At 73.3% G+C, this 111,472-nt stretch carries 112 protein-coding genes and 3 tRNA genes (1 of these 115 cut by a window edge); 49 read left to right on the forward strand and 66 right to left on the reverse strand.

Annotation, left to right across the window (positions count from 1 at the left end):
• Positions 1–82 precede the first annotated feature (82 nt).
• The 5 genes from ACQ1X7_RS08545 to ACQ1X7_RS08565 form a co-directional block, all read right to left on the reverse strand.
• Positions 83–155 (reverse strand) — tRNA-Arg (locus ACQ1X7_RS08545).
• Entirely contained in the window at positions 146–922 is a 777-nt protein-coding gene (locus ACQ1X7_RS08550; RefSeq protein WP_432477758.1) for a glycosyltransferase, read from the reverse strand. Before ACQ1X7_RS08550 ends, ACQ1X7_RS08545 begins: the two co-directional genes overlap by 10 nt.
• Complete coding sequence (locus ACQ1X7_RS08555; RefSeq protein ID WP_432477759.1) at positions 919–2,274, reverse strand: PIG-L family deacetylase; 1,356 nt, start codon at positions 2,272–2,274, stop codon at positions 919–921. Before ACQ1X7_RS08555 ends, ACQ1X7_RS08550 begins: the two co-directional genes overlap by 4 nt.
• Positions 2,271–3,323, reverse strand: coding sequence for an acyl-CoA dehydrogenase (locus ACQ1X7_RS08560; RefSeq protein ID WP_432477760.1), 1,053 nt, complete (start codon positions 3,321–3,323; stop codon positions 2,271–2,273). Before ACQ1X7_RS08560 ends, ACQ1X7_RS08555 begins: the two co-directional genes overlap by 4 nt.
• A 156-nt stretch (positions 3,324–3,479) precedes the next feature.
• Positions 3,480–4,127, reverse strand: coding sequence for a response regulator transcription factor (locus ACQ1X7_RS08565; RefSeq protein WP_432477761.1), 648 nt, complete (start codon positions 4,125–4,127; stop codon positions 3,480–3,482).
• Between the two features lie 204 nt (positions 4,128–4,331).
• Here ACQ1X7_RS08565 and ACQ1X7_RS08570 point away from each other — a divergent pair, with 204 nt between their 5' ends.
• Both ACQ1X7_RS08570 and ACQ1X7_RS08575 read left to right on the forward strand, forming a co-directional pair.
• Complete coding sequence (locus ACQ1X7_RS08570; protein WP_432477762.1) at positions 4,332–6,158, forward strand: phosphoenolpyruvate carboxykinase (GTP); 1,827 nt, start codon at positions 4,332–4,334, stop codon at positions 6,156–6,158.
• A gap of 55 nt (positions 6,159–6,213) precedes the next feature.
• Positions 6,214–7,248 carry a LuxR family transcriptional regulator gene (locus tag ACQ1X7_RS08575; RefSeq protein WP_432477763.1) on the forward strand — a complete coding sequence of 345 codons (1,035 nt, stop codon included), beginning with the start codon at positions 6,214–6,216 and terminating at the stop codon, positions 7,246–7,248.
• Between the two features lie 155 nt (positions 7,249–7,403).
• On the opposite strand, the gene ACQ1X7_RS08580 is transcribed toward ACQ1X7_RS08575, so the two are convergent.
• The 3 genes from ACQ1X7_RS08580 to ACQ1X7_RS08590 form a co-directional block, all read right to left on the reverse strand.
• Positions 7,404–7,529, reverse strand: coding sequence for a hypothetical protein (locus tag ACQ1X7_RS08580; protein ID WP_432477764.1), 126 nt, complete (start codon positions 7,527–7,529; stop codon positions 7,404–7,406).
• Between the two features lie 187 nt (positions 7,530–7,716).
• Positions 7,717–7,806 (reverse strand) — tRNA-Ser (locus ACQ1X7_RS08585).
• 87 nt (positions 7,807–7,893) lie between these two features.
• Complete coding sequence (locus ACQ1X7_RS08590) at positions 7,894–8,340, reverse strand: hypothetical protein (protein ID WP_432477765.1); 447 nt, start codon at positions 8,338–8,340, stop codon at positions 7,894–7,896.
• Positions 8,341–8,453: 113 nt separating this feature from the next.
• Between ACQ1X7_RS08590 and ACQ1X7_RS08595 the strand changes: the two genes are divergently transcribed.
• Entirely contained in the window at positions 8,454–8,807 is a 354-nt protein-coding gene (locus ACQ1X7_RS08595) for a hypothetical protein (RefSeq protein ID WP_432477766.1), read from the forward strand.
• 516 nt (positions 8,808–9,323) lie between these two features.
• Here the strand turns inward: ACQ1X7_RS08595 and ACQ1X7_RS08600 are convergent.
• The 4 genes from ACQ1X7_RS08600 to ACQ1X7_RS08615 all read right to left on the reverse strand — a co-directional run bounded on the left by ACQ1X7_RS08600 (position 9,324) and on the right by ACQ1X7_RS08615 (position 11,767).
• Positions 9,324–9,412 (reverse strand) — tRNA-Ser (locus ACQ1X7_RS08600).
• 54 nt (positions 9,413–9,466) lie between these two features.
• Complete coding sequence (locus ACQ1X7_RS08605; protein WP_432477767.1) at positions 9,467–9,697, reverse strand: biotin/lipoyl-binding carrier protein; 231 nt, start codon at positions 9,695–9,697, stop codon at positions 9,467–9,469.
• 49 nt (positions 9,698–9,746) lie between these two features.
• Positions 9,747–10,991 (reverse strand): hypothetical protein, encoded by a 1,245-nt coding sequence (locus ACQ1X7_RS08610; protein WP_432477768.1) that lies wholly within the window; start codon positions 10,989–10,991, stop codon positions 9,747–9,749.
• Positions 10,992–11,002: 11 nt separating this feature from the next.
• Complete coding sequence (locus tag ACQ1X7_RS08615) at positions 11,003–11,767, reverse strand: carbon-nitrogen hydrolase family protein (RefSeq protein ID WP_432477769.1); 765 nt, start codon at positions 11,765–11,767, stop codon at positions 11,003–11,005.
• Positions 11,768–11,817: 50 nt separating this feature from the next.
• Here ACQ1X7_RS08615 and mobA point away from each other — a divergent pair, with 50 nt between their 5' ends.
• The 4 genes from mobA (at position 11,818) to ACQ1X7_RS08635 (ending at position 14,373) form a co-directional block, all read left to right on the forward strand.
• The gene (mobA, locus tag ACQ1X7_RS08620; RefSeq protein WP_432477770.1) at positions 11,818–12,363 is read left to right on the forward strand and encodes a molybdenum cofactor guanylyltransferase; all 546 of its coding nucleotides are present in this window, start codon (positions 11,818–11,820) and stop codon (positions 12,361–12,363) included.
• Between the two features lie 61 nt (positions 12,364–12,424).
• On the forward strand, positions 12,425–12,751 hold the full coding sequence (locus tag ACQ1X7_RS08625) for a DUF6457 domain-containing protein (RefSeq protein ID WP_432477771.1): 327 nt from the start codon (positions 12,425–12,427) through the stop codon (positions 12,749–12,751).
• A 19-nt stretch (positions 12,752–12,770) separates the two neighbouring features.
• Entirely contained in the window at positions 12,771–13,748 is a 978-nt protein-coding gene (locus tag ACQ1X7_RS08630) for an NAD(P)H-quinone oxidoreductase (protein ID WP_432477772.1), read from the forward strand.
• 16 nt (positions 13,749–13,764) lie between these two features.
• Positions 13,765–14,373: a bacterial proteasome activator family protein gene (locus ACQ1X7_RS08635; protein WP_432477773.1), complete on the forward strand. Its 609-nt coding sequence runs from the start codon at positions 13,765–13,767 to the stop codon at positions 14,371–14,373.
• Between the two features lie 76 nt (positions 14,374–14,449).
• Here ACQ1X7_RS08635 and ACQ1X7_RS08640 read toward each other — a convergent pair whose 3' ends face one another.
• From ACQ1X7_RS08640 to serS, 6 genes are all read right to left on the reverse strand, one after another.
• Entirely contained in the window at positions 14,450–15,016 is a 567-nt protein-coding gene (locus tag ACQ1X7_RS08640) for a hypothetical protein (RefSeq protein WP_432477774.1), read from the reverse strand.
• Between the two features lie 190 nt (positions 15,017–15,206).
• Positions 15,207–15,998: an HAD family hydrolase gene (locus ACQ1X7_RS08645; protein ID WP_432477775.1), complete on the reverse strand. Its 792-nt coding sequence runs from the start codon at positions 15,996–15,998 to the stop codon at positions 15,207–15,209.
• 1 nt (position 15,999) lies between these two features.
• A complete protein-coding gene (locus ACQ1X7_RS08650) occupies positions 16,000–16,479 on the reverse strand; it encodes a GNAT family N-acetyltransferase (protein ID WP_432477776.1) in 480 nt (159 codons plus the stop codon).
• Positions 16,476–16,790, reverse strand: coding sequence for a DUF1905 domain-containing protein (locus ACQ1X7_RS08655; RefSeq protein WP_432477777.1), 315 nt, complete (start codon positions 16,788–16,790; stop codon positions 16,476–16,478). The genes ACQ1X7_RS08650 and ACQ1X7_RS08655 overlap by 4 nt, the downstream gene beginning before the upstream one ends.
• A complete protein-coding gene (locus ACQ1X7_RS08660; protein WP_432477778.1) occupies positions 16,787–17,614 on the reverse strand; it encodes an HAD family hydrolase in 828 nt (275 codons plus the stop codon). Before ACQ1X7_RS08660 ends, ACQ1X7_RS08655 begins: the two co-directional genes overlap by 4 nt.
• Before the next feature lie 2 nt (positions 17,615–17,616).
• Complete coding sequence (gene serS, locus ACQ1X7_RS08665; protein ID WP_432477779.1) at positions 17,617–18,921, reverse strand: serine--tRNA ligase; 1,305 nt, start codon at positions 18,919–18,921, stop codon at positions 17,617–17,619.
• 87 nt (positions 18,922–19,008) lie between these two features.
• Here serS and ACQ1X7_RS08670 point away from each other — a divergent pair, with 87 nt between their 5' ends.
• Positions 19,009–20,586: a diacylglycerol kinase family protein gene (locus tag ACQ1X7_RS08670; protein WP_432477780.1), complete on the forward strand. Its 1,578-nt coding sequence runs from the start codon at positions 19,009–19,011 to the stop codon at positions 20,584–20,586.
• An 80-nt stretch (positions 20,587–20,666) separates the two neighbouring features.
• On the opposite strand, the gene ACQ1X7_RS08675 is transcribed toward ACQ1X7_RS08670, so the two are convergent.
• A complete protein-coding gene (locus ACQ1X7_RS08675; RefSeq protein ID WP_432477781.1) occupies positions 20,667–21,080 on the reverse strand; it encodes a DUF4446 family protein in 414 nt (137 codons plus the stop codon).
• Positions 21,081–21,148: 68 nt separating this feature from the next.
• On the opposite strand from ACQ1X7_RS08675, the gene ACQ1X7_RS08680 reads away from it, so the two are divergent.
• From ACQ1X7_RS08680 to ACQ1X7_RS08705, 6 genes are all read left to right on the forward strand, one after another.
• A complete protein-coding gene (locus tag ACQ1X7_RS08680) occupies positions 21,149–22,000 on the forward strand; it encodes a prephenate dehydratase (protein ID WP_432477782.1) in 852 nt (283 codons plus the stop codon).
• Positions 22,000–22,593 carry a TMEM165/GDT1 family protein gene (locus ACQ1X7_RS08685; protein WP_432477783.1) on the forward strand — a complete coding sequence of 198 codons (594 nt, stop codon included), beginning with the start codon at positions 22,000–22,002 and terminating at the stop codon, positions 22,591–22,593. The genes ACQ1X7_RS08680 and ACQ1X7_RS08685 overlap by 1 nt, the downstream gene beginning before the upstream one ends.
• A gap of 82 nt (positions 22,594–22,675) precedes the next feature.
• Positions 22,676–23,041, forward strand: a complete 366-nt coding sequence (locus ACQ1X7_RS08690; protein ID WP_432477784.1) for a Crp/Fnr family transcriptional regulator — start codon at positions 22,676–22,678, stop codon at positions 23,039–23,041.
• Positions 23,042–23,060: 19 nt separating this feature from the next.
• Complete coding sequence (locus tag ACQ1X7_RS08695) at positions 23,061–24,164, forward strand: adenylate/guanylate cyclase domain-containing protein (RefSeq protein WP_432477785.1); 1,104 nt, start codon at positions 23,061–23,063, stop codon at positions 24,162–24,164.
• Positions 24,165–24,173: 9 nt separating this feature from the next.
• Positions 24,174–25,280 (forward strand): GNAT family N-acetyltransferase, encoded by a 1,107-nt coding sequence (locus ACQ1X7_RS08700; RefSeq protein WP_432477786.1) that lies wholly within the window; start codon positions 24,174–24,176, stop codon positions 25,278–25,280.
• 34 nt (positions 25,281–25,314) lie between these two features.
• Positions 25,315–26,556, forward strand: a complete 1,242-nt coding sequence (locus tag ACQ1X7_RS08705) for an arginine deiminase (protein ID WP_432477787.1) — start codon at positions 25,315–25,317, stop codon at positions 26,554–26,556.
• Positions 26,557–27,323: 767 nt separating this feature from the next.
• Here the strand turns inward: ACQ1X7_RS08705 and ACQ1X7_RS08710 are convergent.
• The 4 genes from ACQ1X7_RS08710 to ACQ1X7_RS08725 are packed head-to-tail and all read right to left on the reverse strand — an operon-like array spanning position 27,324 to position 29,495.
• Positions 27,324–28,268 carry a DUF5926 family protein gene (locus ACQ1X7_RS08710; protein WP_432477788.1) on the reverse strand — a complete coding sequence of 315 codons (945 nt, stop codon included), beginning with the start codon at positions 28,266–28,268 and terminating at the stop codon, positions 27,324–27,326.
• A gap of 10 nt (positions 28,269–28,278) precedes the next feature.
• Positions 28,279–29,073 carry a glycerophosphodiester phosphodiesterase gene (locus ACQ1X7_RS08715; RefSeq protein ID WP_432477789.1) on the reverse strand — a complete coding sequence of 265 codons (795 nt, stop codon included), beginning with the start codon at positions 29,071–29,073 and terminating at the stop codon, positions 28,279–28,281.
• 51 nt (positions 29,074–29,124) lie between these two features.
• Positions 29,125–29,268 (reverse strand): VOC family protein, encoded by a 144-nt coding sequence (locus ACQ1X7_RS08720; protein ID WP_432477790.1) that lies wholly within the window; start codon positions 29,266–29,268, stop codon positions 29,125–29,127.
• The gene (locus tag ACQ1X7_RS08725) at positions 29,241–29,495 is read right to left on the reverse strand and encodes a VOC family protein (protein WP_432477791.1); all 255 of its coding nucleotides are present in this window, start codon (positions 29,493–29,495) and stop codon (positions 29,241–29,243) included. The genes ACQ1X7_RS08720 and ACQ1X7_RS08725 overlap by 28 nt, the downstream gene beginning before the upstream one ends.
• 145 nt (positions 29,496–29,640) lie before the next feature.
• Between ACQ1X7_RS08725 and ACQ1X7_RS08730 the strand changes: the two genes are divergently transcribed.
• From ACQ1X7_RS08730 to ACQ1X7_RS08745, 4 genes are all read left to right on the forward strand, one after another.
• A complete protein-coding gene (locus tag ACQ1X7_RS08730) occupies positions 29,641–30,405 on the forward strand; it encodes an ABC transporter ATP-binding protein (protein WP_432477792.1) in 765 nt (254 codons plus the stop codon).
• 1 nt (position 30,406) lies between these two features.
• Positions 30,407–32,962: an ABC transporter permease gene (locus tag ACQ1X7_RS08735; protein ID WP_432477793.1), complete on the forward strand. Its 2,556-nt coding sequence runs from the start codon at positions 30,407–30,409 to the stop codon at positions 32,960–32,962.
• Between the two features lie 141 nt (positions 32,963–33,103).
• Positions 33,104–33,682: a dienelactone hydrolase family protein gene (locus ACQ1X7_RS08740; RefSeq protein ID WP_432477794.1), complete on the forward strand. Its 579-nt coding sequence runs from the start codon at positions 33,104–33,106 to the stop codon at positions 33,680–33,682.
• Complete coding sequence (locus ACQ1X7_RS08745; RefSeq protein WP_432477795.1) at positions 33,679–34,269, forward strand: GNAT family N-acetyltransferase; 591 nt, start codon at positions 33,679–33,681, stop codon at positions 34,267–34,269. The genes ACQ1X7_RS08740 and ACQ1X7_RS08745 overlap by 4 nt, the downstream gene beginning before the upstream one ends.
• A 6-nt stretch (positions 34,270–34,275) precedes the next feature.
• Here the strand turns inward: ACQ1X7_RS08745 and ACQ1X7_RS08750 are convergent, their stop codons facing one another.
• The 3 genes from ACQ1X7_RS08750 to ACQ1X7_RS08760 are packed head-to-tail and all read right to left on the reverse strand — an operon-like array spanning position 34,276 to position 36,435.
• Positions 34,276–34,887, reverse strand: a complete 612-nt coding sequence (locus ACQ1X7_RS08750; RefSeq protein ID WP_432477796.1) for a DedA family protein — start codon at positions 34,885–34,887, stop codon at positions 34,276–34,278.
• A 10-nt stretch (positions 34,888–34,897) separates the two neighbouring features.
• Positions 34,898–36,112, reverse strand: a complete 1,215-nt coding sequence (locus ACQ1X7_RS08755) for an ATP-binding protein (RefSeq protein WP_432477797.1) — start codon at positions 36,110–36,112, stop codon at positions 34,898–34,900.
• Positions 36,113–36,168: 56 nt separating this feature from the next.
• The gene (locus tag ACQ1X7_RS08760) at positions 36,169–36,435 is read right to left on the reverse strand and encodes a hypothetical protein (RefSeq protein WP_432477798.1); all 267 of its coding nucleotides are present in this window, start codon (positions 36,433–36,435) and stop codon (positions 36,169–36,171) included.
• A gap of 154 nt (positions 36,436–36,589) precedes the next feature.
• On the opposite strand from ACQ1X7_RS08760, the gene ACQ1X7_RS08765 reads away from it, so the two are divergent.
• Together ACQ1X7_RS08765 and ACQ1X7_RS08770 are read left to right on the forward strand one after the other, a co-directional pair.
• Positions 36,590–37,456: an Fpg/Nei family DNA glycosylase gene (locus ACQ1X7_RS08765; RefSeq protein ID WP_432477799.1), complete on the forward strand. Its 867-nt coding sequence runs from the start codon at positions 36,590–36,592 to the stop codon at positions 37,454–37,456.
• A gap of 7 nt (positions 37,457–37,463) precedes the next feature.
• On the forward strand, positions 37,464–37,796 hold the full coding sequence (locus ACQ1X7_RS08770; protein WP_432477800.1) for a rhodanese-like domain-containing protein: 333 nt from the start codon (positions 37,464–37,466) through the stop codon (positions 37,794–37,796).
• Here ACQ1X7_RS08770 and aat read toward each other — a convergent pair.
• The gene (aat, locus tag ACQ1X7_RS08775; RefSeq protein ID WP_432477801.1) at positions 37,784–38,476 is read right to left on the reverse strand and encodes a leucyl/phenylalanyl-tRNA--protein transferase; all 693 of its coding nucleotides are present in this window, start codon (positions 38,474–38,476) and stop codon (positions 37,784–37,786) included. The two genes, ACQ1X7_RS08770 and aat, sit on opposite strands and share 13 nt — an antisense overlap.
• A 153-nt stretch (positions 38,477–38,629) precedes the next feature.
• On the opposite strand from aat, the gene ACQ1X7_RS08780 reads away from it, so the two are divergent.
• Entirely contained in the window at positions 38,630–39,310 is a 681-nt protein-coding gene (locus ACQ1X7_RS08780; RefSeq protein ID WP_432477802.1) for an EcsC family protein, read from the forward strand.
• On the opposite strand, the gene ACQ1X7_RS08785 is transcribed toward ACQ1X7_RS08780, so the two are convergent.
• From ACQ1X7_RS08785 to ACQ1X7_RS08825, 9 genes are all read right to left on the reverse strand, one after another.
• Positions 39,271–40,488, reverse strand: a complete 1,218-nt coding sequence (locus tag ACQ1X7_RS08785; RefSeq protein WP_432477803.1) for a hypothetical protein — start codon at positions 40,486–40,488, stop codon at positions 39,271–39,273. The genes ACQ1X7_RS08780 and ACQ1X7_RS08785 overlap by 40 nt on opposite strands.
• Positions 40,485–41,600: a hypothetical protein gene (locus tag ACQ1X7_RS08790; RefSeq protein WP_432477804.1), complete on the reverse strand. Its 1,116-nt coding sequence runs from the start codon at positions 41,598–41,600 to the stop codon at positions 40,485–40,487. The genes ACQ1X7_RS08785 and ACQ1X7_RS08790 overlap by 4 nt, the downstream gene beginning before the upstream one ends.
• A complete protein-coding gene (locus ACQ1X7_RS08795; protein ID WP_432477805.1) occupies positions 41,597–42,682 on the reverse strand; it encodes a hypothetical protein in 1,086 nt (361 codons plus the stop codon). Before ACQ1X7_RS08795 ends, ACQ1X7_RS08790 begins: the two co-directional genes overlap by 4 nt.
• Positions 42,679–43,581: a hydroxymethylglutaryl-CoA lyase gene (locus ACQ1X7_RS08800; RefSeq protein ID WP_432477806.1), complete on the reverse strand. Its 903-nt coding sequence runs from the start codon at positions 43,579–43,581 to the stop codon at positions 42,679–42,681. The genes ACQ1X7_RS08795 and ACQ1X7_RS08800 overlap by 4 nt, the downstream gene beginning before the upstream one ends.
• Positions 43,578–45,539, reverse strand: coding sequence for an acetyl/propionyl/methylcrotonyl-CoA carboxylase subunit alpha (locus ACQ1X7_RS08805; protein ID WP_432477807.1), 1,962 nt, complete (start codon positions 45,537–45,539; stop codon positions 43,578–43,580). Before ACQ1X7_RS08805 ends, ACQ1X7_RS08800 begins: the two co-directional genes overlap by 4 nt.
• 5 nt (positions 45,540–45,544) lie before the next feature.
• A complete protein-coding gene (locus tag ACQ1X7_RS08810) occupies positions 45,545–47,179 on the reverse strand; it encodes a carboxyl transferase domain-containing protein (protein WP_432478334.1) in 1,635 nt (544 codons plus the stop codon).
• Positions 47,180–47,524: 345 nt separating this feature from the next.
• On the reverse strand, positions 47,525–49,192 hold the full coding sequence (locus ACQ1X7_RS08815) for an amidohydrolase (protein ID WP_432477808.1): 1,668 nt from the start codon (positions 49,190–49,192) through the stop codon (positions 47,525–47,527).
• Positions 49,193–49,283: 91 nt separating this feature from the next.
• Complete coding sequence (locus ACQ1X7_RS08820) at positions 49,284–49,778, reverse strand: inorganic diphosphatase (protein WP_432477809.1); 495 nt, start codon at positions 49,776–49,778, stop codon at positions 49,284–49,286.
• A 100-nt stretch (positions 49,779–49,878) separates the two neighbouring features.
• Positions 49,879–50,826 carry a LysR family transcriptional regulator gene (locus ACQ1X7_RS08825; protein WP_432477810.1) on the reverse strand — a complete coding sequence of 316 codons (948 nt, stop codon included), beginning with the start codon at positions 50,824–50,826 and terminating at the stop codon, positions 49,879–49,881.
• 73 nt (positions 50,827–50,899) lie between these two features.
• Here ACQ1X7_RS08825 and ACQ1X7_RS08830 point away from each other — a divergent pair, with 73 nt between their 5' ends.
• The 8 genes from ACQ1X7_RS08830 (at position 50,900) to ACQ1X7_RS08865 (ending at position 59,282) form a co-directional block, all read left to right on the forward strand.
• Positions 50,900–52,936 (forward strand): FAD-dependent oxidoreductase, encoded by a 2,037-nt coding sequence (locus ACQ1X7_RS08830; RefSeq protein ID WP_432477811.1) that lies wholly within the window; start codon positions 50,900–50,902, stop codon positions 52,934–52,936.
• Positions 52,937–52,946: 10 nt separating this feature from the next.
• On the forward strand, positions 52,947–54,209 hold the full coding sequence (locus tag ACQ1X7_RS08835; RefSeq protein ID WP_432477812.1) for an aromatic ring-hydroxylating oxygenase subunit alpha: 1,263 nt from the start codon (positions 52,947–52,949) through the stop codon (positions 54,207–54,209).
• Positions 54,206–55,261 (forward strand): 2Fe-2S iron-sulfur cluster-binding protein, encoded by a 1,056-nt coding sequence (locus tag ACQ1X7_RS08840; protein ID WP_432477813.1) that lies wholly within the window; start codon positions 54,206–54,208, stop codon positions 55,259–55,261. The genes ACQ1X7_RS08835 and ACQ1X7_RS08840 overlap by 4 nt, the downstream gene beginning before the upstream one ends.
• A gap of 739 nt (positions 55,262–56,000) precedes the next feature.
• Positions 56,001–56,255 (forward strand): M24 family metallopeptidase, encoded by a 255-nt coding sequence (locus ACQ1X7_RS08845; protein WP_432478335.1) that lies wholly within the window; start codon positions 56,001–56,003, stop codon positions 56,253–56,255.
• A gap of 35 nt (positions 56,256–56,290) precedes the next feature.
• Complete coding sequence (locus ACQ1X7_RS08850) at positions 56,291–56,767, forward strand: pyridoxamine 5'-phosphate oxidase family protein (protein WP_432477814.1); 477 nt, start codon at positions 56,291–56,293, stop codon at positions 56,765–56,767.
• Positions 56,768–56,860: 93 nt separating this feature from the next.
• A complete protein-coding gene (locus ACQ1X7_RS08855) occupies positions 56,861–58,447 on the forward strand; it encodes a DHA2 family efflux MFS transporter permease subunit (protein WP_432477815.1) in 1,587 nt (528 codons plus the stop codon).
• 2 nt (positions 58,448–58,449) lie between these two features.
• Positions 58,450–58,671 (forward strand): hypothetical protein, encoded by a 222-nt coding sequence (locus tag ACQ1X7_RS08860; RefSeq protein ID WP_432477816.1) that lies wholly within the window; start codon positions 58,450–58,452, stop codon positions 58,669–58,671.
• A gap of 41 nt (positions 58,672–58,712) precedes the next feature.
• A complete protein-coding gene (locus ACQ1X7_RS08865; protein WP_432477817.1) occupies positions 58,713–59,282 on the forward strand; it encodes an SACE_7040 family transcriptional regulator in 570 nt (189 codons plus the stop codon).
• A 53-nt stretch (positions 59,283–59,335) separates the two neighbouring features.
• Here ACQ1X7_RS08865 and ACQ1X7_RS08870 read toward each other — a convergent pair whose 3' ends face one another.
• Genes ACQ1X7_RS08870 through ACQ1X7_RS08880 form a run of 3 tightly spaced genes read right to left on the reverse strand, consistent with a single transcriptional unit; the run spans position 59,336 to position 63,023 of the window.
• Positions 59,336–59,683: a TraR/DksA family transcriptional regulator gene (locus ACQ1X7_RS08870; RefSeq protein WP_432477818.1), complete on the reverse strand. Its 348-nt coding sequence runs from the start codon at positions 59,681–59,683 to the stop codon at positions 59,336–59,338.
• Positions 59,680–60,345, reverse strand: a complete 666-nt coding sequence (locus ACQ1X7_RS08875; protein WP_432477819.1) for a hypothetical protein — start codon at positions 60,343–60,345, stop codon at positions 59,680–59,682. Before ACQ1X7_RS08875 ends, ACQ1X7_RS08870 begins: the two co-directional genes overlap by 4 nt.
• Positions 60,345–63,023: a DEAD/DEAH box helicase gene (locus tag ACQ1X7_RS08880; RefSeq protein WP_432477820.1), complete on the reverse strand. Its 2,679-nt coding sequence runs from the start codon at positions 63,021–63,023 to the stop codon at positions 60,345–60,347. The genes ACQ1X7_RS08875 and ACQ1X7_RS08880 overlap by 1 nt, the downstream gene beginning before the upstream one ends.
• Before the next feature lie 164 nt (positions 63,024–63,187).
• On the opposite strand from ACQ1X7_RS08880, the gene ACQ1X7_RS08885 reads away from it, so the two are divergent.
• Positions 63,188–63,823 (forward strand): ClpP family protease, encoded by a 636-nt coding sequence (locus tag ACQ1X7_RS08885; protein WP_432477821.1) that lies wholly within the window; start codon positions 63,188–63,190, stop codon positions 63,821–63,823.
• Positions 63,820–64,407 carry a ClpP family protease gene (locus ACQ1X7_RS08890; RefSeq protein WP_432477822.1) on the forward strand — a complete coding sequence of 196 codons (588 nt, stop codon included), beginning with the start codon at positions 63,820–63,822 and terminating at the stop codon, positions 64,405–64,407. Before ACQ1X7_RS08885 ends, ACQ1X7_RS08890 begins: the two co-directional genes overlap by 4 nt.
• Here ACQ1X7_RS08890 and ACQ1X7_RS08895 read toward each other — a convergent pair whose 3' ends face one another.
• Entirely contained in the window at positions 64,408–64,761 is a 354-nt protein-coding gene (locus ACQ1X7_RS08895) for a helix-turn-helix domain-containing protein (RefSeq protein WP_432477823.1), read from the reverse strand.
• Between the two features lie 71 nt (positions 64,762–64,832).
• Here ACQ1X7_RS08895 and ACQ1X7_RS08900 point away from each other — a divergent pair, with 71 nt between their 5' ends.
• The 4 genes from ACQ1X7_RS08900 (at position 64,833) to ACQ1X7_RS08915 (ending at position 69,167) form a co-directional block, all read left to right on the forward strand.
• Positions 64,833–66,008 carry a dipeptidase gene (locus ACQ1X7_RS08900; RefSeq protein WP_432477824.1) on the forward strand — a complete coding sequence of 392 codons (1,176 nt, stop codon included), beginning with the start codon at positions 64,833–64,835 and terminating at the stop codon, positions 66,006–66,008.
• A gap of 68 nt (positions 66,009–66,076) precedes the next feature.
• Positions 66,077–67,081, forward strand: a complete 1,005-nt coding sequence (locus ACQ1X7_RS08905; RefSeq protein ID WP_432477825.1) for a Bug family tripartite tricarboxylate transporter substrate binding protein — start codon at positions 66,077–66,079, stop codon at positions 67,079–67,081.
• A gap of 12 nt (positions 67,082–67,093) precedes the next feature.
• Positions 67,094–67,642, forward strand: coding sequence for a tripartite tricarboxylate transporter TctB family protein (locus tag ACQ1X7_RS08910; protein ID WP_432477826.1), 549 nt, complete (start codon positions 67,094–67,096; stop codon positions 67,640–67,642).
• Between the two features lies 1 nt (position 67,643).
• Positions 67,644–69,167: a tripartite tricarboxylate transporter permease gene (locus ACQ1X7_RS08915; protein ID WP_432477827.1), complete on the forward strand. Its 1,524-nt coding sequence runs from the start codon at positions 67,644–67,646 to the stop codon at positions 69,165–69,167.
• Between the two features lie 100 nt (positions 69,168–69,267).
• Here the strand turns inward: ACQ1X7_RS08915 and ACQ1X7_RS08920 are convergent, their stop codons facing one another.
• The 12 genes from ACQ1X7_RS08920 to ACQ1X7_RS08975 all read right to left on the reverse strand — a co-directional run bounded on the left by ACQ1X7_RS08920 (position 69,268) and on the right by ACQ1X7_RS08975 (position 83,698).
• The gene (locus ACQ1X7_RS08920) at positions 69,268–71,346 is read right to left on the reverse strand and encodes a RecQ family ATP-dependent DNA helicase (RefSeq protein ID WP_432477828.1); all 2,079 of its coding nucleotides are present in this window, start codon (positions 71,344–71,346) and stop codon (positions 69,268–69,270) included.
• A 156-nt stretch (positions 71,347–71,502) separates the two neighbouring features.
• Entirely contained in the window at positions 71,503–72,018 is a 516-nt protein-coding gene (locus tag ACQ1X7_RS08925) for a hypothetical protein (RefSeq protein ID WP_432477829.1), read from the reverse strand.
• Between the two features lie 169 nt (positions 72,019–72,187).
• Positions 72,188–72,634: a pyridoxamine 5'-phosphate oxidase family protein gene (locus tag ACQ1X7_RS08930; protein ID WP_432477830.1), complete on the reverse strand. Its 447-nt coding sequence runs from the start codon at positions 72,632–72,634 to the stop codon at positions 72,188–72,190.
• A gap of 28 nt (positions 72,635–72,662) precedes the next feature.
• Entirely contained in the window at positions 72,663–73,427 is a 765-nt protein-coding gene (locus ACQ1X7_RS08935) for a 2-phosphosulfolactate phosphatase (RefSeq protein WP_432477831.1), read from the reverse strand.
• Entirely contained in the window at positions 73,424–73,885 is a 462-nt protein-coding gene (locus ACQ1X7_RS08940; RefSeq protein WP_432477832.1) for a universal stress protein, read from the reverse strand. The genes ACQ1X7_RS08935 and ACQ1X7_RS08940 overlap by 4 nt, the downstream gene beginning before the upstream one ends.
• A 54-nt stretch (positions 73,886–73,939) precedes the next feature.
• Entirely contained in the window at positions 73,940–75,883 is a 1,944-nt protein-coding gene (locus tag ACQ1X7_RS08945) for a M13 family metallopeptidase (protein WP_432477833.1), read from the reverse strand.
• Between the two features lie 46 nt (positions 75,884–75,929).
• Positions 75,930–77,372, reverse strand: coding sequence for a glycosyltransferase (locus ACQ1X7_RS08950; protein ID WP_432477834.1), 1,443 nt, complete (start codon positions 77,370–77,372; stop codon positions 75,930–75,932).
• 28 nt (positions 77,373–77,400) lie between these two features.
• The gene (locus tag ACQ1X7_RS08955) at positions 77,401–77,808 is read right to left on the reverse strand and encodes a nuclear transport factor 2 family protein (RefSeq protein WP_432477835.1); all 408 of its coding nucleotides are present in this window, start codon (positions 77,806–77,808) and stop codon (positions 77,401–77,403) included.
• Between the two features lie 78 nt (positions 77,809–77,886).
• The gene (locus ACQ1X7_RS08960) at positions 77,887–79,962 is read right to left on the reverse strand and encodes a hypothetical protein (protein WP_432477836.1); all 2,076 of its coding nucleotides are present in this window, start codon (positions 79,960–79,962) and stop codon (positions 77,887–77,889) included.
• Positions 79,963–79,971: 9 nt separating this feature from the next.
• The gene (locus ACQ1X7_RS08965) at positions 79,972–80,961 is read right to left on the reverse strand and encodes an NADPH:quinone oxidoreductase family protein (RefSeq protein WP_432477837.1); all 990 of its coding nucleotides are present in this window, start codon (positions 80,959–80,961) and stop codon (positions 79,972–79,974) included.
• 113 nt (positions 80,962–81,074) lie between these two features.
• Positions 81,075–82,301 carry a M15 family metallopeptidase gene (locus ACQ1X7_RS08970; RefSeq protein WP_432477838.1) on the reverse strand — a complete coding sequence of 409 codons (1,227 nt, stop codon included), beginning with the start codon at positions 82,299–82,301 and terminating at the stop codon, positions 81,075–81,077.
• A gap of 5 nt (positions 82,302–82,306) precedes the next feature.
• Positions 82,307–83,698: an MFS transporter gene (locus ACQ1X7_RS08975; protein WP_432477839.1), complete on the reverse strand. Its 1,392-nt coding sequence runs from the start codon at positions 83,696–83,698 to the stop codon at positions 82,307–82,309.
• Between the two features lie 22 nt (positions 83,699–83,720).
• On the opposite strand from ACQ1X7_RS08975, the gene ACQ1X7_RS08980 reads away from it, so the two are divergent.
• Positions 83,721–84,581 carry a GTP-binding protein LepA gene (locus tag ACQ1X7_RS08980; protein WP_432477840.1) on the forward strand — a complete coding sequence of 287 codons (861 nt, stop codon included), beginning with the start codon at positions 83,721–83,723 and terminating at the stop codon, positions 84,579–84,581.
• A 10-nt stretch (positions 84,582–84,591) separates the two neighbouring features.
• Here ACQ1X7_RS08980 and ACQ1X7_RS08985 read toward each other — a convergent pair whose 3' ends face one another.
• Positions 84,592–85,167 (reverse strand): TetR/AcrR family transcriptional regulator, encoded by a 576-nt coding sequence (locus ACQ1X7_RS08985; protein ID WP_432477841.1) that lies wholly within the window; start codon positions 85,165–85,167, stop codon positions 84,592–84,594.
• Positions 85,168–85,237: 70 nt separating this feature from the next.
• Here ACQ1X7_RS08985 and ACQ1X7_RS08990 point away from each other — a divergent pair, with 70 nt between their 5' ends.
• The gene (locus ACQ1X7_RS08990; protein ID WP_432477842.1) at positions 85,238–86,785 is read left to right on the forward strand and encodes a sodium-dependent transporter; all 1,548 of its coding nucleotides are present in this window, start codon (positions 85,238–85,240) and stop codon (positions 86,783–86,785) included.
• 1 nt (position 86,786) lies between these two features.
• Complete coding sequence (locus ACQ1X7_RS08995) at positions 86,787–86,918, forward strand: methionine/alanine import family NSS transporter small subunit (RefSeq protein WP_432477843.1); 132 nt, start codon at positions 86,787–86,789, stop codon at positions 86,916–86,918.
• A gap of 6 nt (positions 86,919–86,924) precedes the next feature.
• On the opposite strand, the gene ACQ1X7_RS09000 is transcribed toward ACQ1X7_RS08995, so the two are convergent.
• Positions 86,925–88,358 carry a fatty acid desaturase gene (locus ACQ1X7_RS09000; RefSeq protein WP_432477844.1) on the reverse strand — a complete coding sequence of 478 codons (1,434 nt, stop codon included), beginning with the start codon at positions 88,356–88,358 and terminating at the stop codon, positions 86,925–86,927.
• A 143-nt stretch (positions 88,359–88,501) separates the two neighbouring features.
• Between ACQ1X7_RS09000 and ACQ1X7_RS09005 the strand changes: the two genes are divergently transcribed.
• On the forward strand, positions 88,502–89,317 hold the full coding sequence (locus ACQ1X7_RS09005) for a DUF427 domain-containing protein (RefSeq protein WP_432477845.1): 816 nt from the start codon (positions 88,502–88,504) through the stop codon (positions 89,315–89,317).
• 6 nt (positions 89,318–89,323) lie between these two features.
• Here ACQ1X7_RS09005 and ACQ1X7_RS09010 read toward each other — a convergent pair whose 3' ends face one another.
• Complete coding sequence (locus ACQ1X7_RS09010; RefSeq protein WP_432477846.1) at positions 89,324–90,706, reverse strand: NAD-dependent malic enzyme; 1,383 nt, start codon at positions 90,704–90,706, stop codon at positions 89,324–89,326.
• A gap of 53 nt (positions 90,707–90,759) precedes the next feature.
• Between ACQ1X7_RS09010 and ACQ1X7_RS09015 the strand changes: the two genes are divergently transcribed.
• The gene (locus ACQ1X7_RS09015) at positions 90,760–91,071 is read left to right on the forward strand and encodes a GNAT family N-acetyltransferase (protein WP_432477847.1); all 312 of its coding nucleotides are present in this window, start codon (positions 90,760–90,762) and stop codon (positions 91,069–91,071) included.
• A gap of 66 nt (positions 91,072–91,137) precedes the next feature.
• Here the strand turns inward: ACQ1X7_RS09015 and ACQ1X7_RS09020 are convergent, their stop codons facing one another.
• The 3 genes from ACQ1X7_RS09020 to galK all read right to left on the reverse strand — a co-directional run bounded on the left by ACQ1X7_RS09020 (position 91,138) and on the right by galK (position 93,986).
• On the reverse strand, positions 91,138–92,220 hold the full coding sequence (locus ACQ1X7_RS09020; RefSeq protein ID WP_432477848.1) for a hypothetical protein: 1,083 nt from the start codon (positions 92,218–92,220) through the stop codon (positions 91,138–91,140).
• 89 nt (positions 92,221–92,309) lie between these two features.
• Positions 92,310–92,792 (reverse strand): glutathione peroxidase, encoded by a 483-nt coding sequence (locus ACQ1X7_RS09025; protein WP_432477849.1) that lies wholly within the window; start codon positions 92,790–92,792, stop codon positions 92,310–92,312.
• Between the two features lie 39 nt (positions 92,793–92,831).
• Entirely contained in the window at positions 92,832–93,986 is a 1,155-nt protein-coding gene (gene galK, locus ACQ1X7_RS09030) for a galactokinase (RefSeq protein ID WP_432477850.1), read from the reverse strand.
• Positions 93,987–94,026: 40 nt separating this feature from the next.
• On the opposite strand from galK, the gene ACQ1X7_RS09035 reads away from it, so the two are divergent.
• Positions 94,027–94,827, forward strand: coding sequence for an S-methyl-5'-thioadenosine phosphorylase (locus tag ACQ1X7_RS09035; RefSeq protein ID WP_432477851.1), 801 nt, complete (start codon positions 94,027–94,029; stop codon positions 94,825–94,827).
• Entirely contained in the window at positions 94,824–95,867 is a 1,044-nt protein-coding gene (locus ACQ1X7_RS09040) for an NAD-dependent epimerase/dehydratase family protein (RefSeq protein ID WP_432477852.1), read from the forward strand. The genes ACQ1X7_RS09035 and ACQ1X7_RS09040 overlap by 4 nt, the downstream gene beginning before the upstream one ends.
• Positions 95,868–95,941: 74 nt before the next feature.
• Here ACQ1X7_RS09040 and ACQ1X7_RS09045 read toward each other — a convergent pair whose 3' ends face one another.
• A complete protein-coding gene (locus ACQ1X7_RS09045; protein ID WP_432477853.1) occupies positions 95,942–97,267 on the reverse strand; it encodes a hypothetical protein in 1,326 nt (441 codons plus the stop codon).
• Positions 97,268–97,353: 86 nt separating this feature from the next.
• On the opposite strand from ACQ1X7_RS09045, the gene ACQ1X7_RS09050 reads away from it, so the two are divergent.
• The 5 genes from ACQ1X7_RS09050 to ACQ1X7_RS09070 are packed head-to-tail and all read left to right on the forward strand — an operon-like array spanning position 97,354 to position 100,937.
• Positions 97,354–98,082: a glycosyltransferase family 2 protein gene (locus tag ACQ1X7_RS09050; RefSeq protein ID WP_432477854.1), complete on the forward strand. Its 729-nt coding sequence runs from the start codon at positions 97,354–97,356 to the stop codon at positions 98,080–98,082.
• Positions 98,079–98,765 (forward strand): TIGR04282 family arsenosugar biosynthesis glycosyltransferase, encoded by a 687-nt coding sequence (locus ACQ1X7_RS09055; RefSeq protein ID WP_432477855.1) that lies wholly within the window; start codon positions 98,079–98,081, stop codon positions 98,763–98,765. Before ACQ1X7_RS09050 ends, ACQ1X7_RS09055 begins: the two co-directional genes overlap by 4 nt.
• Complete coding sequence (locus ACQ1X7_RS09060) at positions 98,762–99,412, forward strand: class I SAM-dependent methyltransferase (protein ID WP_432477856.1); 651 nt, start codon at positions 98,762–98,764, stop codon at positions 99,410–99,412. Before ACQ1X7_RS09055 ends, ACQ1X7_RS09060 begins: the two co-directional genes overlap by 4 nt.
• Positions 99,409–100,521 (forward strand): molybdopterin-dependent oxidoreductase, encoded by a 1,113-nt coding sequence (locus ACQ1X7_RS09065; RefSeq protein WP_432477857.1) that lies wholly within the window; start codon positions 99,409–99,411, stop codon positions 100,519–100,521. Before ACQ1X7_RS09060 ends, ACQ1X7_RS09065 begins: the two co-directional genes overlap by 4 nt.
• On the forward strand, positions 100,518–100,937 hold the full coding sequence (locus ACQ1X7_RS09070) for a hypothetical protein (RefSeq protein ID WP_432477858.1): 420 nt from the start codon (positions 100,518–100,520) through the stop codon (positions 100,935–100,937). Before ACQ1X7_RS09065 ends, ACQ1X7_RS09070 begins: the two co-directional genes overlap by 4 nt.
• Here the strand turns inward: ACQ1X7_RS09070 and ACQ1X7_RS09075 are convergent.
• Genes ACQ1X7_RS09075 through ACQ1X7_RS09090 form a run of 4 tightly spaced genes read right to left on the reverse strand, consistent with a single transcriptional unit; the run spans position 100,894 to position 104,557 of the window.
• Positions 100,894–103,086, reverse strand: coding sequence for a heavy metal translocating P-type ATPase (locus tag ACQ1X7_RS09075; RefSeq protein ID WP_432477859.1), 2,193 nt, complete (start codon positions 103,084–103,086; stop codon positions 100,894–100,896). The two genes, ACQ1X7_RS09070 and ACQ1X7_RS09075, sit on opposite strands and share 44 nt — an antisense overlap.
• Positions 103,076–104,017, reverse strand: a complete 942-nt coding sequence (locus ACQ1X7_RS09080) for a hypothetical protein (protein WP_432477860.1) — start codon at positions 104,015–104,017, stop codon at positions 103,076–103,078. Before ACQ1X7_RS09080 ends, ACQ1X7_RS09075 begins: the two co-directional genes overlap by 11 nt.
• Positions 104,014–104,220, reverse strand: a complete 207-nt coding sequence (locus ACQ1X7_RS09085) for a heavy-metal-associated domain-containing protein (protein ID WP_432477861.1) — start codon at positions 104,218–104,220, stop codon at positions 104,014–104,016. Before ACQ1X7_RS09085 ends, ACQ1X7_RS09080 begins: the two co-directional genes overlap by 4 nt.
• A 31-nt stretch (positions 104,221–104,251) precedes the next feature.
• Positions 104,252–104,557, reverse strand: a complete 306-nt coding sequence (locus tag ACQ1X7_RS09090; protein ID WP_432477862.1) for a metal-sensitive transcriptional regulator — start codon at positions 104,555–104,557, stop codon at positions 104,252–104,254.
• A 125-nt stretch (positions 104,558–104,682) separates the two neighbouring features.
• Between ACQ1X7_RS09090 and ACQ1X7_RS09095 the strand changes: the two genes are divergently transcribed.
• Positions 104,683–106,278 carry an SLC13 family permease gene (locus tag ACQ1X7_RS09095; protein ID WP_432477863.1) on the forward strand — a complete coding sequence of 532 codons (1,596 nt, stop codon included), beginning with the start codon at positions 104,683–104,685 and terminating at the stop codon, positions 106,276–106,278.
• A gap of 714 nt (positions 106,279–106,992) precedes the next feature.
• On the opposite strand, the gene ACQ1X7_RS09100 is transcribed toward ACQ1X7_RS09095, so the two are convergent.
• From ACQ1X7_RS09100 to ACQ1X7_RS09110, 3 genes are all read right to left on the reverse strand, one after another.
• On the reverse strand, positions 106,993–108,912 hold the full coding sequence (locus tag ACQ1X7_RS09100) for a PKD domain-containing protein (protein WP_432477864.1): 1,920 nt from the start codon (positions 108,910–108,912) through the stop codon (positions 106,993–106,995).
• A 66-nt stretch (positions 108,913–108,978) separates the two neighbouring features.
• Positions 108,979–109,809, reverse strand: coding sequence for an arylamine N-acetyltransferase family protein (locus tag ACQ1X7_RS09105; RefSeq protein WP_432477865.1), 831 nt, complete (start codon positions 109,807–109,809; stop codon positions 108,979–108,981).
• Between the two features lie 115 nt (positions 109,810–109,924).
• Positions 109,925–110,713 (reverse strand): class I SAM-dependent methyltransferase, encoded by a 789-nt coding sequence (locus ACQ1X7_RS09110; protein WP_432477866.1) that lies wholly within the window; start codon positions 110,711–110,713, stop codon positions 109,925–109,927.
• Between the two features lie 140 nt (positions 110,714–110,853).
• Here ACQ1X7_RS09110 and gndA point away from each other — a divergent pair, with 140 nt between their 5' ends.
• On the forward strand, positions 110,854–111,472 hold the 5' end (the start) of the coding sequence (gene gndA / locus ACQ1X7_RS09115) for an NADP-dependent phosphogluconate dehydrogenase (RefSeq protein WP_432477867.1). Its footprint extends 821 nt past the window's final position; 619 of the gene's 1,440 nt are visible here — the first part of the coding sequence; the start codon lies at positions 110,854–110,856; its stop codon lies beyond the right edge, outside the window.

Genomic DNA, 111,472 nt, shown 5'->3' on the forward strand with positions numbered 1-111,472 from the left:
AAAGGCCGACGCCTCAAGAAGCCCTGAAATGCAACGATGTCCCGCAACACCTGCCAACGGTGTCGCGGGACATCGCACCCCGCGCGCCCGTAGGGATTCGAACCCCAAACCTTCTGATCCGTAGTCAGATGCTCTATCCGTTGAGCTACGGGCGCCCGTCGTCGACCGTGACCGGGCGAGCGACTGGACGAGGATAGCCGACGGGTCGGAGGGCGACCGAATCGGCATCCGGGCTCTCGGCGGGAGCCACCTCGTGGGCGAGCGCCCTCAGATAGGCGGCGAAACCGTCCGGCGCACGGGCCCTGGAGCGGCCGGAGCTGACGACGGGGGTGCCGCCCGAAGCCACCGGTGCACCGGCGTCGCGGAGGGCGCGGACGAGCGCGACGTCCTCACCGCTGGCCAGGGCCCGGAAGCCGCCGACGGCCCGGTACGCCGCCAGCCGGACGCCGAGGTTGGCGCCGTGGACGTGGTGGCCGATCCGCGGGTGCCGACGGTGCCACTCGCGCAGGACGGCGGGCAGCAGGTCAGCGGGGTCGGGGTGCACGCGCCCCAGCAGGGCGTCGTACCCGGCGGCGGCCGCGGCCAGGTGGTCGAGCAGCCAGCTCGGGCCGACCCGGCTGTCGGCGTCGGTGGTGGCGACCCAGGTCGCGGCGTCGTCGAGCACGTCGCGGGCCGCGGCCGCCACCCCGAGGGCGCGCGCCCTCCCGACGTTGCGGGCATGACACTCGACCACCTCCACGTCGTGTCGGGCGGCGACGGACGCGCTGCGGTCGGAGCAGTGGTCGAGCACGACCACGGTCCGCACCGTCGCGGCAGGCCGTACGGCGCCGGCAGCTGTCGCCACCTGCTGCAGGCACTGGCCGAGGACGGCCTCCTCGTCGTGGGCAGGCACCACGACGAGCACCCGGGAGACGGCGCTCACCAGAGCGGGTCGGGCATCTGGTCGCCGGGGCCGAGCAGCAGGATGGACACGTCGCGGTCGTCGTACGACGCCAACCGCTCGCCGGGCACAGCGGCCCCGAACGCGCCGTGGACCGTCTCCCCGTCGAGCACCCACCCGACGACGGGGTGCCGCCAGTGGCACAGGAGCACGACCCCGGACGGCGCGAGGCTGCCGACGACCCGCTCGACGAGCCGGTCGAGCGCGGCGGGCGACAGGAAGTAGCCGACCTCGCTGACGACGACCAGGTCGAAGGAGCCGTCGGGCCACTCCTCGGGCAGCTGCCGCTGCTCGACGGAGACGTGCTCGAGGTCGGCCAGCCGCTGCCGGCTGGTGCGGACCGCGGCAGCGCTGCGGTCCACGGCGACCAGGCGGCGGCACCGCTCCGCGAGCGCCCGGGTGGTCACGCCGGTCGAGCAGCCGACGTCGAGCACCCGGTCGAAGCGTCGCCGCGGGAGGACGGCGAGCGTCAGGGCCCGCTTGCGCTCCTCGTACCACCGCACGTCGGCTCCCCACGGCTCGGCGCCGCCGACGTGCAACCGGTCGAGGGCGGGGTCGTCCGCAGGCTCGGCGAGGAAGACCTCGACGGGCCGGGCGAAGTGCGCGAGCACGTCGGGTCCGAGCAGCGTCTCGTCCCCGGGGAGCTCCGAGAGTGGCGCGACCTGGCTCCGGTGACAGGCAGTCGCGTGCTGCTTGCGCTGCAGCTCTCGTCGGTCCAGGGGCAGCGCCACCGCCGTGGTCCAGTCGCCCGGGTCGGGCGTGAGCCAGTGCCACGCCCAGACGGGGTACTCCAGCAGTCGCGCCCCGGTCCGCACCGCTGCAGCGGCCGCCGCCCGGCCCGCCGCCTCGTGGTCGGGATGCCCGTCGTGCCGCCACGGCGCCACCAGGAGGGTGCGGCGGCCGTCGCCCACGTGGTCTGTCAGCCTCTCCACGCACGCCTGCTCGACCGCGGCGACCCCACCGTCGGCGAGGCGCCAGTACTCGAGCGTGATCCCGCGCCCGAGCTGCTCGAGCGCCTCACGTCCCTCCCGGCGTCGGCGAGCGGCCAGCATGTCGCGCGAGTTCGTCGGCGAGCCGGGGTGGCTGCCCTCCCCCGACGTCAGGGCGATCACGGAGATCCCGGCCTCGGAGCCGTGCGAGGCGCGCGCGAGCAGCCCACCCGCGCCGAGCGTCTCGTCGTCGGGGTGGGCCGAGACCACGACCACCCGCTCGACCGGTACGCCGGCTCCGTCGACGAGCACGTCGCGGCGGGGCAGTCCCTCGACGATCGGGTCCCACGCGGCCGCCGGAGTGCCGGCGACGTCGTGCCGGAAGTCGACGGGCTGGGGCCTCACCACGGGTGGCCCTGCTCCGCGACCAGCCGGCCGAGCTCGGCCAGGTCCCGCTCCGCGTGGTGCTGGCGCAGGTAGAGCCGCAGGTCGGCCACCCGGGCGGCGTGGTCGGGTTCGCCCACCAGAGGCCCGGGACCGAGGTCGTGGTCGACGGCCGTGAGCACCGCCTCGCAGGAGGACGCGACCACCGCTCGGGCTCGGTGGGCGAGCAGCGCACCTGCGACACCCGCGGCACACCCGGCGTCGACGTCGGCGGCGGCGCGGTGCAGCACCGCACGGGCAGCGGCGAGCCGCTGGTCGACCTCCCCGAGCAGGAGGTGCGCGACCTGGTCGCGGGGGCGGGACCGCGGCTGGGCCAGTCGCCGCGCCAGCCCGACCGCACCGCCGTACCAGACCGCGGCGACCCCGAGGCCGCCCCAGGCGAAGCCGTCGCGGGCGAGGTACCAGCCCGGCGGCCCGATCGGCCGTGCAGGTACGTCGGTCAGCGTCACCGGGAGGCTGACGACGTCGCGCAGCCCCCGCGCGCTCCACTCGTCCGGTGCCGAGGTCCCGACCCCCCGCGCCGTCAGCTCGACCGCGAACAGGCCACGCTGCTCGTCGTCCACCCAGGCCGTGACCAGGGCGTGGGACAGCCTGTCCGCCAGGGAGCACCAGGGCTTGGTGCCCGACAGCCGCCAGCCGGCGCCGACCGGGGTGGCGTCCACCCGGACGCCCGGGCCCTCGGCGGCGTACACGCCCCACGTGGCGCCGGGGACCGGGACGCCGTCGTGCCCGGCGGCGTCCGCCTCCTCGAGGATCGCGAGCGCGTCGACGTGCGGCTCCACCGCGCGGGCCAGCTGGAGGTCGTGGGCCCCCAGCGTGGCGAGCACGGACCAGCGCTCACCGGTGCGACCGCGACCCGGTGGGGGCAGCACCGCGCCGAGGTCGCGGGCGGCGTCGGGCCAGCAGCCCGGACGGCGGTACCGGCCGTCCCCGGCCAGTCGCCGTACGGCGTCGGTCACGCGCGCGTCGCGCGGGCCCTCCCGCCCGATCCGCACCTCGTGGGGTTGCATGCGCCTCCTTCGCCGAGAAGGCGCAGGGCGTCCCTCCCCGATCGGACTGCGTGAGCCCTGGGGGACGCCCCGCGCCGGCGGGCGCCAAGACCGCCGACGCCTACACAACCAGCGGCGGCCGGACGGCAGCACCCCCGAAGGTGTGCATTCGTCCGTTCAGGAACCGGGAGGCATCAGGTGCCGCACCCGGTCGGGCCGGAAGCCGTGGTCGATGCCCCACAGCACCGCCCGGGTACGGCTGTCGACGCCGATCTTCTGGTAGAGGGTGCGCACGTAGCTCTTGACCGTGTTGATGCTGAGGAAGGCGCGCTCGGTGATCTCCTGGTTGCTCAGGCCTTGGCAGATCAGCGCCAGCACCTCGGCCTCACGCGGGGTGAGGCCGTGGTCGTCGCCGGGCCAGCTCCCGAAGGTCCCCTCGACGTCCTCCACCGCGGGCACCACGGTCTCCCCCGCGTGCACCGCCTCGAGCAGCTTGACCAGCTCCTCGCCGGACACGCTCTTGGAGATGTAGCCGGCCGCGCCGGCGGCGAGCGACTGCTCGACCAGCTCGGTCTGCGTGTTCCAGCTGAAGATCACGACCTTGGCCCTGGTCGGCCCCACCAGGGAGGCGACGTCGATGGCCGCTCCCTGCGCCTGACCGAAGGAGTCGTAGAGGACCAGGTCGACCTCGGACTCCAGCGGCAGCCCGCTGTCGAGCTCGACCACCCGCACCCGGTCCGGGAAGCGCTCGAGGACGGCCCCGATCCCGAGCACCACGATCTCGTAGTCGTTGACCACGGCGACCCGCAGCGGCGCACCCTCCATGGCCGCAGCATAGGCAGGACACCCCCGCGGGGTGTGCCCGGGACCGGAGGCGGCGTTCGTAGATCGATCCAATAGGTGCGCAGGACGGACGCCGGTAGCCTCCCGCGCAATCCGTCGCCGCCAACGATGCCGTGCGATCTCCTCTGCGTCGCGAGGTCTCGAGGCTCGCTTCGCTCGCACCTCAACCTCCGGAGAGAGAGCTGCATGACCGCCACCATCACCAGCCAGTCAGGCACAGGCGCCCCGACCACGCACCAGGGGATCCTCGACTTCGTCGCCGAGGTCGCCGAGCTGACCCAGCCCGACCGCATCCACTGGTGCACCGGCTCCGAGGAGGAGTGGGACGAGCTCACCCGCGCCCTCGAGGCGACCGGCACCTTCACCCGGCTCGACCCCGCGAAGAAGCCGAACAGCTTCCACGCGGCCTCCGACCCGACCGACGTCGCGCGCGTCGAGGACCGGACCTACATCTGCTCGGTCGACGAGAAGGACTGCGGCCCCACCAACAACTGGATGGACCCCGCGCAGATGAAGGAGATCATGCGCGGGCTGTACGCCGGCTGCATGCGCGGCCGCACCATGTACGTCATCCCGTTCGTGATGGGACACCTCGAGGCCGAGAAGCCGATGTTCGGCATCGAGCTCACCGACTCGGCGTACGTCACGGTCAGCATGCGCGTCATGGCCCGCATGGGCAGCCACGTGCTGCAGCGCATGACCGAGCTCGAGGCGCCGTTCGTGCCGTGCCTCCACTCCGTCGGCATGCCGCTGGAGGAGGGCCAGGCCGACGTCGCCTGGCCGTGCAACGACACCAAGTACATCGTGCAGTTCCCCGAGGAGCGCGCCATCTGGTCCTTCGGCTCCGGCTACGGCGGCAACGCCCTGCTCGGCAAGAAGTGCTACGCACTCCGCATCGCCAGCGTGATGGCCCGCGACGAGGGCTGGCTCGCCGAGCACATGCTGATCCTCAAGCTCACCAGCCCCGAGGGCGTCGTGAAGTACGTCGCGGCCGCGTTCCCGTCGGCGTGCGGCAAGACCAACCTCGCCATGCTCGAGCCCACGATCCCGGGCTGGAAGGTCGAGACCCTCGGCGACGACATCGCCTGGATGCGGATCGGCGACGACGGCCGGCTGTGGGCCGTCAACCCCGAGTACGGCTTCTTCGGCGTCGCGCCCGGCACCAACGAGCACACCAACCCCAACGCGATGAGGACCATCAACCAGGGCAACTCGGTCTTCACCAACGTCGCGCTCACCGACGACGGCGACATCTGGTGGGAGGGCCTCGAGAACCCGCCGGCGAGCGCCACCTCGTGGAAGGGCCAGCCCTGGACCCCGGCGAGCGACGAGCTCTCCAGCCACCCCAACAGCCGCTACTGCACGCCGATCACCCAGTGCGACATCCTCGCCCCGGAGTACGACGACCCTCGCGGCGTCCCGATCGACGCGATCCTGTTCGGTGGCCGCCGCAAGACCACCGTCCCGCTCGTCTTCGAGGCCCGCGACTGGACCCACGGCACGTTCCTGGGCGCCACCCTGTCCAGCGAGACCACGGCCGCGGCCGTCGGCCAGGTCGGCGTGGTCCGCCGCGACCCGATGGCGATGCTGCCGTTCATCGGCTACCACGCAGGCGACTACTTCACCCACTGGATCAACGTCGGCAAGGACAACGACGCGTCCAGGCTGCCACGGATCTTCTACGTCAACTGGTTCCGCCGGGACGACCAGGGGGGCTTCCTGTGGCCCGGCTTCGGCGAGAACAGCCGGGTCCTGAAGTGGATCGTCGAGCGGATCGACGGCCGGGCCGCCGCGACCGAGACCCCGATCGGCCACGTGCCGGCGCCGGGCGACCTCGACACCGAGGGCCTCGACATCGGTGACGACCGGCTCGCCGCGGCGCTGCGCGTCGACCCCGAGGAGTGGGCAGCCGAGCTGCCGCAGATCCAGGAGTGGTTCGAGGGCTTCGGCGACCAGCTCCCCGCCGTGCTGTGGACCGAGCTGGACGGCCTCAGGGCGCGCCTGGGTCACTGACCACCGGTACCCTCTCCAGACGGACGCGCGGGGGAGGCGGAAAGAGGGGTGGCAGGTGCGTGAGCTCGGTCCCGACGACCGCGCCCTGTTCGAGTCCGTCGCGACCGCCCTCTACGAGGACGTCGTCGACGCGGGCGGCATCGACGCCGACGACCCCCGCGTCGTCGAAGGGGCGGCCGAGCGCCCGGCGTTCGACCTGCTGGTCGAGCTGGGGCTGCTGACGACCGACCGCGGCTCCACCCGCTTCCTGCCGGTCGACCCGGTGACCGTGCAGTCGCGGATCGTCTCCCCGCTCGGCAACGAGGGCTCGCGGCTGCTCCTCGAGTCATCCCGGTGGGTGCAGGCGTTCACGCCGGTGGCGCAGGCCTTCAAGCGCGCGCCCGCCAGCTCCGAGAGCTCGATCATGATCCTCCACGACGACGCCGACGGGACCGGCCGCTCCCGGATCGACTCCTACATCGCCGGGCTGGTCGAGGAGTGCGAGGACGAGGTGCTGACCGCCCAGCCTCAGGCCGGGCGCGACGCCGAGACGCTCGCGGCCGCCGCCGTACGCGACACGGCGATGCTCGAGCGCGGCACCCGGATGCGCACCCTCTACCAGCACAGCGCCCGACGCAGCGCGATCACGACCGACTACGTCGCCGAGGTCACCGAGCGCGGCGCCGAGGTGCGGACCCTCGACGAGTTCTTCAACCGGATGATCGTCTTCGACCACCGGATCGCGGTGATCCCCGGCAAGGAGCAGGACCTCGACACCGCCGTGGTGATCCGCGAGCCCTCGGTGGTCGACTACCTCGTCGACGTCTTCGAGCGCGCCTGGGAGCGGGGGCGGCCCTTCACCAGCCGCGACTCCGGGATGTTGCGCGACATCGCCGTGGAGCAGCGGGCGATGACGATCCGGATGCTGATCGAGGGACACGCCGACCCGGTCAGCGCCAAGCGGCTGGGCGTGAGCCCGCGGACCTACGCCGGGTACGTCGCCGACCTGAAGCAGGAGTACGAGGCGGAGACCCGGTTCCAGCTCGGGTACGTCATGGGCACCCAGGGCGTGTCGGGCCGGGAGCGCCCCGACTCCGACCCCGACGACTGACCCGCTCCGGGCAGAGCACGAGGGCAGTGACCGGGTCACTGCCCTCGTGTGGCGGAGACGGAGGGGCCGGGGGACGGCCCTCTGACCAGCTGTCTTGGGGGGACTCGTGGTCCCGTCTCACGCCGGAATGGTGGCTCGTGTCAGCGGGTGGTACGTCAGGGGATGGCGACGCCCTTGCCCCAGCTGGTGTCGGCGGTCGCGGTGCCCGCCGTGCTCCCGAGAAGACCGAGGGACAGTACAGCCGCGACCAGCGCAGTGGCTACCTTCTTGGCGATCTTCATTCGATTCTCACTCCACATGTGGGTTGCTTCACTCGCCTCGGGGGTGTGAGGCGTTTCCAGTCTCGGTGGCCGTGCCGCTCGACGGCAGCCGATGCGTGGGCCATTTCTGTGCATTGCACTTTCATGCAAGCGCCAGAGGCGGCCGCGGGGCTCACCCCTCTGGATGAGCCCGCGCCGACCCTACGCGCGGAGGCGGCGGGATTTGAACCCGCGAGAGGGGTTTGCCCTCAACCCGCTTAGCAGGCGGGCGCCATAGACCGGACTAGGCGACGCCTCCTCCACCGCCGGATCCTCGCGGCCCGGACGGCGCAGGTCAGGCTACCGGTCACGCCGGGCGACGCCGAATCGAGCGGCCCCCGCGGCCTCAGAGCGGGCGGAGTCCCTCCCCGCGCCGCAGGTGGGCCCTCAGGTCGGCCACGAACTCCTCGCGCGGGGCGCCGACGGCCGCCACCGGGATGCTGGTCGTGCGACCGTCCTTCAGCCGCAGCACCACGCAGTCGACCCCGTGCGGGCTGGCCGCCACGGCGTCCTCGACCTGGTCCCAGCGGGCCGACCGCACGCCGGCACCGCGGACCATCCGTACCCGGTAGCCCGCGTCGTCCAGCTGGACGACGCGCACCTGCCGGAGCGGGACCACCAGGGCCACGACGACCACGAGGGCACCCGCGCCGATCGCCAGCAGCAGCGTCGGCGGGCCGCCGAGAACGGCGATCAGCACCGTGCCGGCGAGGACGAGGAGTGCCAGCAGCACCAGTGCGAGTCCCACCAGGCGGGCGGCCAGCGCCGGTGCGAGCCGATAACCGGACGACATGGGCACCGATCCTCCCGCATGGCCGGAAGAGGCCGCCGAACGGGGTTGTGGTGGATCGGGTCGCGGGTTCACACTCGAAGTTCCTGTCGGGCCGAACTCCCTCGGAGCCCACCATGAGCCTAGCCGCGTCGAACCTCCAGCCCGACCCGCTCGGTGCCCCTGCGTCCGCCGGTCAGGCGTGGCGCGCCGAGCTCCGCCGGACGCTCTCCGGCCTCCGCGACCTGCTCGTGGCCGAGTCGCCTGCGGCGTACGACGGGTGGCTGGCCGCCCGTGAGGCGCGCGCGACCCGGGAGCGCACCCTGCTGCTGCGGCGGGTCGCCGCGCTGCGCGACGTGGTGCAGACGGCGAGCGAGGCGGTCGCCCGGGCCGAGGTGACCCGGCTGCGGGGCGACGTCGACCGGCACCGCCGCCGCGCCCGCGACCTGCAGTGGGACTCGGTGCAGCTGGAGCTCGGCGGCTCCGAGTAGAAGCCTCACCGGTGGTTGAGGAGGGCCGTCAAGGCCCGTCTCGAAACCACCCCTGACAGAAACGGTCCGCCCGCGACCGCCGGAAGTCGCGTGGCCGCTGCTCCGGTCATGGTGGTTTCGAGACGGTTGCAGAGCAACCTCCTCAACCACCGGAGTGTGACCGCGTCCTCCGACGGGCAGGGAGGACGCTTCACCGGTGGTTGAGGAGGGCCGCCAAGGCCCGTCGAAACCAGCCCTGACCCGACCGGTCCGCCCGCGACCGCCCAGCAGTCGCGTGGCGGCTCCTCCGGTCACGGTGGTTTCGAGACGGTTGCAGAGCAACCTCCTCAACCACCGAGAACGTGACCGGGGCTTCGCCGGTGGTTGAGGAGGGCCGCCAAGGCCCGTCTCGAAACCACCCCTGACCCAACCGGTCCGCCCGCGACCGCCCAGCAGTCGCGCGACCGCTGCTCCGGTCACGGTGGTTTCGAGACGGTTGCAGAGCAACCTCCTCAACCACCGGACAGGGGGCTCGGGCAGAGGGGGCGGGATTCGAACCCGCGGCTGACATCTCTGCCAGCGACCGCTTTCAAGGCGGTTCCGATCGGCCACTCCGGCACCCCTCCGAGCCGTCGGAGCACGCCCCGGCGGCACCCGCGGAGTCTACGGGTGGTGGTGGCTCAGGCTCCCAGCGACAGCAGTACGTCGCCGTCCTGGACGACGTCGCCGGGGCCGACCCAGAGGCCGGTGACGGTGCCGCCGTGCTCGGAGACCACGGGGATCTCCATCTTCATCGACTCCAGCAGCACGACCGTGTCGCCGGGGGCGACCGTGTCGCCCGGGGCGACGTAGACGGTCATCACGTTGGCGACCATCTCGGCGACGATCTCGATCTCCTGGGCCCTCGGCATGGGGCCGACGCTATCCGTTACCGGTGCGTACCGCGCCACCGGCCGGTCCTCACAGCAGGGAGTCGATCCGGGACGGCTCCGGCCGCAGCGCGGCGGCCTCCTCGGCCCGGCGGCCACGCCGTCCGCGGCTGCTGCGACCACCGGTGAGGGCGACGTCGACCCGGATCAGCACGAGGCCGAGCACCAGCCCGACGAGGACGCCGTACCCGAGGGCGAGGCTCCACTCCTCCAAGGACACCGACGGCTGCAGGAACGCCTGCGCCACGGGCGCGGTCGCGACGACGCCGAACACGCACACCCACCAGCCCTGGCGGCGCCGCGCCCGCATGTGGACCCCCCACATCAGCGCGGGGATGCCGAGCACGGCGACGATCGGTCGCGGCGACGCGCCGGCGTGGTCACGGAGCCAGAAGATGCCGTCGTTGACGTTCTCCACCAGCGCCGGGGTGCCGTAGCGGCGGAGCAGCTCGCCGTACGCGAGGGTCAGGGCCAGCACGACGCCACCGACGAGGACGAGGAGCAGGCCGCGCCGGCCGAGGCCGTGCAGGCCCGCCCCCAGCCGGTAGACGACCACCAAGCCGCCGAAGAGCGCCATGCCGAGGGTGAGGTACTCGAAGCGGGCGAAGTCGATGCTCGGCTGGAGCCCGGCGGCCGCCAGCCCGCCGAGCGCCGCGACGACCATCGCCACGAGCACCTCGCGGACGGCGGTGCGCGTCTTCACCGCCGGCACCGTCGCCACCACCGCGAGGATGGCCGAGATCGCGCACACCATGACCGCCCCGCCGTTGCGCAGCAGCTCGCGGTCGGTGAGCAGGATCGCGCCCCCCACCGCCAGCGTGAGCAGCCCGAAGACCACCGGTCGGCCGCCGGTGCGGGCGGCCAGGGCCCAGACGTACGTCGCCGCGACCACGACCGCCCCGGCCTCGGGCAGGATCTCGGGCCCCCAGCCGACGACGCCGGCGCCCAGGGCCGCGGCGCCCGCGAGGGTGAGCAGGAGCCACAGCGTGGCCCAGGCCCGGACCCGGACCCGGCTCGGCGACGTCGGCTCGGGCGGCGGCTGGATGACCGGTTCCGTCGGCGGCGCGGGGTCCCTCGCCGGTGGTGGTGCCGGAGTCGACGGAACCGGGGTCGGCGCCGGCTCCGTCGAGGGGTCCGGTGCGGGAGCTGGGACGGGGGGCGGCGGAGCAGCGACGATGCGGGAGGGCCCGGATCGGGCCGCGGCCGGGGCAGGAGACTTCCGCCGCGACCACCGCCGCGGCTTCTCCGCGCGTCGTCGAGGGGTGCTCCGGGCCACGACGGCGAAGGCTACCTGCGGCGGTTGGCGAGCGAGGGGTTGGTCCTGCGGGCCTCCTCGACCAGCGCCGGGTCCAGGGTCGCGTGCAGCACGGTCGCCTCGTCCTCGCCCGCCTCGACGACGACCTCGCCGAACGGGTCGACGACCATCGAGTGCCCCGAGTAGCGGGGCCCGGGCTGGGCAGCCGCGACGACGTACGCGACGTTCTCGATCGCCCGGGCCCGCAACAGGGTGCGCCAGTGGTCGACCTTGCGCTCGCCCGCGACCCAGGCCGACGGCGCCACCAGCACCTCGGCGCCGGCGTCGACCAGGGCGCGCGCCTGCTCGGGGAAGCGCAGGTCGTAGCAGGTCATCAGCCCCAGGGTCAGGTCGCCGAGGGGGGCGGTCACGGCCGACACCGGGCCGGCGCTGAGCCGGTCGGACTCGCGGTAGCCGAAGGAGTCGTAGAGGTGGACCTTGCGGTAGTCGGCGTACGCGCGGCCGCGCAGGAGCAGCGTGTTGAAGGGCCGGTCGCGGTCGTCGGACACCTCGAACATCCCGGCCAGCACCGTCGTCGCGCGGGCCTCCGCGACCCGTTCCACCTCGCGGCCGAACGGGCCGTCGACCGGCTCGGCGTGACCGCTCACGTCGGAGCCGGGACTGCCGAAGTCGCGGGCGAACGCCTCCGGGAACACCACCAGGTCGGCGTCGTCCGGCGTCAGCTCCCGGAGCAGCCGTCGGTTGTCCTCGGGCTCCAGGCCGGAGGCCTGCTGGACCAGGGCCACGCGCAACGTCACGGTCCCAGAGTGCCACCCCGCCCCGTGGGTGCGGCTGGGAGACTGCCCGTGTGGACCTCGCGGCCGTGATCCTCGCGGGCGGCACCGCCGCCCGGCTCGACGGCGCCGACAAGGCGTCGCTCGAGCACGCCGGCGCGACGTTCCTCGAGCACGCGCTCGCCGCCACCGGGGCCGCCGCCGAGGTCGTGGTGGTGGGGGACCCGGTCCCGACCAGCCGGCCGGTGACCTTCGTCCGTGAGGACCCGCCGCTCGGCGGCCCGGTCGCGGGCCTCGTGACCGGTCGCGGCGCCCTGGCCCGCACCCCCGACGCGGTGGTCGTGCTCGCGGTCGACATGCCGTTCGTCACCGCCTTGACGGTCCGCCGACTGATCGAGGCCGACGGCCCGGACGGCGCCGCGCTCGTCGGCCCCGACGGCCGGCGGCGCCTGGTGCTGCTGCTGCGGACCGCCGCGCTGGACGCCGCCTCGCCCGACGACCCGCACGGCGCGTCCGTCGGCGCCCTGCTCGCCGGGCTCGACCTCGCCGACGTCACCGCCGAGGCGGACGAGGCACGCGGCGTCGACACCTGGCGGGACCTGCGCGACCTGCCGCGGTGAGCCGCGGACCGCTGGGCGGCCCGGGGTTGCGGGTCGCGGTGTCAGTGGACACGCTGGACCCGTGAACCTCCACGACTGGATCGACGAGCTGTGCGACGCGCTCGACGTCGAGACCGAGGTCGACGAGGCCCTGGTGCTCGACCTCGCGCGGACCGCGGCTCATGACGTGACCAAGGTCGCCGCGCCGATCACGACGTACCTCCTCGGATTCGCTGCCGGGCAGCAGGGTGCGGGACCCGCCGAGATCGAGAAGCTGGCCGCACGGGCCCAGGCGCTGGCCGACGGCTGGGACCGTCCGGCGGACGCTCCCGACCCCGACGACGTCGACGACGAGGTGCCCGACGACAGCGGGGTCGACCACAGCGACGACGCCTACGAGGGCGCATGACGGCGGGCAGGAGCCACGGATGAGGGCGGTCGTCGCCGACGGTGCCGGCGGACCCGAGGTCCTCTCGCTGGGCGAGGTCCCCGACCCCGAGCCCGGTCCCGGTGAGGTGCTGCTGCGGGTGGCGGCGACGGCGGTCAACCGCGCCGACCTGCTGCAGCGCCAGGGCCACTACCCGCCCCCGCCGGGCGCGTCGGACGTGCTGGGGCTGGAGTGCAGCGGAACCGTCGCCGCGGTCGGCGAGGGCGTCGACCGGTGGTCGGTCGGTGACGAGGTGTGCGCGCTGCTCGCGGGCGGCGGGTACGCCGAGCAGGTGGTCGTGCCGGAGGGACAGGTCATGCCGCTCCCCGACGGGGTCGACCTGGTCACCGCGGCGGCGCTCCCCGAGGTGGCCTGCACCGTGTGGTCCAACGTGTTCATGGTCGCCGGGCTGCAACCCGGGGAGCACCTGCTGGTGCACGGCGGCGCCGGCGGCATCGGCACCTTCGCGATCCAGCTGGCCACCGCGCTGGGTGCCCACGTCCACACCACCGCCGGCTCCGCGGCCAAGCTCGAGGTGTGCGCAGAGCTCGGTGCGGAGACCACGATCAACTACCGGGAGCAGGACTTCGTCGAGGTGGTGCGGGAGGCCACCGGCGGCCACGGCGCCGACGTGGTGCTCGACAACATGGGAGCGGCGTACCTGCCCCGCAACGTCGACGTCCTCGCCACCGAGGGCCGGCTGGTCGTGATCGGGATGCAGGGCGGCAGCACGGGTGAGCTCGACCTCGGCGCGCTGCTGCGCAAGCGCGGCGCCGTGGTGGCCACCGCCCTGCGAGCCCGGCCCGTGGCGGGCAAGGCCGCGATCTGCGCGGCCGTCGTCGAGCACGTGTGGCCCCTGGTGGCCGACGGCAGGGTCCGGCCGGTCGTGCACGAGACGTTCCCGCTCGACCGGGCCGCCGACGCCCACCGCGCGATGGAGGCCAGCGACCACGTCGGCAAGCTCCTTCTCACGACGTGACCCGTAGGGTTGGCCCATGAGCGAGCAGTCGTCGGAGTCCTCCGGGCAGGAGCAGCACGTCGTGGTCGTCGGCCCCGACGGGCAGCCGGTGGGCTCGGTCCCCGCCAGCGTCATCGCCGCCGCGACGGCGGGCGACGGTGAGGAGTCCGGGGGCGAGGAGGCTCGCGGCATCAGCGACCTGGTCGAGCAGCCGGCGAAGGTGATGCGGATCGGCAGCATGATCCGCCAGCTGCTCGAGGAAGTGAAGGCCGCGCCGCTCGACGAGGCCAGCCGCAGCCGGCTCAAGGAGATCCACCACGCCTCGATCGCCGAGCTCGAGAGCGGGCTGGCGCCGGAGCTGGTCGAGGAGCTCGAGCGCCTCTCCCTGCCGTTCACCGACGACTCGGTGCCCTCCGAGGGTGAGCTGCGCATCGCCCAGGCCCAGCTGGTCGGCTGGCTCGAGGGGCTCTTCCACGGCATCCAGACCGCGATCTACGCCCAGCAGGTGGCTGCCCGCGCCCAGCTGGAGCAGATGCGCCGCCAGCTGCCCGCCGGCATGACCCCGCCGCAGCCCGGCGCGCCAGGTGTCCCCGGCCAGCAGCAGCGCCCGCCGGGGCAGGGTGACTCCGGCGGCATGTACCTCTGACGACGGGCCGGCGGTGGGTGCCGCACCCTTCCTGACGGCACCACGGTGCAGGAGTCACCGCTGACGCGGTGGCCGCTCAGGCGCGCCGGCGTACGACGATCCAGCCCAGCAGACCGACCAGGACCATGGCGGCACCGGGCGCGGCGATCCGCACGAACTCGGGCGGCGTGTCGTCGGACTGCACCCGGGTGTAGGTGGGCTCGACCGGTTCGGGCTCGGGGGGTTGGTAGGCCTCCCCCGGGCCGAGCGCCTTCTCGACCTGGGTCAAGGTGCCGGACCGCGCCCGGGTCGTGCCGTAGCACTCCTCGGACACCAGCCGGGAGCGGTCGTCACGGGCGAAGACCAGGTAGTCCTGGTCCTGGTTCAGCTTCAGGCCGCAGCTGTCGGTCGGCGAGACGACGTCGACCGCGTCCGAGGAGACCTCGCCCTTGTAGATGAGGTCGACGTCGAAGGCGAGGTCGAGCTCGCGACCGTTGCGCTGCTGGCCGAGCATCTGACCGGTGAACACGACGTCGGCCTTCCTGGAGGCCTGGGGGACCGACGGGACCTGGCACGAGCACGCCTGCGCGGCGGCCGGGAGCAGCACCAGCCCGGCGCACGCGAGCAGCAGCGCCATCAGGGCTCGTCGGATCCGGCGGGACACGCGAGCCATGGTCACAGATCCGGCGGACGGCAGGCCAGTCGGGGCGTCGGGCTACGAGTGGCTGGAGCAGCAGGCGGAGCTCGTCGGGCGGCGCTGAGGGGTCCGGCGGGCGGACGCGGGGCAGCGGTGGGTGGTCCACCGTTTCCGCACGCCGAACGGTGGACCAGCCACCGCCGGCTCCGAGGCTCGGTCAGAGCCCGAACAGGTCGGCGAGCACGGCGGCGACGCCGTCCTCGTCGTTCGCGGGCGCCTGCCGGTCGGCCGCGTCGAGCACGTCCGGGTGGGCGTTGGCGACGGCGTACGACGTGCCGGCCCAGCGGAGCATCGGTACGTCGTTCGGCATGTCGCCGAAGGCGACCGTGTCGGAGTCGTCCACGCCCAGCCGCTCGGCGAGCGCGGCCAGCGCGGAGGCCTTGGTGACCCCGGTCGCGCTGATCTCGACCAGCCCCTCCATCGACCAGGTCGGGGTGGCGAGGTCGCCCACCGCGTGCTCCACCCGCTCGCGCAACCGCTCGTGGTCCGCGTCGGGGTGGCGGACCAGCAGCTTGAGGGCCGGCGCGCTCCACAGCTCGCCGACGGAGGCCACGCTGCTGCCCTCGGGGATCCGCTCGGTCTCGAGGAACCCGGGCGCGATCGAGATCCCCGCCACGGTCTCGACCGCGAAGGTGGCTCCCGGGAGGTGCTCCTCGATCCGGCGTGCCAGCTCGGCCCCCACCGCCACCTCGATGCCGCGGACGTCGTGGGCCTCGTCGGCGGCCACGTCGTAGACGGCGGCGCCGTTGGACACGATCGCCAGGCCGTGCCGGCCGACGACCGGCCGCAGGGCGGAGAGCCAGCGCATCGGGCGGCCGGTCACGATCACCACCGGGACGCCGCGACCGTCCAGCTCGGCGAGCACGTCGCGGCTGCGGTCCGAGAGCGAGCCGTCGGTCCGCAGGAGGGTGCCGTCGAGGTCGGTCGCGACGAGCCGGGGCGCGCGCACGTCAGCCCCGCGGCAGCGGGCGGGCCATCACCAGCTCGCCCGCGTCGGTGCTGCCCCGCAGCTCGCTGAAGCCGCACCGCGCCAGCACCCGCAGGCTGGCGGCGTTGTCAGGGACGACACTCGCCCGCAGCCGTACGCCGACCGCGTCGGTCGCCGCCAGCAGGCCGCGCAGCGCCTCGGTCGCCACACCCTGTCCGCGGGCCTCGGGGACCAGGCCGAACCCCACCTCGGTCTCACCGTCCTCCGGGAGGCCGTAGCAGCCGATGGACCCGACCGCCTGGTGGCCCAGCACGACGTGCCGTGGGCCCCAGTGGTCGGTGTCGCCGGCGTGGACCAGGGACGCGGCGTCGACGTCGTCGGGCCGCGGGTAGTCGCGGTGCCAGCGGTCCTGGCGCCGCCCGGCCCGCATGTCGGCGGCGTCGTCGACCGTGACCGGGACCAGCCGGAGCCGCGCGGTCTCGATCCGCTCGGGGAGCCTCATCCGCGCACCTCCAGGGTGACCGTGAGCTCGTCGCCCTCCTCGACGCCGTGGGCCTGCCGCACCGCCTTCTTGACCGGCAGCACGAAGCAGCCGGACTCGGCGTCGGGGAACACGCTGGTCTCCCAGCGGGAGGTCCCGACCTCGACGCGCACCGGGACCGAGCCGAAGCCACGCGGTTCGCCGGCCACCAGCCGCAGCTCGTCGCTCACGTCTCGGGGCAGCGTGACGAAGCACCAGGCGGACGGGTCGGCCGTCTCCTGCCGCGCTGCCCACCGCCACAGCGGCGCGGTGAAGCCGAAGGTCTCGCTCACGCGGGGAACCAGCGGGTGAGCTCGGAGACGGCGCCGTCGTCCCAGACGGTGTCCGTGACGTGGTCGGCGGCGGCCCGGACCTCCTCGACGGACTGGCCCATCGCCACTCCCCGCCCCGCCCAGCGCAGCATCTCGATGTCGTTGCGACCGTCGCCGATGGCCAGGACGTCGGCCTGCGCGACGCCGACCTTCTCGGCGACCAGGGCCAGGCCGGAGGCCTTCGAGACCCCGACCGGGGACAGGTCGAGCCACGCGGTCCAGCCGACGACGTAGTCGGTGCCGTGCAGCCCCAGCCGTCGCCCCAGCTCGACGAAGTCGTCCGCCGTCGCCTCCGGGTCGCGGATGATGACGCGGCTGACGTGGTCGGCCACCAGGTCGGCGACGTCGGTCTGGATCAGCTCGCCCGACAGCTCGCCGGTCGGGAACGGCCGGTTGACGCGGTACCCGACGCCCCGCTCCTCGACCGCGACCAGGGCACCGGGGCGCTCGCGGAGCACCGCCTCGACCGCCGGACGGGCGTCGAACACCTCCTCGTGCACGACCTCGACGGGCGGGTACCGGAAGGCCACCGCGCCGTTGGAGGCCACGGCCCACAGCCGGTCGGCGCCCTCGTCGGGCAGCCCCAGCAGCTCGGCGATCCGGGTCATGCCGTGGGGCGAGCGGCCGCTGGCGAGCACGATGTGGGCGCCGGCGTCGTAGGCGCGGCGTACGACGTCACGGGTCAGGTCGGGGATCTGCTCGTAGGTCGTCCCGACCCCCTCGACCCACTTGAGCAGGGTGCCGTCGATGTCGAGGGCGACCAGCCCCGGCTGCCAGCCGCTCACTCTCACTCCGGAGGTCCCTGAGGAGGTCGCTCCGCGACCGTCTCGAAGGGCTTCAGGACCTCGAGCCCGCCGAGGTAGGGCCGCAGCGCCTCGGGGACCCGGACCGAGCCGTCGGCCTGCTGGTGGCTCTCGAGGAGCGCGATGATCGGCCGGTTGGTGGAGCAGAGGGTGCCGTTGAGGGTCGCGACCGGGCCCGTGCCGCCCTCGGCGTCGCGGCCGCGGGTGTCGAGCCGGCGGGTCTGGAAGTCGGTGCAGTTCGAGGTCGAGGTGAGCTCGCGGTAGCGGCCCTGCGAGGCGATCCAGGCCTCGATGTCGAACTTGCGCTGCGCGGACAGGCCGAGGTCGCCCGCGGCCACGTCGATCACGCGGTAGGCCAGCTCCAGCTTGTCCATGAACTCCTTCTCCCACGCCAGCAGCCGCTGGTGCTCGGCGAAGGACTCCTCGATCGTCGTGTAGACGAACATCTCGACCTTGTCGAACCAGTGGACCCGGAAGATGCCGCGGGTGTCCTTGCCGTGGGAGCCTGCCTCCTTCCGGAAGCACGGGCTGAACGCCGCGTAGCGCCGCGGCAACGACGAGACGTCGAGGATCTCGTCGGAGTGGTAGGCCGCGAGCGGCACCTCCGAGGTCCCGACCAGGTAGAGGTCCTGCCCCTCGATCCGGTAGACGTCGTCGGCGGCCTGCCCGAGGAACCCGGTGCCCTCCATCGCGCGCGGCTTGACCAGCGACGGCGGCACGACCTGCATGAAGCCGCTCGCCCGGGCCTGGTCCATCGCCATGTTGAGCAGCGCGAACTCCAGCTGGGCACCGATCCCCGTCAGGAAGTAGAACCGCGAGCCGGAGACCTTCGCCCCCCGCTCGATGTCGATGGCGCCGAGCATCCGGCCCAGCTCGACGTGGTCGCGCGGCTCGAAGTCGAACTCGGGCGGGGTGCCGACGGTCTCGAGCACGACGAAGTCGTCCTCACCCCCGGCGGGCGCCTCGTCGGCGGCGAGGTTGGGGATCTCCAGCAGCACCTCGCGCCACTCCGCCTCCGCGGAGGCCTGGGCGGCCTCGAGCCGCTTCACCTCGGCGGCGAGCTCCTTCACCTCGGCGAGCAGCGCCTGCTTCTCCTCACCCTCCGCGCGGGCGACGTCCTTGCCGCGCTGCTTCTGCTCGGCCCGGCGGGCCTCGAAGTCGGCGATCGCCTGGCGCCGCGCGGTGTCCGCGGAGATCGCCCGGTCGACCACGTCGTCGGACAGCCCGCGCTTGGCCTGGGCAGCACGGACGCGGTCCGGGTCGTCGCGGAGGATGCGCGGGTCGATCATGTCGTCAGGCTAGTCGGTGGGGCGCCCGGTCACCCGTCGGGATGGTCGACCCGTGGAGACGCCCGACGCGTCGTCATACTGGGCCGCGTGCTCGACCGCCCCCGTCGCCTGACCCTCGCCTGGTCCGCCGCCTGCTTCGTGCTGTTCGGCGTGCTGGCGCTGCTGGTCGCGCGCGACCGGGCCCCACTGTCGGGCCTGGACGACCTGGGGCGGGCGGCCGAGGACTGGGCCGACGAGCACGACGTCCTGGTCATGGTGCTGGGTTGGTTCGAGGTCGCGACGGCAACCATCGGCATGACCGTCCTGACCGTGGTCGTCGTGGCCCTGCTGCTGTGGCGTCGCCACACCCGCGCCGCCCTGTACGTCGCCGCGGTGATGTCGGCGACAGCCCTGGTGACGACGCTGGTCAAGCTGGCGCTCACCCGCAGCCGGCCGGAGTGGCAGTCGTCGGTCGACCTGCTCACCACCCACTCCTTCCCGTCGGGCCATGCCTCGTCGGTGGCCGCGTTCGCCGGGGTGCTGGTCGTGCTGACCCGGATCTTCGTGCGGCGCTCGTCGATGCGGCGTACCGTCACCGCGCTGCTGGTCGTGGCGTGGCTGGTGGTCTGCCTCGACCGGGTCCTGCTGGGACGGCACTTCCCGACCGACGTCCTCGCCGGCTCGCTGCTGGGGGTCGGCATGGTGCTGCTCGGGCTGGTCCTCGTCGACCCGGTGCCGCGCGGGCACGCCGAGAAGGCAGAGCCGCTGCCCGAGGTGTTCGCGACCGAGAAGAAGCTCGCCGTCGTCCTCAACCCGGTGAAGGTCGAGGACGTCGGGCAGTTTCGCGCGATCGTGACCACGATGGCGGCCGAGTCCGGCTGGTCGCCCCCCACCTGGCACTACACGACCGTCGAGGACCCCGGGACCGGCATGGCCGAGGCCGCGTCGGTCGGCGGCGCCGATCTGGTGCTGGTGTGCGGTGGCGACGGGACGGTCCGCGAGGTGTGCGCCGAGCTGGCCGGCACGGGCATCCCGGTGGGGATCGTCCCGGCCGGCACCGGCAACCTCCTCGCGCGCAACCTCGCCATCCCTCTGTACATCCGCTCGGCCATCGACGTGGCGCTCAACGGTCAGGACCGGGCGATCGACCTGGTGCGGGTCGAGGGCGACGGCGTACCGGACGACACGCACTTCATGGTGATGGCCGGCATGGGGTTCGACGCCGCGATCATGGAGGGCGTCAACGAGGACATCAAGAAGAGGATCGGCTGGGTCGCCTACGTGCTCTCCGGCGTCAAGTCGCTGATGTTCCCCGCCCAGCGGATCGAGATCTCGGTCGACGGCGGCGAGTACACCCGGCACCGCGCCCGGACCGTCGTGGTCGGCAACGTGGGCTTCCTGCAAGCGGGGATGCCGCTGCTGCCCGACGCGGCCATCGACGACGGGCAGCTCGATGTCGTGATCCTGCACCCGCGCAACTTCTTCGCCTGGATCCCGCTGGCCTGGCGGGTGCTGCTCAAGCGCAAGCACACCGACGAGCTGGTCGACCGCAAGGTCGGGGCCACGGTCGACCTCCGTTGCTCCGCCGACACCCCCCGCCAGCTCGACGGCGACGCGATCGGCCCGGGCAAGGAGCTCCACATGGAGTGCCTGCACGGCCGACTGCTGGTCCGCGTCCCCCGCTGACGTCGAGTTGGGCCTCGCTCGCCCTCGAGTTGGGCCTCGCTCGGGAGGCACGCCCAACTCGACCCCGAGGGAAGCCCATCTCAACGGGGGGTGGGGCGGGCGTGGGTGATCGCCTCCTCCTCCTCGGGGGAGAGCTGCTGCTCGCAGGACCAGGTGGCGATGTTCTTGGCGTAGGTCCGGGCCTCGGAGCGGCCGTGGATCGAGGTCATGACGACGCCGTTGCCGCCGTCGTCGAGCAGGGCGAGCGACCAGGAGAGGTGGCCGCCCATGTCGCCGAAGGCGTCGTAGCGCACGACGGCGAGGTGCCGCAGGGCGTCCCCGGTCTCGCGCTTCAGCGCCGCGACCTCCTGCCGCAGGCCGCGGACGTCCTCGGGGAGCGCCTCGGCGCCCGTCCCGCGCGTACGCCGCGTACGGCGCAGCCCGACCACCGCGAGCACCAGCGCCAGCACGGCGACGACGAGGGCGAGGGCGGCGAGCACGGACACGATCGACACGTGCCGACCCTATGACCGCGAGCCGGGCGTACGTCGGCGGCGCGTGGGTGGCATGGGAAAATGGCGCGGTGAGTGCCGTCGACGTCCGCCGCATCGCCTACCAGGGCGAGCCGGGCAGCAACTCCCACCTGGTGTGCCAGCGCCACCACCCCGACCACGAGGCGGTCGCGTGCGCCTCCTTCGAGGACGTGTTCGCGGCCGTCGAGGGCGGCGACGCCCACCTGGCGCTGATCCCGATCGACAACTCGCTGGCGGGCCGGGTCGCCGACATCCACCACTTCCTGCCGGAGTCCTCGCTGCACATCGTGGGCGAGCACTTCCTGCGCATCCAGTTCTCCCTGATGGCGCTCCCCGGCGCGACCGTCGACACGATCCGCACCGTGCACAGCCACGTGCACGCGCTCGGCCAGTGCCGCAAGGTGGTCCGCGAGCTGGGGCTGACCCCCGTCGTCTCCGGCGACACGGCGGGGGCCGCCCGCGAGATCGCCGAGCTCGGCGACCCCACCCAGGCCGCGATCGCCCCGCCTCTCGCTGCCGAGATCTACGGCCTCGACATCCTGCGCGAGGACGTCGAGGACGAGGACCACAACACCACCCGCTTCGTCGTCCTCTCCCGTGACTACGTCGAGGCACCGGCCGGCCGCGGACCGGTCGTGACGTCGTTCGTGTTCAACGTCCGGAACCTCCCGGCCGCCCTCTACAAGGCACTGGGGGGCTTCGCCACCAACGGCGTGAACATGACCAAGCTCGAGAGCTACATGGTCGACGGGCAGTTCACGGCCACCCAGTTCCTCGCCGAGGTCGACGGTCATCCCGCCGACCCGGGGGTCGCCCGGGCCCTCGAGGAGCTTGCGTTCTTCACCCATGACGTGAAGGTGCTGGGCGTCTACCCGGCGGCACCCGACCGGCTCGACCACTGATGGATCCCCTCGTCGTCGCGCTGACCTTCGGCGCGATCTTCGTCGTGGAGCTGCCCGACAAGACGTTCATCGCCACGCTCGTGCTCGCGACCAAGTTCCGGCCGGTGCTGGTCTGGCTCGGCGTCGGTCTCGCGTTCACGGTGCAGACCCTGGTCGCGGTCGGCCTGGGGCACGCGGCGTCCTTCCTGCCGACCGACGCGGTCCGGGTCCTGGCGCTGCTGATGTTCCTGGCCGGTGCGGTGGTCCTGTTCCGGCAGGGCCGCAGCCACCACCTCGACAGTGGGGACGAGTACGCCGCCCGGGCGGGCGACGCGTCCGGCCTCAGGGCCGTCGGCGCCAGCTTCCTGGTGCTGTTCGCGGCCGAGTGGGGCGACCTGTCGCAGCTGCTGACGCTCACCCTGGTGGCCCGCTACGAGGACCCGGTGAGCGTGTTCGTCGGCGCCCTGGGCGCGCTGCTGGCGGTCAGCGGCCTCGCCGTACTGATCGGTCGCGCGCTGCTGCGCGTCGTACCGCTGCACACCCTGCACTACGTCGGCGCGGGGGTCTGCCTCCTGCTCGCGGCGTTCACCGGCTACGAGCTCGTCGCGGCGTGACGTCCGCAACACCCTGCTGGACACCGTGACCAACCGACCGGAAGGATCGTTAGCGGGAGGGACGAGCACGGAGAGGCCACTCATGACGATCTTCGACCAGCTGACCGACCGTGAGGTCGACACGATCAAGAACACCGGCACCCACGTGACGGTCCCCGCCGACTGGTCCCCCATCTGGGAGAAGACCCCCGCCGACAAGGCCTACATCATCGTCAGCGGCGAGGCCGCCGTCCGGCGCAAGGGCGAGGAGATCGCCCGGCTCGGACCGGGCGACATCGTCGGCGAGGGGGCGATCGTCACCAACAAGCTGCGCAACGCCTCGATCGTCACCCTCGGCAAGGTGGAGATGATCCACTTCAGCGCCGACCAGGTGCACCGGCTGCGCGAGGAGATCCCCGCCTTCGCCGAGGCACTCGACCGGGTCGCCCGCGAACGGCTCGGGTCCTGAACGCCCAGCGGTCGACTGCGTGAGCGACGGTCCCGACGAGGTCCGCCTCGACGACATCGAGCGCACCCTCCTCGGCGCCCGGTGCACCCTCACGCGGCTCGAGGTGGCGGAGCGGGCCGGCGTCCCGATCGAGCTCGCCGAGGAGCTCTGGGCGCAGCTCGGCTTCCCCCGTACGGCGGACGACGACGTCGCCTTCACCGAACGGGACGTCGCGGCCCTCGAGATGACCGCCGAGCTGGTCTCGGAGGGCATCCTGGAGAGCGACTCCCAGGCGGCGCTGGTCCGCACCTGGGGCCGCAGCTTCGCCCGGCTCGCGGAGTGGCAGGCCGAGCTGCTGGCCGGGCTGGCGCTGCAGGACGACCACCCGGAGCGCAGGGTCGGCGAGCTGGTCGGGTCGGTGACGCCCAGGGTGGGGAAGCTCCAGGACTACGTGTGGCGTCGCCACCTGGTGAGCGCGGCGCAGCGCCTGCTGCCGGCGGTCGAGGCGGACGAGGAGGGGCAGCAGCTCGCCGTCGCGTTCACCGACATCGTCGGCTACACCAGCCGCAGCAAGCACCTCAGCCAGGCCGAGCTCGTCGACCTGGTCGAGACCTTCGAGGACGAGACGACCCGTGCGGTCACGGCCATCGACGGCCGGGTGATCAAGACCATCGGCGACGAGGTGCTCTACGTCGCCGAGTCGCCCCGGGCGCTGGTGGAGGTCGCGCTGGCGCTGACCGCCCGCGGCGAGGACGACGACGACCCGTTCCCGCAGGTCCGCGCCGGGATCGCGTACGGCGAGGTCACGACCCGGCTCGGGGACGTGTTCGGGCCCACCGTCAACATCGCGTCCCGGCTGACCTCCCTCGCCCGCCCGGGGACCGTGCTGGTCGACCGGGGCACCTTCGACGCCCTGACCGGACGAGGCGAGCACGCCGACGACGACCCGGACACCGCCCCCGACGGCACGCCGCTGTCCAGGATCCTCGACCGGGCCGCCGACGAGCTCGCCGACATCTCGCCGTACGCCGAGCACGAGGACCTGAAGTTCCGCCGGTTGCGCCGTACGTCGGTCAAGGGCTACCGGTCGCTGGAGCCGTGGCTGGTCAGGAAATCCCGCGACCGGCGCTCCCACCCGGACTAGAGTCCGCGCGTGACCAGCGCCGACGCCGTCCGGGAACGGTACCGCGAGATCCACGGCGACGTCCCCACCAGCCCCGCCGACGACCGGGTGCTGGCCCGGGGCCACGAGCCGGTGACCGACGAGCAGGTGCTCGCAGACATGGCCGCCGGACGGCTGCCGATGCCGCCGTACCTGCTCTCCGACGGGACGCCGGTGGCGCCGTCGCACCACCTCGACCCGGTGGCCTGGGCCGGTGGTGCCGAGGGCCTCCACGACTGGTTCGTCCGCTACTGGCCCGAGGACCGGCGCGCCGAGGCGGACCAGGCCTTCGACGACTGGATGGCCGGCCGCTTCGCCCACCTGGACCCGGCGACGCCGCGGACGATGCGTCGCGTCGAGCGGCTGCAGAAGCAGGCGCTCGAGGCGGTGGCCCGGCTCGAAGCCGACCCGCGCGACCCGGTCGGCCGCGGGTCATTGGCGGAGGCGACCGACACCCTCGACGGCCTGCTGCTGCCCTCGACCGACGTCGACCGAGCACGCCACGGCGGCACCACACCGCGGGAGGAGTGGGTCGACCGGCTCCGGCGCGACCACCTGACGGTCCCGCCCCCGGAGCTCCCGATCCGGACCGAGCGGCTGGTGCTGCGCTCCCACACCGCCGACGACACCGACGACCTCTATGCGTTCTACGGTCGCGAGGACGTCGCGACGTACCTGCTCCAGGACCCCTACCCGCGCGCGGAGCTCGACGACCGGGTCCGGGAGTGGGACTCCTCCGACGACGACTTCGGCGTGGTCATCGAGCTCGACGGCCGGGTGGTCGGCGACGTGGTGCTCATGTTCCGCGGGCCGAGCCAGGCCGAGCTCGGCTGGGTGGTCCACCCCGACGTCGGTGGCCGCGGCATCGCCACCGAGGCCGCCCGGGCCCTGATCGACGTCGGCTTCCGCCACTACGGCTTCCACCGGATCTACGCCGAGCTGGACGCCCGCAACACGGCCTCCGCCCGGCTCTGCGAGCGGCTCGGGATGCGGCTCGAGACCCACCGGCTGCAGGACATCTGGTCCAAGGGCGAGTGGACCGACACCCTGCAGTACGCCGTCCTCGCCCCGGAGTGGGAGGCCGCCGCGCAGGGGTGAGGCCGCGGCGCGGCCCAGTCACTAGAGTCGCGGCATGAGCACCACCCACGACCAGGGGCACACCCACGGCGCGGACAGCGAGGTCGGCCGGCTCCGGACGGTCATGCTGCACCGGCCCGGCGACGAGCTGAAGCGGCTGACCCCGCGCAACAACGACAAGCTCCTCTTCGACGGGATCCCGTGGGTGGCGAGGGCCCAGGAGGAGCACGACGCCTTCGCGGACGCCCTGCGCTCCCGCGACGTCGAGGTGCTCTACCTCACCGACCTGCTCACCGAGACCCTGCAGCAGGCGAGCGCCCGGAACCACGCGATCACCACCGCCCTGTCCGGGCTCCACCTGGGCGACACCCTGCGCAGCTATCTCGGCCGCGCGCTCGCCGAGGCCAGTCCCGAGGAGCTCACCTCCTACCTCACGGCCGGCATCCGCAACGACGAGGTGCGCGGCGGCCACGGGCTGGTCACCTCGCTGCTCGACCCCCACGACTTCCTGATCGACCCGCTGCCCAACCTGCTGTTCACCCGCGACTCCAGCGTGTGGGTGCGCGACCGGGTCGCCGTCACGTCGCTGGCCATGCCCGCCCGTACCCGCGAGACGCAGCTCACCGAGCTGATCTACACCGAGCACCCGCGCTTCGCCGGCACCCGGAAGATCCACGGGTGGCACCACGAGCACGTCGAGGGCGGCGACGTCCTGCTGCTCGCCCCCGGCGTGATCGCCGTCGGCGTCGGCGAGCGGACCACGCCGGCCGGGGTGGAGCGGTTCGCGCGACAGGTCTTCCACGCCCGGCTGGCGCACACCGTGCTGGCCGTCCCGATCGCCCAGGAGCGGGCGACGATGCACCTCGACACCGTCTGCACGATGGTCGACGTCGACAAGATCGTGATGTACCCCAACGTGGCCGACTCGCTGCAGGCCCACGCGGTCACCGCCCCCGACCCGGACGAGGCCGAGGACACCCTGACGCTGCAGGTCGCCGACGCCGAGCCGTTCCTGGTCGCCGCGGCCAAGGCGATGGAGATCGACACCCTGCACCAGCTCGACACCGGACTCGACCCGGTGACCGCGGAGCGCGAGCAGTGGGACGACGGCAACAACACCCTCGCCGTCGCACCGCGGGTGGCGGTCGCCTACGAGCGGAACGACGGCACCAACGACCGGCTCGAGGAGGCCGGCATCGAGGTGGTCCGGATCCCGGGCTCGGAGCTCGGGTCGGGCCGTGGCGGCCCCCGCTGCATGAGCTGTCCGGTGGCCCGCGAGCCGCTGCCCACCGACTGAGGCGGGCGCTGGGGGCCCCAAGGGCCCAGGAGATGTGAAGGACCCGGCCGCTGCCGACGGGGGAGACAACAACGACCGGGTCGGGAGGTAAACCTACCCCCCACACCCCCGGCGCACAACACGGGGGGTGGTGTGTTGCGCCACGTCCTCGCCGGGGCGCGGAATGGCGGCCGAAAGTGCCCATCCGCGGCGTCACCACCGGGACGACTCCTCCGCCACGGGTGGTTTCGAGACGGGCCTTGACGGCCCTCCTCAACCACCGTCTGGCGGCGCCGAGCCCGCCCTCCTAGATCCAGTCTGGGCAACGCCGAGCCCGGTGGTTGAGGAGGTTGCGCAGCAACCGTCTCGAAACCACCCCCGCCGGACAGCCCTCCCCAACCACCGGGCACTCCCGCTCCGCGGCGTCGCCACGGGGACGACTCCTCCGCCATCGGTGGTTTCGAGACGGGCCTTGACGGCCCTCCTCAACCACCGGCACCCCGCGTTCCCCCACCCCCGGTGGTCGAGGAGGTTGCGCAGCACGGCCACCCCGGTGGTTGAGGAGGTTGCGCAGCAACCGTCTCGAAACCACCCCCGCCGGACAGCCCTCCGCAGCCACCGGCACCCCGCGTTCATTCCCCCACCCCCCCGGTGGTTGAGGAGGTTGCGCAGCACGGCCACCCCGGTGGTTGAGGAGGTTGCGCAGCACGGCCACCCCGGTGGTTGAGGAGGTTGCGCAGCAACCGTCTCGAAACCACCCCGGCCGGACGGCCCCCGCGGCTACCGGGTCAGCGGATCGTCACCTGGCGGTGGGCGAGCCCGTTGCGGGCGGCGCGCTGCTCGGTGGTGAGGTCGGACTCGTCAGCCAGGGCGTCCGCGAGTGCTGCGGCAAAGCGGTCAGCCGGCTCCTCCAGCGCCTCGGCGCCGGTGCCGAGCGGGAGGTCCCAGACCGGCGTCAGCAGCCCGTGGGCGCGGAACATCCCGACGAAGCGCGAGTCGGGCACCAGGACGTCGTCGCCGGCGACGTGGAGCCGGGCGAGGGCGTCGAGCAGCCGCTCCTCGGGCTCCGGCATCACCCAGCGGAGGTGCTCCTTGGTGCCGACGTCGGTCCAGTACGCCGCCTGCACGCTCGTCAGCTTCTCGGTGGCGTTCACCGAGGCGTTGGCCTGCTCCAGGACGCCCATCAGGTCGGGGGCGTCGGGCACGTCGGCCACCCAGAAGTCGAAGCCCTCGTGCACGGTGACCGCGAGCTCGTCGGCGGAGACCAGGTCCTGCAACCGGGGTCCCTCGCCCGGGTCGTCGGTGAGTCCCACGACCCCTGGCTCCTCCTGGGCCAGGGCGCGGGTGAGGACCGCGCCGAGGTCGCGGCCCGGGTCGCCGAAGTGGTGTTGCACCTGCAGCGCCAGCCAGATGGCGCCGTTCTCGCGCACCATCGCCGGCGCCGCCCCCGGGAGCAGCGTCACCAGCGTGACGTCACGGTCGGCGTGGTCACCGCCCAGCGGCAGCGGGGCCGTCGCGGCCGGTACCAGCTCGCGCAGCGCGACCACGTCGCACTCCGACGGCAGCCCCTCGAAGGGCCGGCTCACGAACACCGGCGCGGCTCCCTCGGGCGCTCCGTGGCAGTGCTTGTAGCGCCGCCCGGACCCGCACGGGCACGGCTGGCGGGGGCCGGCCTCGCCCTCGGCTCGCTCGCGGGGCGGCTGGCGGGACTTGCTGCGGGAGCGCTTGGCCATGCCCGCGAGGCTATCCCTCGAGGAGTTGACGCATGTACGCCGGCCGGTCGGTGATGATCGCGGTGACACCGAGGTCGCGGCACAGCTCCAGCTGGGCGTCGGTGTTGACCGTCCAGACGTGGATCTCCCGGTCGGTCCTGGCCAGTCGCTGCGCGAATCCCGGGTGCCGGGTCAGCTGGCCGATGCCGGGCCCGAGGATCCAGCCCTCCTCCAGCACCTGCGCGACCACCGGCCAGTGCCGGGCCCGCTCGATCAGCATCACGACCGGCACGTGGGGGGCCATCCGCTGCACCCGTTGCAGGGCCACCCACGAGAAGCTCATCACCCGGGCCGGACCGCCCGGTCGGTGCCAGCCGAAGTGGCGCAACAGCTCGACCAGCCGCTTCTCGACCAGGGCGCCGTACCGCGTCGGGTGCTTGGTCTCGATCGCCAGCTCGATCCGCCGGTCGTGGTCCGCGACCACCTCGCAGAGCCTGCGCAGCGTCAGCATCCGGTCGAGCCCGGCGTCGCGGTCCGGCGCCTCGTCGTCGAGCTCGGCCCACGGGTTCTTCCAGGACGCGAACTCCAGCTCGTCGAGCTCGGCCAGCTCCATCGTGGACACCAGGCCGCGCCGGCTGCCGGTCCGCCGCAGGTCCCGGTCGTGGAAGCAGACCAGGTGGCCGTCGGAGGTGAGCCGTACGTCGCACTCGAGGCCCTCTGCCCCGGCGTCCAGGGCTTCCAGGTAGGCGCCGAGGGTGTGCTCGGCCAGCGTCTCGCTGGCGCCGCGGTGGGCGACCACCTGCGGCCGCTCGACGCGCGCCCTCATGCCCGCATTGTGACCGTTGGGCGCCGCCCGGTGGGGGACGTCGTGCCCGGGCTAGGACCGGGACCGCTGCTCGACGAGGCCGACCAGGTTCCCCTCCGGGTCGCGCACGAACGCCATCCACTCCTCGGTGCCCTCCGGGCCCAGGGTGTCGTCGTCGTGCGCGAAGATCACGTGGGGGTCGCTCTCGACCGGCACGCCGTGCTCCCGGAGCCGCGCCACGGTCGCGTCGAGGTCGTCCACCCCGAGGTAGTGCAGCGCACTCGGTGCCCCCGGTCGAGCAGCAGCCGCAGCCCGTCGAGGTCGAAGAACACCAGCCCCGGCGGGTCGTAGGTCGCCACCGGCCCGGTCCCGAGCAGCTCGGTGTAGAAACGGGTCGCCCGGTCGAGGTCCTCGGCCCGCTGTGCGACCTGGATCATCCTCATGGTCCGACTGTAGGACCGGGACCTCCCCGGGGACATCGACCGCGTACCTGCCGCGCCCCCCGGGGAGTCTCGGGGTCGCTCTCAGGGGCGACTCGGGCCGAAAGCCCATGGCGGAGAGTTGTGCCGACGGGTCAGGCTTTGCCCCATGACCACCACCGTCCCCGCGGACGACGTCCGCGCCGGCGCCGCCAGCGCCCGCAACCTGGTGAAGACCTACGGCGAGGGCGAGACCGAGGTCCGCGCCCTCGACGGCGTGACCATCGACCTGCACGCCGGCCAGTTCACCGCCGTGATGGGGCCCTCGGGGTCCGGCAAGTCCACCCTGATGCACTGCCTGGCCGCGCTCGACACCCCGACCAGCGGCGAGGCGATCATCGACGGCGTCGAGCTGTCCGGGCTCAAGGACAAGGCGCTCACGGCGCTGCGCCGGGAGCGGATCGGCTTCGTCTTCCAGTCCTTCAACCTGATCCCGACCCTGACGGCCGAGGAGAACATCGTGCTGCCGCTCGCGCTGGCGGGACGGCGGCCCGACCCCGACTGGTTCGACCGCGTCATCGACGCCGTGGGGCTGCGCGACCGGCTCACCCACCGGCCGAGCGAGATGTCCGGCGGGCAGCAGCAGCGGGTGGCGTGTGCCCGCGCCCTGGTCAGCCGCCCCTCGGTGGTGTTCGCCGACGAGCCCACCGGCAACCTCGACAGCACCAGCAGCGCCGAGGTGCTCGGCTTCCTGCGCCGCAGCGTCGACGAGTTCGGGCAGACCATCGTGATGGTGACCCACGACCCGGTCGCGGCGGCGTACACCGACCGCGTCGTGTTCCTGGCCGACGGCAAGATCGTCGAGGAGCTCAGCGAGCCCACCCGCGACAGCATCCTCGACACCATGGCCCGGCTCACGCCACAGGTCGGCTGAGATGCTGCGGTTCACGTGGCGCACCTTGCTCGCGCGCAAGGTGCGGCTGGTGATGAGCACGCTCGCGATCGTGCTCGGCATCGGCTTCCTCACCGGGGTGATGGTCTTCAGCAACGGCCTCGGCTCCACCTTCGACTCCATCATCAAGGGCTCGACGCCCGACGGCCTGGTCCGCCCGGCGGGCACCGGCTCGTTCGAGGCGATCGGCGCCGGCAACACCGCCGTGCTGCGACCCCAGGACGTCGAGAAGCTCGCCGACCTGCCCGAGGTGGAGCGGGCCGACGGCAACGTCGACGGCGTCGGCAGCTACCTCCTCGACGAGGACGGCAAGCTGGTCGGAGGCCAGGGCGCCCCGACCATCGCCTTCAACTACAACGACTACCCCAACCTGATCGACGAGCCGTCGCTGCAGCTGCTCGACGGCAGCTGGCCCGAGGGCACCGACGAGATCGTGCTCGACAGCGGCGCCGCCGAGAACGGCGGCTACGAGATCGGCGACGAGGTGACCGTCATCGCCCCCAGCGGCGACTCGGTCGAGGGCTCGCGGCGCACCTTCACCATGGCCGGGACCGCCGAGTTCAACGGCGGCGGCACCGCGGGCGCGACGCTGCTGATCCTCTCGACCGAGGGCGCCCAGGAGGTGTTCCTCGGCGGCCGCGACGTCTTCACCAGCGCGGCACTCACTGCGGCCCCGGGCGTGACCCAGCAGCAGCTCGTCGACGCCGCCCGCGACGTGCTGCCCGCGTCGTACGAGGCGGTGAAGGGCGACACGGTCGTGAAGGAGTCCCAGGACTCCGTCAACGAGTTCCTCGACGTGATCACGCAGTTCCTGGTCGCGTTCGCCGTCATCGCGATCCTCGTGGGCGGCTTCATCATCGCCAACACGTTCTCCATCCTGGTCGCGCAACGGGTGCGCGAGCTGGCACTGCTGCGGGCCCTGGGGGCGAGCGGCGCCCAGGTACGGCGTTCGGTGCTGGTCGAGGCGGGGCTGATGGCGTTCCTCGGCTCCTCGATCGGCATCGGTCTCGGGCTGCTGCTGTCGCGGGCCCTCGCGACGCTGTTCAGCTCCTTCGGTCTGGACATCGCCGGCGACGCGCTGACGCTGACCTGGACGACGGTCGCCCTGGCGTACGGCGTCGGGCTGGTCGTGACCCTGGTGTCGGCGTTCCTGCCGGCGCGCCGCGCCTCGCGGACCGCACCGATGGCGGCGATGCGCGACGAGTCCGCACCCCAGGAGCAGTCGCTGCGCCGACGCGCCCTGATCGGCGTGGTCGTGGCCGCCCTCGCGGCCGGGGTAGCGGCGTTCGGCTTCACCGACTCCGCGCCCGGTCCGGCCGCGGCGTGGGTCGGCGCGACCGCCGTGATCTGGATCCTCACCGCGGCGGCGCTCAGCCCGGTCATCGGGCACCCGGTGCTGGTCGCGTGCCGGGCCCTGTTCAGCCGGATGTTCGGCACCACCGGCCGGCTCGCCGGCGAGAACGCGCTGCGCAACCAGCGGCGTACCGGAGCCACCGCCTCGGCGCTGATGATCGGGCTGGCCCTGGTCTCGGCGGTCGGCACGCTGGCGGCGTCGTTCAGCGCGACCGCCGACGACCTGGTCGACGACCAGTTCGCCTCCGACTTCCTCGTCCAGTCGGCCAACTTCCAGAGCTTCCCGACCGGCATCGGCGACGACATGGCGAAGGTCGACGGCGTGGACACGGTGACCCGCGACCAGTTCACGCCGGCCCTCATCGACGGGGCGGCCGGCACCGTGCTCGGCGTAGACCCGGCGTACAGCCAGATCTACGACCTCGACGTGAAGCAGGGCACCCAGGAGCTGTCCGGCGACCAGGCCGTCGTCAACACCGACGCCGCGGAGGAGTACGGCGTCGGGGTCGGCGACGAGCTCGAGCTGGCCGTCCCGGGTGACCAGACGGCGACCGTCGAGGTGGTCGGCATCATCGAGCCGACCCCGGTGGTCGGAGAGGTCAACGTGCCGCTCGGCGTACTGACCGGGATGGGGCTCAACCGGGCCGACACCTCGGTCAGCATCAACATCGAGCCCGGAGCCGACCGGGAGGCGGTCCAGCGCGACCTCGAGGAGGTCGTGGCCGACGTGCCGATCGTGAACGTCCAGGACAAGGAGGAGTTCGCGGACTCGATCCTGACCCAGATCAACACCCTGCTCTACCTGATCTACGGGCTGCTGGCGCTGGCCGTCGTGATCGCCGTGATCGGGATCATCAACACCCTCGGGCTCAGCGTGATCGAGCGGACCCGCGAGATCGGGCTGCTCCGGGCGGTCGGGCTGTCCCGGGCGCGGCTGCGCCGGATGGTGACCCTGGAGTCGGTGACCATCTCGGTGATGGGCGCGGTGCTCGGCATGGCGGTCGGACTGCTGATCGGCGTACTGCTGCGCGAGTCCCTGCGCGACGACCTGACGGCCCTGGCGCTCCCGCTGTCGAGCCTCGGCCTGTTCCTGGTCCTGGCCGTGGTCTTCGGCGTCATCGCCGCCGTCGTCCCCGCCGTCCGGGCGTCCAGGATGAAGGTCCTCGACGCGATCGCCACGGAGTAGGGCGATAGCTGGACGCCGAAATCATCGCCACGGCCCGCCGAACGATGATCTTGGCGTCCAGCTATCCCGGCCGGGAGCAGGCGATCCGGGCGAGAGGCATCCGGACGTCGAACGTCCGCAACGAGGCCTAGCCTCTCCGGCATGACAGAGATCGTGCTCTTCCACCACATCCAGGGACTGACGCCGGGCATCGTCGCGTTCGCCGACCGGCTGCGCGCGGCGGGGCACACCGTCCACACACCGGACCAGTTCGAGGGCCGCACCTTCGGCTCGATCGACGAGGGCGAGGCCTACTGCTCGGAGATCGGGTTCACCGAGATCCGCGACCGCGGCGTCCGCAACGCCGCCGACCTCCCCGCCGAGGTCGTGTACGCCGGGATGTCGCTCGGCGTCATGGCCGCGCAGACCCTGGTCCAGACCCGGCCCGGGGCGCGCGGGCTGCTCGCGTACTTCGGGTTCGCCGACCCGAAGTACTTCGGCGAGTGGCCCGACGGCGTCCCCGTGCAGGTCCACGCCATGGACGCCGACCCCTACTTCGTCGGCGAGGGCGACCTGGAGCCGGCGCAGGCGTTCGTCGACTCCCACCCGGAGGGCGAGCTGTTCCTCTACCCCGGCGACGGCCACCTGTTCGCCGACGCGACCCTCGGCGACTACGACGAGGCCGCGACCGCGCTGCTGGTCGAGCGCTCGCTGAAGCTGCTGGCCCGCCTCGACGGGTGATCGAGCCGGTCCGGGTCGTCCCCGCGAACGAGGCGACCTGGGAGGACCTGCAGGCCGTCCTCGGCACCCGCGGGCCGGGCCGCTGCCAGTGCCAGCGCTACAAGCTCGGCCGGGGCGAGTCGTTCGGCTCGTTCCCGGTCGAGGAGCGGGCCGACCGGTTGCGCCGGCAGGCCGACCCCGGGCACCCGGGCGGGCCGACCAGCGGGCTGGTCGGCTACCTGGGCGCCGACCCGGTGGGCTGGTGCGCGGTCGAGCCGCGCTCGGCGTACGACGGGCTGCGGCGGGTGTTCCGGGTGCCGTGGGAGGGCCGCGACGAGAACCGCGCCGACGCCTCGGTGTGGGCCGTCACCTGTGTCGTCACCCGGGCCGGCTTCCGGCGCCACGGGGTGAGCCGGGCCATGGTCGCCGCCACGGTCGGGCACGCCCGCGACCGGGGCGCCCGCGCGATCGAGGGCTACCCGATCACCACCACCGACGTGATCGCCGAGGAGCTCCACCTCGGGACGGTGGCGGCGTTCGAGGCGGCCGGCTTCGCCGTCGTCAGCCGGCCCACGCCGCGCCGGGTGGTCCTCCGGATCGACTTCTGACGTCGGTCAGCGTCGACCGTGGCGGTGTCGCAGGCGCCGAGCCACGAAGACCACCACCAGGGCCGCGAGGACGACGTACACGAAGCCGGACACGTCGCCGACCCAGGTCTCCACCAGGTGCCACTGGGAGCCGAGGAGGTATCCCGCGCCGATCAGCGCAGCGTTCCACAGGAGGCTCCCGGCCGTCGTGTACCCGATGAACGTCGGCAACGGCATCCGATCGACCCCGGCCGGGATCGAGATCAGGCTGCGGACCCCCGGCACCAGCCGGCCGAAGAAGACCGAGCGGCGGTCGTGGTCGCCGAACCACTCGATCGCCCGCTGCACGTCGTCCGCGCCGATCAGCGGGAGCCGCTCGGCCGTGGCCTTGATCGGGTCGACGCCCCAGGCGACCCCGAGCCAGTAGAGGACCAGGGCGCCGGCCACCGACCCTCCGGTGGCCCACAGGACCGCCGCCACGACGTCGTAGTGGCCCTGGCTCGCGGTGAAGCCCGCCAGCGGCAGCACCACCTCCGACGGGACGGGTGGGAACACGGTCTCCAGCGCCGTGGCCACGCCGACCCCGGGCGCGCCGATGGTGCGCATCAGGGTGACGATCCAGTCGAGGACCGGCGACATCAGGTGGCCGTCACGCGTGCTCGCGCAGGTAGCGCCCGAAGTGGGGCACCGTGAACGCGATCCGCCCGCGCTCGCCGGAGTAGATCAGGCCCTTCTTCAGCAGCGCGTCGCGTGCGGGCGAGAGCGACTGCGGCTTCTTGCCGAGCACGGAGGCGACGTCTGACGTCGGCACGCTCTCGATCTCGTCGAGCGCGGCGGCGTCGGCCTCGGCCAGGGCGACGGCGGCGTCGGCCATCGCCCGCAGGTACTCGCGCTCCCCCGGCGTCGCACGTTCGAACCGGGAGCCGAAGAAGCCGACGGCGAGCTCCGACTCGGCCTCCGGCGCGGCCACCGCCACGTCGTCGACGGTGATCGGCGACCGCGGGGCGCGGTCCCAGACCGCCTTGCCGTAGGCCTGGATGAAGTAGGGGTAGCCGCCGGTGGCGGCGTACATCGCGGCCAGGGCCTCGGGCTCGAAGGCAGCGTCCTCGTCGGCGGCGGGTGCGGCCAGGGCGCGGTCGGCGGCCTCGCGGGGCAGCCGGTCGATGCGCTGGTAGCGGAACAGCCGCTCGGAGTAGGACTTGCTGGCGCTGAGCACCGCCGGCAGGTGGGGCAGCCCTGCGCCGACCACGATCACCGGCAGCCCGGACTGGCTGATCTCGTGGCAGGCCGCGCACAGGGCGGAGACGTCGTCGGGGCCGAGGTCCTGCATCTCGTCGATGTGCACCGAGATGCCCTTGCCGACGTCGGCCGCCAGCCCACCGAGGTCGGTGAACAGCTCGACCAGGTCGATCTCGATGTCACCGGAGTCGGCGCGGCCCTTCACGGCCGGCGCGTCGATGCCGGGGTGCCACTGGTCGCGCAGCTTCGCCCCGGGCCCGGCCTCGCGCTGCGCGAACGACCGGATCACGCCGAGGACGTGGTCGACCTCGTCGGCCTCCGGGTGGCCGAGCTCGCGCACCGCCTGGTGGAGCGCGCCGCTCAGCGGGCGCCGCAGCGGCTGGTCGGGCCGGGCCTCGAGCTTGCCGGTGCCCCAGTGCCGGCGTACGGCGGCCGAGCGGAGCGCGTTCAGCAGCACCGTCTTGCCGACGCCGCGGAGCCCGGTGAGGACCAGCGACCGCTCCGGTCGGCCGTGGGCGACCCGCTCGAGCACCACGTCGAACGCCGCGAGCTGCTCGTCGCGGCCGGCGAGCTCGGGCGGCCGCTGCCCGGCGCCGGGGGCGTACGGGTTCCGGATCGGGTCCACGCTGCGACCGTATCGGGCTGTCTAGGGCTCGCCCTAGACGACCGGCGCGTGTCGGCTCAGGCGGACTCGCCCGTCCGTACGGCGGAGTGGGGGCGGGTGGGTGCGTGGCGGTAGGCGGTGTCGAGGCCGGCCCGCAGCGCGTCGATCAGGTCGGGGACCTCGTCGACGGCGAGCCGGAAGGAGCCGGAGCACACGTTGTCGCGCCACAGCGACAGCACGACCACGCCCGCCTCGTGGTGCCACGAGACGCGGAGTGCGCGCTCGGACCCGCGGGAGTCGAGGTAGATCGACCCCGACCTCGGGAGCGGGCGGGCAGCGGCCACGTCTCCATTGTGCTCCGCGTCACCTACTCGGCGGTAGTGGTCGGCGAATCTGGCGGGTAACGGACCGGTGGTGACGCTCCCGGGTGGTCCTGCCGGGGCGGGAGCGCCGGGAACGTGCCGTTACCCAACGCATCGCCCGCCTAGACTCGCTGACGTGCCGGAGCTGCCCGAGGTGGAGGCGCTGGCCCTGGACCTCAGGGGCCGGCTGCGCGACCGCGCCATCACCCAGGTCCACGTCGCGGCGTTCAGCGCCCTCAAGACCTTCGACCCGCCCCTGCAGGCGCTCGAGGGCACCCTCGTCGACGACGTCAGCCGCCACGGCAAGTTCCTCGACATCGACGCCTCCGGGCTGCACCTGGTCATCCACCTCGCCCGGGCGGGCTGGATCCGGTGGCGCGAGGAGGTGCCGACGCTGCCGCCGCGGGCGGGCTCGAAGTCCGGCCTCGCGTTGCGGGTGGTGCTCGACGACGGCAGCGGGCTCGACGTCACCGAGGCCGGCACCAAGAAGGGCCTCGCCGCCTACGTCGTACGCCGCCCCGAGGACGTGCCCGGCATCGCCTCGCTCGGTCCCGACCCGCTGGGCGACGACTTCACGGTCGACGTGCTGCGGCAGATCCTCGCCGACGCGGGCCGCGCCCAGGTCAAGGGCGTGCTGCGCCACCAGGGCACCATCGCCGGTATCGGCAACGCCTACTCCGACGAGGTGCTGCACGCCGCGCGGATGTCGCCGTTCAAGCCGGCGTCGTCGATGACCGACGAGGAGTCGCAGACCCTGTACGACGCGATCCGCTCGGTGATCGGCGACGCCGTCGACCGCTCCCGGGGCCTGGCGGCGAGCGAGCTGAAGGGCGAGAAGAAGTCCCGCCTCGCCGTCCACGGCCAGACCGGCAAGCCGTGCCCGGTCTGCGGCGACACCGTCCGCGAGGTCTCCTTCACCGACTCCAGCCTCCAGTACTGCCCCACCTGCCAGACCGGCGGGAAGCCCCTCGCCGACCGCCGGATGTCCCGCCTGCTCAAGTGAGGAGCCCATGCACGTCCCCACGATGACCGTCGCCGAGCTGCCCGACCCGTTGCCGGAGGAGCTGGCCGTCCTCGACGTCCGCGAGCCGGTCGAGTGGCACCACGGCCACATCGAGGGCTCGGTCCACGTGCCGCTCATGGAGCTCCCCGGCCGCCTGGCCGACGTCCCCGACGGCCGGGTCCTGGTGGTCTGCAAGGTCGGCGCGCGGTCGGCGCAGGCGACCGCCTGGCTGGCCCAGCAGGGGCACGACGTCGCCAACCTCGACGGTGGCCTGGTCGAGTGGTCGGCCGCGGGCCGGCCGATGGTGAGCGACAGCGGCGGTCCCGCTCAGGTCGTCTGACCGCCTCGCGGCGGCCGGTCCAGCGCCGCGGGGAGCGGGAGGGAGAGCGCGCGGGGCAGGCGCGCGAGGTAGTCGGGACGGGGCAGCTCGACGACGCCCAGGCTGGCCAGGTGCGGGGTCGCCCACTGCACGTCGAGCAGCCGCCCCTCCGCGTGGTCGTCGCAGAGCAGGTCGACCAGGCCCAGCAGCGCGACCTTGGACGCGTCGGTCTCGCGGTGGAACATCGACTCCCCCGCGAACAGCCCACCGATCGCGACGCCGTACAGCCCACCGGCGAGGCGGCCCTCGCGCCACGCCTCCACGGAGTGGACCCAGCCCAGCTCGTGCAGCCGGGTGTACGCCGCCCGCACGTCGTCGTCGATCCACCCGTCGGGTCGGCGCGGGTCCGCACAGCCGTCGAGGACCTCGAGGAACGCGGTGTCGACCCTGATCTCGAACCGCCGGGCCGAGCGGCGCAGCGACCGGGTCACCCGCATCCCGTCGAGCGGCATCACCGCGCGGTCGACGGGGCTCCACCATCCGACGTCGCCGAACGGGGTCGGCATCGGGAACAGCCCGGCCCGGTACGCCGCCAGCAGGGTCCCCGGCTCGAGGTCGGCGCCGACCGCGACCAGGTCGTGGGGCGGCCAGTCCCGTGCGGCCGGGAGCCGCCACGGCGACGGCGGCGGTTCCACGGGCATGCCGCCGAACCTACTTCTGCCGGTGACCTGTGCGCTGTCGGCTGGTGGGGTGTTCGACGCGCTTCGCGACTTGGCGTCGCTCAGTCGCTGCGCTTGCTCAACCTCCCTCGCTGCGCCGGGGCGGCGTTCCGCGCCCCCGGCTAGGCTCGGGACATGGGTGCGATCAGCGAGATCTCCAGGCGGCTGGCCCCCCGCGTCACCGAGCTGGCGCCGGGGGTGACCACCGTCTTCGTCCGGGAGGCGCTGGCCCGGGCGATCGCGGGGGTGGGTCCGCTCCCCCCGGCCGCCGCGGCGGCCGACAAGCAGCTCGAGGAGCAGCGCGGCGACGTCGACCGCGCCGTCCACGAGGTGATCGAGAACCACGTCCGCCTCGCGGGCGCCCAGGGCTTCGTGACCAACCTCGGCGGCCTGGTCACCGCGTCGGTGATGATCCCCGCCAACATCACCGGCCTGGCCCTCATCGAGTGCCGGATGATCGCCGGCATCGCCCACCTGCGCGGCTACGACCTCGACGACCCGCGGGTCCGCAACGCGATCCTGGTGCTGCTGCTCGGCGAGGACACCGTCGAGGAGATGGTGCGCCAGAAGAAGCTCCCCGCGACCCCGATGGCGCTGGCGACCGCCCCCGCCCACGACGGTGCCCTCGACGGCGCGTTGTCGGCGATCGTGGCCTCCGACCTGATCACCAAGATCGCCGGCAAGCGGCTCGCGACCTCGGTGGCGCGGCGGGTCCCCGTGATGGGCGGCCTGGTCGGCATGGGCGCCGACGGGTTCGTCACCTGGCGGATCGGGCGCTACGCCGACCGCGAGCTCCTGCCGCGCAACCGCCGGTAGACGCGCAGCGCCAGCAGGCCGGCCCGGTTGCGGCGCAGCGCCCGCACCACCTTCTCGCGGAACCGGTACGTCGGCCGCAGGTAGCTGCGCTCCAGGGCCTGCTCGGTGTCGGCCAGCCGGGCGGCGAGATCGGCCTCGGCCCGCACCAGCCGTCCGTTCTCGACGACCAGCGCCGTGATCGCGTCGAGGGCGGCGTCGGCCACCTGGGCCTCGTCGGGGTGGTCGGGGTCGACGTACGCGTCCGCCGTGACGGCGGGAGCGCCGGTCAGCTCGTCGAGGTCACCGACCACGTCGTAGCCACGCTCGCGCAGCGTCGCGACCCAGGACTCCTCCAGCGCCTCGGCCCACTCGTGCACGTCCGGCGGCAGCGTGAGCCGCGGCGAGGCGACCCGCTGGGACAGGGTCTGGTGGGCGAGCAGCTCGCGCACCAGCGGCCGGTAGACCGGCGGCGGGACCACCTTGTTGGCCCGCGCGTTGAGCCGGCGCAGCAGCGCCGTCTCCGGGACGCCGAGCGAGGGGTTGGCGCGCTCGGCGGCCAGGTCGAGGTCGAGCCCGTCGAGCCCGAAGGTCCGGCTGAACCGCTGCCAGAGGACGTCGGGCGCACCGCCGGGCGGGGGCACGGTGACCAGGTGCACGCGCTCCGGGGGCAGCTCACGGGCCCACCGGTCGAGGATGTCGGGGACCTCCTGCACCCCCCAGAACCAGGGCGCCACCCCCTGGCTGCGGGACGGGTCGCGCAGCTGGCGCAGGAACTCGCCGAAGCCCAGCTCGCGACGGTGCTTGACGTTCTCCTGCCACTCCGCCGGGATCTGCCGCACCAGGTCCCGAACCGAGAGCACCAGGTGCACCTCGGTCCCGGGGTGGCCGAGCGACTCCAGCGCCCGGGTGGCCTGCGCGTGGGAGGCGGTGGCGAGGATCTCGTGGCTGATGATGCTGGTCCCGGAGTGGTCGCGGACCCCGGAGGCGAGCTTGTCCCACTCGCCGACGCACTCCTCCTCGAGGCCTCCCCACCGCAGCTGCAGCAGGTCGAGCGCCGCGAGGAAGTGGGCGTCGAAGCGGTCCGCGCGGTAGAGGACCCCGTGCTCGAGGAGCCGGCCGCGGTTGCGGAACAGCACGTCCTGCAGGTGCGAGGTCCCGGTCTTGGGGGTGCCCACGTGGAGCAGCACCCGTCGACTCACCACGCCTCCTCGGGGGTGTGACCGTCGGCCGCGAGCAGCAGCGCGATCCCCGTCGTCAGCGTCTCGCGCGGACCGATCACCTCGACTCCCGGGCGGTCGCCCGGGAGCAGCAGCTCCAGGCTGCCGGAGACAGGGTATCGGTCACGCTCGCGGTCGCGGGTGAGCCCGGCGACCAGCCGGGTCGCCCGGGCCTCGACCCAGCGCCGGTGCCGGGCCGGTACGACGGGCGGTGGACCGTCGACGGTGGCCAGCCGCGGCCGCAGCAGCTCGGAGACCATGGCGCCGCGGGTCTCGGGCGCCACGGTGGGTCGGAGCTCGTCGACGACCCGCCGGCCGAGCTCGACCGCCGTCGCCGCGAGCGGACGGGGCGGGGGGAGCGCGCCGCGCAGCCCGGCCGCGCGGGTGGCGCGCGAGGGGTCGGTGACCAGGTGCACCCCGACCACGCCGGGGGTCGCCCGGCCGCGGGCCACGATCTGCGCGAGGTCGACCCTGCCCGGCAGCCGGTCGCGGTCCGTCGTACGGCGCCACCAGAGGCCCCACGAGGCGACTCCCTCGCCGAGCGCCCGGTGGACCCAGAGGTCGACCAGCATCGAGCCGACGTCGGTGCCGACCACGACCAGCCGGCCCGCGCGCGACGACGGCGGTCGGCCGTGGGCGACCAGGTGCCGGCGCACCGCGCGGGCCAGCTCGGGTTCGCCGTCGAGCCGGTACCGCCTGGCCCACCTCCGGGGCCGCGCGGCGGGTGGCTCGGGCGGCCGCCGGCCGGCGAGGTCGCGGGCGAGGACGACCGCGACCAGGTCGAGCAGCTCGACCGCCTGCACCTCCGCCGGGTCGACCGGGCGGGGGCCGTGCGCCGGCACCTCGGGTCCGTCGAGCAGGGGCAGCGCCGGCCGCGACCGGCGCGGCGGGTCGGCCGCCAGCACCCGCTCGAACAGGTCGGCCGTCGGCCGGCCCGCGAGGTTGACGCGGCGCGCCAGCTCCAGCTGCTGGGCACCCGGCAGCACGGGACCGGACGGCTCCGCGGTCCCCGCCCACTCGCGCCACGCGGTGGTGCCCCCGTCGCGGAGGTGGGCGACCCAACCCCACGCCCGGGCGCTCGCCGGGTCGGTCACCAGGGCTTGAGCCGCACGGCGCCCTGCCGGACCCGGCCGCGCAGCGTCTGGTCGGGGTCGGGCCGCTTGGCGGCCTCGACGGTCATCGCGGCGAGGGCGTTGAGGGCGACCCTCGACCGCTTGCGCGCGGACACCTGGTCGGGGTCGCGCCACGGCGTCTCGGGCCGCGCGGGCCGCAGCTCCTCGACGTCGCCGACCACGTCGATGCCGGCCTGCTCGATCCACTCCAGCCAGGTCGAGGTGGTGCGGTCGACCCACTCGTAGGCGTCCGGCGGCAAGGTGATCCGCGGCGACTCGCCCTGGACCAGCACGTCCTCGGCCAGCATCGACCGGACCAGCCCGTCGTACGCCGCCACCCGACGGTTCCGCCGGTCCAGCTGCTTGTTGAGGCGCCGCAGCACCGCCGCCTCGGCGACCCCGAGCGACACGTTGGACCGGGTGCTCTGCTCGGGCGCCCAGGCCGGGTCGATCCCGACGACCCGGCAGAACCGGTGCCAGAGGTCGTCACCCGGGCGGCTGTGGCCGGACGGCGGGAGGGTGATCAGGTGGACGTGCTCCGGCGGGACGTGGGCGCCCCACCGGCCGAGCACGGTCGGGAGGTCGAAGGCCCGGGAGAACCAGGTCCGGCCGCGTTCCATGCGCCGCACGAACGACGCGTAGCGCCACCGGCGGCCCTGCTTGATGCTCTCCTGCCAGGCGGCCGGCACCTGGCGGCCGAGGTCGCGGGCGGTGTAGACGACGTGGACGTCGGGCCCGAGGTCCGCCATCGCGCGCGCGACCTGGTCGGGCGGCGCGGGGGCGAGGATCTCGTGGCTGACGACGACGGTGCCGGTGCGGCGGCGTACGCGACGGACCAGGGCCTCCCAGCTGCCCTCGGCGTGACCGGGGGCGCCGCCCCAGTCCTGGCCGAGCAGGTCGAGGGCGGCGCGGAACTGGAACAGCCCCGGGCTGACGAGCGCGGAGCGCCCCGGGAAGTGGACGTCGTGGTCGGCGAGCGCCGAGGCGTTGCGGGTCAGCATGTCCTGCAGGTAGGTCGTGCCGGTCTTGGGCGCCCCGATGTGGAGGTAGACCGTCGGACTCATGCAGGCGATTCTGCCAGCGCCCTCACCACGGCCGAGGGGCTGGGGCGACCGAGGTGGCCGGCCATCCACACGCTGGTGGCCACGACGGCATCGAGGTCGACGCCGTGCTCGATGCCGAGGCCGGTGAGCATCCAGACCAGGTCCTCGGTGGCGAGGTTGCCGGTGGCGCTCTTCGCGTAGGGGCAGCCGCCGAGCCCGCCGGCGCTGGCGTCGAAGGTGGTGATGCCGCGGTCGAGCGCCGCGTAGGCGTTGGCGAGCGCCTGGCCGTAGGTGTCGTGGAAGTGCATCGCGAGCCGGTTCGTTGGGACGCCCTCGGCACCGAAGGCGTCGATCAGCTCGGTGACCTGACGCGCGGTCCCGACCCCGATGGTGTCGCCGATGCTGAGCTGGCTCGCCCCCAGGTCGAGCAGTCGCCGACCGACGGACACCACCTGCTCGACGGGCACCGCGCCCTCCCACGGGTCGCCGAAGCACATGCTGACGTAGGCGCGCACGTCGAGGCCGGCGTCGCGGGCGCGGCGTACGACGGGCTCGAACATCGCGAACTGCTCGTCGAGGCTGCGGTTGAGGTTCTTCTGCGCGAACGTCTCGGTGGCGGAGCCGAAGATCGCGACGTGCCGCAGCCCGAGCTCCAGCGCCCGGTCGAGGCCGCGCTCGTTCGGCACCAGCACCGGCAGCTCGCGGCCCTCGTCGCCCAGCATCTTCATCAGGTCGGCGGCGTCGGCGAGCTGGGGCACCCACTTCGGGTGGACGAACGACGTCGCCTCGACGACCGGCAGCCCGGCGGCGAGGAGCCGGCGTACGAACTCGGCCTTGACCTCGACCGGCACGATAGCCGACTCGTTCTGGAGGCCGTCGCGGGGGCCGACCTCGTAGATGGTGACCCGCTCGGGCGTCATGACGCCTCCACCACGAACAGCGTCGCACCCAGCGCCACACCGGCCCCAGCCGTCACCCCGACGGTGGTGACCGTGCCCGCGAACGGCGCCGTCAGCGCGAGCTCCATCTTCATCGCCTCCATGGTGCCGAGGATGGCACCCTCCTCCACCTGTGCGCCCTCGGCGACCCTGACCTCGAGCACGGTGCCGGGCATCGGTGCGGTGACCGTGCCGTCGGAGGTCTCGACCGCCCCGGCGAGCCGGTCCGGGCGGGTGAAGTGGTGGCGCTGTCCCTGCAGCGCGACGTCGACGAAGTCGCGCTGGGCGTTGATGACGGCCCGGACCCGGTGGCCGTCGACGACGGCCTCGAGGACGTGGTCGGCCGCGGAGATCTCGCGCACCCGGACGTCGTCGACGAGTCCGGCCGCGCGGTCGACGACGACGTCGCGGTCGAGCTCCACCAGGGTCGGGGCCGGGTCGGCGCCGAGCCGGAAGCCGTCGGCCTGGAAGGGGTGCCCGCTGTCGAGGGCGGTCACCATTGCCGACGTCCAGGCGGCCAGCACCCGCGGCAGCTCGTCGCCGGGGGCCGGCACCTCGTGGTGGTCGAGCCAGGCCGTGTCGATCGTGGCGTCCCGGAACTCCTCGGAGGCCACCAGCGCCCGGAGGAACCCGGCGTTGGTGGTGAGCCCGAGGACGGCGGTCCGGTCGAGCGCGTCGACCAGCAGCTGGCGGGCCGCCTCGCGGTCGGGCCCGTGGGCGATCACCTTGCCCAGCATGGGGTCGTACGACGTCGACACCACCTGCCCGGACTCGAGCGCGTGGTCGACCCGCACGCCGGGCAGGTCGTCGGGCCACCGCACGATCGAGGCGGTCCCGGCCTGCGGCAGGAAGCCGCCGAAGGAGTCCTCGGCGTACACCCGGGCCTCGATGGCGTGCCCGTCCGCCCTGATCTCGTCCTGGGACACGGGGAGCGGCTCACCCAAGGCCACCCGGAGCTGCAGCTCGACCAGGTCGAGACCGGTGACCAGCTCGGTGACGGGGTGCTCGACCTGGAGCCGGGTGTTCATCTCCAGGAAGTAGAACTCGCCCGTGTCGTCGTCGAGCAGGAACTCGACGGTGCCGGCGTTGACGTAGCCGACGTGCTGCGCGAGGTCGACCGCGGCCGTGGTGATGGCGCGCCGCCGCTCCTCGGACAGGCTCGGGGCGGGAGCCTCCTCGAGCACCTTCTGGTGGCGCCGCTGGGTCGAGCAGTCGCGCTCGTGGAGGTGGAGCACGGTGCCGTGGGTGTCGCCGATGACCTGCACCTCGATGTGGCGGCCGCGCTCGACGTACTTCTCCACGAGCATGGTGTCGTCGCCGAACGCCGACAGCGCCTCGCGCTTCGCCGCCGCCACGGCCTCGGCCATCTCCCCCTCGGAGCGGACCACCCGCATCCCCTTGCCACCCCCGCCGGCCGCCGCCTTCACCAGCACGGGGTACGAAATCGGTGGTTGAGGAAGGCGCTCCGCGCCATCCGCCGGTGGTTGAGGAGCGCCTGCTTCCGGTGGTTGAGGAGGTTGCGCAGCAACCGTCTCGAAACCACCCAGCTCGTACGCCGGCACCACGGGAACACCAGCCGCAACCGCCAGCTCGCGGGCGGCGTCCTTGCGGCCCATCTGCTCCATGACGGCCGCACTCGGCCCGACCAGCGTGATGCCGGCCTCCTCGAGGGCGGCCGCGAACGGCGCCCGCTCGGACAGGAACCCGTAGCCCGGGTGCACGAACCGCGCGCCGCTCTCCACGGCCGCCGCCACCACGGCGTCGACGTCGAGGTACGACGGCACCCGCACGGCGTCGTCGGCGGCGTGGACGTGGGGCGCCCGGGCGTCGAGGTCGGTGAAGACCGCGACGGTGTGCCAGCCGAGCCGGGCGGCGGTGCGCATGACCCGGATCGCGATCTCACCGCGGTTGGCGACGAGAAGAGTGTGGGAGTCGGTCATCGAGGTCACATCCGGAAGATGCCGTAGGAGGGGTCGGGCACGGGGGCGTGGGCGGTGGCGGCGAGTCCCATCCCGAGCACCCGGCGGGTGTCGGCGGGGTCGATGATGCCGTCGTCCCAGAGCCGGGCGGTGGCGTAGTACGGCGAGCCCTGGTGCTCGTACTGGTCGCGGATCGGCGCCTTGAACGCCTCCTCGTCGTCGGTGGACCACGCCTCGCCGCGGGCCTCGATCCCGTCGCGCCGCACGGTGGCGAGCACACTGGCGGCCTGCTCGCCCCCCATCACCGAGATCCGGGCGTTGGGCCACATCCAGAGGAACCGCGGGTCGTAGGCCCGGCCGCACATGCCGTAGTTGCCGGCGCCGAACGACCCGCCGATGACGACCGTGAACTTCGGCACGACGCTGCAGGCCACCGCGGTGACCAGCTTGGCGCCGTCGCGGGCGATGCCGCGGTTCTCGTACTCGCGGCCGACCATGAAGCCGGTGATGTTCTGCAGGAACACCAAGGGGATGCCGCGCTGGTTGCAGAGCTGGATGAAGTGGGCGCCCTTGAGTGCCGACTCGCTGAACAGGATGCCGTTGTTGGCGACGATGCCGACCTCGTGGCCCCAGATCTTCGCGAACCCGCACACCAGCGTCTCGCCGTAGAGCCGCTTGAACTCGTGAAACCGGCTGCCGTCGACCACCCGCCGGATCACCTCCCGCACGTCGTACGGCGTCCGGGTGTCGGTCGGCACCACGTCGTCCAGCGTCGAGGGGTCCTCGAGGGGCTCCTCCACCTCGGAAGGCACTCGGGCCGCCCGCCCCCAATCGGAGGTTGAGGTGCGAGGGCCGCCACCGTCGGAGGTTGAGGTGCGAGCGGAGCGAGCCTCGAAACCCCCGGACCCGGGCAGCGTCCCCACGATGCTCCGCACGATCGCCAACGCATGCGCATCGTCCTCGGCCAGGTGATCCACCACCCCCGACGTACGCGCGTGCACATCACCCCCGCCGAGCTCCTCGGCCGTCACGACCTCACCGGTCGCCGCCTTCACCAGCGGCGGGCCGCCGAGGAAGATCGTCCCCTGCTCCTTGACGATCACCGTCTCGTCGGACATCGCCGGCACGTACGCGCCACCGGCCGTGCACGACCCCATGACGCTGGCGATCTGCGGAATCCCGCGGCCGGAGAGGTTGGCTTGGTTGAAGAAGATCCGCCCGAAGTGCTCGCGGTCGGGGAACACCTCGTCCTGCATCGGCAGGAAGGCGCCGCCCGAGTCGACGAGGTAGACGCACGGGAGATGGTTGTCGGAGGCGACGGCCTGCGCCCTCAGGTGCTTCTTGACCGTCATCGGGTAGTAGGTCCCACCCTTGACCGTCGCGTCGTTGGCGACGATCACGCACTCCCGCCCGCTCACCCGCCCGATGCCGGTGACGATGCCTGCGCTGGGCACCGCGAAGTCGTCGCCGTCCATGCCGTACATCCCGTACGCCGCCAGCGGACTCAGTTCCAGGAACGGACTGCCGGGGTCGAGCAGCCGGTCGACCCGGTCGCGCACCAGCAGCTTCCCCCGGTCGGTGTGCTTGCGCCGGGCGCTCTCCGAACCACCCTGCCGCGCCCGCGCCAGTCGCTCGCGCAGCTCGGCGACCAGCTCCCTCATCTCGCTCACGACCTCAGGTTAGCGATCGTTAACCACCTGCGCTAGCAGGAGGCTCACCGTTCGCCCACCTCTGAGCTCATTCGCGGCGCATTGCAGCACCCAGCCCAACGTCTCAGGGACCTCAACCGGGGAGCTCGGCGCTGTGGGTGAGGGCTACGGATTCGAGAGCGGCGTGGGCGGTGGCGATTGCGGGTTGGGTGCGACTGCCGCGGCGTACGTCCCCGCCAGGTCCGCGTCCTCGGCCAGCAGCGGGTCGAAGCATTCCGGCGGGTCGGCCTCGATGATCCGCACCGTCGCCCCGGGTGGAGCGCCGCCACCGGCGGCGGGGACGTACCCGCGATACTGCTAGTCCCGGTGGAAGACCTCCGACCCCCGCGACCAGGCGGACACCGGCTCCGCGGAGCCGATGTCGTCCTCGTGGAGGTCGTAGGGGTCCCGGTCCAGCACGACGATGTCCGCCGAGGCGCCGACCCGGAGGTTCCCCGAGTCCTCCTGGTGGTTCGCGTGGGCCGCGCCGCTGGTGTAGGCCTGCAGCGCCTGGGTCAGCGTGAGGCCCTGGTCGTCGCGCATGGGGGGTTCCTCGTCACTCTCGTCGGTGTGCCGCGAGGAACGGTTCACCAGCACGTGGATGCCCTCCATCGGCTCGGGCGGGTTGATCGGCCAGTCGGAGCCGCCCGCCACGAGGGCGCCGCTGTTGACGATGTCGGCGAACGGGTACTGCCAGTCCAGCCGCTCCTGGTCGAGGAAGGGCTCCACCATCTGCACGGCGGGGGTGTGGTAGCGGGCCCACATGCCCTCGACGTTGGCGATTGCGCCGAGCAGCCGGAACCGGTTGCGGTCCCGGGGTGCCACCAGCTGCAGGTGCGCGAGCTGGTGGCGCTGGTGGCTCCAGCCGTTGCGCCGCCGCGCTGCCGCGATCGCGTCCAGCGAGGTGCGGACCGCCCGGTCGCCCAGCGCGTGGAAGTGCGCCTGGAACCCAGCGGCGTCGAGGGCGACGACGGCGTCGTCGAGCTGGTCGGGCTCGAGGAAGGTCAGGCCGCGCTCGCCACCATCGCAGGGGCAGCGGGCGCCGCCGAGGTACGGCTCGTCCACCGCCATCGTGAACGTCTCGGAGACCCCGTCGACCATGAGCTTGACCGAGCCTGCGTCCAGTCCTGCCTCGGCGAGCCGCTCGCGCTCCGCCTCGAGCTCCTCGACCTGCTCCACGCCGCGGTGCCGGTCCCACCACAGCGCCAGCCGTACACGTGCGGTGAGGTCGCCGTCGTCGACGAGGTCGAGGTAGGCCTGCGTCGGGTTGTCGATCCCGGCGTAGCCGCCCACCAGCGCGTCCTGCCAACCCACGATCCCCCACGAGTGCAGGTGCGCCTGGGCGTCGCGCAGCGCCGCGCGCTTCTCCTCGCGGGTGGTGTCGACGAGCCGGTGCACCAGCAGGGCAGCGGCCTCGCGCAGGGTACCGGTCGGGTGCCCGTGCTCGTCCCGTTCGATCCACCCGTCCGGGGGGTCGGGGGTGTGGCGGTCGATGCCGGCGAGCTCCAGGGCCCGCGTGTTGACCCACGCGTTGTGGTGGTCGTTGCTGGGCAGGAAGGCCGGCCGGTGGGGCACGACCCGGTCGAGCAGCTCGGCGGTCGGGCCCGTCCGCTGATCGAAGTGCTCGAGGGACCAGCCACCGGCGCGGAACCAGGTGTCGCCGCCCTGGGCGTCGCGCTGCTCCGCCACGGCACGGGCGATGGCGTCGAGGCACTCCTCGGCGCTGCCGCACTCGGTGAGCAGCCCACTGCGCAGCTCGAGGCCGCCGATCAGCGGGTGGATGTGCGCGTCGTGGAAGGCGGGCATCACCAGGCCACCGTCCGCGTCGTACTCCTCGACCCTGCGAGAGGCTCCCGACATGTCCTCGCGCACCTTGTCCAGGGGCCCCACCGCGTGGATCATGCCGCCACGCACGCCCACCGCGTGGTCGTGGTGGTAGTGCAGGCCGTCGAAGAGCCGCCCGTTGGCGAAGATCACGTCGTTCACGGCTGTCCCGTTCGTTCGGAGGGGTGCGGTGTCGCGGCCGGGGGCCGATCACCGTGGCGCAGAGGCGCGCGTGCCGCCTCGGTCCGCCGGGTCAGTGGAGCCACTCCCGGACAGCCGCATCGCGGTCGAGGTGGTCCACCACCTCGCACTTGCCGGGCTCCAGCATCCGGTACGCCGCGAAGAAGGCGTCCAGCTCGTCCAGTGCGTTCGTGGGAAGGTCGGTCAGCCCCCGCAGATGATCCTGATGATGGTCCTGATCGGGAACGCAGAGCAGCTTGGTCTCCGTCTCCTCACCACTCCGGATCACGAAGGCGCCCAGCACCCGTGCGATCATGTGCACGCCCGGGTAGGTCGGCTCGTCGCACAGGACGAGGGCGTCGAGCGCGTCGCCGTCCTCGGCCTCGATGCCCACGACGTACCCGTACTCGCCGGGAAAGCCCGCCGGGCCGCCGACCCGCCGGTCGAACCAGATGACGCCGTCGTCGTCCTGCTCGAACTTGTTGCGACCACCTCGGGGGATCTCGACCACCACCTCGACGAGCCCCTCGGCGTGCAGCTCGGACCGGCCTCGTCGCTCGTCTCCCATGCCGGCCGATCATGCCTGCCGCCCTGGGCGGAGACGGGGGCGGGTACGCACCACGGCGCACTCCACGCCCGGCGGTCGAGCCCCTGGTCCCTCGTCCCCGTCACTGGTCAGGGGGCGTGCTACCGGCACCGCCCGGCAGTTCGGCGCGGCGGGTGAGGGCGACGTCTTCCAAGGCGGCGAGAGCGGTGGCGATGGCGGGTTGGGCCCGGGATCCGCGGCGTACGCCGGTCAACAGGTGGCGCGCGGGCGTCGGGTCGCCGCGGAGGGGGACGCGGGCGAGGGAGTAGTCGGCGGGGAGGCGGGCCAGGCGGGGGATGAGCGCGATGCCGAGGCCGGCGGAGACGAGGGCGGCGCCGGTGTCCCACTCGGTGGCCTGGTGGGCGATGCTCGGGGTGAAGCCGGCGGCGGCGCAGGCCGTGACGACCAGCTGGTGGTACGCCGTGCCGGGGCGGTCCATGATCCAGTGGTCGCCCGCGACCTGCTCCAGCAAGACCGACTGCTCGCCCGCCAGCGGGTGGTCGGCGGGGAGCAGCAGGTCGAGGGGGTCGTCGAGCAGCGGTTCCTGCTCGAAGCGCGGGTCGTCGCTCGGGGGCAGCGAGGCCGTCGCCACCACCACCGCCAGGTCCGCGTCGTCGGCCAGCAGCAGGTCGAAGCACTCCGCCGGGTCGGCCTCGATGATCCGCACCGTCGCCCCCGGGTGCAGCGCCGCCACCCGCGCCGCCACCGGCGGCAGCAGCGCCGCCGCCGCGGTCGAGAATCCGCACAGCCGCAGCGACCCCACCGCCCGGTCGCCGGTCGCCGCGAGCTCGGCCCGCACCTCCTCCCACCGCGCGAACAGCTCCTCGGACCGCGCCAGCAGCAGCCGCGCCGCCGGCGTCAGTCGTACGCCGCGCCCCTCCCGCGCCAGCAGCGGTACGCCGAGCTCGCGGGCCAGGCTGCGCAGCTGGTGGGAGACCGCCGACGGGGTGTAGCCGAGCGCCTCGGCGGCCGCGGTCACCGTGCCCCGTGACGCGACCATCCGCAGCACCTGCAGCCGGTGGTCGATCATGCAACCAGTTTGCACGATGCCGTGGACGAACGTTTGCTTCTCCTCACGAGTGCCGCGGCCTCACACTCAAGGTGTGCGTGCCTTCGACCCACTGCTGGAGCCCTTCGAGCTCCGCGGCGTCCGGCTGCGCAACCGAGTGGTCAGCACCTCCCACGAGCCGGCGTACGCCGAGGACGGGATGCCGAAGGACCGCTACCGGCTCTACCACCTCGAGAAGGCCCGCGGCGGCGTCGGGCTGACCATGATCGGCGGCTCCGCGGTCATCTCGCCGGACAGCCCGCCGTCGTTCGGCAACCTGCTGCTCTACCGCGACGAGGTCGTCCCGTGGCTGCGCCGGCTCACCGACGACGTGCACGAGGCCGGTGCCGCGGTGATGTGCCAGGTCACCCACCTCGGGCGGCGTACCTCCAACTACTCCGGCGACTGGCTGCCGCTGGTCTACCCCTCGCGGCTCCGCGAGCCCGCCCACCGCTCGTTCCCCAAGGTCGCCGAGCCCTGGGACATCGACCGGATCGTCCGCGACTACGCCGACGCCGCCGCCCGCTGCCGCGAGGCCGGGCTCGACGGCATCGAGATCCAGCACTACGGCCACCTGCTCGACGCCTTCCTGTCCCCAACGACCAACCGTCGCGACGACGAGTACGGCGGCGACCTCGACCACCGGCTCGCCTTCCCGCGGCGGGTGATCACCGCCGTGCGCGAGGCGGTCGGGCCGGACTTCGTGGTCGGCATCCGGATGTCGATGGACGAGGACCGGGCCGACGGCCTCCGGCGGGAGGAGGCGTTGGAGGCCTTGCGCCGCTACACGGAAGACGGGATCGACTTCCTCAGCGTCATCAAGGGCACCATCGAGAGCGACGCCACGCTGACCAGGGTGATCCCGTCGATGGGGACGCCGAGCGCGCCGTTCCTCGACTTCGCCGGCGAGATCCGGGCCGCGGTCGACGTCCCGGTCATGCACGCCTCGCGGATCGCCGACGTCGCCACCGCCCGCCACGCCGTCCGCGCCGGCCTGCTCGACCTGGTCGGCATGACCCGGCCGCAGATGGCCGACCCGCACCTGGTCGCCAAGACGATGCGCGGCGAGGAGGACCGGATCCGGCCCTGCGTCGGCGCCAACTACTGCCTCGACGCGATCTACGAGTCCGGCGACGCCAAGTGCCTCCACAACCCCGCCACCGGCCGCGAGCAGACGCTGCACCACGTGGTCCCGCCCGCCCCCGCGGCGAAGAAGGCCGTCGTCGTCGGCGCCGGCCCGGCCGGGCTCGAGGCCGCGCGCGTCCTCGGTGAGCGCGGCCACGACGTCGTCGTCCTCGAGGCGGGCAGCCACCCCGGCGGCCAGGTGCTGCTCGCCGCGGCCGCCCCGCGCCGCCGCGACCTGATCGGCATCGTCGACTGGCGGGTCAGCGAGGCCAAGCTCACCGGCGTCGAGCTCCGCTTCGGGGTGTACGCCGAGGCGGCCGACGTGCTGGCCCTCGACCCGGACGTCGTCGTCATCGCGACCGGCGGGATGCCCGACCGGTCCTTCCTCGCCCACGGCGAGAACCTCGTGCTCGACACCTGGGACGTGATGTCGGGCGACGCCCGGCCGCGCGGCGACGTGCTGGTCTACGACGACAACGGCGCCGAGCCCGCCCTCGACGCCGCCGAGCTGCTCGCCGTCCACGGTGCGCGGGTCGAGCTGATCACGCCCGAGCGCGCGCTCGCCCCGGCCGTCGGCGGCATGAACTCCCCCGCCTACCTGCGCGCCTTCGCCGAGCACGACGTGCAGGTCACGCTGGCCCGCCGGCTGCACGGCGTACGTCGCGAGGGCGGGCAGCTGGTCGCCGAGCTGGTCAGCGACTACGTCGACGGCGTCGTCGAGCGGACCGTCGACCACGTGGTCGTCGAGCACGGGACGGTCCCGGTCGACGACCTCTACCTCGAGCTGGTGCCGTCGTCGACCAACCTCGGCGAGGTCGACCACCCGGCGCTGCTGGCCGGCCGGCCGCAGCAGGTCGCGACCAACCCCGAGGGCCGGTTCCAGCTGTTCCGGATCGGCGACGCCGTCGCCAGCCGCAACATCCACGCCGCGACGTACGACGCGCTCCGGCTGTGCCAGGCGATCTGAGGAGGGACGCATGACGACGTTCGCCGAGCGCGAGACCACCACCGACGTACGAGCGCTGCTGGACCGACGCGTGCCGGGGCGACCGCTCGAGGCGCCGTTCTACCTCAGCCAGGAGGTCCACGACCTCGACGTCGCGGCGGTCTTCGGGCGGCAGTGGCTCTACGTCACGACCGAGGCCGAGGTGAAGCACCCCGGCGACTACGTCACCGTCGAGGTCGGGCCGTGGTCGGTGATCGTGGTGCGCGACGACGACGGGCAGGTCCGGGCGCTCCACAATGTCTGCCGCCACCGCGGCTCGCGGGTGCTCCACGAGGAGCGCGGGTCGGTCGGCACCATGGTCTGCGGCTACCACCAGTGGACCTACGCCACCGACGGGACGCTGCTTCACGCCGGCGAGCAGGCGCCCGGGTTCGACCCGTCGTGCTTCGGCCTCAAGCAGGTGGCGGTGCGGGTGGTCGAGGGGCTGGTGCTGGTCTGCCTGGCCCCGGACCCGCCGGACGACGTCGACGACGTGATCGGCCGGATCGCGCCGTACCTCGCGCCCCACCAGCTGTGCCGCACCAAGGTGGCCGCCCGGGAGGACCTGGTCGAGCACGGCAACTGGAAGCTCGTCATGGAGAACAACCGCGAGTGCTACCACTGCGAGGCCGGCCACCCCGAGCTCACCTGCACCTTCTTCCCGACCTACGGCTACTCGATCGACGAGCTGCCCGACCGGCTGCTGCCCGTGCACGCGCGCTACCTGCGGGCCGAGCGCGAGCTGGAGCGGGCCTGCGACGAGCGCGGGATGCCGTACGCCGCGATCGAGGAGATCTCCGGGCGGACGACGGCGTTCCGCGTCCAGCGCGAGGCGCTCGACGGGGCGGGCGAGTCCTACACGACCGACGGCGCCCGTGCGTCCACGAAGCTGCTCGGCGACCTCGACGTCTTCAAGCTCGGCCGGCTCTCGCTGCACCTCCAGCCGAACGCCTGGTTCCACTTCCTCGCCGACCACGCCGTGCTCTTCCAGGTCCTGCCGCTCGCTCCCGACCGGACGCTCGTGCGCACGACGTGGCTGGTGCACGAGGACGCCGTCGAGGGCGTCGACTACGACCTCGACCGGCTGACCGAGGTCTGGCACCACACCAACGCGCAGGACGGCACGCTCGTCGCCCGCGCCCAGGCCGGCGTCGCCAGCCCGGCGTACGAACCGGGGCCCTACGCCCCCAACGAGTACCAGGTCGACGGCTTCGTCACCTGGTACGTCGAGCGGCTCCGGGAGCACCTGGCATGACAGACCTGCTCGCCCCTGAGGTCGACCGGGGGGCGCCGGTCGACGAGCGGCTGGTGTGCGTGGCGGTGGAGGACGTCACGCACGACGTCCGCAGCTTCACCTTCGAGCGGGCCGACGGCTCGGCGGTCGCCTTCGAGCCCGGGCAGTACCTCACCTTCACCGTCGAGGTCGACGGCGTCGAGCACCAGCGCTGCTACACGATCGCGTCGTCGCCGGCGCACGCCCACCGGCCGACGATCACGGTCAAGCGGACGCCGGACGGACCCGTGTCGGGCTGGCTGCACGACCGGTTCGGCGTCGGCGACTCGCTGACGGCCACCGGCCCGCACGGCCGGTTCAGCTCCGTGCAGCACCCGGCCGAGAAGTACCTGTTCCTCTCGGCGGGCAGCGGCATCACGCCGCTGATGTCGATGACCCGCGCCCTGCACGGCTCGGCGGGCCCGGCCGACGTCGTCTTCGTGCACAGCGCACGGTCGCCGCGCGACATCATCTTCCGCGACGAGCTCGAGGTGGTCGCGGGGACGCCGGGGTTCGAGGTAACGGTCGTCTGCGAGACCGCCGACGACGAGTGGGCCGGCGCCACCGGGCTGCTCGGGCTGCGCACCCTCCTCCGGGTCGCGCCCGACCTCCACGAGCGCGAGGTCTTCACGTGCGGACCGCCGGCGTACATGACCGCCGTCCGCGAGGCGCTCAACCTCGCCGGCGTCGACCCGGAGCGGTGCCACGAGGAGAGCTTCGACCTCGCCGCCCGCGGAGCCGAGCACGCCGTCGCCGCGGCGCCCAGCGGGCCGACGTACGCCGTGACGTTCGGCCGCAGCGGCCTCACCGTGCCGTGCGGGGAGTCCGAGACGCTGCTCGACGCCGCGCTGCGCGCAGGCCTGCGGCCGCCGTCGATGTGCCGCGAGGGGATCTGCGGCACCTGCCGGACCTCGCTCGTCGAGGGGCAGGTCGACCTGAGGCACGCCGGCGGCATCCGCGACCGCGACGTCGAGCAGGGCGAGATCCTGCTGTGCTGCTCGCGTCCCTGCGGCGACCTCGTCGTCGACGGATGACCGCCGTGGTCGCCACCCTGCCCGAGGTTCCGGGGTTTCGAGGCTCGGCGCTGGCGCGCCTCGCACCTCAACCTCCCGAAACGCTGGCGCGCCTCGCACCTCAACCTCCGGAAACGCTGGCGCGCCTCGCACCTCAACCTCCGGAAACGCTGGCGCGCCTCGCACCTCAACCTCCGGAAACGCTGGCGCGCCTCGCACCTCAACCTCCGGAAACGCTGGCGCGCCTCGCACCTCAACCTCCGGAAACGCTGGCGCGCCTCGCACCTCAACCTCCGGAAACGCTGGCGCGCCTCGCACCTCAACCTCCGGAGCCTTCGGTGGTTGAGGAGGGCCGCCAGGCCCGTCTCGAAACCACCCACGGCAGAACATCCGGTCGTGGTGGTTTCGAGCCCATCGAGACGGGCGCAGAGCGCCCTCCTCAGGAACCAACGGTTGCTGCGCAACCTCCTCAACCTCCGGAAACGCTCGCGCGCCCCACACCTCAAGCTCCGGTGGTGTTTCCGGGTTTCGAGGCTCGCTTCGCTCGCACCTCAACCTCCGAGGAGCGGCGGGGGCATCGGAGGTTGAGGTGCGAAGGCCCCCCGGGCCTGAGCCTCGAAACCCCCGCAAGGGGGCAGGGCGGTGAGCGCGCTCGACGTCACGGTCGACAACGGACTCACCGTCGACCCGGTGCACCGGCGAGCAGCGACGGCTGTACGCCGCGTCGTTCGAGGACCTCGGCCGACGGCTGGGGCCGCTGCTGCCCCAGGAGTTCCGCGCCCAGCGCTACCCCTTCATCGCCCACGGGACCGGACTGGTCGACGAGTACCCGTGCGTGAACTTCACCGACCACCACGACGGCGAGCTCGAGGCCGGCATGGTGATGAGCATCGAGTCGTACGTCGGCGCGGTCGGCGACGCCGAGGGGGTGAAGCTGGAGGAGCAGGTGGTGATCACCGCCGACGGTCCCGAGGTGCTGTCGGCGGCGCCGTACGACGAGCGGCTGCTGGCCTGATCCACCCTTTCGGGTGCAGACCTACCGTCGAGGGCATGACACATGACGGAGACCAGCAGCAGCTCGTGGAGCTGATGCGCGACATGCCGATCGCGATGTTCACCACCTTCGGCGCCGGCGGCCCCCGCACCGTCCCGATGGCGCGACAGGAGGTCGACGCCAGCGCGGAGATGTGGTTCATCACCGCCCGCAGCACCCAGCACACGCACGACCTCACCGTCGACCCGCGGGTCGCGCTCTCGTTCTCCTCGCGCAGCGCGTGGGTCGCGCTGACCGGCAAGGCGTACGTCGTCGACGACACGGCCAAGCTGCAGGAGCTCTGGAACACCTTCGCCGAGGCCTGGCTGCCCGGTGGCCCGGAGGACCCCGAGGCACTGCTGATCCGGGTCGACGTCGAGCGCGCCGAGTACTGGGACACCCCCGGTGGCAAGGTCGCCTCGTTGATCAGCTTCGCGAAGACGAAGCTCACCGGCGACACCTACGACGCCGACCACGGCGTCGTACAGCCCTGACCCAGGGGATCTCCGGCCCGGCGTGACGCACCGCACTCCGGGGCGAGACCAAAGTCGGTCGTGCGGGAGCCCGACTGTTCCTAGGATTTCCCGGTGAGCACCGAGATCCTCCCCGACCCCTCCACCGACCCGACCGACGGTCCGTCGACCGACCGGCTCGACCGCAAGGTCCTGCTCGTCGCCGGCGTGGTGGTGCTGGGCGCGATCATGTCGATCCTCGACATCACCGTCGTGTCCGTCGCGCTCGACACGTTCCAGCGCGAGTTCGACGCGACGTCCGCCGAGGTCGCGTGGACCATGACCGGCTACACGCTGGCCCTCGCCAGCGTGATCCCGCTGACCGGCTGGGCGGCCGACCGCTTCGGCACCAAGCGGCTCTACGTGCTGGCGGTCGCCCTCTTCACCGCCGGTTCGGTGCTCTGCGCGGCCGCCACCAGCCTGGAGATGCTGGTGCTGTTCCGGGTCATCCAGGGCCTCGGCGGCGGCATGCTGATGCCGCTCGGCATGACGATCCTGACCCGCGCCGCCGGCCCGCACCGGGTCGGCCGCGTGATGGCCGTGCTCGGCATCCCGATGCTGCTCGGCCCGATCTTCGGTCCGATCCTCGGCGGCTGGCTGATCGAGGCGGCGTCGTGGCACTGGATCTTCCTGATCAACCTGCCGATCGGCATCGCCGCCCTCACCTACGCCTGGGTCGTGCTCCCGCGCGACCACGTCGAGCCCTCGGAGACCTTCGACTGGGTCGGCATGCTGCTGCTCTCCCCGGGCCTGGCCGCCTTCCTGTACGGCGTCAGCTCGGTGCCCGAGGCCGGCACCGTGTGGGACGCCGAGGTGCTGCTGCCCGCGGTCGCGGGCCTGGTCCTGATCGCCGCCTTCGTCCCGTGGGCGCTGGCCCGCCGCAACGCCCACCCACTGGTCGAGCTGCGGCTGTTCCAGAACAGCCGGATGACCGTCGCCGTCGTCGCGATGGCGTTGTTCGCGATCGCGTTCTTCGGCGCCAGTCTGCTGTTCCCGCTCTACTTCCAGCAGGTGCGGGGCGAGTCGCCGCTGGGGGCCGGTCTGCTGCTGGCGCCGCAGGGACTGGGCGCGATGGTGACCATGCCGATCGCCGGCTTCCTCGCCGACAAGCGCGGCCCGGGACGCGTGGTGCTGGCCGGCATCACCACCGTGACCATCGGGATGGCGCTGTTCACCCAGCTCGGGGCCGACACGTCGTACGCCTACATCCTGGGCGCGCTGTTCGTGATGGGGCTCGGCATGGGCGCCACCATGATGCCGATCATGTCGGCGGCCCTGCAGACGCTCACCGACCACAACATCGCCCGTGGCTCGACCCTGATGAACATCACCCAGCAGGTGGCCGCCTCGATCGGGACCGCCCTGTTCTCGGTGATCCTCACCAACGAGCTCAAGGACTCCCCGGAGGTCGCCGCGGGTGCCGCGCTGGCCGAGGCCGGTGGTGACCCCGGTGCGGTCGGGGCGATCGCCGAGCGGCTCGGGGTCACCCCGGACCAGCTGCAGGCGCTGGCCGCACAGGCCCCGGCCGCGATGGCCGACGCCTTCGCGACCGTGTTCGTGGTCGGCACCATCCTCGTCGGGTGCTGCCTGATCCCCGCGTTCTTCCTGCCGCGGAAGCCGGCCGAGGAGCCGGTCGACCCCACAGTGCTGGCGAGCCACTGACCGTGCCCCGCGGCGACGACGCCCTCGCGGCGGACCCCTACGACTGGCAGGTGACGGCCGCCGGCGCCGTACGGGTCTTCCGCGGCGGACGGCTGGTCGCGACCGTCGGCGGCCAGCCGGCGGCCCGCCTCGCGGCACGGCTGCGGGGTGCCGGCGAGGCGGAGGCGCAGCAGCTGCTGGCGCGGGCGACCGGCCACTACCGGCACGGCAACGAGCGTCGGTGAGACGTCACGTCGACCGGGTTAGCGGGCGCTAACCTGTGGCCATGACGACCGAGGCGGTGAGCCGGCGCGAGCAGGTGCTGGCGACCGCGGCCGACCTGTTCGCGGCCCGGGGCTTCCACGGAGTCTCGGTCGCCGAGATCGGGGCGGCGTGCGGGATCTCGGGCCCCGCCCTCTACAAGCACTTCCCGTCCAAGGACGCGATCCTCGCCGAGATGCTGGTGGCGATCAGCGAGGAGCTGCTCGGCGTCGGGCGCGAGCGGGTGGCCGACGCCGCCGACGGCGAGGCGGCCGTCCGGGCGCTGGTCGCCTGGCACGTCGACTTCGCCCTCCGGCGGCGCCCGCTGATCGTGGTGCAGGACCGCGACTGGGAGTCGCTCCCGCCCGACGCGCGGGAGCAGGTGCGGACCCTGCAACGCGCGTACGTCGATGTGTGGGCCGGTGCGCTGCGGCGGGTCCACCGCGGGCTGCGGACCGACCGGGCGCGCGCGATGGCCCACGCGGCGTTCGGCCTGATCAACTCCACGCCCCACAGCGCGCTGGTGCCCGAGCCCCAGATGCGCGAGCTGCTGACCGGGATGGCTCTCTCCGCCCTCGGGGTCGGGCCGGCCTGATCGCCGCGTGTGCCTGAGGACGGCGTCCTGGTCGTTCTCAGGCACACGCGGCCTCACACGGGGTGGATCCGGGCGCAGGCGATGCAGAGCCGGACCTCCGGACGGGCCTCGAGCCGCTCGCCGGCGATCGGCCCGCCGCAGCGCTCGCACGTCCCGTAGGTGCCGGCCTCGAGCCGGCGTACGGCGGCGTCGAGCTCCGCCAGCCGGTCGCGTGCCTGGCGCACGAGGGCGTCGACCTGCGAGCGCTCGAAGGCGATGGTGTGCCCCTCGGGGTCGTGCTCGTCGTCGGCGTTGGTGTCGAGCGAGGCCGCCACCACCGCGTCGAAGTCGTCGGTCAGCGCGGCCAGCCGTCGCAGCTCCTGCTCGCGGGCCGCCCCGAGGGCACGGCCCGGATCGCTCACCACAGGTGGTCCAGGGAGGCGTCGGGGTCGTCGAGCAGCTCGAGCAGCCGGCCCGCGCGGCGGGCGGCGTCGGCGGCGACGTCGAGGTCGGTGGCGCCGCGGTCGGCCGGCTCGGAGAGGGCGTGCAACCGGGCCAGCAGGTCGTCGCGGCCGACCCCGCGGAGCGCGAGCAGCACGAACGGGTCGGCCTCGATCAGCCAGGTCAGCTGCTGGAGCACGGCGAGGGCGTGGTGGCACGGGTCGGCCCACGGCTCGCAGGTGCAGCGGGTGGCCAGCTCACCCCCGAACGGCAGCAGCTCGACGCCGGACTCCTCGGCGTGCTCGACGAGGGGGTGGGGGAGGTCGCCGCCGAGCAGGGCGGCGATCCGCCCCGACTCCGCGGCCACCACCTCGGTCAGCGCCGCCGACCCGGCCGGGTCGAGCTCCGGCAGGCCGCCACTGACGGTGAGCACGTCGTCGCCCTCCTCGACGGCGGCCACGAACCGGCCCGGCTCGACGGTGATCCCCCCGACCCGGCCGGCGCGGGCGAGCCGCCGCCCGCGCACCAGGTCCTCCTCGGCGTACGCCGCCTCCTCGACCGCGCGGACCCACGCCTTGCCCCACCAGGTGCGGGCCCGGGCGGCCCCGGCCGGTCGTGGGGCCAGCCGGGCGTGGGTGGCCATCACGTCGCCCCCGGCTCGCTGCGCAGGGTCACCAGGTCGCGCAGCTCGGCGTCGCTCAGCTCGGTGAGGGCGCCCTCGCCGGAGACCAGCACCGCGTCGGCGAGCGACCGCTTGCGGGCCAGCAGCTCGGCGATGCGCTGCTCGATGGTGCCGGTCGTGGTCATCCGGTGGACCTGCACCGGCCGGGTCTGGCCGATCCGGTGGGCCCGGTCGCTGGCCTGCTCCTCGACCGCGGGGTTCCACCACCGGTCGAAGTGGACGACGTGGTCGGCCCGGGTGAGGTTGAGGCCCGTGCCGCCGGCCTTGAGCGACAGCAGGAACACCGGCACCTCGCCGGACTGGAAGCGGGCGACCATCCGCTCCCGCTCGGCGACCGGGGTGCCGCCGTGGAGCAGCTGGTGGGGCACGCCCTGCTGCGACAGGTGGTCGGCGAGCAGCCGGGCCATCGCGACGTACTGACTGAAGACCAGGACCGCGCCCTCCTCGGCGAGGACGGTCCCGACGATCTCGTCGAGCAGGTCGGTCTTGTCCGACGCCCGGCGCAGCGACCCCTGCTTGAGGAAGTGGGCGGGGTGGTTGCAGATCTGCTTGAGGCCGGTGAGCATCGCCAGCACCAGGCCCCGGCGGGTGCTCTCGTCGGCCCGCTCGATCCGTTCGAGGCAGTCGCGGACGTAGGCCTCGTAGAGCACGACCTGCTCGCGGGTGAGGGACAGCAGGTGGTCGGTGTCGGTGCGCGGCGGCAGCTCCGGGGCGATGCCGGGGTCGGACTTGCGGCGCCGCAGCAGGAACGGCGCGACCAGCTCCCGGAACCGGGCCGTCACCGCCGGGTCGACCCCGGCCTCGATGGGCGCCGCCCACACCCGGCGGAAGGCGTTGCGGCTGCCGAGCAGGCCGGGGGTCGCCCAGTCGAGGATCGACCACAGCTCGGTCAGGTCGTTCTCGACGGGGGTGCCGGTGAGCGCGACCCGCGCGACGCTCGGGATCCGGCGCAGCGCGCGGGCGGTGGCGGACCGGGCGTTCTTGACGTGCTGGGCCTCGTCGGCGACCACGAGGTCCCACGCAACCTCGGCGAGCGCCTCGTGGTCCCGCCTCATCGTGCCGTAGGTGGTCAGCACGAACGACGCGCCGACCCCGTCGGTCCCGGACAGGTCGCGGCGGGCGCCGTGGAACCGGCGTACGGGGACGCCCGGCGCGAACCGCTCGATCTCGGCCTGCCAGTTGCCGAGCAGCGAGGCCGGGCACACGACCAGGGTCGGGCCGGAGCCCGACTCGCGGGCGGCCCGGTGGAGCGCGAGGGCGATCAGGGTGACCGTCTTGCCGAGCCCCATGTCGTCGGCGAGGCAGGCGCCGAGGCCGAGGGAGGTGAGCTGGTCGAGCCAGGTCAGGCCGTGGCGCTGGTAGTCGCGCAGCGTCGCCTCCAGCGCGGCGGGCGGCTCGACCGGCTCGCGGGTGGCCGCGGTCATCAGCTGCTCGCGGACCCGGAGCAGGCTGGCGCCGACGATCACCTCGCTCGCTCCCACGTCGGAGCCCTCGTCGACCTCGGCGACGCCCGACAGCGCCGCGGCGACGGCCTGCGCCGGGGTGGCGGTGCGGATCAGCCGTCGCCGGGCCTTGCGGGCGAGGGCAGGGTCGACGACCGCCCACTGGCCGCGCAGCCGGAGCAGCGGGGACGCCGCGTGGGCCAGGGCGTCCATCTCCTCGGGCGTGAGCGGGTCGCCGTGGAGCGCGACCTGCCAGCGGAAGTCGAACAGCGCCTCCTGGGTGAGCACGCCGCTCTGGAGCGGCTCCTCGCGGACCGGCCCGTCGCCGAGCGTACGCCGGTCGAGGACGGCGGTGGCGGTGAGGTCGCGGCCCAGGCTGCGCGGCCACATCACGTCGACCCCACGGTCGGCCAGGGCGGCGACTCCTTCGTCGAGCAGGCTGACCAGCTCGTCGGTGTCGAGCACGACCTGGTCGGGGACCCTCAGCTCCAGCAGCCGGTCGAGCACCGGCCACGCGTCGGCAGCGGACCGCAGCGCGATCCCGGCGTGGGTCCGGGCCCGTTCCCCGAACCCGTGGTCGACCCCCTCGCCGGTCCAGAGCAGCGCGGCGTCGCAGACCCGCATCGGGTCCTGCTCGTCGTGCACCTGGGGCACCACCCGGACCGCGCCGGCCGCCAGCTCCTCCTCGTCGGCCTCGATCCGCAGCGAGATCCGGACCAGCTGCGCCAGGTCGCGCTGCGCCTCGGGGTCGTGGCGCCGGAGCCGGCGTTCGAGCCGCTCGTGGAACGACACCCGCGACGCCGGCGCGGCCGGTCGAGACGGCGACGGCGCACTGCGGGGCAGCGCGTCGACGACCGCGGCCACCACGTCGTGCACCAGCCGGGCCACCCCGGGGTCGTCGCCGGCGAGCAAGCGGGCCTGGTCGTCGTCAGCGGCGGAGGGGGTCGGCCGCCACCGCCCCTCGCCGGGCTCGAAGGCGCCGGCCGCCACGATCCGCATCCCGAGCAGCGCGGCGCCGGCGATCAGCCGGACGCTCTCGTGGGCCTCCTCGCGCGCCGGCGCGCGGGTCAGGACCGGCAGCGCCCCCCGGATCGGCAGCGCGACCGTACGTCGGCCGTCACTGAACTCCACCACGCTCTCGCGCGGGGTGTCGGCGGCCGTGAAGACGGCCGGCCCGGTGACGGGGACGAAGCTCACGCAGCAGGACCTCTGGTCGGGGACGGGCGGCGAGTGACCGAGACGCTAACGCGCCGCGCCGACAGATCGTTCCCGCCGCGGACGAGGGGTCGTGCTGCCACGGGCAGATCCGCTCCGGGCAGCACGCACTGGTGCGGAGGGTGCCCGTCGGGGAGGTTCGGGACATGACCGACGAAATCCGACCACCGCTCCTGGGCCGGCGTACCGCCGAGGACCTGCTCGAGCACCGGATCCTGCTGCTCGACACCCCCCTCGACGACGAGATCGGCGCGATGCTGTGCGCCCGGATGGTGCTGCTCGCGACCGACGACCCGACCACCGACATCAGCCTCTGGATCAACTCCCCCGGCGGCTCGGTGACCGCGATGCTCGCGATCGCCGACACCATGCGCCTGGTGCCCAACGACGTCTCCACGGTCGTGCTGGGCATGGCCTACAGCGCCGGGCAGTTCCTGCTCTGCTGCGGCACCGCCGGCAAGCGCTACGCGCTCCCGCACTCGAAGGTGCTCCTGCACCAGGGCTCGGCCGGCATCGGCGGCAGCGCCCCCGACATCGAGCTCCAGGCCGACGACCTGCGCCGGATGCGGGACACCGTGATCGGCATCATCGCCGACCGCACCGGGCAGACCCCGGAGCAGGTCTTCGAGGACTCGCTCCGCGACCACATGTTCACGGCCGAGGAGGCCCGGGCGTACGGCTTCGTCGACGAGGTGGTCGCCGACCTGACCCAGCTGCGCCCGACGCCCCGGCGTACGACGGGGCTGACCGCCGCGCCGACCACGACGGGAGCCGCCCGGTGAGCACCTACACGATCCCGAACGTCGTGAGCCGGACCCCGCGGGGCGACAAGGTGATGGACGTCTACAGCCGGCTGCTCGAGGAGCGCATCGTCTACCTCGGCACCGAGATCGACGACGGCGTCGCCAACGCGCTGATCGCGCAGGTCCTGCACCTGGAGTCCGAGGCCCCCGACTCGCCCATCAACCTCTACATCAACTCACCGGGCGGCTCGATCACCGCCACCTTCGCCCTCTACGACACGATCCGCTACAGCCGCGCCCCGGTGGCGACCACCTGTGTCGGCCAGGCGTTCGCCAGCACGGCGCTGCTCCTCGCCGCGGGCGCCCCCGGTCAGCGGTCGGTGCTCCCGCACGCGCGGGTACTGCTGCACCAGCCGAGCGGACAGGGGCGCGGCACCATCCCCGACCTGATCCTCGCGGCCGACGAGATCCTGCAGGTGCGCGCCGAGATGGAGGAGGCGCTCAGCCTGCACACGGGTCAGGACGTCGAGACCCTGCGCCGGGACACCGACCGGGACCGGATCCTCCGGGCACCCGAGGCGGTCGACTACGGGCTGGCCGACCAGGTGATCAGCAGCCGGTGATCACGCGGCGAGCGCGAGCGCGAGCGGGGTCCCGCTCCGGTGCCCGGCCGTCGCCGGGCCCGGCACGGACAGCCGCCGGGCCACGCCGGCGGTGAGGTCGAGCAGGGTGAGGTCCAGGGCGCCGGCGACGGCGGAGAGCACCTCGGAGCTGGGCTCCTTGCGGCCCCGCTCGACCTCGGAGAGGTACTGCGTCGACACGCCCGCACGCCCGGCGGTCTCGCTCAGCTTCTCGCCGCGCTCGTGCCTGCGGTCGCGCAGCAGCTGCCCGACGGCCTCGCGCCAGAGCGGCTCGACGGCCCGGGGCTCGCTGCTCCCCGGCTCGACGACGGGTCGGATCGGCACCAGGTCACCCATGGCGCGATGCTAGGCCGGGCAGGGCGGCAGGTCCCGCGGTTCTGCTGAGAGCAGAACCTAGGGTGTCGGCCATGGACCTCGGAGACCTGTTGCGCCGCCACCCCGTCGTCGACGGCCACAACGACCTGCTGTGGCAGGCCCGCACGCAGGTGGGCTACGACTTCGACCGGCTCGACGTGGGTGGTCACACGCCGACGACCCACACCGACCTGCCGCGGCTGCGCGAGGGCGGGGTCGGGGGCCAGTTCTGGTCGGTCTACGTGCCGACGGTCCTGGAGGGCCACGAGGCGGTCACCGCCACGCTCGAGCAGGTCGACGGCGCCCACCGGCTGATCGAGAGGTACGCCGACCGGCTGGCCCTCGCCACCACGGCCGACGAGGTCGAGGCCACCTGGCGGGACGGCCGGATCGCCTCCCTGCTCGGCGCCGAGGGCGGCCACTCGATCGGCTGCTCGCTGGGCGCGCTGCGGATGCTGCACACGCTCGGCGTCCGCTATCTCACCCTCACCCACAACGACAACACCCCGTGGGCCGACTCGGCCACCGACGAGCCGGTCGTCGGTGGGCTGTCCCGGTTCGGGGTCGAGGTGGTCCGGGAGATGAACCGGCTCGGGACGATGGTCGACCTCTCCCACGTGGCCGCGACGACCATGCGGTCCGCGCTCGACGCGACGGACGCGCCGGTGGTGTTCTCCCACTCCTCCGCCCGGGCGGTCACCGACCACCCGCGCAACGTGCCCGACGACGTCCTCGAGCAGCTCCCGGGCAACGGCGGGGTGTGCATGGTGACCTTCGTCCCGGCGTTCGTCAGCCAGGCCTGCGCCGACTGGGACCTCGGGTTCCGCCGGCTCTGCGCCGAGCAGGGCGTCGACCACCTCGAGGCAGAGAGCCAGGCCCTGGGTGAGGCCTACCGGCGGGACCACCCGGAGCCCACCGCCACCGTCGACGACGTCGTCGCCCACTGCGATCACGTGCGCGAGGTCGCGGGCGTCGAGCACATCGGGCTGGGCGGCGACTACGACGGCACCGAGACCCTGCCCGAGGGGCTCGACGACGTCACCGGCTACCCGCGGCTCCTCGCCGCGCTGGCGGAGCGCGATTGGTCCGAGGACGACCTGTCCCGGCTCACCAGCCGCAACGTGCTGCGCGTGATGCGCGACGTCGAGGCGACCGCCCGCGACCTCTCGGCCGGCCGCGGTCCCTCGCTCGCCACCCTCGAGGAGCTCGACGGGCGTCCCGCCACCTGAGCGACCGTGGACGCCGCCGTCGCGCGGTGGGAGGGTGACCCCGTCACGCACGTCTCGGAGGTGACCCCATGAGTGAGTCCGGCTCGCAGGTCCGGCGGCTGCTGCCCTTCGCCCTGGCCGGCGTGCTCGCCGTCGTGCTGGTCGTCGTCAGCATCACCCGCAGCGAGCCCAGCCAGGCCGCCCAGGAGCTGCTGGACGGCGAGCAGATGAAGATCATGGCGCCCGCCGACCCCGGCGGCGGCTGGGACAGCACCGCCCGGGAGATGCAGGCCAGCCTGCAGGACCTGGTCGGCCGCACCGAGGTCTACAACGTCGGCGGGGCCGGCGGCACGATCGGGCTCAGCAACTTCCGCAACCTCGAGGGCCAGCCCAGCCAGCTGATGGTGATGGGTCTGGTGATGGTCGGCGCGATCGCCGCCAACGACTCCGCGGTCACCCTCGACGACGTCACCCCGATCGCCGAGCTCACCACCGAGAGCCTGGTGATCGTGGTGCCGGGCGACTCCGACATCCGGACCATCGACGACCTGGTCGCCGAGCTCGAGCAGGACGTCGGCTCCGTGTCGTGGGCCGGCGGCTCCGCGGGCGGCGCCGAGCAGATCCTCGCCGGGCTGGTCGCCCAGGACCTCGACCTCGACCCCGCCGAGGTCAACTACATCGCCCACGACGGCGGCGGCGAGGCGATCGCCACGCTGCTGTCGGGGAGCGCCACGGCCGGCCTCAGCGGCGTCTCGGAGTTCCTGCCCCAGATCGAGTCCGGCGACCTGCGCGCGATCGCGGTGTCCGGGACCGAGCAGGTCGAGTCGCTGCCCGACGTACCGACGCTCCAGGAGTCCGGTGTCGACGTCGAGCTCACCAACTGGCGCGGCGTCGTCGCGCCGCCCGGCATCACCAGCGGCGAGCGCCAGGCCCTCGTCGACCTGATGACCGACATGACCGAGAGCGAGGAGTGGGACGAGGCGCTCGCCCGCCAGGGGTGGACCCCGTCGGTCAAGACCGGCGACGACTTCTCGCAGTTCCTCGACAGCGAGGTCGACCGGGTCGACGACGTCATCGCCGAGCTCGGACTCTAGGAGCAGAACGCCGTGCCACCGAAGAAGCGGAACCGGCCCATCAACGTCCGGGGCGACCTGGTGGGCGAGGAGGACGCCGAGCAGCTGCACGTCGAGGACGACCGGACCCAGGCGCTGGCCACCATGGTCTTCGGCCTCGTGCTGCTGGCCCTGTCGGTCGTCGTGCTCGTCCAGGCGGTGCGGCTCGACAACGGCGGCAACGCCGTCGGGCCCGCCACCGTCCCGTGGGTGCTCGGCGGGTCGCTGCTCGTGGTCGGCGTGCTGACCACGGTCCGCGGCCGGCGCGACATGGGGGTCTGGGAGGTCTCGGAGCACACCAGCGGGCAGGACTGGAAACGGCTCGGGCTCCTGCTGGCCGCCCTGGTCGTGTTCGCGATCGTGGTGCCGTTCCTCGGGTACGTCGTCTCCGGCACGCTGCTCTACGGGGTCACCGCCATCGCCCTGGGCGCCCCCCACCGCAGCCAGATGTTCGCGGTCGGCTTCAGCGTCTCCGCGGTGGTCTGGCTGCTCTTCGACGTCGGCATCGGGATCTCGCTCCCGGCCGGGCCCTGGGGGTTCTGACGTGGACGCCCTCTCGATGCTCATCGACGGCTTCGGAGCCGCGCTGACGCCGACCAACCTGTTCCTCGCCCTGCTGGGCGTCACCCTCGGCACCGCCGTCGGCGTACTGCCCGGCATCGGGCCCGCCCTCACGGTGGCGCTGCTGCTGCCGATCACCTTCAAGGTCGACCCGACCGGGGCGCTGATCCTCTTCGCCGGCGTCTACTACGGCGGCATGTACGGCGGCTCCACCACCGCGATCCTGCTCAACACCCCCGGTGAGAGCGCCTCGATGGTGGCCGCCCTCGAGGGCAACAAGATGGCCAGGAGCGGGAGAGCCGCGTCCGCGCTGGCGACCGCCGCCATCGGGTCGTTCGTCGCCGGGACGATCGCCACGATCCTGCTGACCTTCGTCGCGCAGCCGTTCGCCGACATCGCCGTGAGCTTCACACCCGCCGACTACGTCGGCCTGATGGCGATCGCGTTCGTCACCGTGGCGACGCTCCTCGGGAGCTCACCCCTCAAGGGCATCGGCAGCCTGCTGATCGGGCTCACCATCGGGCTGGTCGGGATCGAGAGCCAGAGCGGTCAGGCGCGGCTCACCCTCGGTGTCCCGACGCTCCTCGACGGGATCGACGTGGTGATCGTGGTGGTCGCCCTGTTCGCGATCGGCGAGGTCTTCCAGCACGCCCTGCGCGGCGGCACGACCGGCACCGTCACTCCGCTGCGCGGCAAGGCGGTGCTCAACCGCGAGGAGTGGCGGCGTTCGTGGCCGGCCTGGCTGCGGGGCACGGCGTTCGGGTTCCCGATCGGGGCGCTGCCCGCCGGGGGCGCCGAGATCCCGACGTTCCTCTCCTACGCCGCCGAGCGGAAGCTCTCCAAGCACCCCGAGGAGTTCGGTCACGGCGCGATCGAGGGCGTCGCCGGGCCGGAGGCCGCCAACAACGCCGCCGCCGCCGGTGTGCTGGTGCCGCTGCTCACCCTCGGGCTGCCGACGTCGGCGACCGCGGCCGTGATCCTGACCGCGTTCCAGTCCTACGGGCTCCAGCCCGGGCCGCTGCTGTTCACCGAGTCCGGGCCGCTGGTCTACGCCCTGCTGGCCAGCCTCTACATCGGCAACGTGATGCTGCTGGTGCTCAACCTGCCGCTGGCGAAGGTGTGGGCGCGGCTGCTGCAGGTGCCGGCGTACGCGATCTACGGCGGCATCATGGTCTTCGCGACCCTCGGCACCTTCGCCTCCGGGGGCGGGCTGGCCGACCTGCTGCTGCTCTACGTCCTCGGCCTGCTCGGGGTGTTGATGGCGATGGCCGGCATCCCGCTCGCGCCGGCGGTGGTCGGGCTGATCCTGGGCCCGCTGTTCGAGGTCCAGATGCTGCGCGCCGTGCTGCTCGAGGGCGGCAGCGCGAGCGGCCTGTTCGCCACGCCGCTGTCGATCATCCTGTGGTGCCTCGCGCTGCTCGGCCTGCTCGTCCCGTTCGTGGTGGCGGCCGTACGCCGTCGCCGCGCGGCCCAGCCGGAGCGTTCCGAGGCCGGCGTCCGTGGCTGAGGTCTGCTCGTCGTGCCCGACATCTGTGTCGTCCCCGGCGCCGAACAGCAGCGCGGATGTCGGGTACGACGACAGGGGGCGTCCGCGGTGACGGCAGCAGTCAGCCGCTGAGGGCGAGGACCAGCGGCCGGACCTCGGTGGCGCCTGCGGCGCGGATCGCGCGGGCGGCGAGGGTGGCCGACCAGCCGGTGACCACCTGGTCGTCGACGAGCAGCACCGGCCCCGCCGGGACGTCACCCTCGAGGGCGTGACGCCGTCCGACGGCGCGCACCCGCTGGGCGGAGTTCGCGGCACCACGGCCGGGGTCGACGTCGGGGTCGACGATCGCCCAGCGGGCGGAGACCGGGACCCCGAGGTGACGGGCCACCCCCTCGGCGAGCTCACGCGTGAGGGTCGGACGGGTGGCCGACTCGACGGCGACGACCGCCTCGACCGGCGGGCGCCAGTCGGCCAGCACCTCGAGGACCGCCTTGACCAGCGGCACCGGGACCGGCCCGTCGTCGCCAGCCAGCAGCGAGCGCAGCGCCTGGCCGTGGCCGAGGTCGGTGAGCCGGGCGACCGCCCGGCCCTCCTCCGCCCCGTCGGCGATCCTGCCCTTGAGGTCGATCCCGAGCGTCGCCAGCGCCGTCGGCCACATCTTGCGCGGCTCGACCACGACCCCGGGACGCGCCAGCCGCGCGCCCGCCTCGTCGACGGCCGCCTGGCTGACCGACGCCGACAGGGACAGGCCGCCGCAGTTGTCGCAGCGCCCGCACGGCGCCGCCTCGGGGTCGTCGAGCTGGCGACGCAGGAACTCCATCCGGCAGCCGTCGGTGTCCAGGTAGGCGAGCATCGCCGCCTGCTCGCGCTCCCGGGCCTCGGCCACCCGCCGGTAGCGCTCCTCGTCGTAGGCCCACTCGCGGCCGGTGGCCTCCCAGCCGCCGCGCACGCGGCGTACGGCGCCGTCGACGTCGAGCACCTTGAGCATGGTCTCGAGACGGGTGCGGGACAGCTCGACGTGGGTCTCGAGGGCAGCCGTGGAGAGCGGGCCGTGGTCGGCGAGCGCGGCCAGGGTGTCGCGGACGAGCTGCTCGCGGGGGAAGGCGAGCGAGGCGAAGTAGGCCCAGATGTCGCGGTCCTCGATCGCGGGCAGGAGCACGACGGGGGCGTCGTCGGTGCCGCGGCCGGCACGACCGACCTGCTGGTAGTAGGCGACCGGTGACTGCGGCGCCCCGAGGTTGACGACGAACCCCAGCCGGGCGTCGAAGCCCATGCCGAGCGCACTCGTCGCGACCAGGGCCTTGACCCTGCCCTCGAGCAGGTCCTGCTCGAGGGCGAGCCGCTCGGTGGCCTCGGTCTGGCCGGAGTACGCCGCGACGGCGTGGCCCCGGGAGCGCAGGTAGTCGGCCACCTCCTGGGTCGCGGCCACGGTCAGGCAGTAGACGATGCCGACCCCGGGCTGCTCGGCGAGGTGGTCGGACAGCCAGGCGAGCCGCTGCTGGGCGGTCGTGAGCCGGACGACGCCGAGGCGCAGCGACGCCCGGTCGAGCGAGCCGCGCAGGGTCAAGGTATCGGCACCGAGCTGCTCGGCGACGTCGTCGGTCACCCGCTGGTTGGCCGTCGCCGTCGTGGCGAGCACCGGGATGCCGTCGGGGAGGTCGGCCAGCAGGGTGCGGATCCGGCGGTAGTCGGGCCGGAAGTCGTGGCCCCAGTCGGAGATGCAGTGGGCCTCGTCGACGACCAGCAGCCCGCAGGTGGCCGCCAACCGAGGCAGCACCTCGTCGCGGAAGCCGGGGTTGTTGAGCCGCTCGGGGCTCACCAGCAGCACGTCGACCTCACCCGCGTGGATCTGCTCGTGGATCGGCTCCCACTGCTCGGCGTTGGTGGAGTTGATGGTCACCGCCCGGATCCCGGCCCGCTCGGCGGCCGCGATCTGGTTGCGCATCAGCGCGAGGAGCGGGGAGACGATCACGGTCGGACCCGACCCGCGCGCCCGCAGCAGCAGGGTCGCGACGAAGTAGACCGCCGACTTGCCCCAGCCGGTGCGCTGGACGACGAGGGCCCGGCGGCGGTCGACGACGAGCGCCTCGATCGCGGCCCACTGGTCGTCGTGCAGGACCGCCTCATCGCTGCCGACCAGGGCCCGCAGATGGGCCTCCGCCTGCTGGCGGACCTCGCCCTGCTCCCTGACCTGGCTCACCGGGCCTGTCTACCAGCGGCTCCGGACAACCCGTCGGGCCGGTTCTCTGCCGTGCCCAGCTCGACCCCGAGGCACGCCCAGCTCGACCCCGAGGCGAGCCCAACTCGACCCCGAGGCGAGCCCAACTCGACCCCGAGGCGAGCCCAACTCGACGGCTCAGGCGGCGGGGCCCTTGCTGCGGACGTCGTCGACGGCCGTCATCGCCTCGCGGAGCTCGGCGAGCCAGTCGCCCTCGTGCTGGCCGACCAGCCGGACGCACCACGCCAGCGCGTCGGCCCGCGACCGGGCGACGCCGGACTCGACGAGGGTGTCGAGCACCTGGCGTTGCGGCTGGCGGAGCCGGGTCATCACGGGCGCGGCGACGTGGGTCCACAGCTCCTCGTGGTCACCCACGCGCAGCCCCCACGAGACGGTGCGCTCGTAGCGGTGCTGCGCCTCGCGCGCGATCTTCATGCGCTCCTCGCGGGTGTCCTCGCGGAAGCCGCGGGCCCGACCGGCCCGCGCCTCGGCGGTCGCCACCTCCGACTCCCCGGCGGTCACGTCCTCGATCGTGAGGACGACGGTGACCTCCTCGCGGTCGACCGTCACCCGCGGCGGCTCGACCGTCCACTCCCCGGGCAGGCGGCCGGCGAACCAGCCGGTCACCGCCTCTCGCTGCTCTTCGGTAATCATGATTACATCGTTGCACTCGCCGGGTCGGAAACCAAGGGGAGGTGGCGATGGCACACCTCCCGGCCGGACGCGACCGACGTCCCCGGGAGGCACCCCGGGCGCGCTGGGGCTGGGGCGTCCCGCCTACGACCCCTGACCCGATCCCGCGGTCGGAGCCGCGGTGAGCAGGTCAGACCAGCCAGGCGCCGTCGCGCATCAGCGTCCGGCCCGGGATCTCGTCCACCTCGCGCCAGGCCTGCACCCGCTCCGGGCGCAGCACCTCGTAGACGTAGCCGTCGCTCCCGCGTGGGTCCCAGTCGGCCTGGCCGGCGTACGCCTCCGCCAGCGCCTGGTCCTCGTCGACCGGGACCGTGCGCTCGAGCACCGCGTCGACCATGGTCACGTCGCGGGTGGGCCCGACCGCCAGCCGGCAGCGCCCGCGAGCGGCCAGGTCGCGGGCGGTGCGGGAGCCGGCTCCCACGGCGATCACCATCCGCTCCTCCACCCACGCCAGCGACACCGGCACCAGGTGGGCGCCACCGTCGGCCGAGGCGGTGGCCACCCAGACGTCGATCGCTGGCGTGGCCCACATCGCGAGGGTGTCGTGCTTGCGGGTGGCGGCGTCACGGGGCGTCATGGCCCGAGTCTGCCTCGTCCCCGGGCGATCAGTCGCGGGTCGGTGTGAACGCCCCGCCCTCCAGCCGCGGCACCAGGTCGGTCGTGTCGAGCCGGCCGGCCAGCACCACGTCGGGCTCGAAGCCCCGGTCGACCAGCCCGCGTCCGCTCGCACACGAGAGCAGGTGCTCCAGCGGCCGCTCCCGGAAGCCCTCGTAGGCCAGCCGCGCGACCTCCGCCTCGGGGCTCAGCAGCGCCGGGTCGACCTCGGCGAGCACCGCCCCGGCCCCCCAGAGGTCCTCCACGGCGGGACGCAGGGACCCGTCGGGCCAGCGCTCCCCGGCCGGGACCACCGCCACGGTGGCACCGCGCGCCAGCTCGTCGGCGAGGTACGCCGACACCGCGCCGGCGTTGCGCAGGCAGCCGGCGACGACCGTCGCCCCGTGGTCGGCGAGGGAGGCGCAGATCGTCGAGCCGTTGGGCGAGGGAAGGACCAGCCGCTCGATCCCGGTGGACCGCTGCAGCGACTGCGGCGACAGCGACACCGACCCCGGGCGGAGCCGGGCGTCCTGGCGCTGCAGCGCCAGGTTGGCGTCGAGCTCGCGGGCCAGCTCGACCGCGCGCTCGTCGCGCCACCGGAACGGGTGGACCGTGATGCCTCGCCCGAGCGCGATGGTCACCGTGGTCGAGAAGGACAGCACGTCGACGACCACCGCCACGTCCGCCTCACGGGTGACCGCCGCCGCACCGGTCGGTCCCCACTCGACCCGCACCCGGTGGCCGAGTTGGGTGTGCGTGGGGTGGACGTGGGTCACGCGTGGCCGTCGACGGGGACCACCACGACCGGGCAGGGCGAGTGCCGCGCGACCTGGTCGGCGGTGGAGCCGAACCCGAGACCGCGGAAGCCACCGGCGCCACGGCGCGCCACCACCAGCAGGTGGGCGCCCTTGGCGGCGTGCAGCAGCGCCGCGGACGCCTGGTCGTGGACGACGTGCAGCCGCAGGTCGCAGTCGAGCTCCATCCGCCCGATCTTCGCCTCGAGCTCGTCGCGGACCGCGCCCTCCCAGTCGACCAGCGGCGGGATGTAGCCGCCCTGCTTGGTCGCGGGCACAGGGGCGTTCATCATCCCCCACGCGCGCAGCACGTGCAGCGGCTCGTCGAGCCGTCGGGCGATCCCGGATGCCCACCGCAGCGCCGCCTCCGATGCCGGCGACCCGTCGTACCCGACCAGCACGCCGCCGTCCAGATCGACCGCCTTGACGACCTCAGCCATGACCCCTCCTCGTCCGGTGGGCGTCAAGGTTAGCCGCGGCGCCCGGTCAGGGGATCACCAGATCCTGACCCGCTGGTCGGGATCGAGCCACATCCCGTCGCCGGACTCGGTCCCGAACACGTCGTGGAACTCGTCGAGGTTCCGCGCGATGTTGGCGCGGAACTCCGGCGGGCTGTGCGGGTCGGTGGTGAGGTACTGCAACGCCAGCTCCTTGCGGCGCTTGGTCCGCCAGCAGTGCGCCCAGTTGAGGAACAGCGCGCGGCGGGCCTCGGCCGAGGCCTCGCCGCCCTGGCTGATCACGTAGGCCTTGTGGCCGATGGTGAGCCCGCCGAGGTCGCCGATGTTCTCGCCGACCGTGAGCGCGCCGTTGACGTGCTCGCCGGGCAGGTCACGCGGTTCGAGCACGTCGTACTGCTCGATCAGCGCCGTGCTCTTCACCTCGAACGCCGCCCGGTCGTCGGGGGTCCACCAGTTCTCGAGGTTCCCGGCATGGTCGTACTGGGAGCCCTGGTCGTCGAAGCCGTGGCCGATCTCGTGGCCGATGACCGCACCGATCCCGCCGTAGTTCTCCGCCGGGTCGGCGTCCGCGTCGAAGAACGGCGGCTGCAGAATGCCGGCGGGGAAGCAGATCTCGTTGGTGCCCGGGTTGTAGTAGGCGTTGACGGTCTGCGGGAGCATGAACCACTCGTCGCGGTCGACCGGCGAGCCGATCTTGCCGAGCTGGCGGTCGGTCTCGAACGCCGCGGCCGCCGCGACGTTCCCCATCAGGTCGTCGGGGCGGACCTCCATCGAGGAGTAGTCGCGGAACCGGTCGGGGTAGCCGATCTTGGGGCGGAACGTGCCCAGCTTGTCGAAGGCCCGCTGCTTGGTCTCGTCGGTCATCCAGTCCAGGTCGGTGATCGAGCGCCGGTAGGCCTCCAGCAGGTTGGCGACCAGCGCGTCCATCTCCTCCTTGGCGCGCGGCGGGAAGTGCCGCTCCACGTAGTGGCGGCCGACCGCCTCGCCGACCGCGCCCTCCACGAACGACACCCCGCGCTTCCAGCGCGCCCGCAGCTCCGGCGTACCGCTGAGGGTGCGGCCGTAGAAGTCGAAGTTGGTCTCGACGAAGTCGTCGGTGAGGTACGGCGCCGCGGTCCGCAGCACCCGGATCAGCAGCCACGGCTGCCACTGCTCGAGCGGCACCTCCGACAGGGTCGTCGAGAGGTGCTCGAGGTAGGAGGGCTGGCGCACGCAGGACTCCGCGAGCGTCGCGTCGTCACCACCGAGGTTGCGCACCCAGGCGTCCCAGTCGTAGGCCGGGCACAGCTCCTTGAGCTCGGCGATCGTGGTGAGGTTGTAGGTCCGCTGGACGTCCCGGGTCTCGGCCCGCTCCCAGTGACCGGCCGCCAGCCGGGTCTCCACGGCGAGCACCGCAGCCGCCGCCTCGGAGGGCGCCGGGTGCTCGGCGAGGCCGAACATCGCGGTGAGGTAGGCGACGTACTTGTCCCGGACCTCGGCGAACTTGTCGTCGCGGTAGTAGGACTCGTCGGGCAGCCCGAGCCCGCCCTGGACCAGGTTGACCAGGTAGCGGTCGGAGTCCTTGGCGTCGGTGTCGACGTAGGTGCCGAACAGCCCCGACCCGCCGACCCGCTCGAACTCACCGAGGAACGCGGCCAGGTCCCGGACGTCGCGCAGCCCCTCGACCGCGTCGAGGATCGGACGGATCGGACGGGTGCCGCGCGAGGCGATGGTCTCGGTGTCCATGAAGGAGGAGTAGAGGTCGCCGATCCTGCGGGCGTCCTCGTCGAGCGACCCGGGATCGGCCTCGGCGAAGGACTCGATGATCTCGCGCACCCGCTCCTCGGCGGTGTCGGCGAGCTCGACGAAGGGTCCCCAGCTGGACCGGTCACCCGGGATCTCGGTCTCGGCCAGCCAGCGTCCGTTGACGTGTGCGAAGAGGTCGTCCTGCGGGCGGACGTCGGGGTCCATGCCCGCGCGTGCGTCGTCGAGAATGCTCACGCAGGCACACTAACCACCGGGTCCACGCGTGAGCGAGGCGCCGGCGTCACGGAGTCGACGGACCCAGCAGGTCGGCGAACAGCTCGCCGTACTGGATCAGGTGCCGGTCTCCGAGGTATTGGTCGCGGACCCGCTCGCGTGCGGCGCCGCCCAGCCGGGCGGCCAGGTCGGGCTCGCGCAGCACCCTTCCCGCGAGGCGGGCGAAGGTGGCGAGGTCGTGCGGGTCGTCGAGCAGCAGCCCGTCGACGCCGTCGTGGACCTGGTCGCGGATCCCGCCCACGGCCGAGGCCACCACGGGCCGTCCCTTCCACATCGGCTCGGTCACCGTGAGCCCGAACCCCTCGACCAGGCTCTTCTGCACGACCAGGTCGGCACGTCGCTGGAGCGCGTTGACGAGGTGGGCGTTCTCGTCGGCGTCGTCCATCGGCAGGCAGACCAGGTGGATGCGGCGCCGGGCCTCGGCGGACAGCCGGTCGCGCAGCGCGCGGCACTCGGCGAGGACGTCGGCACCCTCGGGGTCGTCGCTCACCCCGGTGACCTCGGGACCGGCGAGGACGAGGTGCACGTCGTCGTCCCACTCCGTGGGGTGCTCCGCGAACGCCCGGAGCACGCCGCCCATGTCCTTCAGCCGGTCCCACCGGCTCACCTGGAGCACGAGCCGCGCGTCCTCCGGCAGCGGACCGTCGTCGACGAGACCGGCGTGCGCCCTCACCTCCCCCCGCGAACCGTCGCGGCGGGTGAAGGCCAGGCTCCGGCGATCCACCCCCGAGCCGGGTGGCCCGCCGACCAGGCCGGCCCGGCGGAGCACCGCCCGGACGTCCTCGGGTGGGAGGGAGGCGTTCTTGGCGCTGAAGGGGTCGATCGACGGCGGGATCACCGCGAGGGCGTCGTCCGGGAGCCAGGACGGCGCGTACTGGCGCCGCGAGAACACGTAGCGCTCCGCGTCCTCGAGGAACTCGCGGAGGAACGCCCACCCGCGCTCGGTGTGCTCGTCGACGACGTCGGCACCCACGTGGCAGCGCCACACCACGCGGGCGCCCCTGCGCCGCATCCCGGCGATCATGCCGGCCGGCTGCGGGTCGTGGACAAGCACGACGTCACCCGGCCGGACCCGCTCGACGGCCGAGGCCAGGTTGGACTCCTGCACCGCCACGAAGTGCGCGCGTTCGCGGCTCCCCAGGTCGCCGCCGTCGCCGGGCGTCCCGTGGAGCAGGTTGTGGATCCGCTTGGTGATCGCGAAGAAGGCGGGATCGCCCTCCAGGACCAGCCACCGGGTGTCCACGCCCGCCCCGAGGCCGTACGCCACCAGCGTCTGCAGCATCTCCGCGACGCCCCCGCCCTGCGCCGTGGAGCTCACGTTCCACACCGTCCGGCTGGCGAGCATGTCCCGGGCGCGGTGCGCCTCGGCCTCCAGCCGCTGGAACCGCTCGGCGGTGACGATCTCGGCGAACCGGCGCAGCGGCGCCGGCCTCGGGTCGACCTCCCTCACACGACCATCCTCCCCGCCGACGGCGCCCTCACCCGGGTGGGTCGGCGGGGGTCTCCGACCGCCACGGCGCCCGCCACTCCGGCGCCTCCCAACCGTCCATCACGTAGATCCGCTCGCGCGCGATCCGGTCACCCTGCCAGTCCAGCAGCTGCACCCCCTGCACCCAGTGCGCGCCGCGGTCGTAGCTCGCCGACAGCTCCACGACCGAGAAGTCGTCGCGGACCGTGGTCCGCCGTACCCGCCACCTCATGTCGTCGGGGGCCACCGGGTACCGGCGGCGCCACTCGGTGAAGGTGGCGACTCCCTCGAAGCGCTCGCCGCTCTGCGGGAACTCCAGGACGGCGTCCTCGTGGTACAGCTCGTCGGCGAGCTCGACGTCGGCCCCCGCGTGGTCGAAGTAGCGCTCGAGCTTGCTCCGCATCACCGACTCGTCCATCACTGCCCTCCCCCGTGGTCGGTTCCCGCCAGTCTCGCCGTCGGGCCGGGCGGCGTCGACCCCGCGAGCGGACGTGGATCATGGGGCGAGGTCGCGGAACGCGTCCTCGACGACGTCCACGCCCGCCTTGATCCGGGCCTGGTACGTCGTGTAGTTCCACGCCGGCCAGGTGAACGCCAGCTCCTCGGAGACACCGTCGGCGTCGAACCGGAAGTCGATCCCGTCGATCGGGACCAGCTCGGCGGGGGTGCCCTCGCCGAGCGCGGTCTTGCCGGAGGGGTCGGCCATCCCCAGCATCGACCAGGGGATCCGCAGCCGGACCGTCCGCCGCTCCTCATCGACCTGCCAGGTCGACATCGAGTCGAAGTCGGGCGACTCCGGGTCCCAGTCGCCCTCGACCAGGTTGCCCACGTCCTGGAACTCCGCCGGGTAGTCGGTGCCCCGGAAGGTGAACTCACCGCGGGTGATCAGCGAGTACAGGTGCCACGGGTCGTCCTGGTCGGGCCGGTAGGGCCGCTCCGGGGTGTCCAGTCGGATCGGGTCGAGCTCGCGGCGTACGTCGAGACGAGCGGTCCGCGCCTGCGTGTCCACGTCGATCCGGTAGTCGGCACGCTCCGGACCCGGCACCACGTCGGCCTCGATCGCCAGCCGGTCCGGGACGCCGTCGGCGCGGGTCACCTCGATGTGCACCCACGACGCGTCCGCCCAGACGTAGACGTAGTCGAAGCCGTTCTCACCGTCGACGACCTCGGCCGCGGCGTCCGCCACCGGGTCGGGATCGGTGGCGACCAGCCCGAACCACTGCTCGTTGGTCAGCGGGTCGTGCCACAGCTGACGGCGCTCCGGGTCCTGGTGGACCGTCGTGTTCCAGGTCCGCTTGAACCACTCGTCCTCCCAGATGAAGACGAACCCGCCCCCGGTGCCCTTGGCCTCCAGCATCCGCATCATGTCGGCGACCATCCCCATCGCCTCCTGCTCGGTGTGCGCACCCTGGTCGCGCCCCAGCGGCCCGTAGTGTGCGGTCCCGAGCGAGGACGGCACGCCGAACTCGGTGACCAGCAGCGGCATCTCCTCGGCGTAGTGCTCGCGCAGCTCGGCGACGTAGCCGGCGTACGGGTCGCCGCGCCCGTTCCACTGCTCGTCCTGGATGTCGGGCTCGTAGCGCTGGAAGTCCGGGTAGTAGGGATAGAGGTGGAAGCTCGCAAAGGTGCCTCCCGGCCACGCGTCGGTCGGCAGCACGTGCATCGCGTCGATCGAGATCAGGTCCTCGCTCTCGCGTGGCTCCTCGGGGTGGCTCAGCGGGTCGGCGGTGGGCCAGTTGGCCATCGCCAACGGGGCCGAGCTGCCCCGGGCGGCCTCCCACCCGGCGAGGTCGTCCATGTGGCGGGCGATCCAGCGCTCGGTCGGCGTCGCGTCGTCCGAAGCGACGAAGTACTCCCCCGGCCGGTACGGCGCATCCGCGTGCTGCTCGTCGGTCCGCTCCACGCCGGCGGGGTCCCACTCGACGCCGATGATCCAGCCGGCCAGCCATTCCGACACGTCGGTGTCGTAGGTGCCGCCGGCCCGGCCCGGTGCCGCCTCGCGCGTGAGGTCGCCGTGCACCGCGTCGGAGATGTCGTGCAGCTCCTGCCCGAACGCCTCGTCGAGCTCCTGGTCGTAGAGCGTCCGGCCCTCCTCGATGTAGCTCTCGTCGGGGAGGTAGGCACCCTGGAACAGGTAGATCGGCGCGGTCCTGTGCTGCTCGTTGTAGGCCGCCAGCTCCTGATAGAAGCCCGGTGGCGGGAGCGTGTAGATCCGCACCGCCCGCACCCCCAGCTGCCCCATCCCGGCCAGCCAGGTCCGGAACTGCTCGGCGGGGATCTTGCCGACCTCGCCCGGCTGGAGCAGTGGGATCGTGCTCCCGAGGTTCACCCCGGGGATGAACACCTTCTCGCCCGAGCCGGTGTGCAGCCGGAAGCCGTCCCCGTCGGACTCCGCGAGGACCGTCAGGCCGTCGATCTCACGGGCGGCCGGGCTCCAGTCGGTGCCCGACGGGCCCTCGGCGTCGCCGCTGCACGCGGCGAGCAGGCCGGTCACGAGCAGGAGCGTGCACGCCAGCACGGGCCGGGACGGTGGGGCGACGTCGGACCTCTCGGCGCCGGGGGGCGTGCGCACGCCCCCAGCCTACGGTCCGGTCACCCCCCGGACCCGGATGATCGCCTTGCCCAGGACCCGGCGGCCGTCGAGGTCGGTGAGCGCGCGCGCCGCGTCGGCGAGGTCGTACGTCGCCCCGATCGGCGGGTCCACCACCCCGTCGGTGATCATCGGCAGCAGCGCCTCCCACTGCTGGGCCAGGTAGCCGGGGCGGACCATCGCGTAGGCGCCCCACCCGACGCCGCGGACGTCGGTGTTGTTGAGCAGCAGCCGGTTGACCCTGACCTCCGGGATGCCCTGGCCGGCGGCGAACCCGACGACCAGCAGCCGCCCCTGCGGGGCGAGCAGCCGCAGCGAGTCGAGGAACACCTCGCCCCCGACGACGTCCACCACGACGTCGACGCCGCGGCCCTCGGTGAGGCCGGTGACGGCGTCCTTGAACCCGTCGAGCGGCACCACCTCGTCCGCTCCGGCCCGGCGCGCCACGTCGGCCTTCTCCTCGGTCGACACCACGCCGACGGTCCGGGCGCCGAGCCCGCGGGCGACCTGGAGGACCGCCGTGCCGACGCCGCCGGCGGCACCGTGCACGAGCACCGTCTCGCCCTCCCGCAGCCCCCCGCGCTCGGCGAGGGCGAAGTGGGCGGTGAGGTAGTTCATCGGGATGGCCGCGCCCGCGTCGTACGAGACGGAGTCGGGCAGCGCGAACGTGGCCCCCTCGGGGACCACCGCCAGCTCGGCGGCACCGCCGTACGGCAGCACGCCGGACACCCGGTCGCCGGCCGCGAACCGGGTCACGTCGGCGCCGGTCGCCACCACCGTGCCGGCCAGGTCGACCCCGAGCGTGAACGGCGGCTCCGGCTTCAGCTGGTACTCGCCCTTGCTCAGCAGCAGGTCCGGGAAGGACACCCCCACCCGGTGCACCTCGACCAGCACGTCGCCGGCGCCGGGGGTCGGCTCGTCCACCTCGCTGACCTCGACGCCCGACGGGCCGGTGGGACGGACGACCTGGAGGGCTCGCATGCCGGGCACGGTACCGAGCCGCCACCCCGTCGGGTCCCGCGGCTGTGCGATAGCTGGACGCCGAAATCACCGGTTGGCATGGCCGAACGATGATTCTGGCGTCCAGCTATCCCCTATCGCGGGTCGACCAGCTGTGCCATCTCGAAGTGCATCGGGTCGGTGTAGCCCCAGTCGCCGCCCCAGGCGAAGCCCCACTTCTTGAAGATCTGTACGACGCCGCGGTCCATCTCGCCGACGGTGCCGCGCTGGTTGCCGGGCACGTTGAGGTCGAGGGCGAGGCCGAAGGAGTGGTTGGACAGCGTGGTGGTGCCGGCGATGAAGCGCGGGTAGTAGCAGCCGGCGTACTCGCCCGGGTGGATCTCGTCGGCCAGGCCGCGGGAGACGACGTCCTGGAGGGCGGCCTTCAGCTGCGGGAAGATCGCCCGGTGGCAGGTGACGTTGCCGAGGATCGGCACCGTCTCGGTCGTGATGTTGGCGCGGACCCACGCCGGGTCGGGGGCGATCCGCCCGCCGCCGAGCACGCCGTAGCTGAAGGTGCCGACGACGTCGGCGATCGAGCCACCGGTGAGCAGGGCCGTCTGGACGCCGGTGGGGTCGAGCCCCAGCCGGGAGGCGATGTCGAGGTCCTGGACCGAGGCGGTGTCGCCGACGATGCGCTGCACGTCCTTGCGGATCGTCGAGGGGTCGTCGGCGTCGGTCGAGATCAGCAGCCCGTTGCCGAAGGCCATCCGGCCGATGTCCTCGACCCAGGCGGTGTTGACCACCATGTCGATCTGCTCGGGCTGCTCGGCGTAGGCGCCGATGTGGAGCACGGGCGCGTCGTCACCGCTGCCGAGGGCGAGGTTGCCGTCGCGGTCCTCGAGCTTCTTGCCGAGCTTCGGGTCGATCGCCAGCTCGCCGCCGGCGACCCGGTCCCAGACGCCCTGGGTCTGCGCGGACCCGGCCGGGGTGAAGCGGCGGAAGGTGCCGCCGTCGACGGCCGCCACGGTGAGTGCCTGGTTCTCGATGGCGACGTTTCCGAGGCCGATCACCTCGACGGCCGCGACCTCGCGCAGCTCCTTGATCTGCTCGACCATGGAGTCGCTGAGCGGGTCCTGGTCGAAGATCAGCATGTCCGGCCGGTAGAGCCGGTCCTTCAGCGGGCCGGGCATCTCGACGGCGTGGTCGGGGTCGGCGACCGGGGCCGCGCTGCCCGGGCCGTCGCCGGTGGCGGGCACCTCGGTCGGCGTCTCGGCCGGGGTGCCCGGCTGCGCCGGTGCCGCCCGGTCGCCGCCGCACCCGGCTGCCACGAGGGCGCACAGCAGCACGACGACGGCCGCGCCGGTCCCCCGCTCTCGCATGGGACTCAGGGTACGTGCGCGGGGATGAGCACCCACGAGATCGCGCCACCCAGCACCAGCAGCCCCGAGCACGCGAGGATCGCGGGCGTGTACGCCGCGTCCAGCGCCACCGGGTCGGCGTACTGCTCGCCGGTCAGGCCGACCAGCGGCGGCAACGCCGCCACCGCGAGCAGCGACCCCGCCCGGGCGACCGCGTTGCTCACCCCGCTCGCGAGGCCGGCGTGCTCCTCCGGGGCGGCGGCCAGCACGGTCGCGGTGAGCGGCGCGACCGTGAGCGAGAGGCCCAGCCCGAACACGGTCAGCCCGGGCAGCACGGTGGTCAGGTACGACGCGTCCGCGTCGACCGTGACCAGCCACAGCGTCCCGAGGCCCATCACGACCGGGCCGAAGGTGAGCGGGATCCGGGGACCGGCGCGCGCCGAGAAGCGCCCGCCGCGCGAGGCGAGCAGCAGCATGCACACGGTGATCGGCAGCGTGGCCATGCCGGCGGCGAGCGGCCCGTAACCGGTGACCGTCTGCAGCTGCAGCACGAGGAAGAACAGCACCGCGCCCAGCGCGGCGTACACGAGCAGCGTCATCGCGTTGGCCGCGGAGAAGGTCCGGTTGCGGAACATGCCGAGGGGCAGCATCGGCTCGCGCGCCCTCCGCTCCACGCGCACCCACGCCACCCCGGCGGCCACGCCGAGGAGGCCCGCCACGAGGGCGACGGCGCTCCCCACCTCGATCAGCCCGTAGGTCAGGCCGGCGAGCGCCAGCATCGTCAGCGTGGCGCCGGGGATGTCGAAGTGCCGGGTCGCCGTCGGGTCGTGGGTCTCCGGCACGTAGCGCAGGGCGATCCACACGGTCAGCAGGGCCAGCGGGAGGTTGATGAGGAAGATCCACCGCCAGGAGGCGACCTCGAGGATCCCCCCGCCGACGAACGGCCCGACGGCGGCGGCGATGCCGCCGAGCCCGGACCAGGCCCCGATCGCCGGTGGCCGGTCCTCACGGACGAACACGGACTGGATGATCGCCAGGCTGCCGGGCGTGAGCAGCCCACCTCCGATCCCCTGCAGGATCCGGGCGGCGATGAGGGCCTCGGGGGTGGGCGCCAGACCGCACAGCAACGAGGCGACCGCGAACCACACGGTGCCGATCAGGAACACCCGTCGGCGACCGAAGTGGTCACCCAGCGAGCCGCCGAGGAGGATCAGCGAGGTCAGTGAGAGCAGGTACCCGTTGCTGATCCACTGCAGCTGCGCGAGGTCGGCGCCGAGGTCGGTGCCGATGATGCGGAGCGCGACGTTGACGACGGTGCCGTCGAGCAACGTGAGGCCGGACCCGAGGGTGGCGGCGGCGATGACCGCCCGCCCGGCCCGAGTCCCCATCCGCACCTGCGACAGCGACGTACCGTCCACACGCGCAGCGTAGGCTCCCTGTGTGTCCAGGCCGCGCTCGAACGAGCACCGCCTGGTCGCGCACGTCGACCGGCTGGGCGAGCAGCATCCGCCGATCGAGCTCGCGTCGGTCGACCTCACCCTCGTCGACCCGGCCGCCACGAACGACCGCTTCGGGCACGTCCTGGACTACATGGCCCGGGTCGAGCTCGAGGTGGACCGCAACGTGCTCGAGCTGACCACGATGCTGCCCGACCCGCCCGAGGTCGACCGACACTTCTACGCCGACGTGTGGCAGCCCCAGGAGGTCCGGCACGGCCAGATCCTGGACCGGCTGCAGGTCGAGCTCGGGCGCCCGCCCGCGGAGACCGACCTGACCACGGTCTCGGCCAGGTTGCGGCTCCTCGGTGCGCTCGGGCGGATCCCCGCCGTCCAGGACGTCTCCAGGATGCTCTACTACCTCACCGGGCAGGCCACGGAACGCTCGGCGGTGCTCGCCTACGGCCTGCTGCACGACGGGCTCCACGAGCTGGGCGAGCACGCCGTGGCCGAGACCGTGGTCGCCCCGATCCGCGCGCAGGAGCCCGGTCACCACGCGTTCTACGTGATGTCGGCGCGGGGCCTCGCCGGACAGCTCGCGGCCTGGCAGCTGTGGCTCGTACGCCGGCTCCGGGCCCTGTCGTTCGGACCCGTCGGCGTCAACGACGCCGACCAGCTGGCCGACTTCGGCGAGGTGATGACCACCCTCGGCATCGACCGCGACCTCGACCGCTTCGCGACCATGGTGGCGAGGGTGGAGACCGACCTGCTGGGGGCGGCCGGCCGCGGGCTCGCCGTGCCGCCGTACGTGCTGCGGGCCTTCCGGGAGGCGGTGGAGCTGGCGCGGGAGCGAGCCGGCCGGTGAGGAGCGCCGGTCAGCCGCGCAGCACCCTCGAGGCGATCCAGGCCAGGTCGGCCGCCGTCTCCTCCGGCGGGCCCGAGGGCTGCATGACGTGGCTGAGGACGACGCGCACCACCATGTCGATGGCCGGGTCGAGGTGCTCGTCGAGGGGCACGTCGTAGGTCCGCACCCGCTCGGCCACCACCAGCTTGGCGGACTCGAGGAGCGACTCGGCGTGGGTGGTCAGCAGCGGGAGCAGCTCGGTGTCGGCACCGTGGGTCGCGCTGACCACCGCCTTGAGCAGGTCGTTGCCGCGTGCGAGCCGGAGCACGCCGGCCGTCGCCTGCTCGATGGCGGCGACCAGGTCGGTCGGGTGGGTGTCGAACGCGTCGGTGACGATCGAGAGGAACCGGTCGAGCTCGGCGAGGATCATCGCCTCGGCGAGGGCGGGCTTGCCCCCCACCTCGTTGTAGACCGTCTGCCGGCTGACCCCCACCACGCCGGCGAGCCGCGCCATCGTCACCTGCGACCAGCCGTCGGCGAGCGTGGTGTCGACGGCCGCGGCGACGATCCGCTCACGCAGGGTCCCGGTGGTGGTCGTCGCCGTCACGGCGCCAGCCTACGGCGCCCACCCGGTCCGGGTGGCTACGCTGAGGAGTCGGCCAGGGAAGGAGAGGGGCATGAGCGAGCAGGACACTCTCGAAGAGGCCAAGACCCGGGGCATGTTCTCGTCGCGACGGGTCTTCATCCTCGCCGCGATCGGGTCCGCTGTCGGGCTCGGCAACATCTGGCGTTTCCCGTACGTCGCCTACGAGAACGGCGGCGGCGCGTTCATCATCCCCTACCTGGTCGCGCTGCTGACCGCAGGAATCCCGTTCCTGTTCCTCGACTACGCCCTCGGCCACCGCAACCGGGGATCGGCCCCGCTGTCGTTCGCCAGGCTGAGCCGCGGCACGGAGGGGCTCGGCTGGTGGCAGGTCGGCATCTGCTTCATGATCGCGGTCTACTACGCCGCCGTGATCGCGTGGGCGGTCCGCTACACGTTCTTCTCGTTCGGCAAGGCGTGGGGGTCGGACCCGGAGGGCTTCTTCTTCGGCGACTTCCTGCAGGCCGGCGAACCCGGTGTGCAGACCGACCTGGTGCCCGGGGTCCTGTGGCCGCTCGTGATCGTCTGGCTGGCGGTGATCGTGATCATGGTCGCCGGCGTGCAGAACGGCATCGGCGCGACCTCCGTGGTCTTCATCCCCGTCCTGATCGTCGCCTTCGCCGCCCTGGTGGTGCAGGCCCTGCTGCTGGACGGCGCGGGCGAAGGGCTCGAGGCGCTGTTCACCCCTGACTGGGGCGCCCTCGCCGAGCCGTCGGTGTGGGGAGCCGCGTTCGGCCAGATCTTCTTCTCGTTGTCGATCGGCTTCGGGATCATGATCACCTACGCGTCGTACGTCCACCGCCACACCGACATGACGGGCTCGGGATCGGTCGTCGCGTTCTCCAACAGCGGCTTCGAGCTGCTGGCGGGGATCGGCGTGTTCGCCGCGCTCGGGTTCATGGCGCAGTCCTCGGGGGCCCCCGTCTCGGAGGTGGCCAGCGACGGCATCGGCCTGGCGTTCATCGCGTTCCCGGCGATCATCTCGGAGGCCCCCGCCGGCGCCCTGATCGGCGTGCTGTTCTTCGGGTCGCTGGTGCTCGCCGGGATCACGTCGCTGGTGTCGGTGATCGAGGTCGTGATCTCCGCGGTCCGCGACAAGTTCGAGATGTCACGGGTGGCCGCCGCACTCGTCGTCACCGTGCCGTGCACCGTGATCAGCCTGGCCTTCTTCTCCACGACCAGCGGCATCTACGTGCTCGACATCGTCGACCACTTCATCAACCAGTTCGGGATCCTGCTGGTCGCGGTGGTCTCGATGCTCGTCCTCGCCTGGGGCGTCCGGGCGCTGCCGACCCTGGCCGGCCACCTCAACCACAACGGCTCGGTCCACGTCGGCACGTGGTGGCGGGTCCTGGTGTCCGTGGTCACGCCGGTGGCGCTCGGCTACGTGCTGATCGACGGCTTCCTCGCCGACCTCCGCACGCCGTACGAGGGCTACCCGACGTGGATGCTGCTCACCTTCGGCTGGGCGGCGGCGGCCGCGGTCATCGTCTTCGGCTTCCTGGCCGCGCAGGTGTCGTGGCGGCCCGGCACGGCCCTCGACCCACCCAACCCGCTCGAGCAGGCGAAGGAAGGAGCCTGAGATGGACGGTGGCGCGATCGTGATGATGCTGGTGGCGATGCTGGTGATCTGGGGCGGCCTGGTCGCCGCGATCCTCAACCTGCGGCGCAGCGAGGACACCCCCACCGCGCACGAGGTGCACCGCGACCTCTGACGTGGGTCAGGCGTCGACCGGCTCGACGGGGAGGAAGTCGACCTTCTCGCGGACGCCGCAGTCGGGGCAGCACCAGTCGTCGGGGACGTCGGTCCAGGCGGTGCCGGCCGCGAAGCCCTCGTGCTCGTCGCCGGCCCGCACCTCGTAGGTGTAGCCGCAGCCCGGGCAGCGGGCGGCCAGCACCTCGGCCGCCCCGTCGCCGGCCACGTCCGCCGCCACGACGTCGGCGGCGTGGTCGACGGCGCCGTACCGCGCCAGGAGCCGGTCCCGCTTGTGCGGGCTGATGTTGGCGCGGGTGACGTCGCCGCCGAAGTGGGCGACCACCCGCGGGTCCATCACCCGGCGCCAGATCGCCGGGACGATCGCGAGCACGATCATCCCGGCGTAGCCGGTCGGGAGCACCGGGCTCTCCTCGAAGTCCCGCAGCGCCTGGTAGCGACGGGTGGGGTTGGCGTGGTGGTCGCTGTGGCGCTGCAGGTGGTAGAGCAGCACGTTGGTCGCGATGTTGTTGGAGTTCCAGCTGTGGCTCGGGTCGACCCTCTCGTAGCGCTGCCGCTCGCCGACGCCCACCTTCTGGCGCAGCATCCCGTAGTGCTCCATGTAGTTGACCACCTCGAGCAGCGAGAAGCCGACCACCGCCTGCACGACGAGGAACGGCAGCACGCCGACGCCGAGCCACGCGACCATCGCGCCCCACAGCACCGCGGTCATCAGCCACGCGTTCAGGACGTCGTTGCCGATCCGGAACGGGTGCCGCTTCCTGCGGGCGTACCGGCGCTTCTCGATCCGCCAGGCGCTGCGCAGGGAGCCGAGGACGGTACGCGGCCAGAACTGGTAGAAGTTCTCGCCCAGCCGCGCGCTCGCGGGGTCCTCGGGGGTCGCGACGCGGACGTGGTGGCCGCGGTTGTGCTCGATGTAGAAGTGCCCGTACGCCACCTGGGCCAGCGCGATCTTGGACAGCCAGCGCTCGTGCGACTCCCGCTTGTGGCCGAGCTCGTGGGCGGTGTTGATGCCGATGCCGCCGATGCAGCCGATCGAGACCGCGAGCCCGATCTTGTCCCACGGGGTCAGCTGGGCGCCGGTGAACGGGTCGCCCTGGGCGAGCAGGGAGAAGGCGGCCACGAACCCGACGTACTGGATCGGCAGGAAGAGGTAGGTGATCCACCGGTAGTACCGGTCGTTCTCCAGCGCCTCGATCACGTCGTCGGGCGGGTTCGACCGGTCGAGGCCGGCGATCAGGTCGATCGCCGGGACGACGACGAGGATCACGAACGGGCCGACCCAGAACCACGCGCCGTGGTCGGTCAGCCGCCAGCCGGCGTACCCCACGAAGGCCAGGCTCGGGACCACCAGCCCGATCAGCCAGAGGTGCCGCTTGCGGTCCCGCCACTCTGCCGTCGAGCCTGCGTGGATCGTGCTGCGGGCGATCTGCTCGGACATCCGGACACCTCCGTCGTCGGTTTACACGACGATAGGATTTGTCAACTCGTTTGACAAGAGGGCGCCAGATGTCAACTGCCGCGACCACGGTCCGGCACTCGATCGGCGTTGGCAGACCGCGCCGGTCGGAGCACAGTGGCGCCATGGCCGTCGACCTGTCCCGCGAGATGCTCCGGCTGCTGCCCGAGCTGCGCACCCAGCCGGTGCCCAAGCAGCTCACGGTCCGGCTCGGCTCGGAGCTGGTCGCCGTGACCCACCGGCCGGTGCTCGTGATGGAGCCGATGCGGGTCGTCCCGTCGTACGCCGTCCCCGTTGCCGACCTCCGGGTCGGGCTCGAGGCCACCGAGGCCGGTCCCCCGCCGGAGTACCGGGAGATCGGGTTCGGCGACGGGCCACCGCTGCTCGACCCGAGCGTCCCGTTCGCCGTGCACAGCACCGACGGCGAGACCGTGGACCTGCACGCGGACGGTCGCACCGGCGCCGGCTTCCGGCCGCGTGACCTGCCCGACCTCGTGGTCCTCGACTTCGACGACTTCGACTGGTGGGAGGAGGACGAGCCGCTGGTCGGCCACCCACGCGACCCCTTCCACCGGATCGACGTACGCCGCTCCTCGCGCCGGGTCCGGATCTCCCACGAGGGCACGCTCCTCGCCGAGAGCGGGCGTCCGTGGGCGCTGTTCGAGGCGACCTTCCCGCTGGTCCGCTGGTACCTGCCCCGCGAGGACGTCGTGGCCGACCTGCTCCCCGGCGAGCAGCGGACGACCTGCGCCTACAAGGGCCACGCGACCCACTTCAGCGTTGACGTCGGTGCGTCACTGCTGCGCGACATCGCCTGGTGCTACGAGCAGCCGCTGGACGACGCGCGCGACGTCATCGGCTGCGTCGCGTTCTACCAGGAGCGCCTCGACGTCGAGGTGGACGGCGTGCCGGTCGGGCGGGTACGCACCCCCTGGTCGTGACCGACGTCAGTCGTGATCGACGCCGCGGATCGCCCGGGCGACCGCCTTCGGCACCTCGGTGTTGAAGACCGTCGGGATGATGAAGTTCGGGTTGACCTCGTCGTCGTGGATCGTCGAGGCGATCGCCTTCGCCGCCCGCAGCAGCATGTCCACGGTGATGTCGGAGGCGCGGGCGTCGAGCAGACCGCGGAAGACGCCGGGGAAGGCCAGCACGTTGTTGATCTGGTTGGGGTAGTCGGAGCGGCCGCTGGCCACCACGGCGGCGTACTTCTCGGCCTCGGCCGGGTCGACCTCCGGGTCGGGGTTGGCCAGCGCGAAGACGACGGGGTCCTCGGCCATGTCCTTGATCCACTCCGGCTGCAGGATCCGCGGCGCGCTCACGCCGATGAAGACGTCGGCGCCGCTGAGCACCGTGCGCAGGTCGCCGCGGACGCGACGCGGGTTGGTCTGCTCCGAGAGCAGCCGGTGCGCCTCCGAGAGCCCGGCGTCACCGGCGCAGATCGCCCCCTCCCGGTCGACGACCACGACGTCGCTCACGCCCGCGGCGAGCAGCAGCGTCACGATCGCGGTGCCGGCCGCCCCGCCGCCCGAGACCACGACCCGGACGTCGGTCATCTGCTTGCCGACGACCCGCAGCGCGTTGGTGAGCGCGGCCACGACCACGATCGCCGTACCGTGCTGGTCGTCGTGGAAGACGGGGATGTCGAGGCTCTCCCGCAGCCGGCGCTCGACCTCGAAGCAGCGCGGCGCCGCGATGTCCTCGAGGTTGATGCCGCCGAAGCCCGGCGCGATCATCTCGACCGCCTTGACGATCTCGTCGACGTCCTGGCTCGCCAGGCAGATCGGCCACGCGTCGATGTCGGCGAACCGCTTGAACAGCGCCGCCTTGCCCTCCATCACCGGGAGGGCCGCGCCGGGTCCGATGTTGCCGAGGCCCAGCACCGCGGAGCCGTCGGTCACGACGGCCACGCTGTTGCCCTTGACCGTCAGCCGCGAGACGTCGTCGGGGTTGTGGGCGAGCGCGGCGCTGACCCGGCCCACGCCGGGGGTGTAGGCCATCGACAGGTCGTCGCGGTTCTTGAGCGGCACCTTCGAGGTGACCTCGATCTTGCCGCCGATGTGGAGCAGGAAGGTCCGGTCGCTGACCTTGTGGACCTCGACCCCACTGACCTCGTCGGCGGCGGCGACCAGCTGCTCGGCGTGGTCGGCGTCGCTGGCCGAGCAGGTGACGTCGAGGACCAGCCGGTCGTGGCGGGAGTCGGCCACGTCGATGGCGGTGACGATCCCGCCCACCTGGGAGATGGCGGTGGCGACCGAGCCCACGACCCCGTGGTCGGGGTGCGTGTGCAACCGCATGGTGATCGAGTACGACGAGGTGGTGGCCGCCATGGCGCCACCCTTCCGCGCCGGGCGCGTTACCGGCAAGTCAGTAGCGTGCGGGCATGAGCGTCACGATCCGGGACAACGTCGACCAGCACCGCTACGAGGCCCTGGTCGACGACCAGGTCGCCGGCTTCTCGGACTACCGGTTGCGCGAGGGCCGGATCACCTTCACCCACACCGAGGTCGACGACGCCTACGAGGGCCAGGGCATCGGGTCCCAGCTGGCGTCCGCGGTGCTCGACGCGGCGCGTGAGGCCGGGCTCGACGTGTACCCGTCCTGCCCCTTCATCGCCGACCACATCAAGCGGCACCCCGACCGCTACCTCGACCTGGTGCCGGAGCGGGTGCGCGCGAAGTACGGCGTCGTCTAGCGGTGGACGACGGCTCGCGGTCCTGTCGAGGTCACCCGTCGAGCACAGTCTCCTCGCCTGAGGAACCTAGGGGCGTTCCGCTGCCTCGAGCTCCCCGATCGCCTGGTCGAAGGCACGAGCCGCTGCCCGCCACGGCCCCGACGGCCCACCCTCGGCACCCAGCGCGAGCAGGTGTGGGGTCAGGTCGGCGCTGAACCCCTCGCTGGCCTCCCGCGGCAGCAGCGAGGGCAGGTTGTCGATGGCGATGACGTCCAGCGGCGCGATGCCGGCGCTCGGGCTGCCGCTGTGCAGCCGTCGGACCGGGTCCTGCCAGGTGGTGGTCTCGGTGTTCACCGGGAGCATGTTGTGGGGACCGGTGAGGTCACAGGTCACGTCCGCGAGCACGCGCAGGCGGCGCTCGTGGTCGAGGTCCGCCCGCTCCACGAACGGTGTCGTCGGGGTCTGCGTGACCACGCAGTTCACCAGCAGGTCATGGCCGAGGAGCGCCTGCTTGTGCAGGTCCCGCGTCTCCTGGCGATCCCACCGGGTGATCGGGACCCCGGCCGTCATCAACGCCCGCTGGGCACCGCGACCGGACCGGCCGCGCGCCCCCGTGACCAGCGCCAGTACCTGGTCGGCACCGGCCTTCCCGGCCTGTTCCAGCTCCGCGTCGAGCTCGTGCTTGGTGACCGGGGCGAGCGGTGCGGCCAGCGAGTGCGTCAGGTGCAGCAGGCCGAGGGCGGCGCCCACGTAGCCCGCCCAGTAGCCGAACGCGGCCACCCGCCGGCCGTCCTGGTCGGTGAGGTACTCGAGATCGAGCAACCGACCTCGGCCGCGGCGGAATCGCTCCAGGGTGTGCCGGGCGTCCCCCTGGCCCTTGAACGCGTGGGCGAAGTAGATGTGCTGGTGGCGCAGCGAGGCCGGCTCGGCGGGGAGCTCCTTGATCCCGAGGACGTAGGCGTCGTGGGGTGCGTCGGTCCAGGTGCCCTCGCCCACGACGGCCGCCCCGGCCGCGGCGTACTCCTCGTCGGCGAAGACGCGTTGGAGGGACTCCTCGACGGTCACCTCGAACCCGGCGTCCAGCAGCAACGGGACATCAGCAGGTACCACGGCCGCACGCCGCTCGGTGCCGCGGGACTCGGACCGGATCCACACATGGGCGGGCTGCATGCGGTCAGGATGCCACCGGCCCACTGCTCATCGGCTGCGCTCCCCTGCTCCTCAGCACAAGTCCGCCGCCACGGACTGGGCCGCACCGATCAGAGCTCGGCCTCGATCTTGTCGCCGAGCTTGGCCGGCTCGGTGGTCGGGGCGAACCGCTTCACCACCCGGCCGTCGCGGCCGACGAGGAACTTGGTGAAGTTCCACTTGATGGCGTCGCCCGGCAGCAGCCCGGACTTCTCCTCACGCAGCCACGCGAAGAGCGGGTGAGCCTCGTCGCCGTTGACGTCGACCTTCGCGAACATCGGGAAGCTGACGCCGAAGGTGCGCTCGCAGAACGAGGCGATCTCGTCCTCGTCGCCGGGCTCCTGGTTGCCGAACTGGTCGCACGGGAAGCCGAGCACGGTGAAGCCGCGCTCCCCGTAGGTGTCGTGCAGCTCCTGCAGCCCTGCGTACTGAGGGGTGAACCCGCACTGGGAGGCGGTGTTGACCACGAGCACGACCTGGCCCTCGTACGTCGAGAGGGAGGTGTCCTGGCCGTCGATGGTGGTCGCGGAGAAGTCCCCGAGAGTCGTGGTCATGCCCGACAGTCTGGCAGGCCGGTGGTCGGCGACCGGGCGTCACCCGACCCGTCGGGCGCCCGGCGAGGCCGGGGCCGGCAGCAGCCCCGGTGCACCCCAGCCACGGTCGGCGAACGCGTCCGCCACCCGCCCGGCGACGTCCTCCGTGCGGTCGGTCGGGACCAGGGCGATCGCCGAGCCGCCGAAGCCGCCGCCGGTCATCCGGGCCCCGAGCGCGCCGTGGCCGAGCGCCGTCTCGACCACCACGTCGAGCTCGGCGCACGAGATCTCGAAGTCGTCGCGCATCGAGGCGTGAGAGGCCGTGAACAGCTCGCCGACCCGCCGCCAGTCGTCCCCCGCGAGGGCGTCGACGGTCGCGGACACCCGCGCGACCTCGGTCACGACGTGGCGGACCCGCCGGCGCAGCACGCCGTCGTCGAGCCGGCCCAGGTCGTCGTGGTCCGCCTCGCGCAGGCTGGCCACGCCGAGCCGCCGGGCCGCGGTCTCGCACTCCTCGCGCCGGGAGCCGTAGCCGCCGTCGGAGTGGGCATGGCTGGCCCGGGTGTCCACGACGAGCAGCTCCAGCCCCGCGTCGGCCGGCCGCCACGGCACGCTCCTGGTCGTGTGGTCGCGGAAGTCGATCAGCAGCGCCTGCCCGGCCTCGCCGAGCAGCGCGGCCGTCTGGTCCAGCCCGCCCGTCGGCGCGCCGGCGACCTCCGACTCCGCCCGCATCGTCGCCGTCACCAGCTCCCGCCGGTCGGGGTCGACGCCGGCAGCCGCGCACATGGCCAAGGCCGCCGAGCAGAGCAGCGCGGCCGAGCTGGACAGCCCGGAGCCGAGCGGCACCCGGCCGTCGACGACCAGGTCCATCCCGGGGAGCTCGTGACCCGCCTCGCGCAGCGCCCACGCCACGCCGGCGACGTACGCCGCCCACCCGTCGACCGCGCCGGGCGAGACCTCGCCGAGCGCGGCCTCGAACCGGTCGTCCTGCTGCGCGCTGGCGACGGTGATCCGGTCGTCGGCCCGCCGGGCCACGGCGGTGTAGGTCGCGTGCGGGAGGGCGATCGGCAGGCACAGGCCGGCGTTGTAGTCGGTGTGCTCGCCGATCAGGTTGACCCGTCCCGGCGCCGCGAAGACGCCGAGGGGCTCCTCGAGCCGGGACGCCAGGCGGGTCGCGATCTCCCGCCCGTCCCCGGGCTCGACGTGGTCGACCATGGCCGGAACCCTAGCCCCGGGCGTGGCTAGGCTCGCCGGCATGGCGACTCCCACGGAACCGCTCGCCGACATCGGTGTCATCGGGGGCTCGGGGCTCTACTCCCTGCTCGACGACGCCGAGGAGCACACGGTGACCACGCCGTACGGCGACCCGGCGGCGCCGTTGACCGTCGGCGACTTCGGCGGCCGCCGCGTGGCGTTCCTGCCCCGGCACGGGGAGGGGCACCGGTTCCCGCCGCACGCGATCAACTATCGCGCCAACCTCTGGGCGCTGCACGCCGCCGGCGTCCGCCAGGTGCTCGCCCCCTGCGCCGTCGGGGGACTGCGCGACACCGTGGCGCCGGGCGACCTCGTCGCGCCGGACCAGCTGGTCGACCGGACCTTCCGCCGGGTCGGGAGCTACGTCGAGACCGGTGCGGTGCACCTGCCGTTCGCCGACCCCTACTGCCCGCGGCTGCTCGCCGCGATCGACGAAATCGACGACGTCCGGACCGGCGCCACCATGGTCGTCGTGGAGGGACCGCGGTTCTCGACCCGCGCCGAGTCGCAGCACTACGCCGCCGAGGGCTGGGACCTGGTGAACATGACCGGCGCCCCCGAGGCGGCGCTCGCCCGCGAGCTGCGGCTCTGCTACGCCGCGATCGCCGTCGTCACCGACATGGACGCCGGGGTCGAGTCGGGCGAGGGCGTCGGGCAGGCCGAGGTGTTCGCCCTCTTCGCGCGGAGCCTCGACCGGCTCCGGCCGGTGCTGGAGTCGGCGGTGGCCGCCGCGCCGTCTCCCGAGGGCTGCACGTGCCGCACCTGGGCCGACGACCTCGACCTCACCTACCTCGACCGATGAGGGTGCTGCTCACGGGCGCCGCCGGCTTCATCGGGTCCGCGGTCGCGACCGTCCTCGCCGAGGCGGGCCACGAGGTGGTCCCGGTCGACGTCATGCTCCCCGAGGCCCACGGCGGCACGGCGCCCCCGGCGGGCGTGCACGCGCTCGACGTGCGCGAGGCGGGGGACTGGGTCGACCTGCTGCGCGGGGTCGACGTGGTGTGCCACCAGGCCGCGGTGGTCGGGGCCGGGGTGACGGTGGCCGACATCCCGGCGTACGCCGGCCACAACGACCTCGGGACGGCCACCCTGCTCGCGGCGATGCACGAGGGCGGCGTCGACCGGCTGGTGCTGGCGTCGTCGATGGTGGTCTACGGCGAAGGTCGCTACCGGTGCCCCGACCACGGCAACCAGCCGGCGCGGCCGCGGGACGTCGGCGCGCTCGAGGCGGGCCGCTTCGAGGTGGCCTGCCCCGTGTGCGGCGCGCCGCTGGCGTGGGCGCTCGTCGACGAGGACGCGCGGCTCGACCCGCGCTCGTCGTACGCCGCCAGCAAGGTGGCGCAGGAGCACTACGCCGCCGCGTGGGTGCGGCAGGCACCGGCGTCGGCGGTGGCGCTGCGCTACCACAACGTGTACGGGCCGGGGATGCCGCGGGACACGCCCTACTCGGGCGTGGCCGCGATCTTCCGCTCCTCCCTCGAGCGCGGCGAGCCGCCGCGGGTCTTCGAGGACGGCGGCCAGGTGCGCGACTTCGTGCAGGTGTCCGACGTCGCCGCCGCCAACCTGGCGGCCCTCGACGCGGTCGTGGACGGGCCGGCCGGTCGGTTCGACGCCTACAACGTGTGCTCGGGGTCGCCGGTGACGATCCTCGACGTCGCCCGGGAGCTGGCCGCGGCGTCCGGGTCCGGGCTCGAGCCCGTCGTCACCGGGGAGTTCCGGCCCGGCGACGTACGCCACGTGGTCGCCTCGCCGGCCCGCGCGGCGGCCGAGCTCGGCTTCACCGCCCGGGTCGCCCCCGCCGAGGGGCTGACCCGGTTCGCCACCGCCCCCCTCCGCGGCTGAGATGTGCGGTAGTCCAGTGACAAACGGCCCCCGTTGACTCCTCCCTGAGGGCCACTTTCCACTGGACTACCCCCTCACCAGGTCGTGTTGAGGAGGTGCTGGAGCAGCAGGGCGGTGGCCAGCTGGGCGGCGAGGAGGGGGCGGCGCCAGCGTTCGGGGACGAGCGCGGTGACCAGCAGCAGCCACGGCATCCAGGGGAGCCAGATCCGCTCGACCTCGGCCTTGCTCATCCCCGACAGGTCGGCGACCAGGAGCGCCAGCCACGCCGCGGTGGCCAGCCCGGCGGGCACCCGCGCGGCCCGTCGACCCAGCGCCACGAGCATGCCGGTCCCGGCCCCGAGGGCCGGGCCGCAGGCGACGGCGAGGGCGGCCAGGTTGCCCCAGATCCAGTACGACGCCGGCCGCTCCTCGGCGATCCCGTCGAGGTAGCGCTCGCGCAGCACCGGGAACGCCTCCCACCACGCGAATCCCCACCAGGCGAAGCCGAGCACCACCAGCAGCGCGACGCCCCCGACGATCGGCAGCGGACGCCACGAGCGCGCCAGGAGGAGCACGGCGACCGCGAGCGGGCCCAGCAGCGGCAGGCCGTAGGACAGCATCACGCAGGTGCCGAGCAGCAGCCCGGCGACGACCGACCAGCCGACGAGGGCCGGCGTCCGGGTCGCGGTCGCGGCCGCTGCCAGGGCCGCCAGTCCCCACGCGGCGACGGCCGCGAACATCGCGTCGGCCGACACGGCGTACCAGATCACCGGGGGGCTCAGCACCAGGAACGGAGCGGCCCGGCGGGCGGCGTCCTCGGCGCCCAGACGCCGGACGGCGACCAGCACGGCCGGCGCGATCGACGCCGCGAGCGCGACGGTCACCACGCCGGCGGCCACGGTGCCGCCCAGCCCGACCCGGACGAGCGCGACGTAGAACAGCACCGCCGCAGGCGGGTGACCGGCCACGTGGATCGGCCAGTTGTCCGGGTGGGAGTAGGGGATCCGGTCCACGTACTCACGGACCATCGCCGTCACGTCGTCGGTCTCCCGGGCCGTCGGCAGGTACTCCGACCCGAACCCGAGCGCCCGCAGCCCGCCCTCCGGGCCGTCGACGAACGCCAGGGCGAGCGCCCAGACCAGGCCCGCGCCGTACGCCGCGACCACGAGCCGTCGCCAGGGCAGCCGGTCGGCGAGCGGCACGGCCCAGCGGAGCGCCGCGGCCGCCAGCAGCAGCGCGACGACCGTCGCCGGGCCCACCCTCGGCAGCCACTGCGCGTGCAGCGGAGGCACCGGCAGGACCGGGTCGAGCGCGGTGCGCACGTCCCAGCCCGTCAGCAGCGGGTAGGCGGTCGCCACAGCGACGAGCACGGCCCAGACGGCCAGCCCCACGACGACGGGTCGCGCAGGGCCGGTCCGCATGCGGCGACCCTACGACCGGGCCCCGACTTGTGAATGGGGACCAGTCCCCATTTCCGCCCTTGGCGACGCCTGTCAGATTCGCAAGCATGCCCCTCATGGACGACGCCGCGGACGACGACCCATCCGGTCATCCGGTCGGCTCCGAACCCTCTCAGTGTGAGCCGGACTGCGACCTGGTGCTGCCCTGTCGCGACGAGGCCGGCGCACTGCCGACGCTGCTCGCCCGCGTCCCCGGGAGGTTCCACGTGATCGTCGTCGACAACGGCTCGCGCGACGGGACCGCCGACGTGGCGGCCCGGCTCGGCGCCACGGTCGTCCCCGAGCCGACGCCCGGCTACGGTGCCGCGGTCCACGCCGGCGTCGTCGCGGCGACCCGTGACCACGTCGCCGTCATGGACGGGGACGGGTCCTTCGACCCCGCCGACCTGGTCCCGTTGCTCGACCTCGTGCAGGCGGGCCGCGCGGACCTGGCCGTCGGCCGCCGCCGTCCGGTCCGCCGCGGGGTGTGGCCGTGGCACGCACGCGCGGGCAACGCGCTGGTCGTCCGCTGGCTGCGCCACCGGACCGGCATGACCCCGCACGACATCGCCCCCCTCCGGGTCTGCCGTCGGCAGGCGCTCCTCGACCTGGGCGTCGAGGACCGACGGTTCGGCTACCCGGTCGAGCTGCTGCGCCGCGTCACCGACGCCGGCTGGCGGGTGCAGGAGCGGGACGTCGCCTACCACCCCCGCGCCGCCGGCACCCGCAGCAAGGTGTCCGGGTCCGTCCTCGGCACGCTGCGGGCCGCCCGTGACTTCGCGGAGGTGCTGCGGTGACTCCCCCGACTCCCTCGACCACGGAACGGGTCCTCGTCGTCGCCAAGGCCCCGGTGCCCGGCCGGTCCAAGACCCGCCTCGGCGCCGAGGTCGGGGACCACCGGGCGGCCGCGCTGGCGGCGGCCTCCCTGCTCGACGTCCTGGAGGCCGCGACGTCGACCGTGGGGGCGCAGGGGTGCCACCTGGCCCTCGACGGCGACCTGGCCGACGGTGTGCAGTCCGAGGAGCTGCGCGACGCGCTCGCCGGGTGGACGGTCCGTCGCCAGGGCGAGGGCGACCTCGGCCGGCGGCTCGCCGACGCCCACGCCGAGCTCGGCCCAGGCCCGGTCGTGCAGGTCGGGATGGACACCCCCCAGCTGACCGCCGGCCTGCTCCACGAGGTGCTCGCCGGCCTCGACGACCACGACGCCGTGCTCGGCCCCGCCACCGACGGCGGCTGGTGGGCGCTCGCGCTCCGCGACCCGGCCCGGGCCGCCGTGCTCGGCGAGGTGCCGATGTCCACGCCCACGACGTACGCCGACACGCGGGCGGCCCTCGAGGCGACCGGCCTGCGGGTCACCGACGCTCCCGATCTCACCGACGTCGACACGGCCGAGGACGCCGGCGAGGTGGCGGCCGCCGCCCCCGCGTCCCGGTTCGCGCGGGAGTGGACGCGCCGCTCGGACCGAGAGGCGGCCCGATGACCGCCGAGCTGGTCGCCCCGCCGGGCGTCGCCACCCTGCTGGAGCGCGGCTTCGGGGGCCAGCCCTGCCAGGTGCTCGGCCTCGCCGACCGCCCCGTCACCCTCCCGCTCGACCGCTGGGCCGGCGCGACGACCGACGACGACGACGACCTGCTCACCCGCTGCCGGGGTGCCGTGCTCGACGTGGGCTGCGGACCGGGCCGGATGAGCGCCCGCCTGGCCCAGCTCGGGCACCCGTCGCTCGGGATCGACATCGTGCCGCACGCCGTGGCCCTCACCCAGGACCGCGGGGCAGCGGCCCAGCGGCGCGACGTGTTCGACCCGCTCCCGGCCGAGGGGCTCTGGGACACCGCGCTGCTCGCCGACGGCAACATCGGCATCGGGGGCGACCCGGCCGCGCTGCTCCGGCGCCTCGCCGAGCTGCTGACCGGCGGCGGGCAGGTCGTCGCCGACGTGGCGGGCGCGGGCGTTCCCCTGCAGACCCTCGACCTGCAGCTGCTCTGCGGCGAGGAGCTGAGCGCGCCCTTCCCGTGGGCCGTCGTGGGCTCGGACGCGGTCGCGCGGCTCGCTGCCGCCGCCGGCCTGGCCGTCCGCGAGCTGACCTCCCGCGGCTCGCGCTCCGTGGCGGTGCTGGAACGGGCGCGATGAGCCGCTTCTCCAGCGCCCTCCACGACCCGGCGGTGAGTGCCCGGGTCGGACGGTGGCTGGGGATCTGCTTCGGCACCGCCTTCCTCACCGGGGTGATCAGCCACTGGGCGCAGCTCCCGGTGCCCCCCGTGCCGTTCCCGACCTCGCCCTCGTGGGGCTACCGGGTGACCCAGGGGCTGCACGTCGTCAGCGGGACCGCGGCGGTGCCCCTGCTGCTGGTGAAGCTGTGGAGCGTCTACCCGCGGCTGTTCCGGCGGCCGCCGCGCGAGGCGCGCGCCCTGGCCCTCGAGGTGGTCGACCGGGTCTCGGTCGGTGTGCTCGTGGCGTCGGGGATCTTCCTGCTCGTCACCGGTCTCGCCAACGCCACGCAGTGGTACCCGTGGTCGTTCTCCTTCCGGCCCACCCACTACGCGGTCGCCTGGGTCGCCATCGGCGCCCTGGTCGCCCACCTCGGCATCAAGGCGGCCGCGATCCGGGACGGCCTCGCAGGGACGCTGGACGAGCGCGGGCCGGTCGGCCTGTCCCGCCGCGGCCTGCTGAGGGCGGCGTACGGCGCCTCGGCCGTGGCCGTGCTCGGCACGGCCGGCGGCGCGGTCCCGTGGCTGCGGCAGGTGTCGGTGTTCGGCGTCACCACCGGGGACGGGTCACAGGGACTGCCCGTCAACCGCACGGCCGCCGAGGCCGGCGTCGACGACGGCGTGACCGGTGCCGACTTCCGGCTCACCGTGGTTCACGGTGACCGCTCCGTCGCACTGTCCCGCGACGACCTGGCGGCGATGCCCCAGCACACCGAGGAGCTGCCCATCGCGTGCGTGGAGGGCTGGTCGGCCAGCGGCCGCTGGACCGGGGTCCGGATGCGCGACCTGCTCGACCTGGTCGACGCGCCGGCCGGCTCGGACGTGGCAGTGTCCTCGCTGCAGACGCGTTACGCCTTCGCCCGCAGCACCCTCCCGGGCAACTTCGCCGACGACCCGCGGACCCTGCTGGCCCTGGCGCTGTCCGGCGAGCCGCTCGACCTCGACCACGGCTACCCGTGCCGCGTCATCGCCCCGAACCGGCCGGGCGTGCTGCAGACCAAGTGGGTCACCTCCCTGGAGGTGGCGACGTGACGGCCGCGCGCGTGGCCCTCGTAGTGGTCGGTGCCGCCGTCTCGGCGTACGGCGCCTGGCTGCTGCTCGGCGAAGGCGACGTGCCCGAGGTCGCGACCTGGTTCGTGGCCGGGGTGCTGCTGCACGACTTCGTGCTGGTGCCCCTCGTGCTGCTCGTCGGTGTCGCGCTCGTCCGGTTCGCGCCGCCGGTCGTCCGGGCCCCGCTCGCGGTCGGGCTGCTGGTGCTCGGGTCGGTGACGCTGGCCGTCGTCCCGGTGCTCGGTGGCTTCGGCAGGTCGCCCGGCAACCCCACCCTGCTCGACCGTGACTACACCCTGGGCTGGGTGGTGCTCGCCGCAGCGGTCGCGGTGGGGGTCGCGGCGGCCGCCCTGGTCAGGCGGCGTCGCCGACGAGTGGGCGGAACCGACGCAGCCTGAGGCTGTTGGCGACCACGAACACCGAGCTGGCGGCCATGGCGGCGCCGGCGATCATCGGGTTGAGCAGCCCGGCCGCCGCCAGCGGGAGCGCCGCGACGTTGTAGGAGAACGCCCAGAAGAGGTTGCCCTTGATCGTGGTCAGGGTGCGCCGCGACAGGCGGATGGCGTCGGCCGCCACCCGCAGGTCGCCGCGCACCAGCGTCAGGTCGCCGGCCTCGATGGCGACGTCGGTACCGGTGCCCATCGCCAGGCCGAGGTCGGCCTGCGCGAGCGCGGCGGCGTCGTTGACGCCGTCGCCGACCATGGCGACGACCCGGCCCTGGTCCTGCAGCCGCTTGACCACGTCGACCTTGTCGGCGGGCAGCACGTCGGCGAAGACCTGGTCGGGGTCGATCCCGACCTCGTCGGCGACGGCCCGCGCGACCACCGCGTGGTCGCCGGTCAGCAGCACCGGCCGCAGTCCGAGGTCGCGCAGCATCCGGACCGCCTCGGCCGAGGTCGGCTTCACGGCGTCCGCCACGGAGACCCAGCCGCGGACCCGACCGTCCCACGCGACCTCGACGACGGTGTTCGCGGCGGCGCGGTCGACCACGCCCGCCGGGCGGCCCACGGTCACCTCGCGGCCTCCGACCCGACCCCGTACGCCGTGCCCCGGCTCGGCCAGGAAGCCCTCCACCGGCGGCAGCCCGCCCAGCCGTTCCCGCGCGCCGGCGGCGACGGCCCGGGCGATGGGGTGCTCGGAGGCGTCCTCGAGGGCACCCGCGGTCCGGAGCACCTCGTCGGCGTCCTCGCCCTCGGCGGCGGCCACGTCGACCAGCGTCATCTCACCCGTGGTCACCGTGCCGGTCTTGTCGAGCACCACGGTGTCGACCCGCCGGGTCGACTCGAGCACCTCGGGGCCCTTGATCAGGATGCCGAGCTGGGCGCCGCGGCCGGTGCCGACCATGAGCGCGGTCGGCGTGGCCAGCCCGAGCGCGCACGGGCACGCGATGATCAGCACCGCCACCGCGGCGGTGAACGCCGCCGACGTCCCGACCCCCGCGCCCAGCCAGAAGCCGAGGGTGGCCACCGCGAGGCCGATCACGACCGGCACGAACACCCCCGAGACCCGGTCGGCGAGCCGCTGCACCTCGGCCTTGCCGTTCTGGGCGTCCTCGACGAGCCGGGCCATCTGGGCGAGCTGGGTGTCGCTGCCGATCCTCGTCGCCCGGACCACGAGCCGGCCCCCGGCGTTCACGGTGGCACCGACCACCTGGTCGCCCGGCCCGACCTCGACGGGCACCGACTCGCCGGTGAGCATCGACCGGTCGACTGCCGAGCTGCCCTGCTCGACCTCGCCGTCGGTGGCGACCTTCTCGCCGGGCCGTACGACGAACCTCGTCCCCACGGCGAGCTGCTCGACGGGCACCCGGACCTCGGTGCCGTCGCCGCGGAGCATCGACACCTCGCGCGCGCCCAGCTCGAGCAGCGCGCGCAGCGCGGCCCCCGCCTGCCGCTTGGAGCGGGCCTCGAACCAGCGCCCGGCGAGGATGAACGTCGTGACCCCGGCGGCCGCCTCGAGGTAGATGTTGCCGGCGCCGTCGCTGCGCTCGACGGTGAGCTCGAACGGGTGCGTCATGCCCGGCTCGCCGGCGGTGCCGAGGAACAGGGCGTACAGCGACCAGCCCAGGGCCGCGAGGGTGCCGACGGACACCAGGGTGTCCATGGTGGACGTGCCGTGGCGCAGGTTGGCCCACGCCGCCCGGTGGAAGGGCCACGCGCCCCACACCACGACCGGGGCGGCCAGGGTGAGGGAGAGCCACTGCCAGTAGGTGAACTGGAACGCCGGGACCATCGCCATCGCGACGACCGGTGCGCTCAGCACGAACGACACCAGCACCCGCCGGCGCAGCGCGTCGACGGGATCCTCGACACCGGCCGCCACGTCGTCCCCGTCGGAGCGCGGCAGCGCGGCGCCGTACCCGGCCTGCTCCACGGTCGCCACCAGCTCGTCGGGACTGACCGAGTCGGGGAAGGTCACCTTGGCCTTCTCGGTGGCGTAGTTGACCGTCGCGACGACGCCGTCGAGCTTGTTGAGCTTGCGCTCGATCCGGTTGGCGCAGGAGGCGCAGGTCATGCCGCTGATCGCGAGCTCGACGTCAGTGGTCATGACCCTCCCCCTCCCCGGGGTGGGCGCCGGTCGTGCCGCGGACCGCGGGCCCGGCCTCGCCCGCGCGGAGCGTGAACGCCGCTGTCCGGACGGTGCCGCGGTGCCGGAAGTCGAGGAACAGGCGGTAGCGCCCGTCGCTCGGCACCTCGGCGACGAACGGGATCTCCGGCCCGGCGTCGGACTGCTCCGGGTGGACGTGCAGGTAGGCGAGGTCGCCCTCGCGCAGCGCCACGAGGTGGCCGTAGGCCCCGAGGTAGGGCTGCAGGTCGGTCACCGGCCTGCCGTCGCGGGTGACGGTCGCCGTGACCGGCGAGGACTTCCCGGCCGTGAGGCTTCCCGTCAGCCGGACGCGGTAGTCGTCGACCCGGGCGGTCCGCGTGAGGGGGGCGGCCGCGGTCGGGCGGTAGTCACCGGGGACCTCGACGTCGGTGCCGAGCACCAGCTCGGGCCCGTCGGTCGGCGTGAAGTCGGCGAGGAGCCGGTTGCTCCCCGGCGCGAGCGTCATCCGCGCCGTCCAGGTGCCGTCGGGCGCCAGCCGCGGGTGCACGTGCTCGAACCCGGCACCGTCGCGTCGGACCTTGATCAGGTGCAGCTGCTTCTCGTGGACCTCGTCGTACGCCGTGACGGGCTCGGCGTCGGGACCCAGCACCACGAAGCGCAGCGGCTGGTCGACCCCGGCCCGCGGTCGCGAGACCAGCTGCAGGGTGTAGCCCTGGTCGGACACCGCCAGGCCGCCGGGTCGGTGGTCGGCGGCCTCGGCGGCGTGGTCGTCGTGACCACCGGAGGCCATCTCGTCGCCCCCGCCCTCGGCGTGCGCCATGGGCTCCTCGTCGACGTCGAGCGGCCCGACCGCCGACCCGACCCCCCGGGCAGCGAGGAACAGGACGCCCAGGGTGACGACGAACGCGGCGATCCGGAGAGGGGTGATCATGCCAGCTGGTAGCCGGCTTCCTCGACGGCGGCCCGGACGGCCGCGTCGTCGATCGGTGCGGCACTGGTGACGGTGACGGAGCCGGACTCGAGGGTCACCGAGACGTCCTGGACGCCCGGGATCTCCTGCACCTCCTCGGTCACGGACGCGACGCAGTGGCCGCAGGTCATGCCGGTGACGGTGTAGGTCTGGATCTCGGACACGGGAGCTCCTCGGGTGGGCGGTGGGTGCGGGTCAGGACCGGACGAGCCGGGCGATGGCGTCGGAGGCCTCGCGGACCTTCGCGTCGGCCTCGGGTCCCCCCTCGCGGGCGGCGTCGACGACGCAGTGGGTGAGGTGGTCGTGGAGCAGGGTCAGCGCCACCGACTCCAGCGCCTTGGTGGCGGCCGAGACCTGGGTCAGCACGTCGATGCAGTACTTCTCGTCCTCGACCATCCGCTGCAGCCCGCGGACCTGCCCCTCGATGCGGCGCAGGCGCTTGAGGACCTTGTCCTTGTCGTCGTGGGCCAGGTATCCGTGGACGTGGGCCTGCTCGGTCATGAGGCGACCATACCCCCTACCCGTATGACCTATCAAGCGGACGGTGCGATCAGCCGGTTCCGTCCACCGCGGCGCGCGGTTAGGGTCCAGCACACGGGGGTTGGACTGCGAGAGGACTCGGGCAGATGAGCAGCACCACCCAGGACACGCGTACCTACCGAACGCTCGACGAGCAGATGGAGCGTCTCACCCCTGCGGAGCAGCGGTTCGAGCGGGCGCGGCAGACCATCGGCCTGATCGCCGGACCGATCGTGTTCGTGATCATGCTGCTGATCCCGATGTCGATCGACGACAACCAGCAGCGGCTGGCCGCGATCCTCGCGTTCACCATCGTCTACTGGCTCTCCGAGGCGATCCCGATCCCGGCGACCGCGATCCTCTCCCTCGCCCTGTGCGTGGTGCTCCAGGTGCCGGTGATCCCGTCCGACAGCGACGACTCGGCGTCCGACCTCGTCTACGGCGCCTTCGGCTCCGACACGATCTTCCTGTTCATCGGGGCGTTCATCATCGCGCAGGCCATGCGGACCCACGGCCTGGACCGACGGTTCGCGTTCCGGGTCCTCTCGCTGCCGGGCGTCGCCCAGTCGACGTACCGCGTGATCATCGCGTTCGGCGCGATCGCCGCCTTGATCTCGGCGTTCATCTCCAACACCGCCACCGCCGCGATGCTGCTGCCGATCGCCCTCGGCATGATGGGCGCGCTCGGCGACCTGGTGAGCGACCAGTCCGACGAGGAGACCGACTCCACGCGGCTCCGGTTCGGCTGCGCGCTGATGCTCATGATCTCGTACGGCGCCGGCGTCGGTGGCCTGCTCACGCCGATCGGGACGCCGCCCAACCTGATCGGCATCGCCTTCATCGAGTCCGAGACCGGCACCACGATCAGCTTCTTCACCTGGGTCGCGACGGCGCTGCCGATCTGCCTGCTGATGTTCGCCGCGCTGTGCGTGATCCTGATCCTGCTCAACAAGCCGGAGGTGCGCCGGATCTCCGGTGCGGACGAGTACGTGCGCCAGCAGCGGGCCGAGCTCGGACCGCTGTCGCGGGGTGAGAAGAACACCCTCGTCGTCTTCGGCGTCGCGGTCACGCTCTGGGTGCTCCCCGGCTTCTTCGCCCTGTTCGCCGGCGAGGAGTCCAATTCGTACGCGTGGATCACCGCCCGGCTCGACGAGGGGACCGTCGCGATCATCGCGGCCGTGCTGCTCTTCGTGCTGCCCGTCGACTGGGAGCGCCGCCGGTTCACCATGAACTGGAACGAGGCGGTGAAGATCGACTGGGGCACCGTGATCCTCTTCGGCTGCGGGATCGTGCTCGGCACCCTGCTCTCCGACACCGGCCTGGCCGAGACGCTCGGCACCGGCATCGCCGACGCCCTGGGGGTCACCAGCCTGGTCGCGGTCTCCGCGGTCGCGGCGCTGATCGCGATCCTGATCTCGGAGACGACGTCCAACACGGCGAGCGCCACCATCGTGGTGCCGATCGTGATCCCGATCGCGGCCGCCGCCGGGCTCGACCCGGTCATCCCGGCGCTGTGCGCGGTCTTCGGGGCTAGCTTCGGCTTCATGATGCCGGTGTCGACTCCGCAGAACGCCGTGGTCTACGGATCCGGCATGATCCCGATCACCAAGATGGTCCGGTCGGGCATCGTCTTCGACGTCCTCGGCATCATCCTGATCGTCACCCTGATCCCGGTGATGGCCAGCCTCACCGGGATCGTCTGATCGGCGAGCCGACGCGGCGGAGCCGCGGCGGCGTCGGGCGAAGAGGTTGAGGGGCCGGGGCAGGCCCGAGCTCAGCGAGGGACTGCCCACCGGCCGTCTCGAAGCCCTGCCCCAGCCGACGCGGCGGAGCCGCGGCGGCGTCGGGATGGACGAGTCTTCCCGGGTGGTTTCGAGACGGGCCTTGACGGCCCTCCTCAACCACCACACGTGCGGCCAGCGCGCAACCATCGGAGGTCGAGGGTGCGAAGGCCCCCAAGGCCTGAGCCCCGAAACCCCCACACCCCCGCCAGGTCCCGCGGCGGAGCCGCGGCGGCATCGGGCCTTTGACGGCCCTCCTCAACCACCACACGTGCGGCCAGCGCGTACCCATCGGAGGTTGAGGTGCGAAGGCCCCCAGGGCCTGAGCCTCGAAACCCCCGCACCCCCGCAGGGCGGCGCCCACCGTCGGGTCGGCCCTGCCGACCTCCCGCGGCTGTGCCGGGTCAGCGGCGGCGGGCGCCGTACCGCGGTGTGCTGTTGTAGGCCCACAGGGTGTGGGCGTCGAACCAGCGGGTGATGCGCTTCACGGTGCTCATGGGTCCTCCCTCGTCGGTTGCCTGAACCAGTCCGAACGACCCGCCCGGCCGGGGGATTCCACCTCGCACGGTGTCGCCGGTCACGTGGTCGCAGGCGTCGGCGGCACCACGCTCCGGGCCACCTGCGCCGTGGCCGAGGTCACCCCGTGGGACCGACCCAGAGGTTGTCGAACGACGCCCGGACCGGGGCGTTGGTCGACCCGGTGCCGAGCTCGGCGCGGAGGCCGATGTCGCCGGGGACCTGCAGGCCGGCGGTGGAGTCGGTGGCGGTCGCGGTCCACTCCGAGGGCTCCGGAGTGCCGACCTTCCAGACCTTCGTCCGGATCGTGGTGGGCGAGGTGCCCGTCGTCTGGGCCCGCACGTGGAAGGTGTCCCCGGGCTGGTGGGTCAGCCCGGGCACGGTCACGTTGGCGAGCTTGGTCTGGGTACCGACCAGGCGGACCAGGGTGACGTTGACCGTGCCGTTCGGCACGAAGCGGACGGCGGCGAAGTAGCCGTCGCCGTTGGACAGCCGCCGCGGCTGGACGCGGGCGGAGGTCCCGAAGCCGGTCGGGGGCTTGTCCTGCCCGACCTCGACCCGCACCTCGGTGTCGGTGCGGCCGATGCCGCTCAGGAAGGTCGCGGGGGCCGCGCCCGAGGAGGGCATCCGGATGTACCCCACGCCGTCTCCGACCGTGAAGTTCGCGGTCCCGCCGGCCAGGCTCCACGGGCCGCCGAGGTCCGCCGTCCCCCACTGGCCGGTCAGCGTGCGCTGGAACGCGTCGGTGGCCACCGGAGACGGGCCCGTTGTCGGCTCGGTGACCGTGACGGTCTGCGTCGCCGAGGCGGTGGCGCCGTCGTCGTCGGTCACGGTCAGCACGACCTGGTGGTCACCCGGCGTCTCGTAGGTGTGGGTGGCGGTCACCCCGGACCCGGTCGCGCCGTCGCCGAAGTCCCAGGCGTACGACGCGATGGAGCCGTCCGTGTCGGCGGAGTCGGAGGCGTCGACGTCGACCGTCAGGTCGTCGGTCTCGGCCGTGAACGATGCCGTGGGTGGCAGGTTCTGCGCGCCCCGGGTGAGCGTGAAGGCGTCCTGGAACGTGCCGTTGACCGGGACGAAGCTCCCCTCGAGCCGGTCCGCGTCCGCGCTGACCTGCAGGAAGCCGTGGGCGGGGTCGCGCCCCGCTCCCGAGGTCGCGGCGAAGTATCCGAACTCGGGGTCTGCCGTGTAGATCTGGCGCAGTGCGGTGCCGCCGGTCCCGACGGTGCCGAACACCGTGCCGGCGCCCTTCGCCATGGTGGTGTCCGAGTCGGCGACGCAGGCGGCGGTGAAGGTGCCCGGCACGACGTTGGGGCAGCCCGGACCCGTGGCCAGCTGCGCCGTACGCGCGTAGTGGTGCTCGTGGCCGGACAGGACGAGGTCGACCCGCTTGTTGACGAGCAGGTTCATGATGTCGGACCCGGGGTCGCAGCCGTACTCGCCGACGGACAGGCACGGCTTGTGCATCCCCACCACGACCCACGGGATGCCGGCCGAACGGGCGGAGTCGATCGTGTCGGCCGTCCAGGCGTGCCGTGGGGTCCCCGCGTTGTAGGACCACAGCCCGTCCGGGAACTGGATGCCGGGCGAGATCATGATGTAGCGCACCAGCGGCGCGTCGGCGGGCACGTCCACGTAGTACTGACGACCGTAGGTCCCGACCACGCCCGGGAGCTGGTTGGGCAGGCAGGCGGAGAAGTCGTTGATGTTGCCGTTCTGCCCGTTGCTCTCGTGGTTCCCGGCGAGGAGCTCGAACGGGTAGCCGGCGCCCACCCGCGAGGTGACGAAGTCGCACCAGCTCTGCTCGGTGCCGGTGACGCCGTAGGACAGGTCACCGAGGGCGAGCGTCAGGTCGTTCCCGGGCGTGCGGATCGCGTTCAGCACCGCACTCGTGTTGGGGTTGGCCGCGAAGTCGCCGGACGCCGTGAACTGGACCGACGGCTCCTCGACGGCCACCTCGGTGGCGCTGAAGCCGGGAACCGCAGCCGCCGCGAGCGCCAGCGTTCCGACCACTGCGCTCAGCACGCGACCTCGAGACATGTGCGGACGGTAGCCGCGGCCACCAGGCGGCGTCGTCACCAACTTGGGTCATCTGCGGCACCCGGTTCAGCGCAGGGCCCGGAGTCTCGCCTCGAGGCGACGCGTCTCGTCGTCGGTGAGGTTGGCCCCGAGCCGTCGTGCCAGGTCGGGCAGCTCGGCGAGGTCGAAGGGCCGGTTCCGGCTGGGCACGCCGGCACGTCGTTCGGTGACCCCGTCGAGGGTGACCGAGGTCTGGACTGCGCTGCCGTCGTCGTCGAGGTCGTGGCGGGCGAGCATGAAGGTGCTGCGGAAGTGGGTGATCGGCGACGTCGAGGTCCAGTGGTGCCCCATGGCGACGTCGACCTCGCGGACCGGGAGCTCGTCGGTGGTGTGCATCAGCTCCCAGCCGGCCGACCGGCGCCGCCACAGCTGCCACCCGGGGGTCTCGCCCTCGGCGACGCGCACGACGCGGTGGGGCCAGATGCCGCCGTCCAGCTCGGCGCCGTCCTCCAGCGGGATCGGTCCCAGCGGCGGTACGCCGATGCCGGGGTCGGCGAGCCATCGACGTCCGTCCAGCACGACCACGACACCGAGGTGGGTGCGGGGCGCGAGGTCGGGGTCGCCGACCCTGGCCAGCCGCAGGGTGGCGTCGTACCCGAGGGCCTGCAGGACGGCGTGGAACAGGGTCGCGTGCTCGAAGCAGTAGCCGCCGCGGCCTCGGCGGACGAACTTGTCCGCGACCGCGTCGAGGCCGACGCCGGGGTGCTGCTCGAGCAGCACGTCGATGTTGTCGAACGGGAACGTGCGGACGTGGGCCGCGAGGAGCCCGGACAGCGCCCGGGTCGACGGCGGAGCGGCCGCGGCACCGGTCCGGGCGAGGTAGCCGTCGAGGTCGAAGCCGGCGGTGGAGGTGGTCACCCGGGAGATGGTGGCAGTTCGAGCGCGCTGCAGGTCAACCATGTCGGGCCTCCCCGGGTCGGCCGGGCGTCCTGGACTCGCCGGACCATCGGCAGCACTCGTGACTGCTCCCCGGTCAGTCGGGGACCCGTCCGCGCGCGGCCAGGGCGGTGGCCGACAGCGTGAAGTCGCCTGCGGGGTGGCCGGTCAGGTCGTACAGCGCCTCCCGGTAGCGCTCCCGGGTGTCGGGACCGAGCGAGGCGACGTACGCGCCGGCGGGGCCGATCCCCTCGAGCAGGCTGCTCCAGAGCACCTCGAACCCGGAGTAGCGCACCGTGACCGACAGCGGTGCGTCCTCGACGTCGACCAGCCCCGCGCCGGCGAGCAGCGCCGTCAGCTCACCCTCCTGGCCGAACGGGCGCACCTCGGGCTCCGAGGGCGGCTCGACCGCAGCTCGCGCCTGGCTGACGACGTGGAGCAGCCCCATCTCCTCGGTGCCATGCCACACGCACACCCCGACCAGGCCGCCCGGTCGCACCGCACGTCGCATCTCGGCCGCCGAGCGCGGCGGGTCGGTGACGAAGTGGATGACCAGCTGGGCCACCGCCCGGTCGAACGACGCGTCGTCGACGGGCAGCGCCTCGGCCGCGCCCTCCCGGACGTCGACGTCCGGGTGCCGCTCGCGACAGGCCGCCACGAAGGTCGGGGAGGGGTCGACCGCGACGACCGCGGCGGGACCGAGCAGGTCGGCGGCGACCGCGGTGAAGGCTCCGGGACCGCAGCCCACGTCGAGCAGCCGCTGGCCCGTCTCCACCTGGCAGAAGTCGGCGAACGCCGGCGCCAGCAGCTGGGAGTAGCGCCCCATGAACCGGTCGTAGGCGTCCCCGGTGCCCGTGAAGTCCTTCGCCCCCGCGGCGTAGGTCATCGCATCCCCTCTCGGTCCCCCGCTCGAAGATCCCCCTCCGCCTGCCGCGCGTCAACCCCCCGGCCCTGCAGCACGTCGACGTCGGCCGGCGCGAGACCTAGGGTGCGATCAGGCATTCGTCGTCGACCCGGGGAGCAGCGATGAGCGAGACGCAGCAGGCCACCATCGGTGTCGTGGGCCTGGCGGTGATGGGCTCCAACCTGGCCCGCAACCTCGCGTCGCGTGAGGGCAACGTCGTCGCGGTCTACAACCGGACCACCTCGAGGACCGACGCGCTGGTGGCCGACCACCCCGGGTCGGGGTTCGTAGCCGCGGACGACCTCGACGACTTCGTCGCCTCGCTCACCCGACCCCGGACCGCGATCATCATGGTGCAGGCCGGTGCCGGCACCGACGCGGTCATCGACCAGCTCGCCGAGCGGTTCGAGGAGGGCGACATCGTCGTCGACGGCGGCAACGCCGACTTCCGCGACACCATCCGGCGTGAGCGGGAGCTGCGGGAGCGCGGCCTCCACTTCGTCGGCGTCGGGATCTCCGGAGGCGAGGAGGGTGCGCTGCACGGACCCTCCCTGATGCCCGGCGGCTCCGACGAGGCGTGGGAGACCCTCGGCCCCGTGCTGCGCTCGATCGCCGCGGTCGCCCAGGGAGAGCCCTGCGTCACCCACGTCGGCCACGACGGCGCGGGCCACTTCGTGAAGATGGTCCACAACGGCATCGAGTACGCCGACATGCAGCTGATCGCCGAGGCCTACGACCTGT

The organism is Nocardioides sp. GXQ0305 (assembly GCF_050880345.1).
In the GTDB taxonomy this organism is placed as follows: domain Bacteria; phylum Actinomycetota; class Actinomycetes; order Propionibacteriales; family Nocardioidaceae; genus Nocardioides.

Bases quoted from the DNA above. Each gene is read 5' to 3' on its own strand.
- ACQ1X7_RS08560 (WP_432477760.1), bottom strand. From the start codon at position 3,323: ATGCAACCCCACGAGGTGCGGATCGGGCGGGAGGGCCCGCGCGACGCG.
- ACQ1X7_RS08565 (WP_432477761.1), bottom strand. From the start codon at position 4,127: ATGGAGGGTGCGCCGCTGCGGGTCGCCGTGGTCAACGACTACGAGATC.
- ACQ1X7_RS08570 (WP_432477762.1), top strand. From the start codon at position 4,332: ATGACCGCCACCATCACCAGCCAGTCAGGCACAGGCGCCCCGACCACG.
- ACQ1X7_RS08580 (WP_432477764.1), bottom strand. From the start codon at position 7,529: ATGAAGATCGCCAAGAAGGTAGCCACTGCGCTGGTCGCGGCTGTACTG.
- ACQ1X7_RS08590 (WP_432477765.1), bottom strand. From the start codon at position 8,340: ATGTCGTCCGGTTATCGGCTCGCACCGGCGCTGGCCGCCCGCCTGGTG.
- ACQ1X7_RS08595 (WP_432477766.1), top strand. From the start codon at position 8,454: ATGAGCCTAGCCGCGTCGAACCTCCAGCCCGACCCGCTCGGTGCCCCT.
- ACQ1X7_RS08605 (WP_432477767.1), bottom strand. From the start codon at position 9,697: ATGCCGAGGGCCCAGGAGATCGAGATCGTCGCCGAGATGGTCGCCAAC.
- ACQ1X7_RS08630 (WP_432477772.1), top strand. From the start codon at position 12,771: ATGAGGGCGGTCGTCGCCGACGGTGCCGGCGGACCCGAGGTCCTCTCG.
- ACQ1X7_RS08635 (WP_432477773.1), top strand. From the start codon at position 13,765: ATGAGCGAGCAGTCGTCGGAGTCCTCCGGGCAGGAGCAGCACGTCGTG.
- ACQ1X7_RS08650 (WP_432477776.1), bottom strand. From the start codon at position 16,479: ATGAGGCTCCCCGAGCGGATCGAGACCGCGCGGCTCCGGCTGGTCCCG.
- serS (WP_432477779.1), bottom strand. From the start codon at position 18,921: ATGATCGACCCGCGCATCCTCCGCGACGACCCGGACCGCGTCCGTGCT.
- ACQ1X7_RS08685 (WP_432477783.1), top strand. From the start codon at position 22,000: ATGGATCCCCTCGTCGTCGCGCTGACCTTCGGCGCGATCTTCGTCGTG.
- ACQ1X7_RS08690 (WP_432477784.1), top strand. From the start codon at position 22,676: ATGACGATCTTCGACCAGCTGACCGACCGTGAGGTCGACACGATCAAG.
- ACQ1X7_RS08705 (WP_432477787.1), top strand. From the start codon at position 25,315: ATGAGCACCACCCACGACCAGGGGCACACCCACGGCGCGGACAGCGAG.
- ACQ1X7_RS08710 (WP_432477788.1), bottom strand. From the start codon at position 28,268: ATGGCCAAGCGCTCCCGCAGCAAGTCCCGCCAGCCGCCCCGCGAGCGA.
- ACQ1X7_RS08715 (WP_432477789.1), bottom strand. From the start codon at position 29,073: ATGAGGGCGCGCGTCGAGCGGCCGCAGGTGGTCGCCCACCGCGGCGCC.
- ACQ1X7_RS08725 (WP_432477791.1), bottom strand. From the start codon at position 29,495: ATGAGGATGATCCAGGTCGCACAGCGGGCCGAGGACCTCGACCGGGCG.
- ACQ1X7_RS08730 (WP_432477792.1), top strand. From the start codon at position 29,641: ATGACCACCACCGTCCCCGCGGACGACGTCCGCGCCGGCGCCGCCAGC.
- ACQ1X7_RS08735 (WP_432477793.1), top strand. From the start codon at position 30,407: ATGCTGCGGTTCACGTGGCGCACCTTGCTCGCGCGCAAGGTGCGGCTG.
- ACQ1X7_RS08740 (WP_432477794.1), top strand. From the start codon at position 33,104: ATGACAGAGATCGTGCTCTTCCACCACATCCAGGGACTGACGCCGGGC.
- ACQ1X7_RS08750 (WP_432477796.1), bottom strand. From the start codon at position 34,887: ATGTCGCCGGTCCTCGACTGGATCGTCACCCTGATGCGCACCATCGGC.
- ACQ1X7_RS08770 (WP_432477800.1), top strand. From the start codon at position 37,464: ATGCACGTCCCCACGATGACCGTCGCCGAGCTGCCCGACCCGTTGCCG.
- aat (WP_432477801.1), bottom strand. From the start codon at position 38,476: ATGCCCGTGGAACCGCCGCCGTCGCCGTGGCGGCTCCCGGCCGCACGG.
- ACQ1X7_RS08780 (WP_432477802.1), top strand. From the start codon at position 38,630: ATGGGTGCGATCAGCGAGATCTCCAGGCGGCTGGCCCCCCGCGTCACC.
- ACQ1X7_RS08795 (WP_432477805.1), bottom strand. From the start codon at position 42,682: ATGAGTCCGACGGTCTACCTCCACATCGGGGCGCCCAAGACCGGCACG.
- ACQ1X7_RS08800 (WP_432477806.1), bottom strand. From the start codon at position 43,581: ATGACGCCCGAGCGGGTCACCATCTACGAGGTCGGCCCCCGCGACGGC.
- ACQ1X7_RS08805 (WP_432477807.1), bottom strand. From the start codon at position 45,539: ATGACCGACTCCCACACTCTTCTCGTCGCCAACCGCGGTGAGATCGCG.
- ACQ1X7_RS08810 (WP_432478334.1), bottom strand. From the start codon at position 47,179: ATGAGGGAGCTGGTCGCCGAGCTGCGCGAGCGACTGGCGCGGGCGCGG.
- ACQ1X7_RS08820 (WP_432477809.1), bottom strand. From the start codon at position 49,778: ATGGGAGACGAGCGACGAGGCCGGTCCGAGCTGCACGCCGAGGGGCTC.
- ACQ1X7_RS08825 (WP_432477810.1), bottom strand. From the start codon at position 50,826: ATGATCGACCACCGGCTGCAGGTGCTGCGGATGGTCGCGTCACGGGGC.
- ACQ1X7_RS08835 (WP_432477812.1), top strand. From the start codon at position 52,947: ATGACGACGTTCGCCGAGCGCGAGACCACCACCGACGTACGAGCGCTG.
- ACQ1X7_RS08840 (WP_432477813.1), top strand. From the start codon at position 54,206: ATGACAGACCTGCTCGCCCCTGAGGTCGACCGGGGGGCGCCGGTCGAC.
- ACQ1X7_RS08850 (WP_432477814.1), top strand. From the start codon at position 56,291: ATGACACATGACGGAGACCAGCAGCAGCTCGTGGAGCTGATGCGCGAC.
- ACQ1X7_RS08865 (WP_432477817.1), top strand. From the start codon at position 58,713: ATGACGACCGAGGCGGTGAGCCGGCGCGAGCAGGTGCTGGCGACCGCG.
- ACQ1X7_RS08875 (WP_432477819.1), bottom strand. From the start codon at position 60,345: ATGGCCACCCACGCCCGGCTGGCCCCACGACCGGCCGGGGCCGCCCGG.
- ACQ1X7_RS08885 (WP_432477821.1), top strand. From the start codon at position 63,188: ATGACCGACGAAATCCGACCACCGCTCCTGGGCCGGCGTACCGCCGAG.
- ACQ1X7_RS08895 (WP_432477823.1), bottom strand. From the start codon at position 64,761: ATGGGTGACCTGGTGCCGATCCGACCCGTCGTCGAGCCGGGGAGCAGC.
- ACQ1X7_RS08900 (WP_432477824.1), top strand. From the start codon at position 64,833: ATGGACCTCGGAGACCTGTTGCGCCGCCACCCCGTCGTCGACGGCCAC.
- ACQ1X7_RS08905 (WP_432477825.1), top strand. From the start codon at position 66,077: ATGAGTGAGTCCGGCTCGCAGGTCCGGCGGCTGCTGCCCTTCGCCCTG.
- ACQ1X7_RS08925 (WP_432477829.1), bottom strand. From the start codon at position 72,018: ATGATTACCGAAGAGCAGCGAGAGGCGGTGACCGGCTGGTTCGCCGGC.
- ACQ1X7_RS08930 (WP_432477830.1), bottom strand. From the start codon at position 72,634: ATGACGCCCCGTGACGCCGCCACCCGCAAGCACGACACCCTCGCGATG.
- ACQ1X7_RS08940 (WP_432477832.1), bottom strand. From the start codon at position 73,885: ATGGCTGAGGTCGTCAAGGCGGTCGATCTGGACGGCGGCGTGCTGGTC.
- ACQ1X7_RS08955 (WP_432477835.1), bottom strand. From the start codon at position 77,808: ATGGACGAGTCGGTGATGCGGAGCAAGCTCGAGCGCTACTTCGACCAC.
- ACQ1X7_RS08965 (WP_432477837.1), bottom strand. From the start codon at position 80,961: ATGCGAGCCCTCCAGGTCGTCCGTCCCACCGGCCCGTCGGGCGTCGAG.
- ACQ1X7_RS08970 (WP_432477838.1), bottom strand. From the start codon at position 82,301: ATGCGAGAGCGGGGGACCGGCGCGGCCGTCGTCGTGCTGCTGTGCGCC.
- ACQ1X7_RS08990 (WP_432477842.1), top strand. From the start codon at position 85,238: ATGAGCGAGCAGGACACTCTCGAAGAGGCCAAGACCCGGGGCATGTTC.
- ACQ1X7_RS08995 (WP_432477843.1), top strand. From the start codon at position 86,787: ATGGACGGTGGCGCGATCGTGATGATGCTGGTGGCGATGCTGGTGATC.
- ACQ1X7_RS09000 (WP_432477844.1), bottom strand. From the start codon at position 88,358: ATGTCCGAGCAGATCGCCCGCAGCACGATCCACGCAGGCTCGACGGCA.
- ACQ1X7_RS09005 (WP_432477845.1), top strand. From the start codon at position 88,502: ATGGCCGTCGACCTGTCCCGCGAGATGCTCCGGCTGCTGCCCGAGCTG.
- ACQ1X7_RS09010 (WP_432477846.1), bottom strand. From the start codon at position 90,706: ATGGCGGCCACCACCTCGTCGTACTCGATCACCATGCGGTTGCACACG.
- ACQ1X7_RS09015 (WP_432477847.1), top strand. From the start codon at position 90,760: ATGAGCGTCACGATCCGGGACAACGTCGACCAGCACCGCTACGAGGCC.
- ACQ1X7_RS09020 (WP_432477848.1), bottom strand. From the start codon at position 92,220: ATGCAGCCCGCCCATGTGTGGATCCGGTCCGAGTCCCGCGGCACCGAG.
- ACQ1X7_RS09025 (WP_432477849.1), bottom strand. From the start codon at position 92,792: ATGACCACGACTCTCGGGGACTTCTCCGCGACCACCATCGACGGCCAG.
- galK (WP_432477850.1), bottom strand. From the start codon at position 93,986: ATGGTCGACCACGTCGAGCCCGGGGACGGGCGGGAGATCGCGACCCGC.
- ACQ1X7_RS09035 (WP_432477851.1), top strand. From the start codon at position 94,027: ATGGCGACTCCCACGGAACCGCTCGCCGACATCGGTGTCATCGGGGGC.
- ACQ1X7_RS09040 (WP_432477852.1), top strand. From the start codon at position 94,824: ATGAGGGTGCTGCTCACGGGCGCCGCCGGCTTCATCGGGTCCGCGGTC.
- ACQ1X7_RS09045 (WP_432477853.1), bottom strand. From the start codon at position 97,267: ATGCGGACCGGCCCTGCGCGACCCGTCGTCGTGGGGCTGGCCGTCTGG.
- ACQ1X7_RS09050 (WP_432477854.1), top strand. From the start codon at position 97,354: ATGCCCCTCATGGACGACGCCGCGGACGACGACCCATCCGGTCATCCG.
- ACQ1X7_RS09060 (WP_432477856.1), top strand. From the start codon at position 98,762: ATGACCGCCGAGCTGGTCGCCCCGCCGGGCGTCGCCACCCTGCTGGAG.
- ACQ1X7_RS09065 (WP_432477857.1), top strand. From the start codon at position 99,409: ATGAGCCGCTTCTCCAGCGCCCTCCACGACCCGGCGGTGAGTGCCCGG.
- ACQ1X7_RS09075 (WP_432477859.1), bottom strand. From the start codon at position 103,086: ATGACCACTGACGTCGAGCTCGCGATCAGCGGCATGACCTGCGCCTCC.
- ACQ1X7_RS09080 (WP_432477860.1), bottom strand. From the start codon at position 104,017: ATGATCACCCCTCTCCGGATCGCCGCGTTCGTCGTCACCCTGGGCGTC.
- ACQ1X7_RS09090 (WP_432477862.1), bottom strand. From the start codon at position 104,557: ATGACCGAGCAGGCCCACGTCCACGGATACCTGGCCCACGACGACAAG.
- ACQ1X7_RS09095 (WP_432477863.1), top strand. From the start codon at position 104,683: ATGAGCAGCACCACCCAGGACACGCGTACCTACCGAACGCTCGACGAG.
- ACQ1X7_RS09100 (WP_432477864.1), bottom strand. From the start codon at position 108,912: ATGTCTCGAGGTCGCGTGCTGAGCGCAGTGGTCGGAACGCTGGCGCTC.
- ACQ1X7_RS09110 (WP_432477866.1), bottom strand. From the start codon at position 110,713: ATGACCTACGCCGCGGGGGCGAAGGACTTCACGGGCACCGGGGACGCC.